At 70.2% G+C, this 111589-nt stretch carries 108 protein-coding genes (2 of these 108 cut by a window edge); 52 read left to right on the top strand and 56 right to left on the bottom strand.

All coding sequences use genetic code 11. The features are described 5' to 3' along the window. The 3 genes in view from ACZ6Z4_RS36380 to ACZ6Z4_RS36370 are tightly spaced (at most 16 nt apart) and all read left to right on the top strand, a layout consistent with a single transcriptional unit that may run on beyond the window. A protein-coding gene (locus ACZ6Z4_RS36380) for a carbohydrate-binding protein (RefSeq protein ID WP_465576000.1) crosses the window boundary here: on the top strand, positions 1-2099 show its 3' portion. 709 nt of this gene lie to the left of the window's left edge; only the last 2099 of its 2808 coding nucleotides appear in the window; its start codon lies beyond the left edge, outside the window; its stop codon occupies positions 2097-2099. A 9-nt stretch (positions 2100-2108) separates the two neighbouring features. Then, the gene (locus ACZ6Z4_RS36375) at positions 2109-3239 is read left to right on the top strand and encodes a ThuA domain-containing protein (RefSeq protein ID WP_465575998.1); all 1131 of its coding nucleotides are present in this window, start codon (positions 2109-2111) and stop codon (positions 3237-3239) included. A 16-nt stretch (positions 3240-3255) separates the two neighbouring features. Continuing rightward, positions 3256-4728, top strand: a complete 1473-nt coding sequence (locus ACZ6Z4_RS36370) for a S10 family peptidase (protein WP_465575995.1) — start codon at positions 3256-3258, stop codon at positions 4726-4728. On the opposite strand, the gene ACZ6Z4_RS36365 is transcribed toward ACZ6Z4_RS36370, so the two are convergent. Beyond that, complete coding sequence (locus ACZ6Z4_RS36365) at positions 4725-5153, bottom strand: GNAT family N-acetyltransferase (RefSeq protein ID WP_465575992.1); 429 nt, start codon at positions 5151-5153, stop codon at positions 4725-4727. The genes ACZ6Z4_RS36370 and ACZ6Z4_RS36365 overlap by 4 nt on opposite strands. Further along, on the bottom strand, positions 5150-5998 hold the full coding sequence (gene map / locus ACZ6Z4_RS36360; RefSeq protein ID WP_465575988.1) for a type I methionyl aminopeptidase: 849 nt from the start codon (positions 5996-5998) through the stop codon (positions 5150-5152). The genes ACZ6Z4_RS36365 and map overlap by 4 nt, the downstream gene beginning before the upstream one ends. A gap of 55 nt (positions 5999-6053) precedes the next feature. On the opposite strand from map, the gene ACZ6Z4_RS36355 reads away from it, so the two are divergent. Beyond that, a complete protein-coding gene (locus ACZ6Z4_RS36355) occupies positions 6054-6245 on the top strand; it encodes a hypothetical protein (protein ID WP_363671574.1) in 192 nt (63 codons plus the stop codon). A 63-nt stretch (positions 6246-6308) separates the two neighbouring features. Here ACZ6Z4_RS36355 and ACZ6Z4_RS36350 read toward each other — a convergent pair whose 3' ends face one another. Continuing rightward, on the bottom strand, positions 6309-6866 hold the full coding sequence (locus ACZ6Z4_RS36350; protein WP_465575978.1) for a histone H1-like repetitive region-containing protein: 558 nt from the start codon (positions 6864-6866) through the stop codon (positions 6309-6311). A 294-nt stretch (positions 6867-7160) separates the two neighbouring features. On the opposite strand from ACZ6Z4_RS36350, the gene ACZ6Z4_RS36345 reads away from it, so the two are divergent. Then, on the top strand, positions 7161-7907 hold the full coding sequence (locus ACZ6Z4_RS36345) for a helical backbone metal receptor (RefSeq protein ID WP_465575975.1): 747 nt from the start codon (positions 7161-7163) through the stop codon (positions 7905-7907). 63 nt (positions 7908-7970) lie between these two features. Then, complete coding sequence (locus ACZ6Z4_RS36340; RefSeq protein ID WP_344173722.1) at positions 7971-8147, top strand: hypothetical protein; 177 nt, start codon at positions 7971-7973, stop codon at positions 8145-8147. Between the two features lie 3 nt (positions 8148-8150). On the opposite strand, the gene ACZ6Z4_RS36335 is transcribed toward ACZ6Z4_RS36340, so the two are convergent. Next, positions 8151-8648, bottom strand: coding sequence for an NUDIX hydrolase (locus ACZ6Z4_RS36335; protein WP_363671567.1), 498 nt, complete (start codon positions 8646-8648; stop codon positions 8151-8153). Between the two features lie 142 nt (positions 8649-8790). On the opposite strand from ACZ6Z4_RS36335, the gene ACZ6Z4_RS36330 reads away from it, so the two are divergent. Beyond that, positions 8791-9699, top strand: a complete 909-nt coding sequence (locus tag ACZ6Z4_RS36330; protein WP_465575968.1) for an aldo/keto reductase — start codon at positions 8791-8793, stop codon at positions 9697-9699. 122 nt (positions 9700-9821) lie between these two features. Here ACZ6Z4_RS36330 and panB read toward each other — a convergent pair whose 3' ends face one another. Beyond that, the gene (gene panB / locus ACZ6Z4_RS36325; protein WP_465575965.1) at positions 9822-12035 is read right to left on the bottom strand and encodes a 3-methyl-2-oxobutanoate hydroxymethyltransferase; all 2214 of its coding nucleotides are present in this window, start codon (positions 12033-12035) and stop codon (positions 9822-9824) included. 155 nt (positions 12036-12190) lie between these two features. Then, complete coding sequence (locus ACZ6Z4_RS36320) at positions 12191-13963, bottom strand: NAD+ synthase (protein WP_465575962.1); 1773 nt, start codon at positions 13961-13963, stop codon at positions 12191-12193. A 128-nt stretch (positions 13964-14091) separates the two neighbouring features. Between ACZ6Z4_RS36320 and ACZ6Z4_RS36315 the strand changes: the two genes are divergently transcribed. Together ACZ6Z4_RS36315 and ACZ6Z4_RS36310 are read left to right on the top strand one after the other, a co-directional pair. Beyond that, positions 14092-15252: a DUF418 domain-containing protein gene (locus ACZ6Z4_RS36315; protein WP_465575959.1), complete on the top strand. Its 1161-nt coding sequence runs from the start codon at positions 14092-14094 to the stop codon at positions 15250-15252. A 45-nt stretch (positions 15253-15297) separates the two neighbouring features. Continuing rightward, complete coding sequence (locus ACZ6Z4_RS36310; RefSeq protein WP_465575956.1) at positions 15298-15675, top strand: hypothetical protein; 378 nt, start codon at positions 15298-15300, stop codon at positions 15673-15675. Here ACZ6Z4_RS36310 and ACZ6Z4_RS36305 read toward each other — a convergent pair whose 3' ends face one another. Next, the gene (locus ACZ6Z4_RS36305) at positions 15676-17490 is read right to left on the bottom strand and encodes a DUF2207 domain-containing protein (RefSeq protein ID WP_465575950.1); all 1815 of its coding nucleotides are present in this window, start codon (positions 17488-17490) and stop codon (positions 15676-15678) included. 40 nt (positions 17491-17530) lie between these two features. Continuing rightward, a complete protein-coding gene (locus ACZ6Z4_RS36300; protein WP_465575947.1) occupies positions 17531-17893 on the bottom strand; it encodes a nuclear transport factor 2 family protein in 363 nt (120 codons plus the stop codon). Between the two features lie 46 nt (positions 17894-17939). On the opposite strand from ACZ6Z4_RS36300, the gene ACZ6Z4_RS36295 reads away from it, so the two are divergent. Beyond that, positions 17940-18410 (top strand): hypothetical protein, encoded by a 471-nt coding sequence (locus tag ACZ6Z4_RS36295; protein ID WP_465575941.1) that lies wholly within the window; start codon positions 17940-17942, stop codon positions 18408-18410. After that, on the top strand, positions 18410-19327 hold the full coding sequence (locus ACZ6Z4_RS36290) for a hypothetical protein (protein ID WP_465575937.1): 918 nt from the start codon (positions 18410-18412) through the stop codon (positions 19325-19327). Before ACZ6Z4_RS36295 ends, ACZ6Z4_RS36290 begins: the two co-directional genes overlap by 1 nt. Here the strand turns inward: ACZ6Z4_RS36290 and ACZ6Z4_RS36285 are convergent. Further along, complete coding sequence (locus ACZ6Z4_RS36285; RefSeq protein WP_363671541.1) at positions 19253-19657, bottom strand: hypothetical protein; 405 nt, start codon at positions 19655-19657, stop codon at positions 19253-19255. The genes ACZ6Z4_RS36290 and ACZ6Z4_RS36285 overlap by 75 nt on opposite strands. Before the next feature lie 124 nt (positions 19658-19781). Between ACZ6Z4_RS36285 and glnA (ACZ6Z4_RS36280) the strand changes: the two genes are divergently transcribed. Beyond that, a complete protein-coding gene (gene glnA, locus ACZ6Z4_RS36280) occupies positions 19782-21122 on the top strand; it encodes a type I glutamate--ammonia ligase (protein ID WP_465575932.1) in 1341 nt (446 codons plus the stop codon). 31 nt (positions 21123-21153) lie between these two features. Here the strand turns inward: glnA (ACZ6Z4_RS36280) and ACZ6Z4_RS36275 are convergent, their stop codons facing one another. Beyond that, positions 21154-21765: a peptidylprolyl isomerase gene (locus ACZ6Z4_RS36275; protein WP_465575928.1), complete on the bottom strand. Its 612-nt coding sequence runs from the start codon at positions 21763-21765 to the stop codon at positions 21154-21156. 97 nt (positions 21766-21862) lie between these two features. Here ACZ6Z4_RS36275 and ACZ6Z4_RS36270 point away from each other — a divergent pair, with 97 nt between their 5' ends. Both ACZ6Z4_RS36270 and ACZ6Z4_RS36265 read left to right on the top strand, forming a co-directional pair. Continuing rightward, on the top strand, positions 21863-22942 hold the full coding sequence (locus ACZ6Z4_RS36270) for a HupE/UreJ family protein (protein ID WP_465575925.1): 1080 nt from the start codon (positions 21863-21865) through the stop codon (positions 22940-22942). Further along, entirely contained in the window at positions 22939-26562 is a 3624-nt protein-coding gene (locus tag ACZ6Z4_RS36265; protein WP_465575922.1) for an outer membrane protein assembly factor BamB family protein, read from the top strand. The genes ACZ6Z4_RS36270 and ACZ6Z4_RS36265 overlap by 4 nt, the downstream gene beginning before the upstream one ends. 47 nt (positions 26563-26609) lie before the next feature. Here the strand turns inward: ACZ6Z4_RS36265 and ACZ6Z4_RS36260 are convergent, their stop codons facing one another. Then, positions 26610-26963, bottom strand: a complete 354-nt coding sequence (locus tag ACZ6Z4_RS36260; protein WP_363671529.1) for a hypothetical protein — start codon at positions 26961-26963, stop codon at positions 26610-26612. A 67-nt stretch (positions 26964-27030) separates the two neighbouring features. After that, positions 27031-27495, bottom strand: coding sequence for a hypothetical protein (locus ACZ6Z4_RS36255; protein WP_465575918.1), 465 nt, complete (start codon positions 27493-27495; stop codon positions 27031-27033). 154 nt (positions 27496-27649) lie between these two features. Here ACZ6Z4_RS36255 and ACZ6Z4_RS36250 point away from each other — a divergent pair, with 154 nt between their 5' ends. The 3 genes from ACZ6Z4_RS36250 (at position 27650) to trmB (ending at position 31958) form a co-directional block, all read left to right on the top strand. Then, positions 27650-30634 (top strand): bifunctional [glutamine synthetase] adenylyltransferase/[glutamine synthetase]-adenylyl-L-tyrosine phosphorylase, encoded by a 2985-nt coding sequence (locus tag ACZ6Z4_RS36250; protein ID WP_465575914.1) that lies wholly within the window; start codon positions 27650-27652, stop codon positions 30632-30634. Positions 30635-30709: 75 nt separating this feature from the next. Beyond that, positions 30710-31228: a SigE family RNA polymerase sigma factor gene (locus ACZ6Z4_RS36245; protein ID WP_465575911.1), complete on the top strand. Its 519-nt coding sequence runs from the start codon at positions 30710-30712 to the stop codon at positions 31226-31228. Between the two features lie 19 nt (positions 31229-31247). Beyond that, positions 31248-31958, top strand: coding sequence for a tRNA (guanosine(46)-N7)-methyltransferase TrmB (trmB, locus tag ACZ6Z4_RS36240; protein WP_465575907.1), 711 nt, complete (start codon positions 31248-31250; stop codon positions 31956-31958). Here trmB and ACZ6Z4_RS36235 read toward each other — a convergent pair. The 5 genes from ACZ6Z4_RS36235 to ACZ6Z4_RS36215 form a co-directional block, all read right to left on the bottom strand. Next, on the bottom strand, positions 31939-34581 hold the full coding sequence (locus ACZ6Z4_RS36235) for a family 78 glycoside hydrolase catalytic domain (protein WP_465575901.1): 2643 nt from the start codon (positions 34579-34581) through the stop codon (positions 31939-31941). The genes trmB and ACZ6Z4_RS36235 overlap by 20 nt on opposite strands. Before the next feature lie 91 nt (positions 34582-34672). Beyond that, positions 34673-35401, bottom strand: a complete 729-nt coding sequence (locus ACZ6Z4_RS36230) for an SDR family NAD(P)-dependent oxidoreductase (protein WP_465575898.1) — start codon at positions 35399-35401, stop codon at positions 34673-34675. 1 nt (position 35402) lies between these two features. Further along, on the bottom strand, positions 35403-36596 hold the full coding sequence (locus ACZ6Z4_RS36225; RefSeq protein WP_465575895.1) for a class I SAM-dependent methyltransferase: 1194 nt from the start codon (positions 36594-36596) through the stop codon (positions 35403-35405). After that, entirely contained in the window at positions 36593-37258 is a 666-nt protein-coding gene (locus ACZ6Z4_RS36220) for a DUF1365 domain-containing protein (RefSeq protein WP_465575892.1), read from the bottom strand. The genes ACZ6Z4_RS36225 and ACZ6Z4_RS36220 overlap by 4 nt, the downstream gene beginning before the upstream one ends. A gap of 53 nt (positions 37259-37311) precedes the next feature. Beyond that, positions 37312-38574: an NAD(P)/FAD-dependent oxidoreductase gene (locus ACZ6Z4_RS36215; RefSeq protein WP_465575889.1), complete on the bottom strand. Its 1263-nt coding sequence runs from the start codon at positions 38572-38574 to the stop codon at positions 37312-37314. A 253-nt stretch (positions 38575-38827) separates the two neighbouring features. Between ACZ6Z4_RS36215 and ACZ6Z4_RS36210 the strand changes: the two genes are divergently transcribed. The 6 genes from ACZ6Z4_RS36210 (at position 38828) to ACZ6Z4_RS36185 (ending at position 43156) form a co-directional block, all read left to right on the top strand. Next, a complete protein-coding gene (locus ACZ6Z4_RS36210) occupies positions 38828-39892 on the top strand; it encodes an ABC transporter substrate-binding protein (protein ID WP_465575886.1) in 1065 nt (354 codons plus the stop codon). 23 nt (positions 39893-39915) lie between these two features. Further along, positions 39916-40701, top strand: a complete 786-nt coding sequence (locus ACZ6Z4_RS36205; protein ID WP_465575883.1) for an ABC transporter ATP-binding protein — start codon at positions 39916-39918, stop codon at positions 40699-40701. Next, complete coding sequence (locus ACZ6Z4_RS36200; protein ID WP_465575878.1) at positions 40691-41572, top strand: ABC transporter permease; 882 nt, start codon at positions 40691-40693, stop codon at positions 41570-41572. Before ACZ6Z4_RS36205 ends, ACZ6Z4_RS36200 begins: the two co-directional genes overlap by 11 nt. Positions 41573-41652: 80 nt before the next feature. After that, a complete protein-coding gene (locus ACZ6Z4_RS36195; protein ID WP_363671599.1) occupies positions 41653-41739 on the top strand; it encodes a putative leader peptide in 87 nt (28 codons plus the stop codon). Between the two features lie 55 nt (positions 41740-41794). Next, a complete protein-coding gene (locus ACZ6Z4_RS36190) occupies positions 41795-42685 on the top strand; it encodes a sulfite exporter TauE/SafE family protein (protein WP_465575875.1) in 891 nt (296 codons plus the stop codon). A gap of 48 nt (positions 42686-42733) precedes the next feature. Beyond that, positions 42734-43156, top strand: coding sequence for a PLD nuclease N-terminal domain-containing protein (locus ACZ6Z4_RS36185; RefSeq protein ID WP_465575871.1), 423 nt, complete (start codon positions 42734-42736; stop codon positions 43154-43156). 866 nt (positions 43157-44022) lie between these two features. Here ACZ6Z4_RS36185 and ACZ6Z4_RS36180 read toward each other — a convergent pair. Then, the gene (locus tag ACZ6Z4_RS36180) at positions 44023-44319 is read right to left on the bottom strand and encodes a WhiB family transcriptional regulator (protein WP_077017062.1); all 297 of its coding nucleotides are present in this window, start codon (positions 44317-44319) and stop codon (positions 44023-44025) included. Positions 44320-44481: 162 nt separating this feature from the next. Here ACZ6Z4_RS36180 and ACZ6Z4_RS36175 point away from each other — a divergent pair, with 162 nt between their 5' ends. Then, the gene (locus ACZ6Z4_RS36175; protein WP_465575866.1) at positions 44482-45441 is read left to right on the top strand and encodes a MerR family transcriptional regulator; all 960 of its coding nucleotides are present in this window, start codon (positions 44482-44484) and stop codon (positions 45439-45441) included. On the opposite strand, the gene crcB is transcribed toward ACZ6Z4_RS36175, so the two are convergent. The 5 genes from crcB to ACZ6Z4_RS36150 form a co-directional block, all read right to left on the bottom strand. Beyond that, the gene (gene crcB, locus ACZ6Z4_RS36170; protein ID WP_465575863.1) at positions 45438-45791 is read right to left on the bottom strand and encodes a fluoride efflux transporter CrcB; all 354 of its coding nucleotides are present in this window, start codon (positions 45789-45791) and stop codon (positions 45438-45440) included. The genes ACZ6Z4_RS36175 and crcB overlap by 4 nt on opposite strands. Beyond that, positions 45788-46165 carry a fluoride efflux transporter FluC gene (locus tag ACZ6Z4_RS36165; protein ID WP_465575860.1) on the bottom strand — a complete coding sequence of 126 codons (378 nt, stop codon included), beginning with the start codon at positions 46163-46165 and terminating at the stop codon, positions 45788-45790. The genes crcB and ACZ6Z4_RS36165 overlap by 4 nt, the downstream gene beginning before the upstream one ends. After that, positions 46162-46701 (bottom strand): histidine phosphatase family protein, encoded by a 540-nt coding sequence (locus tag ACZ6Z4_RS36160; protein WP_465575857.1) that lies wholly within the window; start codon positions 46699-46701, stop codon positions 46162-46164. Before ACZ6Z4_RS36160 ends, ACZ6Z4_RS36165 begins: the two co-directional genes overlap by 4 nt. A gap of 49 nt (positions 46702-46750) precedes the next feature. After that, on the bottom strand, positions 46751-47323 hold the full coding sequence (locus ACZ6Z4_RS36155; RefSeq protein WP_465575854.1) for a hypothetical protein: 573 nt from the start codon (positions 47321-47323) through the stop codon (positions 46751-46753). Positions 47324-47471: 148 nt separating this feature from the next. Continuing rightward, positions 47472-47993, bottom strand: coding sequence for a GNAT family N-acetyltransferase (locus tag ACZ6Z4_RS36150; protein WP_465575850.1), 522 nt, complete (start codon positions 47991-47993; stop codon positions 47472-47474). Positions 47994-48247: 254 nt separating this feature from the next. On the opposite strand from ACZ6Z4_RS36150, the gene ACZ6Z4_RS36145 reads away from it, so the two are divergent. Beyond that, a complete protein-coding gene (locus ACZ6Z4_RS36145; RefSeq protein ID WP_465575843.1) occupies positions 48248-49348 on the top strand; it encodes a 3-deoxy-7-phosphoheptulonate synthase in 1101 nt (366 codons plus the stop codon). Between the two features lie 121 nt (positions 49349-49469). After that, the gene (locus ACZ6Z4_RS36140; RefSeq protein ID WP_465575840.1) at positions 49470-50189 is read left to right on the top strand and encodes a hypothetical protein; all 720 of its coding nucleotides are present in this window, start codon (positions 49470-49472) and stop codon (positions 50187-50189) included. Here the strand turns inward: ACZ6Z4_RS36140 and ACZ6Z4_RS36135 are convergent, their stop codons facing one another. Further along, positions 50190-51140: a helix-turn-helix domain-containing protein gene (locus ACZ6Z4_RS36135; RefSeq protein ID WP_465575838.1), complete on the bottom strand. Its 951-nt coding sequence runs from the start codon at positions 51138-51140 to the stop codon at positions 50190-50192. A gap of 202 nt (positions 51141-51342) precedes the next feature. Here ACZ6Z4_RS36135 and ACZ6Z4_RS36130 point away from each other — a divergent pair, with 202 nt between their 5' ends. Together ACZ6Z4_RS36130 and ACZ6Z4_RS36125 are read left to right on the top strand one after the other, a co-directional pair. Then, on the top strand, positions 51343-51828 hold the full coding sequence (locus ACZ6Z4_RS36130) for a cupin domain-containing protein (RefSeq protein WP_465575835.1): 486 nt from the start codon (positions 51343-51345) through the stop codon (positions 51826-51828). Positions 51829-51902: 74 nt separating this feature from the next. Then, positions 51903-53978 (top strand): phosphocholine-specific phospholipase C, encoded by a 2076-nt coding sequence (locus ACZ6Z4_RS36125; protein WP_465575832.1) that lies wholly within the window; start codon positions 51903-51905, stop codon positions 53976-53978. Here the strand turns inward: ACZ6Z4_RS36125 and ACZ6Z4_RS36120 are convergent. Next, a complete protein-coding gene (locus tag ACZ6Z4_RS36120) occupies positions 53968-54975 on the bottom strand; it encodes a LacI family DNA-binding transcriptional regulator (RefSeq protein ID WP_465575829.1) in 1008 nt (335 codons plus the stop codon). The two genes, ACZ6Z4_RS36125 and ACZ6Z4_RS36120, sit on opposite strands and share 11 nt — an antisense overlap. Before the next feature lie 121 nt (positions 54976-55096). Here ACZ6Z4_RS36120 and ACZ6Z4_RS36115 point away from each other — a divergent pair, with 121 nt between their 5' ends. Genes ACZ6Z4_RS36115 through ACZ6Z4_RS36105 form a run of 3 tightly spaced genes read left to right on the top strand, consistent with a single transcriptional unit; the run spans position 55097 to position 57874 of the window. Continuing rightward, entirely contained in the window at positions 55097-56104 is a 1008-nt protein-coding gene (locus tag ACZ6Z4_RS36115) for a substrate-binding domain-containing protein (protein WP_465575826.1), read from the top strand. A gap of 1 nt (position 56105) precedes the next feature. Continuing rightward, positions 56106-57089 (top strand): ABC transporter permease, encoded by a 984-nt coding sequence (locus ACZ6Z4_RS36110; RefSeq protein ID WP_465575819.1) that lies wholly within the window; start codon positions 56106-56108, stop codon positions 57087-57089. Continuing rightward, a complete protein-coding gene (locus ACZ6Z4_RS36105) occupies positions 57086-57874 on the top strand; it encodes an ATP-binding cassette domain-containing protein (RefSeq protein ID WP_465575816.1) in 789 nt (262 codons plus the stop codon). Before ACZ6Z4_RS36110 ends, ACZ6Z4_RS36105 begins: the two co-directional genes overlap by 4 nt. On the opposite strand, the gene ACZ6Z4_RS36100 is transcribed toward ACZ6Z4_RS36105, so the two are convergent. The 3 genes from ACZ6Z4_RS36100 to ACZ6Z4_RS36090 are packed head-to-tail and all read right to left on the bottom strand — an operon-like array spanning position 57871 to position 59310. Further along, positions 57871-58122, bottom strand: a complete 252-nt coding sequence (locus tag ACZ6Z4_RS36100; RefSeq protein ID WP_363671473.1) for a hypothetical protein — start codon at positions 58120-58122, stop codon at positions 57871-57873. The two genes, ACZ6Z4_RS36105 and ACZ6Z4_RS36100, sit on opposite strands and share 4 nt — an antisense overlap. Positions 58123-58135: 13 nt before the next feature. After that, on the bottom strand, positions 58136-58624 hold the full coding sequence (gene ybaK, locus ACZ6Z4_RS36095; protein ID WP_465575811.1) for a Cys-tRNA(Pro) deacylase: 489 nt from the start codon (positions 58622-58624) through the stop codon (positions 58136-58138). Positions 58625-58659: 35 nt separating this feature from the next. After that, on the bottom strand, positions 58660-59310 hold the full coding sequence (locus ACZ6Z4_RS36090) for a helix-turn-helix transcriptional regulator (protein ID WP_465575806.1): 651 nt from the start codon (positions 59308-59310) through the stop codon (positions 58660-58662). 72 nt (positions 59311-59382) lie between these two features. Here ACZ6Z4_RS36090 and folE point away from each other — a divergent pair, with 72 nt between their 5' ends. Then, positions 59383-60015, top strand: coding sequence for a GTP cyclohydrolase I FolE (gene folE, locus ACZ6Z4_RS36085; RefSeq protein WP_465575803.1), 633 nt, complete (start codon positions 59383-59385; stop codon positions 60013-60015). A 91-nt stretch (positions 60016-60106) separates the two neighbouring features. Here folE and ACZ6Z4_RS36080 read toward each other — a convergent pair whose 3' ends face one another. Beyond that, a complete protein-coding gene (locus tag ACZ6Z4_RS36080; RefSeq protein WP_363671465.1) occupies positions 60107-60430 on the bottom strand; it encodes a hypothetical protein in 324 nt (107 codons plus the stop codon). Between the two features lie 275 nt (positions 60431-60705). Between ACZ6Z4_RS36080 and ACZ6Z4_RS36075 the strand changes: the two genes are divergently transcribed. After that, positions 60706-62121 carry a 3' terminal RNA ribose 2'-O-methyltransferase Hen1 gene (locus tag ACZ6Z4_RS36075; RefSeq protein WP_465575799.1) on the top strand — a complete coding sequence of 472 codons (1416 nt, stop codon included), beginning with the start codon at positions 60706-60708 and terminating at the stop codon, positions 62119-62121. Beyond that, positions 62121-64649, top strand: a complete 2529-nt coding sequence (locus ACZ6Z4_RS36070; RefSeq protein WP_465575796.1) for a polynucleotide kinase-phosphatase — start codon at positions 62121-62123, stop codon at positions 64647-64649. The genes ACZ6Z4_RS36075 and ACZ6Z4_RS36070 overlap by 1 nt, the downstream gene beginning before the upstream one ends. On the opposite strand, the gene ACZ6Z4_RS36065 is transcribed toward ACZ6Z4_RS36070, so the two are convergent. From ACZ6Z4_RS36065 to ACZ6Z4_RS36045, 5 genes are all read right to left on the bottom strand, one after another. After that, positions 64646-66859, bottom strand: coding sequence for an outer membrane protein assembly factor BamB family protein (locus ACZ6Z4_RS36065; RefSeq protein ID WP_465575793.1), 2214 nt, complete (start codon positions 66857-66859; stop codon positions 64646-64648). The two genes, ACZ6Z4_RS36070 and ACZ6Z4_RS36065, sit on opposite strands and share 4 nt — an antisense overlap. Positions 66860-66944: 85 nt before the next feature. After that, the gene (locus tag ACZ6Z4_RS36060; protein WP_465575789.1) at positions 66945-67520 is read right to left on the bottom strand and encodes a TetR/AcrR family transcriptional regulator; all 576 of its coding nucleotides are present in this window, start codon (positions 67518-67520) and stop codon (positions 66945-66947) included. Between the two features lie 30 nt (positions 67521-67550). Continuing rightward, positions 67551-68414 carry an aldo/keto reductase gene (locus tag ACZ6Z4_RS36055; RefSeq protein WP_465575782.1) on the bottom strand — a complete coding sequence of 288 codons (864 nt, stop codon included), beginning with the start codon at positions 68412-68414 and terminating at the stop codon, positions 67551-67553. Positions 68415-68475: 61 nt separating this feature from the next. Continuing rightward, positions 68476-69426 carry a DNA glycosylase AlkZ-like family protein gene (locus ACZ6Z4_RS36050; RefSeq protein ID WP_465575777.1) on the bottom strand — a complete coding sequence of 317 codons (951 nt, stop codon included), beginning with the start codon at positions 69424-69426 and terminating at the stop codon, positions 68476-68478. A 98-nt stretch (positions 69427-69524) separates the two neighbouring features. Further along, positions 69525-70505: a carbohydrate kinase family protein gene (locus tag ACZ6Z4_RS36045; protein ID WP_465575774.1), complete on the bottom strand. Its 981-nt coding sequence runs from the start codon at positions 70503-70505 to the stop codon at positions 69525-69527. Positions 70506-70599: 94 nt separating this feature from the next. Here ACZ6Z4_RS36045 and ACZ6Z4_RS36040 point away from each other — a divergent pair, with 94 nt between their 5' ends. The 4 genes from ACZ6Z4_RS36040 to ACZ6Z4_RS36025 are packed head-to-tail and all read left to right on the top strand — an operon-like array spanning position 70600 to position 73805. Then, the gene (locus ACZ6Z4_RS36040) at positions 70600-71241 is read left to right on the top strand and encodes an O-methyltransferase (protein ID WP_465575771.1); all 642 of its coding nucleotides are present in this window, start codon (positions 70600-70602) and stop codon (positions 71239-71241) included. Continuing rightward, a complete protein-coding gene (locus ACZ6Z4_RS36035; RefSeq protein WP_465575769.1) occupies positions 71238-71879 on the top strand; it encodes an ABC transporter ATP-binding protein in 642 nt (213 codons plus the stop codon). The genes ACZ6Z4_RS36040 and ACZ6Z4_RS36035 overlap by 4 nt, the downstream gene beginning before the upstream one ends. Then, complete coding sequence (locus tag ACZ6Z4_RS36030) at positions 71876-73396, top strand: DUF6297 family protein (protein WP_465575766.1); 1521 nt, start codon at positions 71876-71878, stop codon at positions 73394-73396. Before ACZ6Z4_RS36035 ends, ACZ6Z4_RS36030 begins: the two co-directional genes overlap by 4 nt. A gap of 49 nt (positions 73397-73445) precedes the next feature. Next, the gene (locus ACZ6Z4_RS36025; protein ID WP_465575764.1) at positions 73446-73805 is read left to right on the top strand and encodes a hypothetical protein; all 360 of its coding nucleotides are present in this window, start codon (positions 73446-73448) and stop codon (positions 73803-73805) included. Here the strand turns inward: ACZ6Z4_RS36025 and ACZ6Z4_RS36020 are convergent. The 7 genes from ACZ6Z4_RS36020 to ACZ6Z4_RS35990 all read right to left on the bottom strand — a co-directional run bounded on the left by ACZ6Z4_RS36020 (position 73762) and on the right by ACZ6Z4_RS35990 (position 82273). Then, positions 73762-74094 (bottom strand): pyrophosphatase, encoded by a 333-nt coding sequence (locus ACZ6Z4_RS36020; protein ID WP_465575761.1) that lies wholly within the window; start codon positions 74092-74094, stop codon positions 73762-73764. The genes ACZ6Z4_RS36025 and ACZ6Z4_RS36020 overlap by 44 nt on opposite strands. A gap of 33 nt (positions 74095-74127) precedes the next feature. Further along, positions 74128-75372, bottom strand: coding sequence for a hypothetical protein (locus ACZ6Z4_RS36015; RefSeq protein WP_465575758.1), 1245 nt, complete (start codon positions 75370-75372; stop codon positions 74128-74130). A gap of 12 nt (positions 75373-75384) precedes the next feature. After that, positions 75385-76923: an alkaline phosphatase D family protein gene (locus ACZ6Z4_RS36010; protein WP_465575754.1), complete on the bottom strand. Its 1539-nt coding sequence runs from the start codon at positions 76921-76923 to the stop codon at positions 75385-75387. A gap of 83 nt (positions 76924-77006) precedes the next feature. After that, positions 77007-79235 (bottom strand): RICIN domain-containing protein, encoded by a 2229-nt coding sequence (locus ACZ6Z4_RS36005; RefSeq protein WP_465575746.1) that lies wholly within the window; start codon positions 79233-79235, stop codon positions 77007-77009. A gap of 96 nt (positions 79236-79331) precedes the next feature. Next, on the bottom strand, positions 79332-80231 hold the full coding sequence (locus tag ACZ6Z4_RS36000; RefSeq protein ID WP_465575742.1) for a peptidoglycan recognition protein family protein: 900 nt from the start codon (positions 80229-80231) through the stop codon (positions 79332-79334). A gap of 115 nt (positions 80232-80346) precedes the next feature. Further along, positions 80347-81459, bottom strand: coding sequence for an LLM class flavin-dependent oxidoreductase (locus ACZ6Z4_RS35995; RefSeq protein WP_465575737.1), 1113 nt, complete (start codon positions 81457-81459; stop codon positions 80347-80349). A gap of 34 nt (positions 81460-81493) precedes the next feature. After that, positions 81494-82273 carry a phytanoyl-CoA dioxygenase family protein gene (locus ACZ6Z4_RS35990; RefSeq protein ID WP_465575732.1) on the bottom strand — a complete coding sequence of 260 codons (780 nt, stop codon included), beginning with the start codon at positions 82271-82273 and terminating at the stop codon, positions 81494-81496. A 176-nt stretch (positions 82274-82449) separates the two neighbouring features. On the opposite strand from ACZ6Z4_RS35990, the gene ACZ6Z4_RS35985 reads away from it, so the two are divergent. Then, positions 82450-84303 (top strand): glycoside hydrolase family 76 protein, encoded by a 1854-nt coding sequence (locus tag ACZ6Z4_RS35985; protein ID WP_465575729.1) that lies wholly within the window; start codon positions 82450-82452, stop codon positions 84301-84303. Positions 84304-84335: 32 nt separating this feature from the next. Here the strand turns inward: ACZ6Z4_RS35985 and ACZ6Z4_RS35980 are convergent, their stop codons facing one another. The 3 genes from ACZ6Z4_RS35980 to glnA (ACZ6Z4_RS35970) form a co-directional block, all read right to left on the bottom strand. Further along, on the bottom strand, positions 84336-85109 hold the full coding sequence (locus tag ACZ6Z4_RS35980) for an SDR family NAD(P)-dependent oxidoreductase (RefSeq protein ID WP_465575726.1): 774 nt from the start codon (positions 85107-85109) through the stop codon (positions 84336-84338). A 26-nt stretch (positions 85110-85135) separates the two neighbouring features. Next, complete coding sequence (locus ACZ6Z4_RS35975; RefSeq protein WP_363671419.1) at positions 85136-85750, bottom strand: TetR/AcrR family transcriptional regulator; 615 nt, start codon at positions 85748-85750, stop codon at positions 85136-85138. Positions 85751-85849: 99 nt separating this feature from the next. Continuing rightward, a complete protein-coding gene (gene glnA / locus ACZ6Z4_RS35970) occupies positions 85850-87274 on the bottom strand; it encodes a type I glutamate--ammonia ligase (protein WP_363671417.1) in 1425 nt (474 codons plus the stop codon). Positions 87275-87443: 169 nt separating this feature from the next. Here glnA (ACZ6Z4_RS35970) and ACZ6Z4_RS35965 point away from each other — a divergent pair, with 169 nt between their 5' ends. Next, positions 87444-87908, top strand: coding sequence for an RDD family protein (locus ACZ6Z4_RS35965; protein WP_465575722.1), 465 nt, complete (start codon positions 87444-87446; stop codon positions 87906-87908). A 52-nt stretch (positions 87909-87960) separates the two neighbouring features. Continuing rightward, a complete protein-coding gene (locus ACZ6Z4_RS35960; RefSeq protein ID WP_465575720.1) occupies positions 87961-88452 on the top strand; it encodes a hypothetical protein in 492 nt (163 codons plus the stop codon). Here ACZ6Z4_RS35960 and ACZ6Z4_RS35955 read toward each other — a convergent pair. From ACZ6Z4_RS35955 to lipA, 4 genes are all read right to left on the bottom strand, one after another. Further along, a complete protein-coding gene (locus ACZ6Z4_RS35955; protein WP_465575717.1) occupies positions 88449-89729 on the bottom strand; it encodes a class I SAM-dependent methyltransferase in 1281 nt (426 codons plus the stop codon). The two genes, ACZ6Z4_RS35960 and ACZ6Z4_RS35955, sit on opposite strands and share 4 nt — an antisense overlap. Before the next feature lie 118 nt (positions 89730-89847). After that, the gene (locus ACZ6Z4_RS35950) at positions 89848-90234 is read right to left on the bottom strand and encodes a VOC family protein (protein ID WP_465575713.1); all 387 of its coding nucleotides are present in this window, start codon (positions 90232-90234) and stop codon (positions 89848-89850) included. A gap of 139 nt (positions 90235-90373) precedes the next feature. Further along, the gene (locus ACZ6Z4_RS35945) at positions 90374-91069 is read right to left on the bottom strand and encodes a DUF4191 domain-containing protein (protein WP_465575710.1); all 696 of its coding nucleotides are present in this window, start codon (positions 91067-91069) and stop codon (positions 90374-90376) included. 16 nt (positions 91070-91085) lie between these two features. Beyond that, a complete protein-coding gene (gene lipA / locus ACZ6Z4_RS35940) occupies positions 91086-92024 on the bottom strand; it encodes a lipoyl synthase (RefSeq protein ID WP_465575705.1) in 939 nt (312 codons plus the stop codon). A 56-nt stretch (positions 92025-92080) separates the two neighbouring features. Here lipA and ACZ6Z4_RS35935 point away from each other — a divergent pair, with 56 nt between their 5' ends. Further along, positions 92081-93451 (top strand): sensor histidine kinase, encoded by a 1371-nt coding sequence (locus tag ACZ6Z4_RS35935; protein ID WP_465575702.1) that lies wholly within the window; start codon positions 92081-92083, stop codon positions 93449-93451. Between the two features lie 11 nt (positions 93452-93462). Beyond that, positions 93463-94122: a response regulator transcription factor gene (locus ACZ6Z4_RS35930; protein WP_363671596.1), complete on the top strand. Its 660-nt coding sequence runs from the start codon at positions 93463-93465 to the stop codon at positions 94120-94122. On the opposite strand, the gene ACZ6Z4_RS35925 is transcribed toward ACZ6Z4_RS35930, so the two are convergent. Beyond that, a complete protein-coding gene (locus ACZ6Z4_RS35925; protein ID WP_465575698.1) occupies positions 94077-95252 on the bottom strand; it encodes a low temperature requirement protein A in 1176 nt (391 codons plus the stop codon). The two genes, ACZ6Z4_RS35930 and ACZ6Z4_RS35925, sit on opposite strands and share 46 nt — an antisense overlap. 170 nt (positions 95253-95422) lie before the next feature. Between ACZ6Z4_RS35925 and ACZ6Z4_RS35920 the strand changes: the two genes are divergently transcribed. The 7 genes from ACZ6Z4_RS35920 to ACZ6Z4_RS35890 all read left to right on the top strand — a co-directional run bounded on the left by ACZ6Z4_RS35920 (position 95423) and on the right by ACZ6Z4_RS35890 (position 100922). Beyond that, the gene (locus tag ACZ6Z4_RS35920; protein WP_465575695.1) at positions 95423-96175 is read left to right on the top strand and encodes an SDR family oxidoreductase; all 753 of its coding nucleotides are present in this window, start codon (positions 95423-95425) and stop codon (positions 96173-96175) included. Beyond that, a complete protein-coding gene (locus ACZ6Z4_RS35915; RefSeq protein WP_465575693.1) occupies positions 96172-96417 on the top strand; it encodes a hypothetical protein in 246 nt (81 codons plus the stop codon). The genes ACZ6Z4_RS35920 and ACZ6Z4_RS35915 overlap by 4 nt, the downstream gene beginning before the upstream one ends. Before the next feature lie 10 nt (positions 96418-96427). Then, entirely contained in the window at positions 96428-97312 is an 885-nt protein-coding gene (locus ACZ6Z4_RS35910; protein WP_465575690.1) for an RNA polymerase sigma-70 factor, read from the top strand. Then, positions 97309-97653 (top strand): sigma-70 family RNA polymerase sigma factor family protein, encoded by a 345-nt coding sequence (locus ACZ6Z4_RS35905; RefSeq protein ID WP_465575687.1) that lies wholly within the window; start codon positions 97309-97311, stop codon positions 97651-97653. Before ACZ6Z4_RS35910 ends, ACZ6Z4_RS35905 begins: the two co-directional genes overlap by 4 nt. Positions 97654-97791: 138 nt before the next feature. Beyond that, positions 97792-98673 (top strand): ABC transporter ATP-binding protein, encoded by an 882-nt coding sequence (locus ACZ6Z4_RS35900; RefSeq protein ID WP_465575684.1) that lies wholly within the window; start codon positions 97792-97794, stop codon positions 98671-98673. After that, positions 98670-99848 carry an ABC transporter permease gene (locus ACZ6Z4_RS35895; RefSeq protein ID WP_465575679.1) on the top strand — a complete coding sequence of 393 codons (1179 nt, stop codon included), beginning with the start codon at positions 98670-98672 and terminating at the stop codon, positions 99846-99848. Before ACZ6Z4_RS35900 ends, ACZ6Z4_RS35895 begins: the two co-directional genes overlap by 4 nt. A 108-nt stretch (positions 99849-99956) precedes the next feature. Beyond that, on the top strand, positions 99957-100922 hold the full coding sequence (locus tag ACZ6Z4_RS35890; protein WP_465575674.1) for a LysR family transcriptional regulator: 966 nt from the start codon (positions 99957-99959) through the stop codon (positions 100920-100922). 6 nt (positions 100923-100928) lie between these two features. Here ACZ6Z4_RS35890 and ACZ6Z4_RS35885 read toward each other — a convergent pair whose 3' ends face one another. The 3 genes from ACZ6Z4_RS35885 to lipB form a co-directional block, all read right to left on the bottom strand. Then, complete coding sequence (locus ACZ6Z4_RS35885) at positions 100929-101288, bottom strand: VOC family protein (protein WP_465575668.1); 360 nt, start codon at positions 101286-101288, stop codon at positions 100929-100931. Positions 101289-101313: 25 nt separating this feature from the next. Continuing rightward, the gene (locus ACZ6Z4_RS35880; protein ID WP_465575665.1) at positions 101314-102453 is read right to left on the bottom strand and encodes a hypothetical protein; all 1140 of its coding nucleotides are present in this window, start codon (positions 102451-102453) and stop codon (positions 101314-101316) included. 101 nt (positions 102454-102554) lie between these two features. Continuing rightward, positions 102555-103277, bottom strand: a complete 723-nt coding sequence (lipB, locus tag ACZ6Z4_RS35875; protein WP_465575658.1) for a lipoyl(octanoyl) transferase LipB — start codon at positions 103275-103277, stop codon at positions 102555-102557. A 153-nt stretch (positions 103278-103430) separates the two neighbouring features. Between lipB and ACZ6Z4_RS35870 the strand changes: the two genes are divergently transcribed. Continuing rightward, complete coding sequence (locus ACZ6Z4_RS35870; protein WP_465575652.1) at positions 103431-104804, top strand: protein kinase domain-containing protein; 1374 nt, start codon at positions 103431-103433, stop codon at positions 104802-104804. A 1278-nt stretch (positions 104805-106082) separates the two neighbouring features. Here the strand turns inward: ACZ6Z4_RS35870 and ACZ6Z4_RS35865 are convergent. The 3 genes from ACZ6Z4_RS35865 to lpdA all read right to left on the bottom strand — a co-directional run bounded on the left by ACZ6Z4_RS35865 (position 106083) and on the right by lpdA (position 110688). Further along, positions 106083-106973: a TIGR01777 family oxidoreductase gene (locus tag ACZ6Z4_RS35865; protein WP_465575649.1), complete on the bottom strand. Its 891-nt coding sequence runs from the start codon at positions 106971-106973 to the stop codon at positions 106083-106085. A 211-nt stretch (positions 106974-107184) separates the two neighbouring features. Next, complete coding sequence (sucB, locus tag ACZ6Z4_RS35860) at positions 107185-109197, bottom strand: 2-oxoglutarate dehydrogenase, E2 component, dihydrolipoamide succinyltransferase (protein ID WP_465575644.1); 2013 nt, start codon at positions 109195-109197, stop codon at positions 107185-107187. 108 nt (positions 109198-109305) lie between these two features. Then, positions 109306-110688, bottom strand: a complete 1383-nt coding sequence (lpdA, locus tag ACZ6Z4_RS35855; RefSeq protein ID WP_465575637.1) for a dihydrolipoyl dehydrogenase — start codon at positions 110686-110688, stop codon at positions 109306-109308. Between the two features lie 365 nt (positions 110689-111053). Here lpdA and ACZ6Z4_RS35850 point away from each other — a divergent pair, with 365 nt between their 5' ends. Continuing rightward, on the top strand, positions 111054-111371 hold the full coding sequence (locus ACZ6Z4_RS35850; RefSeq protein ID WP_363671366.1) for a hypothetical protein: 318 nt from the start codon (positions 111054-111056) through the stop codon (positions 111369-111371). Here ACZ6Z4_RS35850 and ACZ6Z4_RS35845 read toward each other — a convergent pair whose 3' ends face one another. Further along, a protein-coding gene (locus ACZ6Z4_RS35845) for a carbon-nitrogen hydrolase family protein (RefSeq protein WP_465575632.1) crosses the window boundary here: on the bottom strand, positions 111372-111589 show its 3' portion. 589 nt of this gene lie beyond the right edge of the window; the window shows 218 of its 807 coding nt (coding positions 590-807); its start codon lies beyond the right edge, outside the window; its stop codon occupies positions 111372-111374.

The following is a 111589-nucleotide window of genomic DNA, read 5'->3' as shown; positions in this document are numbered from 1 at the left end:
AACCGCAGGCCGACGGCAGCTACACGATCCCGTCCGGCAACCTGTTCGCGCCGGGCACCGCGCAGACCAAGCCGGAGATCTACGCGATGGGCTTCCGGAACCCGTTCCGGATGAGTGTCGACAAACCGACCGGCATCGTCTACCTCGGCGACTACGGCCCGGACGCCGGTGTGACGAACCCGAACCGCGGCCCAAACGGCCAGGTCGAGTTCGACCGGATCACTGCCCCCGGCAACTACGGCTGGCCGTACTGCACCGGCACCAACACCAGCACCGAGACCTACAACGATTTCCAGTTCCCGAGCGGCCCGTCGGGTGCCAAGTTCGACTGCGCCGGCGGTGCCACCAACAACTCGTTCCGCAACACCGGCCAGACCAAGCTGCCGCCGGCCAAGCCGTCCTGGATCCGGTACGGCGGTGACGCCGGGACGCCGCCGGAGTTCGGCGGCGGTTCCGAGTCGCCGATGGGCGGTCCGGTCTACCGGTACGACGCCAACAACACCTCGCCGGTCAAGTTCCCCGCGTCCCTGAACGGCCGCTACTTCGCCGGCGAGCTAGGCCGCAAGTGGATCAAGGCGATCGAGGTCACCGGGACCGGCGGCGTCGGCGACATCGGCGCGTTCCCCTGGACCGGCACGCAGGTGATGGACATGGCGTTCGGCCCGGACGGCGCGCTCTACGTGCTCGACTACGGGACCGGCGCGAACAACCAGGCGCTCTGGCGGATCGAGTACAAGGGCAGCACCAACCGCAACCCGATCGCCAAGGCTGCGGCGACGCCGACATCCGGCGGCCGGCCGCTGACCGTGGCGTTCTCGTCGGCGGGCAGCTCCGACCCCGAGGGCGGCGCGCTGTCCTACCGCTGGACGTTCGGCGACGGCGGTAGCTCGACGCAGGCCAACCCGTCGTACACCTACAACACCGCGGGCACGTTCACGGCGACGTTGACCGTGACCGACCCGACCGGGCTGACCGGCTCGGCGAACGTGCAGATCAGCGTCGGCAACACCGCGCCGTCGGTGACGCTGCAGACGCCCGCTGACGGGCAGCCGTTCTCGTTCGGCGACACCGTGCCCTTCCAGGTCAACGTCAGCGACCCCGAGGACGGGACGATCGACTGCAGCCGAGTGAAGGTCACCTACCTGCTCGGGCACGACGACCACCAGCACCAGATCACCTCCAAGACCGGCTGCAGCGGCTCGATCGCGGTGCCGCCGGACGGTGAGCACGACCCGGCCGCGAACATCTTCGGGGTCTTCGACGCCGAGTACACCGACAACGGTGGCATCACCACGCACAGCACCCGTAAGCTCCAGCCGCGGCACCGCCAGGGCGAGCACTTCAGCGCGATGTCCGGGATCGAGTTCGCGACCCACGCCGCGGCCGAGGGCGGCCGGACGGTCGGGTACGTCGACAACAACGACTGGGTCTCGTTCACGCCGTACGCGCTGAGCACGGCGACGTCGTTCACCGCGCGCGTCTCGTCGGGCGGTCCCGGCGGCACGCTCGAGGTGCGGGCCGGGTCCGCGACCGGTCAGCTGATGGCGACGGTCCCGGTCGCCAACACCGGCAGCTGGGACACGTTCACCAACGTCTCGGCCAACCTGACCAACAAGCCGGCTGGTACGACGACGCTGTTCCTGGTCTTCAAGGGCGTCACCGGCAACGGGAACCTGTTCGACCTCGACGCGTTCACGCTCGCGACGTCGGGCTCGGTCGGTACGACGTCCGAGGGCGAGGCGTTCAGCTCGCAGTCCGGCGTCCAGGTCGCTGCTCATGCGGGTGCGAGCGGCGGGCAGACGCTTGGCTACATCGACAACGGCGACTGGGCCGGGTACTCGCAGGTGAGCACCAGCGGCATCAAGTCGTTCAGCGCCCGGATCTCGTCGGGCGGCCCGGGCGGCACCCTCCAGGTGCGGTCCGGGTCGGCGACGGGCACGCTGCTCGGCTCGGTCGCCGTCCCGAGTACCGGCGGCTGGGAGAACTTCCAGAACGTCTCCACCACGCTGACCGGTACCGCGAGCGGGCCGCTGTTCCTGAGCTTCACCGGCGGCGCGGGCGCGCTGTTCGACGTCGACACCTTCACCGTCTCTTCCTAGGGAGCTGGCATGACTACATTCACGCGACGTACGGCATTGCTGACCGGTGGAGCGCTCGTGGTCGGCGGGCTGCTGCCCTGGCAGACGGCGTCGGCCGCGCCGTACCAGGTGCTGGTGTTCAGCAAGACGGCCGGCTTCCGGCACGACTCGATTCCGACCGGGATCCAGGCGATCCGGGACCTCGGGGCGGCGAACGGGTTCACCGTGACGGCGACCGAGGACAGCAACGTGTTCACGGCGGCGCAGTTGGCGGCGTACAAGGCGGTGGTGTTCCTGAGCACGACCGGGGACATCCTGAACGCGGCGCAGCAGACGGCGTTCGAGGCGTACATCAACGGCGGCGGCGGGTACGTCGGGGTGCACGCGGCGGCCGACACCGAGTACGACTGGCCTTGGTACGGGCAGCTGGTCGGCGCGTGGTTCCACAGCCACCCGGCGATCCAGCAGGTCACCGCGCGGGTCGAGGACCGCACGCACCAGTCGACCGCGCACCTCGGGACGACGTGGGTGCGGACCGACGAGCTGTACAACTACCGCACCAACCCGCGGCCGAACGTGCGGGTGCTGATCAACCTCGACGAGTCGACCTACAGCGGCGGCAACATGGGCGACCACCCGATCGCCTGGTACCACCCGCAGGGCGCCGGGCGGTCGTTCTACACCGGGTTCGGGCACACCATCGAGTCGTACGCCGACCAGGCGTTCCGGCGGCACCTGCTCGGCGGCATCCAATACGCCGCCAACGCCTCCGCGACGCCGCCGGTGACGCAGATCGAGGGAGAGGCGTTCACGTCGCAGTCCGGCGTACAGGTGGCCGGGCACGGTGGCGCCAGTGGTGGGCAGACGCTCGGCTACATCGACAACGGGGACTGGGCGGGCTACTCGCAGGTCAGCACGGCCGGCAAGACCGGCTTCACCGCGCGGATCTCGTCGGGTGGTGCGGGCGGGACGATCCGGATCCGCTCGGGGTCGGCCGGTGGGCCGGTGCTCGGGCAGGTCGCCGTGCCGGTGACTGGTGGGTGGGACAACTTCCAGACCGTCTCGACGACGCTGAACGGCGCGGGGACGGGGGCGCTGTTCCTCACCTTCAGCGGCGGGTCGGGTGCCTTGTTCGACATCGACCACTTCGGTCTGACCTGACGCTAGTGTCGGGGGTATGACTGAGCAGGAAACGACGACGGCCGGCGCGACCGAGAAGGTCGCGCCGGCCGACGATCTCACCACGACGCAGCACGTGCTGACCGCCGGGCGGCGCAAGCTGAAGTACACCGCGACCACCGGGCGGATCGTGCTGCGCCGCGAGGTGCTGACCGACGGCAAGTTCGACGGGCACCGGCCGAAGGCCGAGGTGTTCCTGACGTCGTACACGCTGGACGGCGCGGAGCCCGGGACGCGGCCGGTGACGTTCGCGTTCAACGGCGGGCCGGGGTCGTCGAGCATCTGGCTGCACCTCGGGCTGCTCGGGCCGCGCCGCGTGGTGTCCGGTGACGTCGGCGAGCTGGCGCCACCGCCGTACGGGCTGGTGGACAACGCGGAGACGCTGCTGCAGGTCAGCGACCTGGTGTTCATCGACCCGGTCTCGACCGGGTACTCGCGGGCCGTCGAGGGCGAGAAGCCGGGGGAGTACCACGGGTTCACGCCCGACCTGGAGTCGGTCGGCGAGGTGATCCGGCTGTGGACGTCGCGCAACGGGCGCTGGATGTCGCCGAAGTTCCTCGCGGGAGAGTCGTACGGTACGACGCGGGCCGCCGGGCTGGTCGCGCACCTGCAGAACCGGCACGGGATGTACTTCAACGGCGTGATGCTGATCTCCGCGGTGCTCGAGTTCGCGACGCTCGACTTCACGCCGGGCAACGACCTGCCGTACGCGCTGTTCCTGCCGTCGTACGCCGCGGCCGCGCACTACCACGGGCTGATCCCGGACCGAGAGCTCGCCGACGTGCTCGCCGAGGCCGAGCGGTACGCCGCCGGCCGGTACCCGAATGCGCTTGCCCAGGGCAACCGGTTGCCGGCAGACTACCGCGGCGAGGTGATCGAGAAGCTGTCCGCGCTGACCGGCCTGTCGGCCGACTACCTGGACCGGGTCGACCTGCGGATCGAGCACACCCGTTTCTTCGCCGAGCTGCTTCGCGCCCAGCGCAAGGTGGTCGGCCGCCTGGACGCCCGCTTCACCGGCTGGGACGCCGACTCGGCCGGCGAGGTGTCGGTCGACGACCCGTCGATGCGCGCGATCATGGGCCCGTACACGGCCGCGCTGAACCACTACGTGCGCGCCGAGCTGGAGTACCTGAACGATCTTCCGTACGAGATCATCAGCGCCGACGCCGCCAAGGACTGGTCGTTCAAGGAGTTCGAGAACAACCACGTCACCGTCGCCGACCAGCTCGCCGAGGCGATGCGCGCCAACCCGCACCTGAAGGTGCACATCGCGTCGGGCCACTACGACTGCGCGACGCCGTACTTCGCCACCGAGCACACGGTCGCGCGCCTTCGGATCCCCGCCGAGCTCCGCGACAACATCGAGCTGCGCTACTACCCGGCCGGCCACATGATGTACGTCCACGAGCCTTCGCGAAAGCAGCAGTCGAAGGACCTGGCCGCCTTCGTCCGCGCCGCTTCCAACCGCTAGGGGTAGATGCGGAAACCGCGGTAGGGGTGGTGCTGGAAGGACTGGTAGAAGTCCTCGGCGGTGTCGGTGACGAGGTCGACGCGGAGGGCGCCGGTGAGCGGGCCGGCGTACTCCAGGAGGGCGCGGCCGATGCCCTGGCGGCGGTGGTCCGCGCGGACGGCCATCAGGGACAGGTGGGCCTGGATGTGGCCGTCGCTCTGCAGGTAGGCGAAGCCGACGACCTCGTCGCCGTCGACCGCGACGACGCTGGTGACGCCGGGGGCGGTGAGGACCGTGTGGGCGCGGTCGGGGTCGGCAGGGAAGCTCGGCCAGTCCTCGGCGGCGCAGATCGCCAGTACGCCGTCCAGGTGCGCGCGCTCGTACCGCATCACCTGCAGGCCGGACCCCGGCGAAGAGTGTGGGTCGCCGGGGCCGGTGACAGTCACGGCAGGGTGAGGATCTCGGCGCCGGTGTCGGTGACGACGAGCGTGTGCTCGAACTGGGCGGTGCGCGACTTGTCCTTGGTGGTCGCGGTCCAGCCGTCGTCCCACAGGTCGTAGTCGTAGCTGCCCAGCGTCAGCATCGGCTCGATGGTGAACGTCATCCCGGGCTCGATCACGTCGTCGAAACGCTCGTCGTCGTAGTGCGGGATGATCAGGCCGGAGTGGAACGAGGTGGCGATCCCGTGCCCGGTGAAGTCGCGGACGACGCCGTACCCGAAACGCTTGGCGTAGGACTCGATCACGCGGCCGATGATGCTCACCTGCCGACCCGGCTTCACGGCCTTGATGCCGCGCATCAGCGCCTCGTGCGTGCGCTCGACCAGCAACCGGCTCTCCTCGTCGACGTCGCCGACCAGGAAGGTCGCGTTGGTGTCGCCGTGCACGCCGTCCAGGAACGCGGTGATGTCGACGTTCAGGATGTCGCCGTCCTCGAGCGGACGGTCGTCGGGGATGCCGTGGCAGATCACCTCGTTCACCGAAGTGCACAGGGACTTCGGGTAGCCGCGGTAGCCGAGCGTCGACGGGTACGCGTTGCGCTCCACCAGGTACGCGTGGCCGACCGCGTCCAGCTCGTCGGTGGTCACCCCGGGCTTGGCCGCCTCGCCGACGGCCTGCAGGGCCTGGGCGGCGAGTCTGCTCGCGACGCGCATCTTCTCGACCAGTTCGGGGGACGTGACGTACGAGCCCTCGTACGGCGCCGGCGCGGGCTTGTCCACGTACTCCGGGCGCGGGATGGAGGCGGGAACCGGGCGGCGCGGCGAGATGATGCCGGGAGTGAGAATCGACATGGTGGAATCATTCTAGTTAGTTGCGACAACTTCACCGGGAAGGTGGTCCGCTGCGATGGCCGACGACGATCACAGCAACGAGTGGTACTACAACACGACGACCGGCGAGGTCGAGCCGTACCAGGGTGCGAAGTCCGCGGACCGGCTCGGTCCGTACAGCTCGCGCGAGGAAGCCGCGCGGGCGCTGGAGATCGCCAAGGAGAAGAGCGAGGCCTGGGACAACGACCCGAAGTGGAACGACGACTGACCTCGTGAACGGGCCGAGGGGCACCACCGGAAACTCCGGTGGTGCCCCTCGTTTTCGTACGGATTAACGCGACGTCGCCTTGCGGGCCGGCGCCTTGCGCGCGGTGGTCCGCTTGGCCGCGACCTTGCGGGCCGGGGCCTTCTTCGCGGCGACCTTCCGGGCCGGCGCCTTCTTGGCGGCGACCTTCTTGGCCGGTGCCTTCTTCGCGGTGACCTTCTTGGCGGGAGCCTTCTTCGCCACGGTCTTCTTCGCCGTCGTCTTCTTGGCCGGGGCCTTCTTGGCCGTCGTCACCTTTTTGGCGGCGACCTTCTTCGCCGGGGCCTTCTTGGCGACGGTCTTCTTCGCGACGACCTTCTTGGCGGGAGCCTTCTTCGCCGTGGTCTTCTTCGCGGCCGTCGTCTTCTTCACCGCCGTGGTCTTCTTCGCGGCGGTCTTCTTGGCGGGTGCCTTGGAGACCGCCTTCTTGGCCGCACTCACCTTCTTCGCCGTCGTCTTCTTCGCTGCCGTGACCTTGCGCGCGGTCGTCGTCCTCGCGGCTGGGGCCTTCTTCGCGACAGTCTTCTTGGCGGGAGAAGCCTTTTTGGCTGTCGCCTTCCCTGCGGCTGCCTTCTTGGCTGGCACTCTGCCTCCTTGGTGCGGCTGAGGAAAACCACGGTGGATTCCTCGTCGTCATGATGATGACAACACTTGGTGCCCACGTAAAGCACCTGAATCGCCCACAGGTCAAGGCGTCCGCGCCGGCAATTCGGGCGGTAATGCCGAAAATCCTTGTGCAGAAGGGTTTTCGATGACCCCCGACCATGCCCGAAGGTGCCGAAGAAATGTTGGCGACACGCGCGCGAACCAGCCACTTCGGAGTGTTTTCCGACAGTGTTGTCCTCGGCAACCTCTCTGCGAACGATCGGATCAGCCGCGGTGCGAACCCTCTACGACGACCTCGAAGACCCCGTCGAACTACCCGATGAAATCAGCGCCGTGGTCAGCATCGTGCCCTCGTTGACGGAGTCGATCGCACACACGCATCGTCGGTTGCTGATCGGCGCGACGGACTGGTGCAGCCATCCGCACGACCTCGACGTGACGCGCGTTCGCGGCACCAAGAATCCCGACGTCGAACGCATCGTGCAGCTGCGCCCCGACGTCGTCGTCGCGAACGCCGAAGAGAATCGCGCGGCCGATCTCGACGCGTTGCGCGCGCACGGCGTCGCGGTCTGGGTGACCACACCGACGACGGTCGGGGAGTCACTGGCTTCACTCGAACGAATGCTCTCGGCGATCACCGGAGACGTCCCGCCGTGGGTCGATGAAGCGCGCGAAGTGTGGAGTACGCCGTACGCCGGACCACGCCGGCGCGCGGTGATTCCGATCTGGCGAAAACCGTGGATGGCGCTCGGCCGGAACACCTTCGCCGGCGACCTGTTGGCGCGGCTCGGGATCGACAACGTGTTTGCGGAATCACCCGACCGTTATCCGCGGATCGACGTCGGCGCGTTACCGGCGTACGACGTGGTGGTGCTGCCGGACGAGCCCTACGCCTTTTCTCCCGGCGACGGCCCGGACGCATTCGCGCGGCCGGCGAAGTGCGTTTCCGGGCGGCACCTGACCTGGTACGGACCGTCACTCCTCGAGGCGCGCGCGGTGCTCAGCGGACAGCTCGCGTGACCTGCGACACGATCATTGCCGTCTCAGCTAGACGGTTAGGTCAGCCTCACCTATCCTCCAAACGTGCCCGAGATGACCGCGAAGAAGAAGTGCTGCAAGGACAAGCCGAGGTGCAAGAAGTGCCCGGTCGTCCTCAAGCGGCTGGCCGATGCCGGCTGCGCCGAGCGCCTCGACCTGCGGCACTACGTGGTCGACAAGAAGGTCAAGAAGAAGGTGCTGAAGAAGGCGCGCGAGCGCTGAGCCTCAGGACGCCTGCCGCAGCGTGATCGCCTCGACGGCGACCCGCAGCAGCCCCGGGATCGTCACGTGCGCGGCCTGACCGGTCGCCTCCAGCTCGTCGGGGTGCCACCAGCCGTGGTCGCTGATCGTCTCCAGCTCGAGCTGCTCCTGGTTGGCGAACGTCACCTCGACCGCGTCCACGCCGACCGCGAAGAAGGTCTGGTGCTGGATGATCGGGCAGCCGCCCCACTCGAACTCGATCGTGTTGGTCGCGACCGGTTCGCCGAGCGCGTCCGACGGCAACAAGATGCCGACCTCCTCGCGCAGCTCCCGCAGTCCGGCCTCGACCACCGTCTCGCCCGCCTCGACGCCGCCGCCGATCGTGAACCAGTACGGCGTACCGGGCTTCAGCGGGTCCCACCCGTGCAGCAGCAGCACCTTCCCGTCCGGGCGGACGGGCAGGACGCGGGCCGTCGTCCGCCGGACGACGGTGCCTGGTGGGGGCAACCGGTGTTCTGTCACATCTCAAAACGCTAGACGACCTGTTCCGTCCTGCGAGCGGTGAAACGGCGCGTCGCCGTCGGCAACAGTTCCGGCCTGGTCCGGCAACCACCGCCCGGCGCCGGGGCAACCAACGTTTGGCGACGGTGAGACGATCGGCGGTATGACGGCACGCATCGGGCTGGGGCTGGCGGCCCTGGGACGTCCTGGCTACATCAACCTCGGCCACGACGAGGACCTCCCGCCGGGCCGCGCGGTCGAGGACCTGCGGCGGCGTACGCACGAACTGCTCGACCAGGCCTGGCGGGCCGGCGTGCGGTACTTCGACGCCGCGCGCTCGTACGGGCTGGCGGAGGTGTTCCTCGGCGAGTGGCTGGCCGCGGACGCCGGTCGCCGGGCACAGGTGACGGTCGGGTCGAAGTGGGGCTACACGTACGTCGCCGACTGGCGGCCGGACGCGGAGCAGCACGAGATCAAGGAGCACTCGCTCGCGACGTTCGAGCGGCAGTGGCCGGAGACGCTGCAGGCGCTGGGTTCGGCGCCGGACTTCTACCTGGTGCACAGCCTGACGAAGGACAGCCCGGCGCTGGGGGACCGGAAGCTGCTCGATCGGCTGGGTGAGCTCGCGGCTGACGGCGTACGGGTGGGGTTGTCGACGAGTGGGCCGCATCAGGCGGAGACGCTGCGCGCGGCGTTGAAGCTGGGTGGGCCGTTCACGGCGGTGCAGTCGACGTGGAACGTGCTCGAGCGGTCTGTCGGGCCCGCGCTTGCGGAGGCGCAGGATGCTGGGTGGTTCGTGGTCGTGAAGGAGGCGGTGGCCAACGGGCGGCTGACGGCGAAGGCCGGGACGACTCCGTTCACTGCGTACGCCGCTCAGCATCACGTTGCGCCGGACTCGTTGGCTCTCGGTGCTGCGCTGGCCAACCCGTGGGTGGATGTCGTGCTGAGCGGCGCGACCACAGCCGAGCAGCTCACGAGCAACCTGGCCGCCGTCGATGTCGAGCCGCTCGACGAGTTCGTGCAGACGCCCGCGGAGTACTGGACCGAACGCTCAGCGCTGCCCTGGATCTAGGACCTCGGCCAGGGCGGCCCGGACGCCCTCCTCTACCGCGACCTCCCGACGACCCGGGTCGACCTGGTCAGCGCCACGCCGCTGACCACCGGCATCGTCGTGCTGGACTACCGGGTGCGCAGCTAGAAGGTGTGTTCGTCGGCGGGGAAGGAACCGTTGGCGACCTCGGCGGCGTACGTCGTCGCTGCTGAGGTGAGGATGCCGCGGAGATCGGCGTACTGCTTGACGAAGCGGGGCATCGGGCCCGAGCGAAGGCCGGCCATGTCCTGCCAGACCAGGACCTGCGCGTCGGTGTCGCGGCCGGCGCCGATGCCGATGGTCGGGATCGGGATGCGCTTGGTGACCTCGGCCGCGACGTCGCCGGGGACCATCTCGAGGACTACCGAGAAGGCGCCGGCTTCGGCGAGGGCGACGGCGTCGTCGATCAGGCCGGCGGCTTGTTCGCCGCGGCCCTGGACGCGGTAGCCGCCGATGGCGTGCTCGCTCTGCGGGGTGAAGCCGATGTGAGCCATCACCGGGATGCCCGACTGGGTGAGCTTCTCCACCGCCGGTACGACGGTGCGGCCGCCTTCGAGCTTGACCGCGGCGACGCCGGCTTCCTTCATGAAGCGGACGGCCGTGTGGAACGCCTGCTCGGGGGAGGCTTGGTAGGAGCCGAAGGGAAGGTCGGCGACGACGAGCGCGCGCTGGGTCGCCGTCGCCACCGCGCGGGCGAGCGGGATGAGCTCGTCGACGGTGACGCGGAGGGTGGACTCGTAGCCGTAGACGTTGTTCGCGGCCGAGTCGCCGACCAGCAGCACCGGGATGCCCGCGTCGTCGAAGATCTCGGCGGTGTACTGGTCGTACGCCGTGAGCATCGCCCACTTCTCGCCGCGGTTCTTCATGTCGCGCAGGTGGTGGATCCGGTACTTGCGCGGGCGCTTGCTGCCGTCCGCGGTGGTGCCGAGCACACCGGAGTTGCTGAGCGCGCCGGAGTTGGTGAGGACGCCGGAGCTGCCCAGGGAGCCGGAGCTCCCTGCGTCGTTCGGCGCGGCGTTGCCCTGAGGACGTGCTGCCGGAGTCTGAGCAGGTGCGGCATTCGGCTGCGCCCGACGTGCTCGGTGTGAGACGGCGGCTTCCGCTTTCACCTGACTCGGTGCGTCCTGCTGTACGTCGGCTCGACGGCGAGCACCAACCGGACGACCTTCGGTCCGCATCTCCGGACGCCCGTCAGGACGAGCTTCCGGGCGAGCCTCCGCGCGCGTCTCCGGGTGGTTGCTCTCGTACTCCGCGCTCGGGTCGCTCGGGTAGCCGTTCACCGCGGCGCTCTGCGGGTTGGCCGGAGGCTGCGGCGGCGCCGGTGGCCGGTTGGCCGGCGGGCGCTGCTGCTGCGGCGGGGGAGTGGACGCCTGTACGGCCGGCTGGATGCCGGTCGACTGCTGCGCCGGGTATCCGTTGCCGGTGTGGCCGTTGCTCAGTGTCACGCCGTTCGAGCCGTGCCCGTTGCTGCTGCCACCGGTACCGGAGCCGAGGCCGTTGCTCGTGCCCAGCGAGGTGCCGTTGCTGGAGCCGAGCGGCGGCGGTGCCTGGCCGTTGCCGTTCGCGGTGCCGTTGCTCGGCGCGGGCGGCGGCGTACTGGGCCTGTTGGCGAGCCCGTTCGACGGCGGCGGAGGCGGAGGCGTCGGAGCGCTGCCGCTCCAGCCGTTGCCGGTCGAGCCGTTGCTGTGCTGGGTCAAACCGTTCGAGCCGTTGCCCGGCGGCGGTCCAGCCGGACGCTGCTGCTGCTGCGGGGGAGTGGCCTGCTGCGGCGGCGGTCCCTGCCGGTTGGCGGGCGGACGCGGCGGCTCACCCTGCTGGGGAGCGAACGGGTTCTGCTGGCGTCCCGGCTGAGGCGCGGCCGGCGGCCGCTCCTGGTAAGCGCCAGGAGCGAACGGGGAGTCTTCGTAACGACCAGTGTCCGGTGGCGGGAAACCACCACGCCCGTTCTCGCGCGGTGCCTCCGGCGGGATGCCGCGGCCGTTCTCGTACTGCGCGGGCCGACGCTCGTCAGCCTGGCGCTGCTCGGGGTACTGCCCGTAGCCGCGCTCCTCGGCCGGCAGGAACGGCGGCTTCGGCACGTACGGCTGCTGGGGCACCGGCCCGCGCTCGTACGTCCGTGGCGCGTTCGGCAGCGACGGGGACGGGTCGAGACCCTCCAGGGTCGAGCGGTCGCGCCAGCTGTCGGCGTCGTCGGCGTAGCTGTAGTCCGAGCGGTGGTGCTCCTCGGTTGTCCGGTTCTTCGGTCCGGTCCCGTACGGCGCCGGCAGCTCGTCGTCGGCGTCGCCGTTGGTACCGGCCGACATGAAGTTGTCAACCATGCCCTCATCGTCCCACCGATGCGGAGGGTGAGCGCCACCGGCTGCCGGTGAGGGATCGCTCACAGCGTCCCCGGGCACGCCGGAGCGCCCGGGCAGCTCGTCGAACGGGCTGTCCCAGGGGGCGTCGGAGGAAGGGCGGTTCCGCCAGGATCCACTCAGTTGTCGGCAGCCTTTCGAGCGTCCTCACGCCACGCGTTCGTGATCGGGAGCCGCCGGTCGCGGCCGAACGCCTTGTGGGTGATCTTGGGACCCGGAGGATACTGCCTTCGCTTGTACTCCGCTCGGTCGACCAGCTGGACCACCTTGCTGACCAGCTCCGGGTCGAACCCGGCCCCGACCAGCTCGGCGCTCCCGCGGTCCTGCTCGACGTAGTCGTCGAGCATGTCGTCCAGCAGGTCGTACGGCGGCAGCGAGTCGGTGTCGACCTGCCCGGGCCGCAGCTCGGCCGACGGCGGCTTGGCGATCGCGTTCTCCGGGATCGGCGGCTGCTTGCCCCGCGCGACGGCGTCGGCGTTGCGCCACTTGGCCAGCCGCCAGACCACCGTCTTCGGCACGTCCTTGAGCGGCGCGAACCCGCCGACCGAGTCGCCGTAGATCGTCGAGTACCCGACCGACAGCTCGGATTTGTTGCCGCAGGCAAGCACCAGGTGGCCGTCGGCGTTCGACAGCCCCATCCAGATCACCGCGCGGACCCGGGCCTGCAGGTTCTCCTCGGCCAGTCCGGTCAGCCCGAGGGTCTCCAGGAACGGCTGCACCATCGGCTGGATTGGGATCACCCGGTAGTTGAGACCGGTCCGCGCGGCCAGCTCGGCGGCGTCGTCGCGGGAGTGGTCGCTGGAGTAGATGCTCGGGTTGGAGACGCCGAAGACGTGCTCGGCGCCGATCGCGTCGCAGGCGATCGCGGCCACCAGCGACGAGTCGATCCCGCCCGAGAGCCCGAGCAGCACCGACTTGAACCCGTTCTTGCGCACGTAGTCGCGCAGCCCGGTCACGATCGCGCCGTACATCTCGGCCTCGTCGGACAGCCGCGGCGCGATCGCCGCCGGCACCGCCTCGTACGCCGGCAGCGGCTCCTCGTGCAGCACGGTGTGCACGATCTCGATGCCCTCGTGCTCGGCGACCGGGATCGCCGACGCGGCCGGCAGGTCGAGGTCGACCATCATGCTGCCCTGCTCGAACTGCGGGGCCCGGGCGAACACGGTGCCCTCGGCGTCGGCGATCAGCGAGTCGCCGTCGAAGACCAGCTCGTCCTGGCCGCCGACCAGGTTCACGTAGGCCAGCGCGCAGCCGGCCTCGCGGGCCCGGCGGGTGACCAGCTCGCCGCGGACGTCGTCCTTGTTCGCCTCGTACGGCGAGGAGTTGACGACCAGCAGCAGCCCGGCGCCGGCGGCGCGGGTGACGGCGACCGGGCCGCCGTCCTGCCACAGGTCCTCGCAGATCACCAGCGCGACGTCGACGCCGTGGATCCGCACCACCTGCAACGTGTTGCCGGGAACGAAGTGCCGGAACTCGTCGAAGACGCCGTAGTTCGGCAGGTGGTGCTTGACCGCGCTGGTGACGACCTCGCCGCGGTGGATGACCGCGGCGGCGTTGGTCGGCGAGCCCTTCGGGCGGCCGAGCCGGTCCAGGCCCATCGCCGTACCGGCGGCGCGGTCGAGGTACCCGACGACGACCACAGCCTCGCCGAGACCTTCGTCGGCCAGCCGGGCCGCGAGCGTCTTCACCTTCGACTGCGACGCGTCGACGAACGAGCCACGCAGGGCCAGGTCTTCGACGGGGTAACCGGTCAGCGCGAGCTCGGGGAACGCGACGACGTGCGCACCGCGCTCGACGGCGCCGCGGGTCCAGGACACGATCTTGTCCGCGTTCGCGTCGAGGTCGCCGACCGTCACGTCGAGCTGGGCGAGAGCAAGCCGGAGCTGAGGCACCTGTGCACCCTACTGGTTTCGCGCGGTGCCCCGAAGCGACGCGACCAAGTCTTTACCGGCGACCAAGGTTGCGGCCCTGAATACTTTTCGCCGACGAACGGATCGAGCGCCGCGGATTCACTGAGAACATGACGATCCACCAGCAAGGACCGACCGCTGTCGCCGAGCGCGCGCTGGGCCCGGACCTGGCCCGCGGCTTCATGCTGCTGTTCATCGCGCTGGCCAACTCGCACTACTTCCTCCGCGGGCCCTCGGTGCTCGGCGGCTTCCCGCAGGACGGCTCCGCGGTCGACCGCGGCGTCACCTGGCTGATCGCGACTTTCGTCGACGGGCGGGCGTTCCCGATGTTCGGCCTGCTCTTCGGGTACGGCGTCGCGCAGATCGTTCGGCGCCGGACCGGGACGGCGTGGGCGACGCGCTTCCTGCTCTGGCGGCGCAGCGCGGTGCTGATCGTGCTGGGCTTCCTGCACGCGATGCTGCTGTACGTCGGCGACATCCTCGCGGCGTACGGCGTGCTGCTGTTCCTCGGCGTCTGGGCGATCCGCTGGAAGGACCGCTGGCTGTTCGCCGTCGCGGCGCTGGTGCTCGCACTCACCGCGCTGCCGGGCGACACCTCGCTGTCGATCAGCTCCGACGCACCGGACGCCGCGATGCTGCCGCCGGACCTCGGGTCGCAGTTCGCGCACCGGATCCTGGTGCACCCGGTGATCGCGCTGCTCGGGCCGATCGGCTTCCTGCCGCCGTTCCTGATCGGCCTGTGGGCCGGCCGCCGGCGGATCCTGGAGCGCCCGGCCGAGCACCTTCGGTTGCTCAGGGCCACCGCCGTCGCCGGCATCGCGATCGCCGTGCTCGGCGCGCAGCCGGTCGCGCTGACCCTGGCCCGCGTGATCGACAAGCCCAGCGGGGACGGCCTCACGCTGATCGGCCCGCTGCACGACGCCACCGGCACGATCGGCGGTCTCGGGTACGCCGCGCTGATCGTGCTGATCGCGCACCGGATCCGGCGCGGTCCGGTGATCGAAGCGATCGCCGCGACCGGGCAACGATCGCTGACCTGCTACCTGATGCAGTCGGTGGTCTGGACGATCGTCTTCACGCCGTACCTGCTGGACCTGTCGGACACGTTGACGGTGGCAACGGCAGCGCTGCTCGCGACGGCGACCTGGATGCTCTCGGTGCTGCTCGCCGACCGGATGCGCCGGGCCGGCCACCGCGGCCCGTTCGAGCTGCTGATTCGCAGGATCACCTACCGCACCGGCGTGTCGCGTCGCCCAGCGGTGCGGCGGTGACCGACGATCCGCAGACCAGCCGGAACCACCCGCACGGAGTACGACGTGAACCTCAGCCTTGCCGACCAGCCGACGCTGCCCGACCTGTCGGACGACGAACGCCACCTGCTCAACCTCGTCGCGACCCCCGCGGCGACGCTGCTCGGACTGGTCTCCGACGTCCTGCGCACCCGGCTGTTCGGCGCGGACGGCGCGACCTGGGTAGACCTGTGGCAGACCAACCCGTCCACGGCGCGCGTCGAGTGGCAGGACGGGCCGGAGGTCGCCGAGGTCCTCGAGCACCTGCTGCCGCGGTCCATCGAGGGCACCCTCGAAGGCGTTCCCGGGCTGCGATCGGTGACGAGCGCCGACACACACGCCCAGCTGGTGTGGATCGGCACGACCAGCCCGGTCGCACTACACCTCACCCGGCTCGACGGCTGATCACCAGGAGCCGCCGCCGCCGTCGCCGCCTCCACCACCGGCTCCGGCGCCACCGCTGAAGCCGGAGCCGCTGCTGCCGGCGTCGCCGCCGTACCGCCAGGTGTCGGCGTACGCCGTACCGGCGCCGCTGGCAACGGTTCCGGCCATGAACGCCGCGACCCCACGACGGAACCGGCCGACCCGGAACATCCCGACCGCGCTGAACACGTTGACCGGGTCGCCGCCGTCGATCAGCTCCTCCCAGCGGTCGCCGCGGTCCAGGACCATGGCCCAGGGCAACAACTCGGCGAGCTGCCGGTCGGTGAGGTCGTCGGCGCGGACCTTCGTCAGGTATCGCCGCAGCGAGCGGAGTTCCTGCACCAGCTCGCGCCCGGCCGGGGCGAGCCGGCCGCGCGACGCCGTCCGGCGTACGACGTACAGCGCGACGGCGGCGATCACGAGCACCGCGAACACCAGTAGCCCGTCGACCGGGCGCTCCGAGATCTCGAGGCTGATCCGGCTCGCGACGAACGCTCCGAGCGCGAGGCCGAGCACGCCGAGGAAGAGTGGGACGAAGCGCTGCTTCCGGCCGAGCACCGGCGGTTTGCGCGAGGCCGACGGGAGCTTCGCGAACCAGTCCTTGGTGGCGACCTCGGCGCGCAGCGCGCGGATCATCGCGGTCTGCGCGTCGAGCAGCCGGCGGTTCTCCCGCGCGCGGCGGTGCAGCCGGACGCTGGTTCCGGGGTTGAGCAGCGGGAAGAGCCCCTTGAGCAGCGCGAGGTGGTGGTCGCGGGTCGCGGCGGCCACATCGACCAGGACGACGGTGTTGTCGTCGGACTCGTCGTCGTTCTCGATCCGGATCGCGCCGAGCAGCGCCAGCTCCAGCAGCGTCGCCTGCGTGGCCTCGGCGTCGACGATCGAGCGGGTCAGCAACCGCGCCTCGGCGACGCTGATCGCGGGCGGCTCGCTCACCGGCGTACCGGCCCGGCGGCCGCTCCACCGGAAGAAGAGCAGCAGCCCGCCGGTCGCGAGCACGATCAGCCCGAGGATCCCGCCGAGCGTCTGCAGCAGCCCGGTCGTCGTCATCGACGCCCGGGGCTCGACGATCGGCGCGGCGTTGCTGACCTCGCCCGGGTTGATCGACGCGACGATCGTCAGTTGCTGCCCGAGGGTCAGCGTGCCCTGCGTGTACGTCGCCCGCCCGTCGGCGATCGTCGACCGCTCGCACGGGGTCTTGGCGCCGAGCCCACCGGCGTAGCAGGCCGCACGCTGCACGCCGCCGGGCACCTCGACGGTGACCTCGACCTTCTGCAGCGGCACCTGCCAGTGCCGGCCGGTCGCGTTCCAGTACAGCTCGTCGTGATCGCTGAACGACCGCAATGCGCCGCGCAGCCGGTAGTCGATCACGTACGTCGCGGTCTCGCCGGTGACCGTGTTGTCCGGCGACCCGATCCGGAGCCGCAAGGCCTTGGTCCGGTTGCTGCCGAGCAGCACGTGCTCCTGCTTCAAGGTCGTGTCGGCGCCGGTCGGGCTGCTCACCTTCACGTCGCTGACGTCGTACCGCCGGTTCTCGCGGTCGCCGGCCGGCTCGCGGACCATCAGGTCGCGGAAGATCCCGTGCCGGTCCGACCGCTCGCCGAAGCGGTAGACGATCGTCTCGGTGACCTGGACGGTCCCGTCGCGGTCCACGCGGTAGTTGATCGTGAACGCGTCGACCTGCTCGCTCGCGGTCGGCGACGACGCCGCGAAGACCTGCGGCGCGGGAGCCGCGACCAGCGCGGCACATGACGCGGCAACCACCACCAGGGCCCGGGCCCACCACCGTCGGCTGTTCATGCCTGTGTAGATGCCACCACCCTGAAGCGGGTTCCAGCTGTCAGGTGATTGTGTCGGGATCGATTTCTGCCGTGTACGACGTGATCGAGGTCAGATGACCCTGCATGAACTCGTACAGGTCGCACGACGACACGAACGACGACTGCCACTTGGTGTCGACGTACCGGGCCACCGCCTGGACCGCGACCGAGTCGGCGTTCGCGATCGTCTTGAAGCGCAGGAACTGCGTCGTCGTCCGCGCCAAGCCGGCCAGCGCCGTCTCGCACGCCTGCACGACCTGCTCGTGGCCCTCCAGCTTCGCCGCCCCGACCAGCGTCCAGGTCACCTCCGGGTGCAGGAACGGGTACACCTCCGAGAAGCGGTGCCGCGAGAACGCCTCCGCCACTTCCTGAATCGTCGCCATACCCGAGATCTTCTCAGTTCGATGGCCGAACCGGGCGTGGTGTGTAATGACCAGCGTGACAACGGGTGATGGAGGGCTGCGGCTCGGCCGGGTGGGGAAGACGGTGCGGGTCGTGGTCGCGGTGGTCGGCGTCGTGCTGCTGGTGAACGGGTCGGTGCGGATGTCGGACGACGCCTGGCCGTTCGGGCCGATGTCGCAGTACGCGATGACCGTGCCGGACGACGCCTCGATCACGTTCACCCGGATCCAGGCCCAGACCGACGCGGGGACGTCGGTCGACGTACCGCTGAACATCGAGGGCGCCGGCGTCGCGCGGGCCGAGATCGAGGCTCGGACCGGCGAGATCGTGAAGGACCCCTCGCTGCTGCAGCAGGTCGCTGACGGGTGGGCGCGCAAGCACCCGGACCAGCCGAAGTACGTGAAGCTGGAGCTGATCCGCGACACCACGCAGCTGGTCGAGGGCCGCGTCGACGGGCCGCCGAAGGCCGAGACGCTCGCGACCTGGCAGGTGCGCTGATGCTGACCAAGGCCGCGAACTGGTTCACCCCGACGATCGCCCTGGCGCGGATCGCCTGGCTGCGGACGATCCTCTACCTGTTCGTCATCCTCGACATGCATGCGTTCGTCCGCGACACCCGGCTCAAGGGCGAGCACCCCGGCCTCTACCAGCCGCTGTTCCTGGCCCGCCTGTTCGACCTCCCGAAGCCCTCGGTCGCCAACACGACCACCCTGTACGTCGTACTGATCGTGTTCTGCCTGCTCGGCGCCTCCAACCGGCTGCCGCGGCTGGCCGGCTGGGTGGTCGCTCCGGCGTTCACCTGGTGGGTGCTGATCGGGATGAGCGACGGGAAGGTCGACCACGACCACCTGGCGCTGGTGGTCGCGCTCTGGGTGCTCCCGACGGTCGCGCCGAACAAGAACCGGACCGGCTCGGTGTACGCCGACCAGACCACCTCCGAGGCGGCCGGCTGGGCGGTCCGGTGCGTGCAGATCAGCGTGATCGCGACGTACTTCCTGTCGGCGGTCGCGAAGCTGCGCAGCGCCGGCTGGGTGCTGACCTGGCCGGGCAGCGCGATCCTGACCTGGGCGATCGTGCGCCGGCCGCACCCGGTCGGGGAGTGGCTGCTGCACCACCCGTGGCTGCTGCACGTGATGCAGTGGGTCGGGATCATCGGCGAGTTCCTGTCGCCGCTGGTGCTGTGGCTGAAGGGGCGCTGGCAGCTGTTCGGCGCGCTGTTCTTCATCGGCTTCCACGTCGCGAACACGGCGATCCTGCTGATCCACTTCCTGCCGACCGTGGTCTGCTGGCTGGCCTTCGCGCCGATGGAGCGGATCGTGCCCTGGTTCCAGCGGCGCAGGTCAGGTGGCGACGCCGGAGAGCCCGAAGACGAGCCCGAAGAGAGCCGGCAGGCCCAGCAGCAGCCCGGCGCGTAGCCGGAAGCGGCGGCCGCCCGGGCCCGGCGTACGGACGACGCGGGAGAGCACGGCACCGGCGTACCCGAAGACCAGGGCGGCGAGCAGGATCTGCTTGGTCGGCAGGAAGTCGTCGTCGTGGGTCAGGCCGAGGGTGACCAGGCCCGGGCAGCAGAACGCGAACATGCCGTAGCCCAGCTCCGGGATCGGCAGCCAGCGGCGGCCCAGCACGTCGAGCTCGGCGGGCCGGCGGCGCTGCAGCGACCGGACGAAGCGCCCGGTGCTGAGCAGCAGGTCGCTGATGCAGAGCAGCGCGGCGACGGCCAGCGCGGTGTGGAAAATCGTCTGCACCGGCGCAACCTTAGGCCCAATGCCGCGCGATGTCGCGAGCGGCACGTAACGTCTGCTTAACAGAGCCGGGGCACACTGTGTGAGGCTCCGGAACAGACGCGCTCGAGGAGAGGTGGAACCGCCGATGGACAAGCAGCAGGAGTTCGTGCTGCGCGCGCTCGAGGAGCGCGACGTACGGTTCGTCCGGCTCTGGTTCACCGACGTGCTCGGCTTCCTGAAGTCGGTGGCGGTGGCCCCGGCCGAGCTGGAGGGCGCGTTCGCCGAGGGGATCGGGTTCGACGGGTCGGCGATCGAGGGGTTCGCCCGGGTCACCGAGGCCGACATGCTGGCCAAGCCGGACCCATCGACGTTCCAGATCCTGCCCTGGCGGGGCGAGACGATGGGCACCGCCCGGATGTTCTGCGACATCAACATGCCGGACGGCTCGGCCTCGTTCGCCGACCCGCGGCACGTGCTGAAGCGGACCCTGTCGAAGGCGGCCGACCTCGGCTTCACCTTCTACACCCACCCCGAGATCGAGTTCTACCTGTTCAAGTCGCTGACCGGCGCCCCGGGCACCTACCCCGAACCGGTCGACTCCTCCGGTTACTTCGACCACACCCCGCAGGGGATCGGCAACGACTTCCGCCGCGAGGCGATCACGATGCTGGAGTCGATGGGCATCTCGGTCGAGTTCAGCCACCACGAGGGCGGGCCGGGCCAGCAGGAGATCGACCTGCGGTACGCCGACGCGCTGTCCACCGCGGACAACATCATGACCTTCCGGGTCGTGGTCAAGGAGGTCGCGCTCAGCCAGGGCATCTACGCCTCGTTCATGCCCAAACCGCTCAGCGACCAGCCGGGCTCGGGCATGCACACCCACATGTCGCTGTTCGAGGGCGACCGGAACGCGTTCTTCGAGGGCGGTGCGCAGTACGGGCTGTCCAAGACCGGGCGGGCCTTCATCGCCGGGCTGCTGCAGCACGCGGCCGAGATCACCGCGGTCACCAACCAGTGGGTGAACTCGTACAAGCGGCTCGCGGTCGGTGACGAGGCGCCGTCGTTCATCTCCTGGGGGCACAACAACCGCAGCGCGCTGGTCCGGGTGCCGATGTACAAGCCGCAGAAGGGCCAGTCCAGCCGGGTCGAGTTCCGCTCGCTCGACTCCGCCGCGAACCCGTACCTGGCCTTCGCGCTGATGCTCGCGGCCGGGCTGAAGGGCATCGAGGAGGGCTACGAGCTGCCCCGCGAGGTCGAGGACGACATCTGGTCGCTGACCGACCGGGAGCGCCGCGCGCTCGGGATCAAGCCGCTGCCGAACAGCCTGGCCGAGGCGATCCACGCGATGGAGGACAGCGAACTGGTCGCCGAGACGCTCGGCGAGCACGTCTTCGACTTCTTCCTGCGCAACAAGCGGGTCGAGTGGCAGGACTACCGCAAGCAGGTCACGCCGTTCGAGCTGAACAAGCTGCTGCCCGTCTTGTGAAGTTCAGCCTGTGAAGCCCAGCTTCTGAGGCTCAGCCGATGGTGACCCCGGTGATCGACACCGGGGTCTTCGGCTCCTCGCCCGGCCCGCAGCCGGTCGCCGCGACGCGGTCGATCACGTCCATCCCGGCCACCACCCGGCCGACGACGGTGAAGACCGGCGGCAGCGGCGCGTCGTGGTGCACGAAGAAGAATCGCGGCCCGTTCTGCCCGGCGCCGTCCGGCACCATCGCGACCGTGCCGCGCGGGTACTTCTCCTTGCCGGTCAGCTCCGCCGGGTACCGGAAGCCGGCTTCGGCCGGTCCGCACTCCAGCAGCAGCGGCGTGAGCCGCCCGCAGGGAGCGCCGGTGTAGAAGCCGCCGAGCGCGAGGTGCCCGAAGCTGTGGACCGCGCAGGGCGCGTTGTCCCGGTCCAGCCGCAGCTCGACCGCGCCCGCGGTGGTGGTCACGGTCGCCTTCACCACGCCCATCGTCGGGGCCAGCGAGTACGGCGGCCGCACTGGCGCCGGGGCGCCGGTCCGGTCGTAGCTGCACTTGCCGAAGAACGGCGGTGCGGCCACCTGTGCACTGGCCAGCCAGCCTTCGAGCACGAAGACGAGCGTTGCGACGACGAGAATTGCGACAACCCGCTGCCATTGACGCATAGTGATCACGGTAACACTGAGTGTCGGTTTCGGATGATTTTGTTCTGTTGGTAAATAGTTTCCTGACCAGTCATCAAGGTCGCATGGGATTCGCTCCATGCGTCGTCTGCTGACCTTCCTCGCGCTGCTCGCCGGCCTGGCCGTGGCCGGCACCACGGCCGCGGCCGCGCACGTGATCGCCTCCACCGGCTACGCCACCGTCACCCAGGACGGCAGCCAGGTGACCTTCCAGCTCAGCCTCGAGTACGCCGTACTGGCCCGCGCCGTCGACCTCGGCGAGCCCGCCACCGACGACGGCCAGCGCGCGAAGGCGCTCGACAACGCCAAGCCGACGCTCCAGACCTACCTGCAGGACCGCGTGATCGTCTCCCTCGACGGCGCGGCCTGCGAACCCGAGTTGGCCACCACCTCGGTCGGCAACCGCGCCAGTACGCCGTACGCCGAACTCGGCCTGCGCTTCTCCTGCGCGGGCGACCAGGGCACCTGGCGCCTGCAGTACTCCGTCTTCAGCGACTCCGAGGCCGTCGCCGACGACCACACCAACCTGGTCGAGTACCACTTCGGCAACGACTCCGGCCGGACCGTCTTCGACCGCAGCCACCACGACTTCACCGTCGGGGACTCGACGATCGCGTCGTCCAGTCTGCAGTTCGGCAAGATGGGCGTCGAGCACATCCTGCTCGGCCTCGACCACGTCCTCTTCGTGGTGGCGCTGATCCTCGGCGCGACCAGCTTCAAGAGCCTGCTCCAGGTCACCTCGATGTTCACGATCGCGCACAGCGTCACGCTGGTCTCGACGCTGCTCGGCGGGATCACCGTCCCGGCGATCGTCGTCGAACCGCTGATCGCGCTGTCGATCGCGTTCGTCGCGGTCGAGAACCTGCTCGGCTCCACCCGCCACCGGCTGCCGGTGGTCTTCGGATTCGGTCTCCTGCACGGGCTCGGCTTCGCCGGCTCCTTGCGCATCACCGACCAGGTCAGCCCGGAACTGCTCGTCTCGCTGCTCAGCTTCAACGTCGGCATCGAGACCGGCCAGGCGTTGCTGCTGCTGGCCGTGTTCCCGCTGGTCCTCCTCGTTCGCCGGACTCGACTCTCGGTTCCGGTGGTCCGCTCGGCGACAGGGGTCGTCGCCGCCTTCGGCACCTTCTGGTTCGTAGAAAGGTTCTTCCTGGCATGACGAGCGATCGTCCACCCACCACCCGGTGGCACAGAGTCCTGTACGGCGTCACCGGCGGCCTGGCCGCGCTGGTGATCGGGGTCCCCCTCACCGGGGTGATCGCGGACGCGGTCGACGCGCCCAGCGCGACCATCTCCGGCACGGTCTTCGAGGACCGTGACAACGACAACCGGATCGACAACAACGAGACCCCGTTGGCCGGCGTGACCGTGTCCGACGGTCAGCAGCTGGTCGTCACGGACAAGCAGGGGCACTACAGCTTCAAGTCCGACGTCGAGCGCCGTGACGTCGACCTGGTCTTCGTCACCCAGCCGTCGGGCTACTCGGTGGGCACCGACGACAACATGACCCCGAAGTTCTTCCGCAACCTCGGCCAGCTGGCCGCCGGTGACACCCGGGAGGTGAACTTCGGTCTGCGCAAGGACAAGAAGTCCGCCGACGGCGGATTCACCTTCGGCAACGTCGCCGACCCGCACGTGAACGCGCAGCTGCCCGAGCAGATCACCGAGATCAACTCGACCAAGCAGGACCTGGCCTTCATCCAGGTCAGCGGCGACCTGACCAACTCCGCCACCGACGCGGAGTTCGAGTTCTACAAGTCGTCGACCGCGAACTCGAAGGTCCCGGTCTGGCCGGCCGTCGGCAACCACGAGTACGCCGCCGGGGCGACCTACGCGGCGCGGATCAACAACTACCGCAAGCACGTCGGCCCCGAGTGGTACTCCTTCGACTACAGCGACCGGCACTTCATCGTGCTGGAGAACAACGGCGCCGCGCCGTTCGCCGAGCAGCTGGAGTGGGTCAAGGCCGACCTCGCGCAGAACGTCAAGCGCGGCAAGCACCTGGTGGTGCTCACCCACCAGCCGATGAACGTGCCGTTCGGCTCGCCGTCGGTGTACGACGAGTTCGGCAAGGTGCTCGAGCAGTACAAGGCCGAGCTGATCCTGGTCGGCCACGAGCACTCCAACGACGTGGAGCCGAACAGCGCCTTCGCGAAGACCGCGAAGCACATCCAGACCGTCTCCTCGTCGTACACGATCGACAACTCGCCGCGCGGGTTCCGGTTCGTGAACATGGACAACAAGTCCTTCGACAACCCGTTCCGGATCTACGGCGCCGAGAAGGACCTGACAATCGTGTCGCCGGCGCCGGGCACCTCGGTCCCGCTGGACAAGTTCCCCGGCATCCAGGTGAACGCCTACGACACCACCGACGCGCCGGTGAAGGTCCGCTACCGGATCGACAACGGCGGCTGGAAGCAGCTCTCGCCGACCGGCGAGTTCACCTGGTACGCCGACCTGCCGGGCAACGTGAAGGCCGGTAAGCACACCGTCGAGGTGGAGGCGGCCGACAAGACCAAGGCGACCTGGACCGGGACGTCGAAGTTCACGCTGACCACCGAGAAGGCGATCAAGCCGGTCGCCGGCGCGAACTGGAACCAGCACCACGGCGACGCGTCGCACAGCGGTGTCGCCGCCGACGCGATCGCCGCCGGGCAGCGGCTGGCCTGGTCGTACCGGACCAAGGGCACCTTCCTGACCGGCTCGCCGGCCATCGTCGACGGCGTCGTGTATGCCGGCACCCGCGACGAGAACGGTGAGGGCAACAGCGAGGTGCACGCGGTGAACCTCGCCACCGGCAAGAAGATCTGGAGCTACGACGTCCCGTCGTCGGTGCACGGCAGCGTCGCGGTCTCCGACGGGCTCGTCTACGTCCCGACGCTGCGCGGCACGCTGTTCGCGCTGGACGCCAGGACCGGTAAGCTGAAGTGGCGCAACGACCCGGAGGCCGCGCCGGAGGGCAACAACCAGCGCACGTACGGGTACTACGGCGTGACGGTTGCCGACGGCAAGGTGCTGTTCCCGTTCCAGACCCGGTTCGGCGAGGCGGCCGCGGGCATCCTGCTCGCGCTCGACGCCAAGACCGGGCAGCGGATCTGGGGCTCGCCGATGGCCGGCAACACGATGAGCGACGGCACTCCCGCGGTCGCCGACGGTCGCGTGTACGTCGGCAACCAGGACGGCAGCATCGTGATCGCGTACGACCTGAAGACCGGCCAGAAGCTCTGGACCGGCACCGACACCCTCGGCGGCTGGCAGGACGGCATCCCGACCGCGGGCGGCGGCAAGGTGTTCATCGGGTCGAACAACGGCATCGTCGCGCGCGACGGCGCCACCGGTGGGGTGCTCTGGAGCTACACCAGCACGCACCCGTCGCTGGTCAGCAGCGGCGCGACGCCGTCGGCTGCGGCGCTCAGCGGCAACACCGTGTACATGTCCTTCCCGAGCGGCGCGGTGACGGCGCTGAACGCCACCACCGGCGCGGTGATCTGGGACCAACTGCTGCCGGGTTCGCAGTACCGGGGTGGTTCGTTCACCTCGCCGGCGCTGTCGGGCAACACCCTCTTCGTCGGGGCGAACAGCGGCGGGTTCTACGCCCTGGACGCGCGGACGGGGCAACCGCTGTGGTCGCAGAACATCGGCACCTGGGTGTCGGCGGGACCGGCGGTTTCGGGGAACACCGTCGTCGCGGGTGCGTTCGACGGCAACCTGTACGCCTTCACGCCGGGCGGTACGGCGGCGGCGCCGTGGCCGGTCGTGTCCGGCAAGGTGACGCTGAAGGCGGACGGCGCGCCGGCCGCCAGCACGACGGTCAGCGTGGTCAAGGACGGGACGGCGATCGGCCGCACCACGACCGATGCCGCAGGCAACTACCGGGTCGGGCTGCCGGCCGGCGCGGGCACGTACACCATCCAGGTGGCGCAGCTCGGGTACGCGACGGCGGCGCGCGAGCTCTCGGTCGGCGCCGGTGGCGCGACCGGGATCGACCTCGAGGTCAGCCCGGTGAACGTCGACGCGAGCATCGGCAAGCGGCTGCCGAGCGGCCTGGTCGAGGGGGGACCGGGGGACGTGGTGATCGAGAACAAGAAGCTCGCGATGGCGATCGCCAAGGTCTACAACGACCCGCAGCTCAGCCCGTCGACCACGGGCAAGGTCCTCGACCTCGCCCTGACCGGCCAGCCCGACCAGCTCGACTGGATCAATCTGCCCTACGTCTCGACCGCCGAGCCGGTCGGTGGGAACGCGTGGCAGCAGCTGCAGGTCCGCTCGACCGAGGTGAAGATCACCGAGAACTCCGGCGATCGAGCGGTCGTCCAGGTCACCGGTACGTCGGCCGAGCACCCCGAGCTCAAGGTGGTCACGACGTTCACCGCGACACCCGACGAGTCGTTCATCACCGCCGACACCACCTTCACCAACGGCACCGGCGCGGCCCTGTCGGTCTGGGCCGGCGACGCGATCGACCACGACGGCACCGGCTCCCGCTCGGCCGTCGCCGGTTTCCCGGTCGTCACCAGCGGCGGCCCGTTCAGCCAGATCCCGACCGCGAAGCGCTGGATCGGCCAGAGCGGCACCACCGCGGACAACGAGACCTACGGCCTGGTGTACGCCGCCACCAGCGGCGCCTTCACCGGCTACTCGCAGTCCAACTTCACCATGAGCAAGTTCAAGCTCGACCTGCCCGCGGGCGGCAGCCACACCATCAGCCGCCGCATCGTCGTCGCCTCCAACGGCGGCGCGGCCGACAAGTTCGGCGTACTGGACCAGTTCGCCTACTGAGTTGAGCGGCCGGCTCCCCGCTGCGGGGAGCCGGCCGTTTCAGCTGCTCAGAACGTCTTGTTGTACTTCGTGCCCTTGTAGTACATCTTCACGCCGTCCGGCTTCGACGCGTCGTGCCCGAACGACAGCTTCCCGGTGTAAGTGCTCCCACGCTTGCCGGCGGCAACATCCCGGTACCCGTAGTCCGACGACCCGTTCCGCACCACGTTGTAGCTGATCCCGCTGCTGCAGTTGTTGGTCACGTCGACCACCCACTTGTAGTCGGTCCAGCCGTCGTTGTTCAGCTTGGTACGGACCACCTTGACGCAGGACGGCCAGGTCGCCGCGACGGCCTCGGTGGCAGCGGTGAGCGGGGCGGCGACCAGAGTGGTGCCCAGGGCAAGGACAGCGAGAACGCGCATGGGGATCCTTTCGCAGAATGACGTGGGCCGTCATCCTGGCATCCGGGCGCGTCACCGGAGCTCGGTTCTACTGGGTTGTGGTGAGGGCCACTTCCGGTGGGTTGTCCTGCCAGCGGGCTGCTGCGGTGGAGTGGCGGTACGGCGTACTGAGGGCCGTGGGTGCGACCGGGGTGGTCTCCTCGACGGTGGTGCCGTCGGGGGCGAGGGCCGTGACCTCTTCGAGGGTGAAGAGGCCTACGGGGCGGACGCCTTCGGTGACGACGACGATGCAGCCGGGGACGACCTGTTGGGCTCGGTGGTGCTGGGCGGGGACGAGGATGCCCTCGGCCGCGGAGCGCCAGGCGCCGGGGGCGAAGCGGCGGAGGGCTATGCCCACCTGGCCGTCCTCCGCGGTGCGTGGTGGGAGGAAAGCGGTGGCTGTGTAGTCGTAGTCGTAGTCCGGCTCGGGGGGCCCGGACACTCGCCCGCCCTGCTGGGGCGTCAACCAGACCACCGTGCCCCGAACAGCGAGCGACCCCGTCATCATGACCATGGACCAGATCATGCCCGTCACAGACAGTTTTGGCCAGCCACTCCGTGTGTTGGCCGTGATCCCACCGCAATCCCACCGCGGACAGGCTGTGACCTGTGCCGGGCCCCCGGATGGTGTTCAAGGCGCCGAAGGAGTCGGCCGGTAGCCTGCGGGGGTGGCGGAGTCGCGGAAGGTGTCCAGTGAGGGCCAGCTCGTCCGTCGGGGGTTCACGGACCCCCAGCGCGCCTCGACGATGCTCCAGGAGCTTGATCGTCTGGACGAGCACACCCCGATGTCCACCGAGCAGCTGATCACCTCGCTGTCGGAGTCGGCCGATCCCGACCTCGCGCTGCTGCACCTGCTCGGTCTGGCCGAGGCGCTGCACCAGAACCAGTACGACGTCGCCGCCTTCGCCCGCACGCTCGACATGGACGACGACTTCCGTCGCCGCCTGTGCTGCGTGCTCGGCGCCAGCGAGGCGCTCGGCCGGCACCTCACCGTCCACCCACGGCACTGGTACGACCTCGCCGACCCCGCGCTCGCGGGCAGCAACCCGACCCCGGACGACGTCGCCGCCCGCCTCGCTCTCGCGGTCGACGACGACAACCCGGTCGATGCCCTGCGCATCGAGTACCGCCGCCTCCTGCTCCGCCTCGCGGCCCGCGACCTCGCCGAGGGGCTGGTCGTCGACGAGACCGCCGCGGTCCTCGCCGACCTGGCCGGCGGCGCCCTGGAGACAGCTCTCCGGATCGCGAGGAACGACTACTTCCGCCAGCACCCCGGCGCCGCCGACTGCCGGCTCGCGGTGATTGCCATGGGCAAGTGCGGCGGTCGCGAGCTGAACTACGTGAGCGACGTCGACGTCCTGTTCGTCGCCGAGCCGCTGGAGGGCGAGGACGAGGCCCCCGCGCTGAAGACCGCGACACACCTCGCGTCGGCCGCGATGCGGATCTGTTCCGCGCACACCGCCGAGGGCACGCTCTGGCCGGTCGACGCCGCGCTCCGCCCCGAGGGCAAGTCCGGCCCGCTGGTCCGCACTCTCGACAGCCACCTGGCCTACTACCAGCGCTGGGCGAAGACCTGGGAGTTCCAGGCGCTGCTCAAGGCCCGTCCGATCGCCGGCGACGCCGAGCTGGGTCAGGCGTACGCCGACCAGATGGCGGGCCTGGTCTGGTCCGCGGCCGACCGCGAGGGCTTCGTCGACGACGTCCAGGCGATGCGCCGTCGCGTCGTCGACCACATCCCCGCGGCCGATGTCGACCGCCAGCTGAAGCTCGGCCCGGGTGGCCTGCGCGACGTCGAGTTCGCCGTACAGCTGCTGCAGCTCGTGCACGGCCGCAGCGACGAGACGGTCCGCAGCGGTACGACGCTGATCGCGCTGGAGCAGCTGACCAGCTCCGGGTACGTCGGCCGCACCGACGGCGCCGTACTGGCCGACGCGTACCGGTTCCTGCGCTCGATGGAGCACCGGATCCAGCTGTACCGGCTGCGCCGCACGCACTCCGTGCCCGAGCACGACGACGACCTGCGGCGCCTCGGCCGCTCGCTCGGCTTCACGAAGAACCCGATCACCGACCTGACCAAGATCTGGAAGAAGCACGCGCTCGAGGTCCGGCGCCTGCACGAGAAGCTCTTCTACCGCCCGCTGCTCGCCGCCGTCGCGCGGATCCCCGGCGAGGAGGTCCGGCTCACCCCGGAGGCGGCCAAGCAGCGCCTGACCGCCCTCGGGTACGCCGACCCGGCGTCCGCGCTGCGGCACATCGAAGCACTGTCGGAGGGGGTGTCGCGGCGCAGCTCGATCCAGCGCGCGCTGCTCCCGGCGATGCTCGGCTGGTTCGCCGAGTCGCCGGACCCGGACGCCGGGCTGCTCGCGTTCCGGACGATCTCGGACACGCTCGGCTCCACCCCGTGGTACCTGCGGCAGCTCCGCGACGAGGGCGCTTCCGCCGAACGCCTGGCGCACCTGCTCGCCAGCGGCCGGTACGCCGTCGACCTGCTGCAGCGCGCCCCCGAGGCGACCGCGATGCTCGCCGACGAGCGTGAGCTGGTCCCGCGGGCGGCCGACGCGCTGCTGACCGAGATGTCGGCCGCCGCCCGAAGGCAGGACAAGCCGGAGGCCGCGGTCGCGGCGATCCGTGCGGTCCGGCGGCGCGAGCTGTTCCGGGTCGCGGCCGCCGACCTGTCGCATCTGCTGGAGGTCGAGCAGGTCGGCGAGGCGCTGACGACGATCACCGCGGCGACGCTGACCAGCGCGCTCGAGGTGGCCCGGCGGACGGTCGCGAAGGGCGGCGAGGAGCCGACCCGGATCGCGATCGTCGCGATGGGCCGGTTCGGCGGTCACGAGATCGGTTACGGCAGCGACGCCGACGTGATGTTCGTGCACGACCCGTTGCCGGGGGCATCGGAGAAGGCGGCGACCGACTTCGCCACCCAGGCCGCGACCGAGCTGCGCCGGCTGCTGTCGCTGCCGGGTGCGGACCCGGCTGTCGCGATCGACGCCGACTTGCGGCCGGAGGGCCGGCAGGGACCGCTGGTCCGCACGCTGGCGTCGTACGCGTCGTACTACGCGCGCTGGTCGGCGGTGTGGGAGGCGCAGGCGTTGCTGCGCGCCGACCCGCTGTGCGGTGACGCCGAGCTGTGCCAGGCGTTCCGGGACCTGATCGACCCGCTGCGTTACCCGGCGGACGGCGTACCGGAGCGGGACGTGATGGAGATCCGCCGGATCAAGGCGCGCGTCGACGCCGAGCGGCTGCCGCGGGGTGCCGATCCGGCGACCCACACCAAGCTCGGGCGCGGCGGCCTCGCCGACATCGAGTGGACCGTCCAGCTGCTGCAGTTGCGGGAGGCGCACCGGGTCGAAGGGCTGCGGACGACGCGGACGCTCGCGGCGTTGCGGGTGGCCGTCGAGGAAGGGCTGTTCGAGCGGCGGGACGCCGACGTACTGCGGGCGGCCTGGCAGCGGGCGTCGCGGATCCGGAACGCGATCATGCTGACCAGAGCCCGGCCGGGTGACTCGTTGCCGCGGGATCCGCGCGATCTCGCCGCCGTGGCGCAGATCTGTGGTTACCCGCCCGGACAGACCAGCAGGTTCTCCGACGACTACCTTCGGTTGACCCGGCGGGCACGGAACGTGGTGGATCACCTGTTCTGGGGTGAGTGACCGCTCCGTGAAAGAACGCTGTAAGCGCCCTCCGCCACGCTGATTCCTCGCAGAGGAACGCTGGGGGCGATCGAGATGAGGGATCTGCCGGGGGCCGGTGCCGCGAGCTTCACGGAGTTCGTGACACAGCGGTACGGCGCGCTGCTGGGTGCGGCGTACGCGTTGACGAGAGACCACGGGCTGGCCGAGGACCTGGTGCAGACCACGCTGGCCAAGTGCTGGCGGACCTGGGACACCATCTACGGCGATGACCCGTACGCCTACGTGCGGCAGGTGCTGGTGAACACCTGCCGGGCGCACTGGCGGGTGAAGAAGGGCAAGCTGGAGTTCCCGACCGACGAGCTGCCGGCCCGGCCGGTGCTGGTCGACCACTACGACCGGATCGAGCGCGACGAGGTGCTGGTTGCCGCGCTGGAACGGCTGCCGGGGCGGATGCGGATGGTCGTCGTGCTGCGGTACCTGGTCGATCTGAGCGAGGCGGAGACGGCGGCCGAAGTGGGGTGCGCGGTCGGGACGATCAAGAGTCAGACCAGCCGGGCGCTGGCGCGGCTGCGGGGTGACCCGGTGCTGCTCGACTACCAGCGGTCCGCGTAGCGCCCTGTACTTTGTACCGGTGGAGACGGTAGACCAGGTGAGGCAGCCGGGCGTGTTCAGTCACGTCCGGCGCAGCGTACGGATGACGGTCGGGCAGCAGCGGGTCTGGGAGACGCACTGGACCGAGTTCGGCCGCAAGCTGGAGGACCTGCCCACCGGGATCCTCGACCTGGACGCTTGGTTCGGCCGCTCCGCGCCCGTGGTGCTGGAGATCGGCTCGGGCATGGGCGAAGCGACCGCACAGCTCGCCGCCGCTGCTCCTGAGGTGAATCACCTGGCCGCCGAGGTCTACCCGGCCGGGCTCGGGCAGCTGATGCTCGCGGTCGAGAAGAACGAGCTGGACAACGTCCGGCTGCTGCACGGCGACGCGCTCGACTTCCTCCGCGACCACGTCGCGCCGGACACGCTGGACGGCGTTCGGATCTACTTCCCGGATCCGTGGCAGAAGAAGCGGCACAACAAGCGCCGGCTGGTGAAGGCGCCGTTCGTCCAGCTGGTCGCGTCCCGGCTGCGACCGGGCGGAACGTTGCACCTGGCCACGGACTGGGCCGACTACGCCGACGAGATGCTCGAGATCTGCGCGGCCGAGCCGCAGCTCGTCAACCAGTACGACGGGTGGGCGCCGAGGCCGTCGTGGCGCCCGCTGACCAAGTTCGAGTCCCGGGCGCACACCGAGGGCCGCGTGTGCCGCGATTTGCTCTACACCAAGGTCACGCCGTCCGGCTGGTGAACGACCAGTGCCCTGACGGGACCGTGTAGACCGCGTATCCGTCGGCCCAGACCGGCTCCCCGGCGTACGGGGCCGGTACGGCGGTGACGTCGGTGACCTGCTCCGCTGGCAGGTGCACCTCGGCAGTGCTGCCGACCGGGACCTGGATCTCGATGTGCAGCACTCGACCGACCTGCCGCCAGGCCGTGGAGACTCGGCCGCGAACGGTGTCGGTGCGCAGCGACGTCTGCGCCGAGCCGGCGCGGGCATCCGGGCGGACCAGGATCCGCTCCCAGGCGTTGCCGAGGTTGCGGGCGCCGGCGACGTTCTCCAGCAGCCATTGCACGACCGTGCCCTGGAAGTAGTGGTTGCGCGAGCGGCTGTCGGCCTCCCAGCGCTCCCACATCGTGTCGGCGCCCTCGTCGTACCAGTAGCCCCAGCTCGGGTACGTGCGCTGCTGCGCGACCTTCGCCGCGACCTCAGCGTGCCCGTACTTCGTCAGCACGGGCAGCAGGACGCCGACGCCGAGGCAGCCGGTGTTCAGGTGGTAGTCGCGGGCCTCGACGTCCTTGACCAGGTTGGTGGCGACCTGTTCGACCACCTCGTCGGGGACCAGGCCGAAGGCGAGCGGGATCGCGTTCGAGGTCTGCCGGTAGTCGGGGTCGGTGGCCGTCCGGTAGAGGCCGGCCGCGCGGTCGAGGAACTCCCGGTTCAGTCCGTCGGCCAGCTCAGTTGTTGCCTTGCGCAACCGATCGAGCTGGTCGTCGGCGCCGATCAGCTCGCCGATCTCGATCACTGCGGTGATCGCGCGATGCAGGTACGCCGTACCGGTGAGCCGCCGGTCCTCCGGGGCCGGGCCGTCCGGGTAGCCGGGCGGGAGCCAGTCGCCGAGAACGCTGACCGACAAGCCGTCCTCGACCCGGGCCAGCTCCCAGTCGACGTAGCGCAGGACGGCGTCCCAGTGCTCGCGGAGCAGCCGGGTGTCGCCGTACCAGCGGTGCATCTCGCGGAGCAGGAACGGGTAGACGGTCGGCCACTCGGTCGCCGGGGCCAGCTCGGTGTAGCCCCAGTCGCTGGTCGGCACGATCACCGGGAGCTGCCCGTCGGCGGTCTGGCTGTCGCGCAGGTCGCCGAGCCACTTGGTGAAGAAGCGGGACAGGTCCAGCTGCGCCATCATCGTCGGCGCGCCGACCTGGGCGTCACCGGTCCAGCCGTTCTTCTCGTACATCGGGGTGTCGGTCGGGATGCCGTGCAGGTTGTTCAGCACGGTCCGGCGCATCGCGCCCTCGGCCCAGGCGTACAGCTCGACGTCGGAGCTGAACCGCGCGGCCGGGCGGACGTCGGAGTGCACGACCTGGAGGGTCAGCTCGGCCGCGTCGGCGCCGGTGACCTGGACGTAGCGGAAGCCCTTGTACGAGAAGCGCGGCGCCCAGCTCTCCACACCGTTGCCGGAGGCAATGAACTCGTCGCGCTGGAAGCGGCCCTCGACGTGCTCGCTGACCGCGACCACCTGACCGTCGGGGGCGAGCGTCTCGCCGTACTGCATCGAGATCGTGCGGCCGGCCGGGGCCTCGGCGCGGAGGTGGACCCAGCCGGTGCTGGTGCGGCCGAAGTCGACCACCTGGGTGCCGGCGTGCGGGCTGGTGATCTCGGTCGGGCGGACCTGCTCGACGACACGGATCGGCTCGTGCTGCTGAGCGCGGAGCGTGCCCTTCGGGGCCGGCAGCTCCAGCGCGGGGGACCAGGTGGAGGCGTCGAAGGCCGCGGTGTCCCAGCCGGGCTGGGCGAGGCGGGCGTCGTACGTCTCACCGGCGTACAGGCTGTCGGAGACGGTCGGGCCGCTGGTGACCTGCCAACTGGTGTCCGAGTGGAGCTCGGTGGTGGTGCCGTCCTCGTGGTCGACGACGAGCCGGGCGAGCAGGCGCGGGTCGCCGGTCCAGGGGGCCTGGTGCCAGCGCCAGACGTTCGGGGTGGTGAGGCCGTAGAAGCCGCGGCCGAGCTCTGCGCCGAGGACGTTGTCGCCGGTGGTCAGGAGGTCGGTGACGTCGTGGGTGACGTAGAGGACCGTGCGGTCGTAGTTGGTGAAGCCCGGGTCGAGCACTGCGTCGGTGACGGGCTGGCCGTTGAGGCGCAGGTCGGCGTACGCGAGGCCGCTGATGTAGAGGCGGGCTCGGGCGACCGGGCTGGTCAGCGCGAACGCACGGCGGAGCAGGGGAGCGGCTTCGGTCGAGGCGCCGATCCAGCGGGCGTCCTGCCAGCCCTCGTCGAGCAGCGCGGTCTCGAACCAGCCCGGCCGGCTCCAGCGGCTCTCGCGGTCGAGGCCGTCCCAAAGGCGGACGGCCCAGTGGTAGCGGGTCCGCGGCTGGAGCTGCGGGCCGTCGTACTCGACCTGGATGGCGTCGCCGCTGCTTTTGCCGGTGTTCCAGACGTCGGCCTGGTCCTCGGTGAGCAGCTCCGGGCTGCTGGCGACAAGCACCTGGTACGCCGTCTGCGCGGCGCCGTGGCCGGGCGCGGTGGCGACCCAGGCGAGGCGCGGGTGCGGCTCGTCGAGGCCGAGCGGCTGCTCGGCGTACTCGACCGTGAGCTTCGCCACGTCGAGGGGTCCACCGGGCGCCCAGCCGTCCGGGAAAGCTGGTGTGGCCACGGGCGGGCTCCTCACGTCAGGCGGTAGATCCCGGAGGACCGTACGTACCTGCCCCCGATCGGGGCAACACCCGTGACCAAATTCGGACAGATCAGGATCGAGGCGTGAGAGCCAGCGCCCACAAGCGGTCCGGGACGAGCTTGGCGAACCGCATCAGGACGGCCATCGGCCACGGGAAGACGATCCGCGCCGACTGGCGCTCGATACCGTCGGCGATCGCCCGGGCGGCCTGGCCGGGCTTGATGATGAACGGCATCGGGAACGAGTTCGTCTCGGTCATCTCGGTCTCGACGAAACCCGGGCAGACGGTCAGGACGTCGATGCCGTCGGGGCGGAGCTTGGCGCGCAGGGCTTCGAGGAGGTTGATCTGGGCGGCCTTCGTCGCGCCGTACGCCTCGGCACCGGGCAGGCCGCGGTAGCCGGCGACCGACGCGATGCCGACGATCATGCCGCCGCCGCGCAGCCTCGGGATCACGGACTCCAGGGTGTTCGCGAGCCCGCGCAGGTTGACGTCGAGGTGCTTGCCGAAGCTGGTGGCGTCGAACTCGTCCATCTGCGCCCAGTAGCCGGCGCTGAAGATCACGATGTCGAGGCCGTCGAGCCGGCGGATCACCGTGTCGGTGGCGCGCAGAACGGAGTCGGTGTCCGTGACGTCGACCGGGCAGACGGTCAGGTCACGCCCGGCGACCTCCTTCAGCTTGTCCTCGCGGCGGGCCGAGATCGCGACCTGCGCGCCGCGCACGTTCAGCTCCTGGGCGAGGGCGGCGCCGATGCCGGACGAGGCACCGACGACCCAGATCTTGCGGCCGGTGAGCTCCATGTCAGGTCCTCCTGGTCAGGGCGAGCTGGACAACGTCGAGGTAACCGCTGCGGAAGCCGGCTTCGGAGTACGCGAGGTAGAACTCCCACATCCGGCGGAAGACGTGGTCGAAGCCGAGCGCCTCGACGGCCGGCGCCTGCGCGGTGAAGCGGTCCCGCCACAACCGCAACGTCCGCGCGTAGTCGGGCCCGAACGCGAGCCGGTCGACCACGGCGAGGTTGCCCGCCGAGCGGTCGATCGCCTGCTCGGACGGGATCAGGCCACCGGGGAAGATGTACTTGTGGATCCAGCCCTGGGCATGCCGGGTCGCCCGCAGCCGGTCGTCGGGCATCGTGATCGCCTGCAGCCCGAACCGCCCACCGGGAACGAGCAGGCGGTCGACGGTCGCGAAGTACTCCGGCCAGTACCGCTCGCCGACCGCCTCGATCATCTCGACGCTCACCACCGCGTCGTACCGGCCCTCGACGTCGCGGTAGTCGCACAGCTCGACCGTCGCCTCGACGCCCGCCTCGGCGATCCGCTTGCGGGCCAGGTCGCGCTGCTCGGTGGACAGCGTCACCGAGGTGACGGTCGCGCCGCGGCGCGCGGCCTGGATCGCGAGCTGTCCCCAGCCGGTACCGATCTCCAGCACGTGCGAACCGTGCTGGACGCCGGCCAGGTCGAGGACGTTGTCGATCTTGCGGACCTGGGCCTGCTCGAGGTCGTCGGTGCCTTCGAAGAGTGCCGACGAGTACGACATCGTCGGGTCGAGGAAGGTCGCGAAGAGGTCGTTCGAGAGGTCGTAGTGGCGGGCGATGTTCGAGCGGGCGCCCTGGCGGTCGTTCTGCTCGGCGCTGGGCATCCGCCGCTCGATCAGCTTGCGGAAGCGCTGCAGCGTGGGCGGGACGAGGGTGCTGAGCTTGCGGGCGAACACGGTGAGCAGCTCGGCGAGGTCGGTGCCGGGGGCGGCGCGCCAGTCGCCGGCCAGGTAGGACTCGCCGAAGCCGATCTTGAGGTCGGCGCCGATCCGGTGGAAGAACGCGTCGGAGACGATCTCCATCGCCGGGCCGCCGCGGCCGAGGCGACGGCCGTCGGGGAGGACGACCTCGACCTGGAGGTCCCGGACGGCGCCGCGCAGAATCTGTCGGGCAGCAGCCGCACGAACAGTACTTCTCGGACTTCTTGCAATGTCTGGCCAGCGCTCGGCGTCGATCATCGGGCCACTCCTTCCGGTGGGACGTGCGGGCGGCGGTGGACCACCGGTAACCGGCGCAGCCACAGCCACACTCCATGGACCCGGATCAGGGTTGCGATCTGGTGGGTGACGAAGGGGTGGCGCGCGACCGTCGCGAGAACAGCGCGCCGCCCGGCCGGCCGCGGCCGCCCCGTGAAGGCCGCGGAGAAGACCCGCCGGTCCTGCTGGTGCAGATCGATCGCGACCGCCACCTGATCGGGGGTGACGCGCAGCGTCACGTCGTACCGGCCGTCGACGGTGAAGAAGGGGGAGACGTAGAACTCCTTGTCCAGGCTGAACCGGTCGGCGGTGGCGAGCTGGGCGTGGCGTTCGCCGTACGTGTTGTGGATCTCGAGGACGACGCAGCGCACGTCACCGGCGGCGGTCAGGCACCAGAAGACCGTCAGCGGGTCGAAGACGTAGCCGAACGTGCGCGCGTTGGCCAGCATCACGACCCGGTCGTCGGCGGCGAGCTCGACGCCGTGCAGAGCGGTGAAGCGCGCAACGTTCTCGCGGATCGAGCGCTGCCCGTCGCCGAGGTGGTCGGACGCGCGGAACGACCCGAGCCAGCCGCGGCGCGGGAGATCGGTGACGTCGACGAGCCACTGGTACGTGCGGTAGCGGAACCGGTGCCGCTTCGGCACCCGGCGCGAGTGGCTGACGTGGCCCGGGACGATCGCGGGCAGGAGGGGGAGCGCTACCACTCGACCCCCAGCCGAGCGGCCGCCTCGACGCCGGAGCGGCAGCCGTCCTCGTGGAACCCCCAGCCCAGGTGAGCACCCGCGAAGGCGAGCCGCGGCCCGCCGGCGTCCTTGAGCGTCGCGGCCGCCGCCACGGACTCCGGGGTGAAGACCGGGTGCGCGTACGTCATCCGGCTGGTCACCTTGCCCGGGTCGACCCAGCCGTCGGGGTTGAGCGTGACCAGGTGCTCGTCGGCGGAGTCCAGGCCCTGCAGGCGGTTCATCCAGTAGCTGACGAGGACCTGCGGCTGGTCGGTGTGGCAGTCGCGCATCCGGTAGTTCCAGGACGATCGCGCCCGGCGTACGGCGGGGAGGACGGAGGTGTCGGTGTGCAGCCAGGTCGGGTTCACCGAGTAGCGGAACGCGGCGAGCAGCGCCTTCTCCTCCGGCGTCGCGTCGCCGAGCAGGTCGAGCGTCGTGTCGGCGTGGGTGGCCAGGACGACACGGTCGAACTCGTGCGTCGCGTCCTGGGTGATCACTTCGACGCCGTCGTCGTGGCGCAGGACCGAGCGGACGGGAGTGTTGGTGCGGACGTCGCCGATGCGGGCGACCACCTGGTCGACGTACGTGCCGGAACCACCCTCGACCGTGCGCCAGGTGGGGGAGCCGCCGACGGTGAGCATGCCGTGGTGGTCGAGGAAGCGGAACAGGTAGCGCGCGGGGTACAGGCCCGCGTCGGCGGTGCCGGAGGACCAGACGCAGGCGACCAGCGGGACGGCGAAGTGCCGGACGAAGTACGGCGAGAAGCGCTTCTGCTGCAGGAACCCGGCCCAGGTGAGGGTGTCGTCGCCGCTGTTCAGGACCGCGCGGGCCTCGCGGTGGAAGCGGGGGACCTCGGCGAGCATCCGGACGAACCGCGGGTCGGCGAGGCGGCGGGGCTGGCTGACGATCGACGCGGCGCCGCGGCCACCGGCGTACTCGAGACCACAGCCGTCGCAGTGCACGCTCATGCTCATCTCGGTCGGCCGGGTGCGGATGCCGAGCTCGGCGAAGAGCTTGAGCAGGTACGGGTAGGTGCGCTCGTTGTGCACGATGAAGCCGGTGTCGACCCGGTGCCGGGCGCCGGCCGAGTCGGTGACGTCGTGGGTGTGCGCGTGGCCGCCGGGCCGGACGTCCGCCTCGAAGAGGGTGACCCGACCCGTCCGGCCCAGCAGGTACGCCGCGGTCAGCCCGGCGACGCCGGATCCGACGACCGCCACTGTCTCGGGTTGACCGTTCATGGTTCGAGCCTTCCGGGTGCATAAGTTTTGAACAACTTCGATGCTGCTCGCGGAAGGTCTTCGGAACTACCTGGTGCCCAGATGGGTCTCGCCACATGGTGAGCGAGGTGTCTCACATACTGAAAGAATACCCAATTGATCGGTTTTCTTTGCTTTCATGGTCGGACCGCAGGCCTCCCGGTGCCCCCCGAGCTAGGTCCGAACGACAGATCGCGATTCCGCCCCGAGTCGCCCGCACCTGAAGGTCACCACTGTGAGGAACAACTTCCGCCGTACCCGCTTCACGGCTGCCGCCGTCGCTCTGCTGGCCGTCGTGGCCGGCTGCTCCCGCGCCGACGGGGGAGAGCAGCCGGTCGCCGCCACCGACAAGGGCCCGGCCGCCGAGCTGCGGCTCGGATACTTCCCGAACGTCACGCACGCCGCGGCGCTGGTCGGGCTCGACCAGAACCTGTTCGGCAAGGAGCTCGGCAGCACCAAGCTGGTGCCGACCAAGTTCAACGCCGGCCCGGAGGCCGTCGGCGCGCTGCTCGGCGGCTCGCTGGACGCCTCGTTCATCGGCTCCGGCCCGGCGATCAACGCCTACGCCAAGTCCAGCGGGTCCGCCGTACGGCTGATCGCCGGTGCGACCTCGGGCGGTGCCCAGCTGGTCGTCAAACCGGCCATCACCAAGCCCGAGGACCTGGCCGGCAAGACCGTCGTCACGCCGCAGCTGGGCAACACCCAGGACGTGTCGCTGAAGAAGTGGCTGGCCGAGAAGAACCTGACCGGCAAGGTCAAGGTCACCAACCTGGAGAACGCGCAGACGCTGGACGCGTTCAAGAAGGGCGACGTCGACGCGGCCTGGCTGCCCGAGCCCTGGTCGTCGCGGCTGGTGCTCGACGCCGGCGCGAAGGTGCTGCTCGACGAGGCCTCGCTGTGGCCGGACGGGAAGTTCCCGACCACGGTGCTGATCGTCCGGACCCAGTTCCTGCAGGAGCACCCGCAGACCGTGAAGGCGCTGCTGACCGGGCTGGTCGCGGCGATCGACTTCAGCACGAAGGACGAGGCGGCGGCGAAGAAGGTGGTCAACGACCAGCTGCTCGAGCTGACCGGCAAGGCACTGAAGCCGGCCGTGATCGACCGGGCGTTCGACAACATCAAGATCACTGCTGATCCGGTCGCGGCGCAGTTCCCGCAGCTCGCCAAGGACCAGGTCACGGCCGCGATCGCCAAGGAAGCGCCGAGCGTCGCGGGGTTCGCCGACCTCGGGCCGCTCAACGAGGTGCTGGAGAAGGCCGGGCAGCCGGCCGTCGACGCCGCCGGGCTCGACGCCAAGTAACCGTTTCCGAGGGGGGAAGCACGATGACTGCAACGATCGAGACCAGGCGGGTGGCGGTGGCTCCAGTGCAGTTCCACGGGGTCGGCAAGAGCTTCGGGTCCGGGAGCAAGGCTGTGGTCGCGCTCGACCAGGTCGATCTCTCGGTGGCGCCGGGGGAGTTCGTTTGCCTGTTGGGCGCGTCGGGGTGCGGGAAGACGACGCTGCTCAACCTGGTGGCGGGGCTGGACCAGCCGACCAGTGGGCGGATCGAGTTGAACTCTTCCCGGCCGGCGGTGGTCTTCCAGGAGGCTGCGTTGATGCCTTGGCTGACGGCCGCGGGAAATGTCGAGCTGCCGTTGCGGATGGCCGGTGTTGGTAAGGCGGCGCGGCGAGCCACTGCTGCTGAGTTGCTCGAGCTGGTTCGGCTGGGTGGGGTCGGGGACAAGCGGCCGCACGAGTTGTCGGGTGGGATGCGGCAGCGGGTCGCGCTGGCTCGGGCGTTGGCGTCCACGACTGATCACACCGGCGCCGGTGCCGGGAAGCCTTCGTTGTTGCTGATGGACGAGCCGTTCTCGGCGCTGGATGCGATCACGCGGGATGTGCTGCAGGGGGAGTTGCTGCGGATCTGGCGGGCGACCGGTACGGCGATCCTGTTCGTCACCCACGACGTACGGGAAGCCGTCCGGCTCGGTCAGCGTGTTGTGCTGCTGTCGTCGCGTCCCGGTCGCGTCGTCCAGGAGTGGGATGTGGACGGGATCGCTGACGAGGCGCGGGCCGTCGACGAGGTCAACACCGCGCTGCGGAAGGTGATCAGCAGCCATGCCGCCTGAGCTGACGCAGGTCCGGGCGGGCTCTGTCGAGGCTGGGCTGGACGCCCTCGACACCCCCGTCGACACCTCGCGGGAGACGATCGCGCGGCGGATCGTCGTCCGGGTGCTGCCGCCGATCGGCGCGATCGCCGTGTTCGTGCTGATCTGGCAGGTGCTCTGGGCCGCGGCGTTCTGGCCCGAGTTCAAGCTGCCCGCGCCGGCCGACGTCGGCGCGCAGATCTGGCAGTTGGTCACCTCCGGCGACATCCTCGAGCTGTTCTGGACGTCGGTGCACCGGGCGGTGATCGGGTTCGCGATCTCGCTGCTGATCGCCGTACCGCTCGGTCTGGCGATCGCCAACATCACCGTCGTACGGCGTGGTGTCGGGCCGCTGGTCTCCGGCCTGCAGAGCCTGCCGTCGGTGGCCTGGGTGCCGGCGGCGATCCTCTGGTTCGGGCTGAACGACCGGGCGATCTACTGGGTCGTCCTGCTCGGCGCCGTCCCGTCGATCGCGAACGGGCTCGTCTCCGGGCTCGACCAGGTGCCGCCGATCCTGCCGCGCGTCGGCAAGGCGCTCGGCGCCGGGCGCTGGGGTGGCATCCGCTACATCCTGCTGCCCGCCGCGCTGCCCGGATTCCTCGGCGGGCTCAAGCAGGGCTGGGCGTTCTCGTGGCGCTCGCTGATGGCCGCCGAGCTGATCGCGACCTCACCCGATCTCGGCGAAGGTCTCGGCCAGTACCTGCACAACGCGATGTCGCTGTCCGACATCTCGATGGTGTTCGCCGGGATCCTGCTGATCTTCGTGGTCGGCGTCGGGATCGAGCTCGCCGTCTTCCGCCCGCTGGAGAACTCGGTGCTGCGGGCCCGCGGCCTGACCCAGGGGAGGAGATGAACCGATTCAGCTGCTGAAACAGCTGTCCGGATGCTGAAATCCAGGCATCTTGGCTGACTTTGTCTGCTTTCCTGGATCGCATGCAGACGATCGCGAACGCGCCCGGAGACGCCCTCACGCGTCGCCGGCACGTCGACCTGCTCCGCGTGAACTCCGCTTGCTGTTGACCTTCGGCGCACTCTCCACCCCCTCGTCCTCTCCTCCGCCCGAAGGAGCAGTTCCGTGCGTCGTCTCATCCTCATCGCCCTGCTCGGATCCGTCGCCCAACTCGTCGACGGCACCCTGGGAATGGCCTACGGCGTCACCGCCACCACGGCCCTCCTGATCACCGGCATCACCCCCGCGGTCGCCTCGGCCGCCGTACACCTCAGCGAAGTCGGTACGACGCTGGCCTCCGGGCTCTCGCACTGGCGGTTCGGGAACGTCGACTGGCGCGTCGTCGCGCTGATCGGCGTGCCCGGTGGTGTCGGGGCGTTCGCCGGAGCGACGTTCCTGTCGAGCCTGTCGACCGAGTCGGCGTCGCTGTGGGTCGCGGCGCTGCTGATCCTGCTCGGCGTCTACATCCTGGCCCGGTTCGCGATGGGCAAGATCCGAGTCGTCATCGAAGGCCGCGTCGGCGGCAAGTTCCTCGGCCCGCTCGGCCTGATCGCCGGCTTCGTCGACGCGACCGGCGGTGGCGGCTGGGGCCCGGTCGCCACCTCGGCGCTGCTCGGCAGCGGGAAGCTGGCGCCGCGGAAAACGGTCGGGTCGGTCAACGCCGCGGAGTTCATCGTCTCGGTCGCGGCGAGCCTGGGCTTCCTGTTCGGGCTGGGCGGCGAGAACATCCCGTACGGCATCGTCGCGGCACTGCTCGTCGGCGGCGTGATCGCGGCGCCGTTCGCGGCGTGGCTCGTGTCGCGGCTGGCGACGCGGTGGCTGGGGGTTGGGGTTGGGCTGGTGCTCATCCTGACCAACGCGCGGACGCTGCTGAAGGGGCTGGAGGTCGGCACGGCGGGGCGGTTCACGGCGTACGGCGTACTGGTGGTGCTGTGGGCAGGCGTCGTCACCTACGGCATCCGGCGGGCGCGGGTTGCTGCTCCTGAGGAGAAGGAGCTGGAAACCGTAACCAGCTAGCCGCGCCGCCACTCTCGCTTGCTGGGAATCGCGCCGTACTGTGGAGACGTGCGATATCTGCCGTTCCTGATCAGCCTGGCCCTGACCGTCTACGCGCTGTTCTCCTGCATCCAGACGCGTACCGAGGACGTCCCCTACCTGCCCAAACTGGTATGGCTCGTCCTGATCGTCTTCGTCCCGTTCGCGGGCCCGATCGTCTGGCTACTCCTGTCCAGGAACGCCCGCCGCCCTGAGCCCCCTGCTCGGCGGGCGCCGTCCGCTTCCCGCCCGGTGGCCCCCGACGACGACCCAGACTTCCTGGCCACGCTCGAACGCTACCGAGACCCCCGCATGGGCGGCTCCGCGCCGCCACCTCCGGCGGATCCCGAGCCCGAGGACAAAACCCCCAAAGACCCGCCGAAGAAAAAGCCGTCCAAGGACAAAGACCCCGGCAAACAAGCGCCCACAGAATCCGACGACGGCAAGAACTAGCTGGCGTGCCCCTTGAGGCCGCCTCGGATTCGGCCGAGAAGGTCCGCTCGGGCTGAGGCCCCGCCGGCCGAAAGGCGGAACACGCAAAGCCGAGTTCCACCTCGGCGGGCGCAACCGCCGCCGCCGCACGCAGCCGCCGCCGCACGCAGGCGCAGCCGCCGCCGCACGCAGGCGCAGCCCGCAGCAGGGTTCGCAGGCGCGCCGCTCCGCAAGCCACAGGTAGCACGCACCCAGCACAACTTGTAGCTGCCCCCGGCCGCAGCGGCCTCAGCCCGCGCGGTCTGTCCGGCCGCATGGTCGCTGGGCTCAGCGGGGCACCCGTGGGTTGAGTGCGGAGCGGCCGCAGCCGGCAGGTGCAGCCTCGGCGCAGCCCAGAGCGGCAGGCGCAGCCAGCAGCAGCCGGCAAGCACAGCCCACCTCGGCCAATGCCCACGACTCCATCGCCTTTTGCCGGCCGCAGCGGCCTCAGCCTCAGGCGGTCTGTTCGGCCGCATGGTCGCCGGGCTCAGCGGGGCACCGGTGGGTTACCCGGGCCAGCCGAGCGACGTGGCGCCGAGGCTGGTTGGCGGCTGCTTGGGAGCGCACCGGTTGGGTGGGCTCGGGGGCAGAAGCCGAACGGGATCGGCGTGGGCAGCGAACCGGGTGGCTGGAGCGGGAGCGAACACACCAGAGTGGAGGGCTCGAAGCCCTTGGCAGGCTGGGGTTTCGCTTCCGCCGGCCGCTCCCTTGGGCGCACAACAGACAGAGCGCGCGCCCAAAGGAGGCCGGTGCTGGTTTGGAGGGGCAACCTCCGGTGACAACTACTACCGGGGTTGGGTCCGGGCGAAAGAGCCCGGAAGACTCGGGGTGGTGCTCACCCGGGGGCCTTAGGCGGACTTCCTGTGCTCGGCGAGGACGACGTTGTTGTCCCGCTCGGACTCCGTGGTGCCGCCCCACACGCCGTACGGTTCTCCGACGGACAGTGCGTGCTGGCGGCACTCGGGCTGGACCGGGCAGGTTCCGCAGAGTGACTTCGCCACCATCTCGCGCGCGCGTTTGCGGACGCCACGCTCCGATTCGGGGGAGAAGAACAGCTCCGGGTTGACGTCGCGGCAAGCGGCTTGCGACTGCCAGTCCCACAGATCCATGAGCGGGCGGGGTAGGCGAGGCATCCCTCTCGACATGGCAACCTCCTTGACTCACCGTGAGCGCGGACGGGCGCTCGGTGAAAACTATGCTCAACTCATGCGTAGTTCAACCCTTGTCGTCTCGAACTTCGGTCGATTCGTTATCGGCCCTTGGCGATTTCCCCCGGATCGCGACCTGAAACGGGCATGATGAACGCCGTGCGACCCGCCTCCGAGACCCTGACCGTCGGGGCCGCGGCGCGCCGTCTGGGGATCGCGGCGCCGACGCTGCGCAGCTGGGAACGGCGGTACGGGCTGAGCCCGAGCGCCCGCAGTACAGGCGGTCACCGCCGGTACGACGCGGAGGACCTGGCGCGCCTGCGCGCGATGCTCCGGCTGGTCGACCAGGGGGTGCCGACGGCCGAGGCGGCGGCCGAGGTCCGGGACCGGACCTACCCGGTCCCGTCACCCACTGTGACTTCCGCCACGTCCGTTGCCGCGGGCCCGGAGAAGGCTGCCACGGCAACATTCCAGCCGCCGCCGAGGGCCCGGCGCGAGCCGGCCAAACCCCCGGCGGACCTGTTCTCGCTGGCGAACGCGATGGACTCCGAGCGGCTCACCCACGAAGTTGCCCGCAGCCTCGACCGGTCGGGCGCGGTCGAGGCCTGGACGAGCCGGCTGATGCCGCTGCTGGTCGAGGTCGGCGACCAGTGGGAGCGAACCGGCGCCTGCGTCGAGGTCGAGCACCTGGCGTCGGACGCGGTCGCCGGCGGGCTCAGGTACCACACGCGGCGCGCGGTCGAGCGGAACCGGCCCGACGAGGAGGAGCGTCCCGTCGTACTGGCCTGCCTCGAGCGCGAGGACCACGCGCTGCCGCTGCTGGCCGTCGCGGCGGCGCTCGCCGAGCGGGGGGTCAAGGTCCGGACGCTCGGGGCGGCAACTCCGGTCGCGTCGCTCTCGGACGCCGTACGCCGGATCAGGCCGGCCGCGGTGTTCGTCTGGGCGAGCACGCCGGAGACGGCGGATCTCGCCGCGCTGCGGACGCTGGCGCGCACGCGGCCGTCGTACGCGCTGGTGGTGGGCGGACCGGGCTGGCAGGAGCTCGGGAAACCGACCGGCTGGGTGAACTCGCTCGCGGACGCGGTGAACGCGCTGGTGACGGCGGTCCGGCCCGGCTAGACGATCGTCGCGCCGAGGATCGCCGCGGCGAGGCCGAGACCGAGGTTGAGGGCGGCGTTGAGGGCCGCGGCCGTCCGCTGACCACCGCGGGCGAGTTGGAGCGTCTCGGCGGCGAACGTGCTGTACGTCGTGAACGCGCCGCAGAAGCCGACGCCGATCAGGAGCGTGGCGGTGTGGCCGGTGACGCCGGTCATCAGGCCGAGCACGAAGCTGCCGAGCACGTTGACGGTCAGCGTGCCCCAGGGGAACGGTTCGGCGCCGTGCAGGATGCGGGCGACGACGTGGCGGTCGACGAGGAAGCGCAGTGGTGCGCCGACGGCGGCGCCGAGGGCGACGAGCAGGAGGGTCATCGCGCCACCCGGTCGCCGGCCCAGACCGCCACGAGTGCGGCGGCGAGGGTGCCGAAGAAGTAGACCAGGGCAACGACCGCGTGGCCGGGGAGCAGGCGGTCGGTGTCGACGGCGAAGGTCGAGAAGGTGGTGAAGCCGCCGAGGACGCCGGTGCCGAGGAAGGGGCGCAGGAGTGGATGCGTTCGCGGGGTGATCCGGGCGAGCAGTACGCCGATCAGGAAGCAGCCGAGGACGTTCGTGACGAATGTTGCCCAGGGAAAGCCGCCTGGTTGGTGCGGCCAGGCCTCGGCGAGCCCGTAGCGGGTGAGCGACCCGACGACACCGCCCGCGGCGATGACCGCGAGTACTTGGACCAGCGGTAGATCTTTGGTCACTCGGCCTCGTACCGGTAGTACTCGTGGGCTCCGTGGGCGACGTCGGTGGTGCCGGTCAGCGCGCGGATCATCATGCTGTGGGTGATCGCGAGGACCGGCCCGTCGGTGCTCGCGGTGTGACGGGCGAACGCGGCCAGGGCTCGGGTGCGGAGCGCGGACAGCGGCTCCCACGGGCGCGGGATGCCGTCGGGCCACTCGCCGCCGTACTCGTCGAGCTCGGCCTGGGCAGCGCGGACGTCGGCGACGCCGCGCCAGGTGCCGGTGCTGTTCGGCAGCCAGTCACGCAGGTCGTAGTCGACCTTCACGCCGAGCGCGAGCCGGTGCCCGATGATCGCGGCGCTCTGCAGGGCCCGCGTGTACGGCGAACTGACCAGGTACGTCGCCCCGATCCCGCTGAGCAGGTCGGCGAGCGCCTCGGCCTGCTTGATGCCCTCGGCGCTGAGCGGCGCCGAGTCGGCCGCCGTACCGGGCCAGCCGTGGCCGTCCACCGGTGAGTAGTCCGGTGCCCCGTGTCGCACCAGGTAGATCTGGATCACGAGCCTGTTCTACCTGACTCGGCAGCTTCCCGTCGCGTACGGCGTGCCCTCACCGCAGATGCCGCGCGCCCGACCAGCCGCGCGCGTGCCCACCGGGCTCGGCGGGGGCGCTGGGCGGCCGTACGGCGTGCTGGACGCCGAACAGTTCGTCGAGCGCGGACCGCTCGTCCTCGTCCGCTGTCGGGTAGTCCAAGCCGGCGAGGCGGGGGAGCGAGGTGGTCTCGGGGCCGCGAAGGTCGTCGAGAGCCTCCGCGCCGAGCCGGGGGACCGGGTTGTGGAAGTCCTCGAGTGGCCGCGTCCCGCGCTCGCTGAGCCGCGGGGCCGGGGGGTGGTGTTCCTCTACCGGTCGCGCGCCACGTTCGCCGAGGGGCGGCCTGGTGTTGAGCTCCGGCGTGGCGGGCTCCGTCCAGCCCTCCAGCCAGTGCACCTCCGTCGCGCCGTGGTGGCCGTGGACCGCGAGCACCGAGTCGAGGTCCGGCCAGACCGCAGTCGCCGGGTTGTTGCCTCGCCACCGCAACGCCACCGAGCCGTCGGTGAAGACGCAGCCCTCGGCGACCACACCGGTCCCGCTGACGCCGCTGAGGTCGCGGTGCCGGACCAGCTCGAACGTCCGCGGCATCACCAGCCCGCTCCGCGCCCGGACCCACCCTGCCGAACCACATCACCGAGCGGACTCGCCACCGTACTTCGACCCCTTAGACGCCTCGACATGTTGTTGCGACCCTCAACGACTTACCTCCCGTCGTGGTTACTGCCGGGGAAGCCTGATCTCAGCTCGTGGCCGCTTCCGTCTCACGCCGCATGAACACGCGGTCGGCGGGTTTCAGGCCGAGCTCGCTCTCCTCGGCGCGGATCGCCAGCAGGCCTGGGGTGAGCTCGTCCTCGGTCAACTCACGGAAGCCCAGCCGTGCGTAGTACGGCGCGTTCCAGGCGACGTCGCGGAAGGTGCTCAGGGTGAGAGCCGGGAGCTGTTGATCGCGTGCGAACTGATCGACGGCGTCCATCAACGCGCGGCCGTGGCCCTGGCGCTGGTGCGTCGGATGCACGCTGATCTGCTCGACGTGCGCGGCGCCGTCGACGAGCTTCGCGAGGACGAAACCGACGGGGTCGCCGCCGGAATCGACGGCGGTCCAGGCCCGGCCGGCGCGCTGGTAGGCGCGGAGGATGTGGAGGGGCGGGGGCGCGTGGTCGGCGATGTCGGTCATGCCGATCTCGCGGAAGAGGACGCCCGCGGCGGTCTCGATCGACTGGAGAGTGGGGAGGTCGCCGGGTACGGCTGGTCTGACGGTCACCCGAGGAGAGAATCATGCTGAGTTCGCCCACGCCACGGGATTCCTTCGGGCGGGTGCTACCCTCTGTCACGTGAAGCGTTGCTATTGGCGGTTTTTTGAGTGGCCGGCCCTGGTGCCGGGTGACTCAGCCGATCGCTGACGCCCCGACGCAACACCCCAGAGCCGGCACGAGGCAAGGACATCCGTCCTTGCCTTTTCTCATGTCAGCCGGCACTGGCTTCGGGTTCGGTCGCCGGCGGAAAGGTCTCCCCGTGATGAACACCCTCCCTCCGCAGCAGGAGCAGCAGCAGGCAGGTCCGTCCCCGGTCGTCGATCGCCGGATCGAGAAGACGGTCCCGCTCGTCACGCCGCAGGCGCTGCACGCCGAGCTGCCGCTGACCGACGACCTCGCCAAGACCGTCGTCGCGGGCCGGGACGCCGTCGCCGACGTCCTGAACGGCACCGATGACCGCCTGCTGGTCGTCGTCGGTCCGTGCTCGGTGCACGACGCCGACGCCGCGCTCGAGTACGCCGAGCGCCTGCGCCCGGTCGCCGAGCGGCTCTCCGACGGGCTGCTGGTGGTGATGCGGGTGTACTTCGAGAAGCCGCGCTCCACGCTCGGCTGGAAGGGCCTGATCAACGACCCGGGCCTGGACGGGTCCGGCGACGTGAACTCCGGGCTCCGGATCGCCCGCAAGCTGCTGCTCGAGGTGCTCGCGCAGGGACTGCCGGTCGGTTGCGAGTTCCTTGACCCGATCACCCCGCAGTACATCGCCGACACCGTCGGCTGGGGCGCGATCGGCGCCCGCACGGTCGAGTCGCAGGTGCACCGACAGCTGTCGTCGGGGCTGTCGATGCCGATCGGGATGAAGAACCGCCCCGACGGCAGCATCGCAACCGCGGTCGACGCGATCAAGGCGGCCGCCGTACCGCACGTGTTCACCGGTATCGCGCACGACGGCACCCCCGCGATCCTGCACACCCGCGGCAACCCGGACTGCCACCTCGTGCTGCGCGGCTCCGACGCCGGCCCGAACTACGACGCCGAGTCGGTCGCCGGCGCCCAGGAGTTGCTCCGTACGGCGGGCCTGCCGGAGCGCGTCGTGATCGACGCCAGCCACGGGAACTCCCGCAAGGACCATCACCGCCAGCCGCAGGTCGCGGCCGAGATCGGCGCGCAGGTGGCCGCGGGCAACAAGGCGGTCGTCGGCGTGATGCTGGAGTCGTTCCTGGTCGAGGGCCGGCAGAACCTGGAGCCGGGGCACGAGCTGACCTACGGGCAGTCGATCACCGACGCCTGCCTGGGCTGGGACACCACCGAGCAGGTGCTCGAGGGGTTGCGGGACGCCGTACTGGCGAGGCGCCAGGCAGGCTGACGAGCCGGGGCCGCGGCGCGCCGCGGCACGCCGTTCAGGTGATCCGCGCAACTTCTCCGGGTTTCTCCGCATCGAGCGTGTGTCGGCAACGATGCCGGCAACCATTCGGAGGGGAAACATCGTGCGGATCACCAAGAAGGCAGTGGCGGGCATCGCGGCACTGGGGCTGGCTGGGGGAGGCGGCGTGCTGCTGATGTCGTCCGCGGACGCGGCGGAGCCGCAGCCGCCGGCGGCGGCGCGTGACGCCGGTGGAGCGATCCCGAACACCAAGGGTGCGGTGACCAACTGGCACCTCGGCAAGGGCAGCGTGTACGGCGACAACCTCGGGCCGGGCATGGTCGAGTGGTTCACGACGGTCTACAACGGGTCGGTGCACGAGATCGGGCTGGACGCGAACCTGAAGAACCAGCTGGCCAACGGCAAGGGCACCGCCGTGACGCTCGCGCCGAAGGCGATCGAGAAGATCGGCGGCTCGTTCGCGGCGAACAAGACCACCGTCGGCGAGTTGAAGCTCCCGGCCGCGGGCACCTACCTGGTCAACACGCAGGCCAAGTTCGACCGTAAGGACGCCGGGTCGGCCGGCTACGAGACGCCGACCACCGAGACCTACCCGAGCCTGGTCGTCCGGTACGGCGCCGACAAGGACGCCGGCACCATCATGGGCAGCCCGGTCTCCAAGGCCGGTTTCGTCGAGCTCACCGGATCGAGCACCGCCACGGTGACGGTCGACGGCCCGACGACGCTGAACGTGTACGGCTTCGGGTACAACGAGGACCGCAGCGCGTTCGGCGGCGGTCAGATCACCGTCGAGGGTCAGGTCACCGCGGTCAAGATCGGCTGATCACGGCAGGCGCCGCCGGAGGTACTCCGACGGCGCCACGCCGTACCGGGTCCTGAAGACCCGGGTGAAGTGGCTGCCGTCGGTGAAGTGCCAGCGGGCGGCCAGTTCCGAGACCGTGGTGGCGCCCGCGACCAGCTCGTCGTGGGCGTGCTCGAGGCGCCGGCGGCGGACGTAGCCCATCACGGACTCGTCGCCGTCGGCGAACGCCCGGTAGAGGGTGCGGACGGAGACGTTCAGCAGGCGGGCCAGGAAAGTGGACGACAGGTCGGGGTCGAGCAGGCGGGACTCGGCCAACTGTCGCGCGGCGTCGGCGAGCGCGGGGAGGAAGGCCGGCTCGCCCGCGACGATGTTGCGCTGGGCAAGGACTCCCTTCAGCAGCTCGGCCAGCGCGTGGCGGGCGTGCCGGAGTCCGGTCTCGCCGAACTCGTCGGCGCTCTCGGTCACCAGCGCCATGTACGACGTGAGCAGCCGCGCCTCGGGGGAGTTGCGGGTGCCGACGAAGGCGCGGTCGCCGAGTGACCGAAACTCGTCGGCGGGGAGCGTGAGTACGTCGGTCCTGGTGCCGGGGGCGATCCCGAAGCGCCAGGGGCGGTCGTTGGAGCGGACACACAGGTCGCCGGGTGCGACGCGGAAGGTGTTGCCGCGGCCGCCGAACGTCCAGCCGCCGGTCACCGGGAGGTGCACGACGACCAGTTCCTCGTGGTGCCGGAAGTGGCCGCCGGTGAAGCCGGTGATGGTCTCGCTGTAGAGGTCCTCGATCACCGCGTCCGCGACCTCGGTGTGCTTGATCCGGATCCGGTAGTCGGCGGCGGCTCGGGTCAGCTCGACCGGTGGGAGCGGGATGACGCCCGCGGACTGCGCGGCCCAGCCGCGTTCCAGGACGTCGACCGGGTCGCCCGATCGGAGCGAGACCGCCAGGTCCAGCTCGACCTGCCGCACAGAAACCCCCACCGGTCGAGTATCACCTGCAGCACCCCGGAGGCCCGTCACCACGGCGAAAACCTGTCAGGCCCGGCGGCCCGGGGAGCGCCGCGCGGCGGCGGCTTGTGGCACGCACGTACCGGCCGGGACGGCACTCAGGTCCAATCCCTGGCCGGCGTACCCGCTCTAGCGTCGGCGGCGAACCTTCCCTGCGTCGAGAAATGCGAGTCCGATGTCTCTTCCCTACACCGAAACCCCCTGCGCGCTGCACGTCCCGGCGGGCAGTGGCAAGAACCGGTGGTTCGCCGGTGACCTCTACCAGGTGCTGCTCAGCGCCGACCAGACCAAGGGCCTGATCGGCATGGTCGAGGCGTCCGTGCCTCCCGGCGCGGGGCCGATTCCGCACTACCACCCGACCGCCGACGAGTCGTTCTACGTGCTCGACGGCGAGCTGGAGTTCCTGAACGGCGACACGACGCTGACCGCGCGCCGCGGCGACGTCGTTCACATCCCTTCCGGGACGCTGCACCGGTTCCGCAACCTCAGCATGGACCATGCCAAGATGCTGTTCCTCTACACGCCGGGCGGCCCCGAGGGCCTGTGGACCGAGGCCGGCGACGAGCCGGTGCCCGGCGTACCGGTGCCGCCGTGGGGGCCGGAGCGGTGGACGCCCGAGGTGCTCGAGGCCGGCGCCCGCTACGGTCACCTGACCCCCTGAGCCGACGGGTGAACTTCACACTCCGGTGCTGAATCGTTCACACTCCGGGATGGCAGCGTCCCGACCATGCAGCCATGCCTGAGATCTCCCGCCGTTTCGTCCTGGGGTCCGCCGCTGGTGGAGCAGCCCTGTCGCTGCTGCCGCCGTCCCTGCACACCGCGATGGCGCAGCCGTTGCGCAAGGGCGGCCTGAACGCCGTCGAGCACGTGATCGTGCTGATGCAGGAGAACCGCTCCTTCGACCACTACTACGGCACGCTCCGCGGTGTTCGCGGGTACGGCGACCTCCGGCCGCTGCGGTTGCGCAACGGCAAGTCGGTCTTCCACCAGCCGGTCGCGGGCGGTGGCGAGGTGCTGCCGTTCTCGGTCCGGGAGGCGGCCGCCGCCGAGGGCCGTGCCGCGAGCGACATCCAGTACCTGGGGGCGCTCGCGCACGGCTTCGGCGACGCCACCCAGGCCTGGGGCAACGGCTGGAACGACGACTGGGTCGCGGCCAAGACGGCCGCGACGATGACGCACTACGAGCGCCGCGACATCCCGCTGCAGTACGAGCTCGCCGAGACCTTCACGATCTGCGACGCCTACCACTGCTCGGTCAACGGCTCCACCAACCCGAACCGCAACTACCTGTGGTCAGGCACCACCGGCTACGAGCCCGGTACGGCGAACCGCGCCGTCACCAACGCGGCGTACGACTACGCGCACCCGGGCTACGACTGGACGGCGTACCCGGAACGGCTGGAGAAGGCCGGCGTCTCCTGGCAGATCTACCAGGAGTGGGACAACTTCACCGACAACGCGGTCGAGTACTTCCAGACCTTCAAGGAGATCGGCCGCCGGATCCTGGCCTACGTACCGGGCGGCTGCCGGACGACCGAGGAGTTCTACGACAAGCTCTTCGCCAAGACTCCTGCCGAGCGGGCGACCGCGCTGCAGCAGCTCGACGCCGCGGTGAAGCTGCTGCCGAAGAAGGAGCAGAAGCTCTTCCGGCAGGCGATGTACCGCTCCGAGCCGGAGTCGCTGGTGCCGCGGCTGCGCGCCGACATCAAGGCCGGGACGCTGCCGAAGGTGAGCTGGCTGGTCCCGTCCGCGGTCGACTCCGAGCACCCGGGCTCGTCGACGCCGGTCGGCAGCGCGAACCTGGTCTACGACGTCCTCGACGCGATCGCGCAGGACCCGGAGGTCTGGTCGAGGACCGTGCTGCTGATCAACTTCGACGAGAACGACGGGTACTTCGACCACGTGCCGCCTCCGGTCGCCCCGCGCCCTGAGTCCGGGAACGACGACGACTGGTTCGGCGGGCGGCCGATCGGGCTCGGCCCGCGGGTGCCGATGACGGTGGTGTCGCCGTGGACGGTCGGCGGGCACGTGAACTCGCAGGTCTTCGACCACACCTCGGTGCTGCGCTTCCTGGAGACCTGGACCGGGGTCAGGGAGCCGAACATCAGCAGCTGGCGGCGGACGGCGTGCGGCGACCTGACCTCGGCGTTCGACTTCGATCGGGGCTACCGGCAACCATCGGTCGACAGGCCGGGCGCGGTGCCGGCGCCGATCGCGCGCTGGAAGCCGAAGCCGCCGAACGACCAGGCGCTGCCGCTGCAGGAGCCGGGCCAACGCCCGGCGCGGGCGCTGCCGTACCAGCCGTCGGTCTCCGGGATGGTTGCCGGCGGCGTCCTGAAGCTGCGGCTGAACAACGACGGGGACGCGCCGGTGCACTTCGCGGTGTACCCGTACGCCGGTGAGCTGGACGCGCCGCAGCACCTCGACGTCCGGACCACGAAGGCGCTCCCGATCGAGGTCGACGGCCCGTTCGAGATCGCCGTCCAGGGCCCGAACCGGTTCTGGGCCGAGCTGGCCGGCACCACCGACGGCCTCGCGGCCGGCCTCGACGTCCGCCTCACCGTTGCCAACGGCAACCTCCAGGTCGACCTGGAGAACCACGGCACCAAACCGCTGACGGTCAAGCTCAAGTCGCTCGGCTACGGCGGCCGCACGATCAGCCAGGACGTCCGCGGCAAGCAGACCCGCTCGCTCACCTGGCCCACCGACAAGGGCTGGTACGACGTGGAGCTCACCGCCGCCGAGGACACGACGTACCGCCGTCGCTTCACCGGGCACGTCGAGACCGGCAAGCCCAGCGTCACCGGCTAGGACAGCCGCACGACTCCCGGTGGATGATCTCCGCCGGGAGTCGCACGGTCTGCGGCGGTGCGTCGGGGTCGTGCATGCGCCGCAGCAGCAGCTGGACGGCGCGCGCGCCGATCGCGGTGGACGGCTGGGCGACGGTGGTCAGCCCCGGGCTGAACAGGTCGGCCCACGCGAAGTCGTCGAACGCCGCGACGGCGAGGTCGCGGGGAACCTTGATCCCGGCGGCCTTCAGCGCGGCCAGCGTGCCGATGGTCATGTTGTTGTTGGCGGCGAACACCGCCGTCGGGGGATCGGCCAGGTCGAGCAGCGCGAAGGTACCCTTGCGGCCGCCGTCACTGGTGGACGCGCCGTCGACGATCAGCGCCGGGTCGACGGTCAGGCCCGCGCGCTGGTGAGCGAGGTGGTAGCCGCGCAGGCGTTCGGCGCTGGTGGACAGGCCGGGGATGCCCGCGACGAGGCCGATCCGGCGGTGGCCGCGCGAGATCAGGTGGTCGACGATCGCGGCGGTGGACGCCTCGTTCTCGACGCCGACCTGGTCGACGCGCAGCTCGGGGTCGATCCGGTCGACCACGACGTACGGGACCGGGCGGTCGCGGAGCAGCGGCAGCGTCAGGTCGCGCCAGCCGTCGGCGGGGGCGATCACCAGGCCCTCGACGTGGTGGGCGAGCAGGTTCGCGATCGCGACCGACTCGTGCCGGGCGTCGTCGCGGGTGTCGACGATGATCAGGTTCAGCCCGGCCCGGGTGGCCTCGCCGTCGATGCCCTGGATCAGCTCCACCCAGTACGGGTTGGAGGCGGCGGTCAGCGCCAGACCGATGGTCCGGTTCGAGCCGGCGGCCAGCGAGCGGGCGATCGGGTGGTGCTCGTAGCCGAGCACGCGCATCGCGCGGACCACCCGCTCCCGGGTCTTCGGCGCGACCAGGCGGGTCCCGTTGACGACGTGCGAGACCGTGCTGACCGACACTCCGGCGGCCTGCGCGACCTCGGTCATCGTGACCATCGGTCGAATCGTCGTCGCTCAGCGTGCTTTGCGCAAGCCTTTGCGCAAAGCCTGCGACCAGTGCGCGGACAGGTCTAGCTTCGCGGTTCAAACCCGCCCGTTCCGATCCCCTGGAGGGCCGATGTCCCGCTCCAGCACCTCGTTGGCCGTGCTCGCCGCCACCGCCCTGCTCGCCACCACCGCCTGTACGGCGACCAAGTCCGGCAGCGACTCCGGAGCCGAGAGCTCCGGCCCGGTCAAGATCGGCCTGGTCACCAAGACCGACACCAACCCGTACTTCGTGAAGCTCCGCGAGTCGGCCAAGGCGCACGCCGCGACCAAGGACTCCGAGGTGATCGCGGTCGCCGGCAAGTTCGACGGCGACAACGAGGGCCAGGTCGCCGCGATCGAGAACCTGGTCCAGCAGGGCGTCAAGGGCATCCTGATCACACCCAGCAACTCGACCGGCATCCTCGGGGCGCTGAAACAGGCCAAGGACAACGGCGTCCTGGTGATCGCGCTCGACACCGAGACCGACCCGAAGGAAGCCGTCGACGCGACGTACGCGACGAACAACGTCACCGCCGGGGAGCTGCAGGGCAAGTACATCAAGGCGACGCTGGGCCGGACCGCGCCGAAGCTGCTGCTGATGGACGGTACGCCGGGCGGCACCGTCGACGAGCAGCGGCACCGCGGATTCCTGCAGGGGATGGGCCTGAAGGACGGCGCGCCGGAGATCCTCGGCGCGGCACCGACCAACGGCGACCAGAACAAGGCGCAGGCCGCGATGGAGAACCTGCTCCAGCGCGACGCGTCGGTGAACGCCGTCTACACGCTGAACGAGCCGGCCGCGCGCGGTGCGGTCGCGGCGCTGACCGCGAAAGGGCTGGCCGGGAAGGTCGCGGTCGGGTCGATCGACGGCGGTTGCCAGGGCGTCGCCGACGTGAAGGCCGGCAAGTACCTGGCGACGGTGATGCAGTTCCCGAAGAAGATGGCCGAGCAGGGCGTCGACGCGGTCGTTGCCTTCAGCAAGGACGGGACGAAACCGAGCGGGTTCCAGGACACCGGCGCGCAGCTGATCACCGACAAGCCGCTGCCGGGCCTGGACAGCAAGGACACCGCGTGGGGCGCCCAGAATTGCTGGGGATGAGATGAGTACGCCGGCAACCGTCAGCCGCAACCGGACGGCTGAAGCGTTCCTGCACAACCCCTCACTCGGGCCGCTCGGCGCGCTGGTCGTCGCGATCGTCGTGTTCTCGGTGACGACCAGCACGTTCCTGTCGGTCGACAACCTGTCGCTCGTCGTCCAGCAGTCGCTGGTCGTCGCGACGCTGGCGCTCGGGCAGACGCTGATCGTGCTGACCAGCGGGATCGACCTCGCCAACGCGGCGATCATGGTGCTCGGCACGATGCTGTTCGCCCGGCTGGTGACCGAGGGGAGCAACCCGGTGCTCGCGCTGGTCGTCGGGTTCGTCGTCTGCGCGGTGCTCGGTGGGGTGTCGGGTGGGTTGGTGACGTGGCTGAACCTGCCGCCGTTCATCGTGACGCTCGGCATGCTCACCGTCGTACTGGCGGTCGGGCGGTTGTACTCGCAGGGGAACTCCTGGCCGGTGACGGATCCGGTGCTCGGGGTGCTGGGGGACGGCGGGTACCTGTTCGGGCAGATTCGCGTGACGCACGGGATGACGTTGGCCGTGGTGATGTTCCTGGTCGTCTGGTACGCGTTGACCAAGACGGCGTGGGGGCAGCATGTGTATGCCCTGGGCAACGATCCTGAGGCGGCCCGGCTGACCGGGATCCATGTCGGGCGGACCCGGTTCAGCGTTTATCTGATCGCTGGGGTGATCTACGCGTTCGCTGCTTGGCAGGCGCTCGGGCGGATTCCGAACGCTGATCCGAACGCTTTTCAGACCGGGAACCTGGACAGCATCACGGCCGTGGTGATCGGTGGGACGAGTCTGTTCGGTGGGCGGGGGAGCGTGCTCGGGACGGTGGTCGGGGCGCTGATCGTGGCGGTGCTGCGGAGCGGGTTGACGCAGGCCGGGATCGACAGCCTGTACCAGGATGTTGCGACCGGCGTACTGGTGATTGCGGCTGTCGCCTTCGATCAGTTGGCTCGACGGAGGTCGCGATGAGCACGCCGGCGCTGCAGGCTCGTGGGCTGGTCAAGCGCTACGGGCGGGTGACGGCGCTCGACGGCGCCGACTTCGACCTGTACGCCGGGGAGGTGCTGGCGGTCGTCGGTGACAACGGCGCCGGCAAGTCGAGCCTGATCAAGGCGCTGTCCGGGGCGCTGGTGCCTGATGAGGGGACGATCCTGCTGGACGGGGAGGAGACGCGGTTCCACTCGCCGCTGGATGCCCGGCGGGCGGGGATCGAGACTGTCCACCAGACGCTGGCGCTGGCGCCGGCGATGGACATCGCTGCCAATCTGTTCCTGGGCCGCGAACTCCGTCGGGCTGGGCCTGTCGGCCGTTTGCTGAGGCTGCTCGACAAGCCCACGATGCGGCGGCAGGCCCAGGAGCAGCTCGATGCCCTCGGCATCGAGACGGTGCAGCACATCGGGCAGATCGTCGAGACGCTGTCGGGTGGTCAGCGGCAGGCCGTCGCGGTCGCTCGGGCGGCGATGTTCGGGAGCCGGATGGTGATCATGGACGAACCGACGGCCGCGCTCGGGGTGAAGGAGTCGGGTCTGGTCCTCGACCTCATTCGGCGGATCCGCGACCGGGGGCTGCCGGTGGTCCTGATCAGCCACGACATGCCCCAGGTCTTCGAGCTCGCCGATCGCATTCACATCCATCGGTTGGGCCGGCGGGCCGCGGTGGTCCGGCCGGATCAGGCGACGATGAGCCAGGTGGTGTCGCTGATGACCGGGGCCCTTCGTCCCGGGGATCCAGACGCACCACCTGATGTTTCCTAGGTTGCTGGGCCTTCCAGGCGGCGCTGGATTTCCTCGATGTCTTCCCGGGTGAGTTGGCCGAGGATGCGGGCGGCGGAGACGACCGCGAGGGTGTTGTCCTGGTCTGCTGGTTCGGGGTCGGTCTGTTCGTCGACGAAGGGCCAGGAGGCGACGGCGGACAGCATCTCCTCGCGGTCGACGAAGCCGGCGGCGTACAGCTCGAGGTAGCCGCGCAGGGACGGGGTGGTCTCGATGTTCGGTTCGTCCATACCAGGCTCCTGGTCAGCGGGCGATCGGCGCGGTCCGGGCGGCGGTGACGGTGATCAGGTCGGCCGGCGACAGGCCGATGTCGAGGCCGCGGCGGCCGCCGGAGACGTAGACGGTCGGGTGCGTGGTGGCGGAGGCGTCGACGACCGTCGGCAGCGCGCGCTTCTGGCCGACCGGGCTGATCCCGCCGACGACGTACCCGGTGGTGCGCTCGGCGGCGGCCGGGTCGGCCATCACCGCCTTCTTGCCGTCGAGGGCGGCGGCGACGGCCTTCAGGTCGAGCTGCTTGCCGACCGGTACGACGCCGACCGCGAGCTTGCCGTCGACCTCGACGAGCAGCGTCTTGAAGACCTGCTCGGGGTCGAGCCCGAGCGCCTCCGCGGCCTCCAGCCCGTACGACTTCGCGGCCGGGTCGTGCTCGTAGGCGTGCGTGGTGAACGGCAACCCGGCCTTGGTCAGCGCGACGGTCGCGGGGGTGCCTGCGGAGGGTTTCGTCTTCGCCACCCTCCGAGCCTAAGGGAAACAGCCGAGAACGAGCCTCAGGCTGACCGCGGGACCAGCCGGACGCAGCAGTGGTCGGGCGTCGGATGGAGCTCGGCCGACACCGCGGCCTCCGGGTGGGCCGTCGCGATGCCCTCGACCAGGTGCAGGGTCATCGTGCAGACCAGCGACCCGTGCTCTCGGGCCAGCGCGCGGAACGGGCAGTTGGACAGCGCGATCACCGGCCCGTCCTCGTGCGGTTCGAAGCCCTGCCCGGCGAGCGCGTCGGTGATCGTGTCGCCGGGCGCGGCCGAGCCGAAGGCCTGCGCGCGACGAGCGAGCGCCTCGCGCGGCGTACTCGCCGACTCCTCGGCGTCGGTGATCGCGCCGGCCAGCAGGTGCCCGGCGACGGCGTACTGGCGTTCGGGCAGTGAGATCTGGATCTCGTTCTCCGAGCGCTTGTAGAGCTTCGCCGGCCGCCCGGCGCCCGGTCCGGTGCGGCCGGTACGGCGCTCGTAGACGACCGTCAGCAGGCCCTCGGTGGCGAGCCGGTCCAGGTGGAAGGCAGCGGTGTTGCGCGGCAGCGCGAGGGCGCCGGCCGCGTCGTCGCGGCTGACCGGCGCGGCGGCCGCGGCGACGTACTCGTAGAGACGCCGCCGGGTCGGTTCGTCGAGGGCGGCGACCGCTTGCAGGTTGGCCTGTCGGTCCACGGGATGATTCTATCTCCAACTTCGGTTGACAAAACAGTAAACTGATCGCCTTCGATCCATCAGGAGGGGCGTATGACGACGATCCAGACCGAGCTCGCCGAGCCGGCCACGGTGGTGCCGACGAAGCTGCACGTCGTGGGCGGCCGCCCGGAGATCGACCTGCCGGCCGCCGAGCGCGCGGTCGCGGACCTGCTGAAGGCGCTCGGGCGGGACCCGCACGGTGCCCACCTGCAGGACACCCCGCGCCGGGTGGCGAGCGCGTACGCCGAGATGCTGACGCCGCGCGAGTTCGACCTGACGACGTTCCCCAACGACGAGGGGTACGACGAGCTGGTGCTGGCCCGGGACATCCCGGTGCAGTCGCTGTGCGAGCACCACATGCTGCCGTTCCAGGGCGTGGCGCACGTCGGCTACCTGCCGGGGGAGCGGATCCTCGGGCTGTCGAAGTTGGCCCGCGTGGTGGAGCTGTTCGCGCGCGACCTGCAGGTGCAGGAGCGGCTGACCAAGCAGGTCGCCGACTGGCTGCAGGGCCACCTGGCACCGAAGGGCGTGGGCGTGGTGATCGAGGCCGAGCACCAGTGCATGTCGCTGCGTGGGGTGCGCGCGACGGGGTCGAAGACGGTCACGTCGGCCGTGCACGGCACGCTGCGCGAGAACCCGGCGTCGCGGCAGGAGTTCTTCGCGCTGACGGGGATCGCCGGCTAGTCCGTCGGGGCAGGCCAGTGCCTCGGTGGCAACTACTTGAAGTAGTCGCCGGAGAGGCGCGCCCGTCGCCGCCGCTGGGATGGGTGCTGAGTCAAGCCGTTGCCACCGCTGGTGGCGGATGATGGGTGAGGCGGCCCGTGGCCAGGATGTGGGTGACCTCGCCGGGGAGCAGGTCGGTGCCGGGGACGGTCTCCATCTCGGAGACGTCGAGCCAGCGGACGACCGTGGCGCCGCAGTGGCCGTGCACGGCGAGGATCGAGTCGAGGTCCGGCCAGACGGCGGTGGACGGGTTCGCGCCGTGCCAGCGCAGGGCGACCGAGCCGTCGGTGAACACGCAGCCTTCGGCCACCACCCCGGTGCCGGAGACGCCGCTGACGTCGGTGAAACGGACGAGTTCGAAGGTCTGGGGCTTCACCGGCGGACCTCTGCGGTCGCGGTGGCCGGGCGGCGTACAGGTGCTGGTGCCATGGTCCTTTCCCCGGGTCGGCGTGGGTGGGTGCTCGCCACAAACCGGGGACCTGTACTGACAGTCAGCGGGGAAGGACGGTCCGTAGCGACTCATCTTCTTGCAACAAGCTAGGACCAAACCGGCCGGACGCGCCAGAGCCTGTCCGCGTGTCTCGCCGAGCGGTCGGTTATGGCGGACAAAAGGTCGCGCTCAGCGGACGCCTGCCGTGGTCGAATGTCGGAGTGTTCCTGACCATCGCCACCACGTCCAGCGGTCTCGGCGCCCCGGCGGCCGAGCTCGGCTTCCTGCTGCACAAGAACCCGGCGCGACCGCAGTCCGTCGAGGTCACCAGCGGGACGGCCCATGTGTTGTACCCGGAGGCCACCGACGAGGCCTGTACGGCGGCGGTGCTGCTCGAGATCGACCCGATCGCGCTGGTCCGCTCCGGCCGCGGCCGCGCCACCGAGGGCTTCACGCTCGGCCAGTACGTCAACGACCGCCCGTACGCCGCCTCCAGCCTGCTCGCCGTCGCGCTCGGCAAGCTGTTCCGGACCGCGATGAACGGCCGCTGCGACGCGCGGCCCGACCTCGCGGCGCGGCCGATCGAGCTCGCGCTGCACGTCCCGGCGCTGCCGTGCCGGGGTGGTGCGGCGCTGGCCGAGCGCCTGTTCGCGCCGCTGGGCTGGACGGTCGACGCGCGGCCGGTGCCGCTCGACCCGGAGATCCCCGAGTGGGGCGACTCGCGGTACGTCGACCTGCGGCTGACCGGCGTACTGCGGCTGGCGGACGCGCTGAACCACCTCTACGTGCTGCTGCCGGTGCTCGACGACGCCAAGCACTACTGGGTCGGCCCGGACGAGATCGACAAGCTGGTCAAGGCGGGTGACGGCTGGCTCGGCACGCACCCGGACAAGGAGCTGATCAGCCGACGCTACCTCGCGCACCGGCGGAAGCTGACCGACCTCGCGCTGGAACGCCTGACCGAGGCCGACGGGTTGTCGCTCGACGAGGACGTCGTGGAGCCCGAGGAGGAGAAGTCCGAGGTGCGCGTGTCGCTGGCGGTCCAGCGCCGGGAGGCGGTGGTCGGCGTACTGCAGGAGCTGGGTGCGCGGCGGGTGGCTGACCTGGGCTGCGGCGAAGGCCAGCTGGTCGGGCTGCTGCTCAAAGACGGCCGGTACGACGAGATCGTGGCGACCGACGTGTCGGCGCGCTCGCTGACGCTCGCCGAGCGGCGGCTGCACGTGGACGAGATGTCGGACCGGCAGCGCGAGCGGCTGCGGCTGTTCCAGTCCTCGGTGACGTACGCCGACGCCCGGCTGAGCGGGCTGGACGCGGCGGTGCTGATGGAGGTCGTCGAGCACGTCGACCCGCCGCGGCTGCCGGCGCTGGCGCAGGCTGTGTTCGGGGCGGCGCGGCCGGGCGCGGTGATCGTCACGACGCCGAACTCCGAGCACAACGTGCGCTACGAGACGCTCGCGGCCGGCAAGTTCCGGCACCCCGACCACCGGTTCGAGTGGACGCGGGACGAGTTCCACGCGTGGGCTGCCCAGGTCTGTGCGCAGTACGGGTACGGCGTGACGTTCCGGGCGGTCGGGCCGGACGACCCCGAGGTCGGGCCGCCGACCCAGCTCGCGCTGTTCCGGAAGGAGAACGTCTGATGGCGACGATCGGCGTACCGGCGCTCAGCCTGGTCGTGCTGGTGGGGGCGAGCGGGTCGGGCAAGTCGACCTTCGCGCGCAAGCACTTCCTCGGCACCGAGGTGATCTCCAGCGACTTCTGCCGCGGGCTGGTCTCCGACGACGAGAACGACCAGGCGGCGACCAAGGACGCGTTCGCGGTGCTGCACTTCATCGCGGGCAAGCGGCTCGCGGCCGGGCGGCTGACGGTGATCGACGCGACGAACGTGCAGCCGGAGGCGCGGCGCGAGCTGGTCGCGCTGGCGCGCGAGCACGACGTGCTGCCGGTGGCGATCGTGCTCGACCTGCCGGAGAAGGTGTGCCTGGAGCGGAACGCGCAGCGGCCGGACCGGGACTTCGGGGCGCGGGTCGTCGGTCGGCAGCGGTCGCAGCTGCGGCGCGGGCTGCGGAGCCTGCGGCGCGAGGGGTTCCGGACGGTGCACGTGCTGGAGACCGTTGAGGCGGTCGAGGAGGTGACGATCGAGCGGACCCGGCTGTTCAACGACCTGAGGGATCAGGAGGGGCCGTTCGATGTGATCGGGGACATCCACGGGTGCCGAGCCGAACTCGAAGAACTGCTTGGTGAGCTGAACTACACGATCATCAGAGATTCTGATGGTCGTGCGGTTGATGCAAGTTCTTCTGACGACAGAAGAGTTGTGTTCGTCGGGGACCTGGTCGACCGGGGGCCGGACACTCCTGGGGTGCTGCGGCTGGTGATGGGGATGGTTGCATCGGGCAACGCCTACTGCGTGGCCGGCAACCACGAGGACAAGCTGCTGAAGGCTCTCCGCGGGAAGAACGTGAAGACCTCGCACGGGCTGGCCGAGTCGCTGGAACAACTCGCGCACGAGAGCGACGAGTTCCGCGCGCAGGTCGAGCGCTTCATCGACGGCCTGGTGTCGCACTACGTGCTCGACCGCGGCAACCTCGTCGTCGCGCACGCCGGCCTGGTCGAGCGGATGCACGGTCGCGCCTCCGGCCGGGTCCGCGCGTTCTGCCTGTACGGCGAGACGACCGGCGAGACCGACGAGTTCGGGCTGCCGGTCCGCTACCCGTGGGCCCAGGACTACCGCGGCCGCGCGATGGTCGTCTACGGGCACACGCCGACCCCGGAGCCGGAGTGGATCAACAACACGATCTGCCTCGACACCGGAGTTGTGTTCGGCGGCGCGCTGACCGCGCTGCGGTATCCGGAGCGCGAGCTGGTCGCCGTACCGGCTGCGGAGCAGTACTACGCGCCGGCCAAGCCGCTGCACGTGCCGAGTGCGCCGACGCGCGAGCCCGACGTACTGGACATCACCGACGTCACCGGGCGCCGGGTGATCGAGACCGCGACGCACGGGCGGCTCAGTGTCCGCGCCGAGCAGGCGGGGGCGGCGCTGGAGGTGATGAGCCGGTTCGCGATCGATCCGCGGTTCCTGCTCTACCTGCCGCCGACGATGAGCCCGGTCGCGACCTCGCCGGAGCCCGGGCTGCTGGAGCACCCGCGGCAGGCGTTCGAGGCGTACCAGGGCCAGGGCGTCACCGAGCTCGTGTGCGAGGAGAAGCACATGGGGTCGCGCGCGGTCGTGCTGGTGACTCGCGACGACGATGTCGCCGAGAAGCGGTTCGGACTGGCCGGGCGCGGCGCGGTGCACACGCGGACGGGGCGGGCGTTCTTCAAGCCGGATCTGAGTGACGAGCTGCTGCTCGGGCTGCGTTCCGTGGTCGAGGAGGCGGGGCTGTTCGACGAGCTGGACACTTCGTGGCTGCTGCTCGACGCTGAGCTGCTGCCCTGGAGCGCGAAGGCCGGTGACCTGCTCCGCAACCAGTACGCCGCCGTCGGCGCGGCCGCGCGGTCGTCGTTGCCGGTGGCAACGGCTGCGCTGGAGACGGCCGCGGCGGCCGGGCTCGACGTGGGCGAGCTGCTGGAGCGGACCCGCGAGCGGTCGGCGAACGCGGAGCTGTTCAGTGCGGCGTACCGGCGGTACTGCTGGCCGACCGACGGCCTGGAGGGTGTCCGGGTGGCGCCGTTCCAGGTGCTGGCGTCGGAGGGGGCGACGTACCACGACCGGCCGCACGCCTGGCACCTCGGGATCGCGGACCGGATGGTTGCCGCGGGCCCGTCGTTGATCACGGCAACGCGGCGGCTGTTCGTCGACGAGGGCTCGTGGGCCGACGGGATCGCGTGGTGGGAGGAGCTGACCGGCGCGGGCGGCGAGGGCATGGTGGTCAAGCCGGCCGCGAACCTGGTCCGGACCGGCAAGGGCCTGGCGCAGCCGGGACTGAAGGTCCGCGGGCAGGAGTACCTGCGGATCATCTACGGCCCCGACTACACCGCACCGGCCAACTTCGAGCGGCTCCGGAACCGGAACCTCGGCCACAAGCGCTCGCTCGCGCTCCGCGAGTACGCGCTCGGCCTCGAGTCGCTCGAACGCGCTGCCCGCGGTGAACCGCTGTGGCGGGTCCACGAGTGCGTGTTCGCCGTACTGGCGCTCGAATCCGAGCCGGTTGACCCACGGCTCTAGAGGCCGGTCACAGCACGCAGTACGCCGTCCTGGAAGCCGATCACCAGCGTGTGGTCGGCGACCAGGATCGGCGTGGAGAACGTGTTCGCCTTGCTGACCTGGAGGACCGGCTCGGCCGTGCCGTTCGCGAGGTCGATCCGGGTGAGCAGGCCGGTGGTGCCGACCAGCCATGCGGTCCTGCCGTCGCGCGAGATCGCCGGACCGGACTCGAACGCGCGGAGCAGCGGCCGGATCGTCCACCGGGTGGCACCGGTCGCCGGGTCGGCCATCACGACGTTGCCCTGCTCGTCGACCAGCAACAACCCGTACGCCGTGAGGTGCGACGGCGTGTAGATGTAGCTGCCGTTGCGCGTCCACTTGGTGGCGCCGGTCGCCGGGTCGAGCGACATCGCGCTGGAGACCGTCGCGAGCAGCGGCGAGCCATCCGGCAGCAGCTCGACCTCGCCGCTCCAGGCGCCGTAGATCAGCTGCTGGTACGGCGTGGTCTTGTTGGTGATCGACACTGCCCAGAGTTCGGCACCGGTGCGGGCGTCGAAGGCGTGCGCCTTGCCGTCGCCGCCACCGGCGTACACGCGGGTGCCGTCGCAGGCGACCTGACCGGCGAACAGGCCGTTGAGGGCGGCGGACCAGAGCACGCGACCGCGGCCGTCGAGGCAGTGGAGGCGGCCGCCTGCGGTGACGAGGATGCGGTGCCGGCCGTCGACCTTCGTGACGAGCGGGCTGGAGAGGACGGGGGCGTGCAGGTTGGAGGACCAGACGGTCGAGCCCTTCGAGGCGTCGAAGGCGTAGAGGCGGTGGTCGGCGGAGGGGACGAGGACGGTGCGGTCCATCAGCGCGGGTGCGCGGTGGACGGCGCCGATCGTGTGCTTCCAGCGGCGGTTGCCCTTGGGGGAGAAGGCGTGGACCTCACCGGCGGCGGTCGCGGCGACGAAGCCGTCGGGGATGGGGAGGAGTGCGCCCTGGATCGCGCCGTTCAGTTCCTTTGTCCAGGCAACTGTCGGTGCCTTCTTGGCGGTGAGCTTCATCGTGAGCGTTCGGTCGTACGCGGCACCGTCGTTGCCGATGGCCCGGAGCTGCACCCGGTGCTCGCCGAGCGGCAGCGCGGCCGCGTTGAGCTCGCCCTGCCAGGTGTTGTTGCGGCCCTTCACGAGCGGCACCCAGGTCCCCGCGTTGCTCCCGCTGAACACGTTCTGCGGGTACACCTGCGCGATCACCTGCGCAGGCGTGGTCCTGTACGCCGCCGACACGGTGATCGCCTCGCGGGTCGCGTGCAGGTCAGCGTGGTGCGGTTCGAGCACCTCACCCGGGCCGGTGCGGCCGAGCGGAATCGTGGTGACCGCGGTCGACGTCGGCGTACCGGTGGCCGGGACGGCGACCTCGGTGACGTCGAGGCGGCTGCCGTCCGGCGAGCGCTCGACCCAGTAGAAGCTCGGGATCGCGAACGTGTTGCGCATCGCGACCTGGGTCAGGCCGTTGAACGCGGCGACCTGCTGGCGGTGGATGTGGCCGGCGAAGATCGCCCGGACCCGGTGCCCGGCGATCCGGTCCAGGAAGTCCTCGGTGTCGTTCACGTAGTAGTTGTCGGCGCCCAGCGGGTAGTGCAGGAACATCGCGGTCGGCAGCTCCCGGCCGCGCAGCGCGCGGGAGACATGGTCGAGCCCGTCCTCGCCGAACAGACCCGGCTCCTCGAACATCTGCATCGGCGCGAGCCCGACCACGCGCAGCCCGTGCAGCTCGAACGACGACCACTCGGGGCCGAAGTAGCGGCGGTAGGTCTCGAACGCGTCCGGGCTCCAGCGCGACTCGTGGTTGCCGGGCACGTGCTGGATCCGGTCCCACAGCCCGGCCGGGACCGACGCGCGGTACATCGCGAACTCGTCGTCGACGCCGTAGTCGGTGATGTCGCCGCAGTGCAGGACGAAGTCCGGGTGCAGGCCCTGGGCAACGGTCAGCATCCGGTTCAGGTCCTTGGACCGGTCCGGCAGCACGACGTCGGCGTGGGTGTCGGTGATCACCGCGAACTTGAGCGAGGTGGTGTGGTCGTCGCCGTACGACGGCCCGGTGGTGCTGTCGACGCCGTACGGCGAACCGGTGCTGAGCGGGGACGCGGCGGCGGTGGCGGCCGGGAGCAGGGCTCCACCGGCCAGGCCCAGACCGGCCAGACCGAGGAACCGGCGGCGGCTGGGATCAGGAGTCAGGTTTGTACGCACGAATCTCGACCCTGCGCCCGGGGGAAATCGATGTCAACGGGCTGGGCCGAGTGTTGGCCCAGCGGTCCCTGACGGTTCAGGGAAACTACCGCAGAAGTCCGCCCAGTGCCGCGGCGGAGAGCTGGTCGGCCTCCTCGGCGGTCAGCGGCGCGTGCCCGGTGAGCAGCCGGAAGATCAGCGGGCCGAACAGGACGTCGATCGCGGTCGCCGCGCTGATGCCCGGCTTCACCTCGCCCCGGTCGACCGCGCGCTGCCACAGCTCGGTGACCGCGGCGCGCCGCGCGTCCAGGAAGTACTCCCGGATGTACGGCGCCGCCTGCGGGTCGGTCACCGATGCCGCCAGCAACTGCGCGAACACGCGGCCGTGCGGTCCGGCGTAGAAACGACTCACTCGGCGGACCTGCTCGGCGAGGTCACCCCTCGCCGAACCTGTGTCCGGCAAGGGGATCGCGGCGGCCATCTCCCGGCCGAAGGCCTCGGCCGCGATCGCGGTCCGGGACGGCCAGTGCTTGTAGATGGTCGCCTTGCTCACCCCGGACCGCACCGAGATCGCGTCCACGGTCGCGGCCGCGGGCCCACCCTCGGCGAGCAACTCCTTGGTTGCGCAGAGCACCGAGTCCTGCGCCCTGAGGCTGCGCGGGTGCGTCGCCTTGTCAGGCATCGTGGTCCGTGCCGGTCGCGACCGTGCTCATCAGCCGGCGGCCTCGGTGAGGTGGTCGAACTCCGCGTCGGTCAGCTCGAGCCGGGCGGCCGCGATGTTGTCCTCGACGTGGGCGACCGAGGAGGTGCCGGGGATCGGGAGGATGTTGGGGGAGCGCTTGAGCAGCCAGGCCAGTGCGAGCTGGGACGGCGAGGCGTCGTGGTCCTTGGCGATCGCGTCGAGCGGGCCGCCCGGGCGGGCGAGGCCGCCGGTGGCGAGCGGGAACCACGGGATGAAGCCCAGACCGTTCTGCTCGGCGTACTCGAGGACGGGCTCGTCGTCACGCTGGGCGAGGTTGTAGAGGTTCTGCACCGAGACGATCCGGGCGGTCTTGCTCGCCTCCTCGATCTGCTCGACGCTGACCTGGGACAGGCCGATGTGCCGGATCTTGCCCTCCTGCTGGAGCGCGGCCAGCTCGCCGACCTGGTCGGCGACCGGGACCGTGGGGTCGATCCGGTGCAGCTGGAGCAGGTCGATCCGCTCCAGGCCGAGGTGCCGCAGGCTCAGCTCGACCTGCTGGCGCAGGAACGCCGGGAGGCCGATCGGCGTCCACTGCCCCGGCCCGGTCCGCGCGAAGCCGGCCTTGGTGGCGATCACCAGGTCATCGGCGTACGGGTGCAGGGCCTCCTTGAGCAGCAGGTCCGCGGTGAACGGGCCGTAGGCATCGGCCGTGTCGATGAAGTTCACGCCGAGCTCGACCGCGCGCTTGAGCACCCGGACGGCCTCGGCGGGGTCCTTCGAGTCGCCCCAGACGCCGGGACCCGGCAACTGCATCGTGCCGTATCCGAGCCGCCGTACCGTCAGATCGCCGCCGATGGTGAACTCACCCGACGCGGCCGCAACTGCTTCAGTCATCAAAACTCTCCCTGGAGTGAACTGAACGTACAGTTCAGTTACAACCGGGCGGGTGCCGCGTTCATTCCCCGATCTGCAGGGAGATCTTGCCGGCGCCGGGGATGGGGAAGCTCTCGGCCTCGGCGGCGAGGTCGTCGCACTGGGCTTTGGTGAGCCGTTCGGAGAGTTTCACGCTCACGCGGGCACCCTTGCGGCCCCAGGCGCCGACGATCCGGCCGTCGAGCAGGACGCCGTTGGGGTGGAAGGTGTCGGAGGCGGGGGTGAGCGGGCGTTTGCCGGGGCCGACGAAGAGGCCGGTCTTGTCCCGCCCGAGCAGCCGGAGGTCGGGCTCGACCAGCAGCCGTACGCCGCGGGGCTTCGGTACGCCGTCGCCGGGCCGGTCGGCCCCGTCGCGCCCGGAGAAGGCGGGCTCGTCCGCTTGATGGACCCATGCTCGGGTGCCTTCGAGGTCGACCTCGACCAGCTCGTCGGCCAGCAGCTTCCACGTCTCCCGAGCATCAGGCGCCGAAAGCCCGGCCCACCAAGCGAACGCCTGCGGAGTGGTCGGCGCGAAGTTGCGCAGATGCCGCCGCAGCAGCTCGCGCCGAGCCTCGACCGGATCGACCTGCGGCCGCGGAACCTCACGGACCCACAGCGCGCTGGTCGTCCACCGCAGCGCGATCCGCCCGGTCGCACACGCGGGCCGCAGATCCTCCAGCTCGCGACCAGGCCGCCGCGGCTGCTCCTGCGCCTCGCGCCAGTGGGCTCGACGAAGCTCGACCAGCTCCGGCGCCCGCACTTCACGCCCCGCGAGCAGCCGGCAGATCGCCTCTGCGGAGTCCTCCAGCTCCTCGGCGTCGTCCGGCAGGCGGCCGATGGTGAAGACCCCGAAGTCCTTCGCCGGCAGCACGTACACCGCACCCCGAGGGCTGTACGTCTGCATCAGCGCCGGGTCTTCCCACGCCGTCGGCTCACACTCGGCGACCCGAGCATGCAACCCCAGCAGCGCGTCACGCGGCGCCGTGTCCTGCAACCCGGCGTACGCCGCCTCCTCGTACGCCCCCGCAGGCAGCCGAGTGGTCAGGTTGTTGACGAGCAGGCGGTACGCGACCGCCTGCTCGCGGGTGATGCTCAGTTGAGGCCGAGCGCCTTGGCGGCGGCCTCGGCGGCCTCCTCGCCGTACGCCGACGCGAGACGCTTCAGGAACGCCGGGCGGTCGAGCGTGTACTCCTGCGTGCCGACCGTCTCCAGCACCGTGGTCGCCAGCGTGCAGCCGATCTGCGCCGCGAGCTCGTGGTCCAGGCCGGCCGCGCGGCCGGTCAGGTAGCCCGCGCGGAAGGCGTCGCCGCCGCCGGTCGGGTCGACCAGGCCGGGAGCCGGGACCGCGGGGATCTTCGCGAGCACGCCGTCGGCGTTCTCGATCACGACGCCGTCGCCGCCGTGGGTGGTGACCCGGACGCCGACCCGGCTGAGGATCTCGTCCTGGCTCCAGCCGGTCTTCTGCGCCATCAGGCCGGACTCGTACTCGTTGCTGAACAGGTACGTCGCGCCGTCGATCAGCTCGCGGATCTGCTCGCCGTCCATCCGGGCCAGCTGCTGCGACGGGTCGGCCGCGACGGCGATCCCGTTCTCGCGGGCCAGCCGGGTGTGCTTCAGCATGCCGTCCGGGTCGTCGGCGCCGACCAGGACCAGGTCGATGCCGCCGGTCCTGGCGTGGATCTCGGCCAGGTCGATCTCGCGGGCCTCGGCCATCGCGCCGGTGTAGAAGGAGGCGATCTGGTTCGCGTCCAGGTCCGTCGTACAGGTGAAGCGCGCGGTGTGCACGTTCTCGCAGATCCGGACGTGCGAGACGTCGACACCGGCCGCGGTCAGCGCCGCGCCGTACTCGGTGAAGTCGGCCCCGACCGAGCCGACCAGCAGCGACGGGCGGCCGAGCTGGGCCATCCCGTAGCAGATGTTGGCGCCGACACCGCCGCGGTGCACGACCAGCTCGTCGACCAGGAACGACAGCGACACCTTGTGCATCTGCTCACCGACGAACTGGTCCTTGAAGCGTCCGGGGAACGTCATCAGGATGTCGGTCGCGATCGATCCGGCGACGGCGATCTGCATGCTGGGGCACTCCTAGAAGGGGTCGGTGTCGAGCTGACGAACAACCCGTAGAGACTACAGGCGACCGAACACGACGACGAAACGGCGGAAACGGATGGGCAACCAGGTCCAGGTGACCGACCAGCTGCACGACTACATGGTGGCGCACGGGATGCCGCTTGACGAGATCGCCACCGAGCTGGTCGCGGAGACGCAGAAGCTCGGCTCGGCCGCGGTGATGCTGACGACGGCCGACCAGGCCGCCCTGCTGACCACCCTGACCCGGCTGATCTCGGCCAGGCGCGCGGTCGAGATCGGCACCTTCACCGGCTTCTCGGCGCTCGCGATCGCCCGCGGTCTGCCCGAGGACGGCAAGCTGATCTGCCTCGACGTCAGCGACGAGTGGACCTCGATCGGCCGCCCGTACTGGGAGCGGGCCGGCGTCGCGGACAAGATCGAGCTGCGGATCGGTGACGCGCACGAGTCCGCCGCCCAGCTCGAGGGCGAGTTCGACCTGGCCTTCGTCGACGCCGACAAGCCCGCCTACATCGAGTACTTCGAGCACCTGGTGCCGCGGGTGCGGACCAACGGGCTGCTGCTGTTCGACAACACGCTGGCCGGCGGCCGCGTGGTCGGGCTGCACGACGAGGACCCGGTCGACCGCAAGGAGTTCAACGCCCACGTGGCCAACGACGACCGCGTCGACGTGGTCATGCTCGGCATCGGCGACGGGCTGACGCTGGTCCGCAAGCGATGACGAAAGCGGCACCCCGGCTCGCCGTGACGGGCCTGCGGCACCTGTACGCCGACCGGCCGGTGATCGAGGACCTGACCTTCAGCCTCGCTCCCGGCCGCGCGGTCGCGCTGGTCGGCCCCAACGGCGCGGGCAAGACGACCGTGCTGCGCTGCATCGTCGGCGCGCACGAACCGGCGGCGGGCAAGATCCTGCTGGACGGCGTACCGATCGACGAGCGCGCCGAGGTCGTCCGACGCGACGTCGCCGCGCTGCTCGACGACCTCGACTTCTTCCCGGACCTGACCGCGGCCGAGCACCTCGACCTGCTCGCCCGCGCGCACGGCAACCCCGAACCCGAGGACCTGGTCGACACGCTGCTCGACGACGTCGGGCTGCTCGCGGCGGCCGACCAGCTGCCCGGCTCGCTGTCGTCGGGTCAGCGCCGCCGGCTCGCGCTGGCAACGACGCTGGTCCGGCCGCGGAAGCTGCTCGTGCTCGACGAGCCGGAGCAGCGGCTGGACACAGCCGGCGTGGCGTGGCTGGCGGAACGGCTGATCGAGGAGAAGAAGGCGGGAACGTCGGTGGTGTTCGCGAGTCACGACCCGGGCCTGGTGGAGGCCGTCGCCGACGACCGCGTCGAGCTCACCCCGCTGCCATGAGCGCCACCTCCGACGGCCCGGTGGTGTTCGACCCGGCAGACTTCGGCGCGATCCCGCGGTCGGCGGAGCTGCGCCGCTGGATGCGCAAGGTGCGGCGCGGCAAGGCGGACCGGACGATCTGGCAGCAGTTCGAGGACATCTATTTGGTGGTCTTCGCGCTGGCGATGCTGGGGGCGACCGGCGGGAACGTCGTACGGCACCTGAACAACAAGTCCGCGGCGTGCTCGTCGGCGTCGTGCGGCTGGTTGCTGGACACCGTGCCGTGGATCCTGGTGCCGCTGCTGGTCTCCTGGATGCTGCGGGTGCTGCTGAGCGTTGGGCCGGTATCGGCTTCGCGGGCGACCGGGTTCTGGTTGATGGCGACACCTGTTGATCGCGGCGCGTTGCTGCGGCCGGCGTACCGGCTGGTGATCGCGGTGGCCGTGGTGATGGGTGCGCTGGCTGCGGTGATCGGCTTCGCGCTGTTTGGTGCTGGTTGGTCGACTGTCGGAGAGGCGGCGCTGCTGACTGTGCTGCTGCTGGTCGGTACGGCGTGCGCGACGGTGTGGGCGCAGCAGGTGCCGGCGAGAGGGCGGTGGGCGCTGCGGGTGTCTGACGCGCTGCTGGTGGTTGCTGCTGTTCCTGCGCTGATCCTGGCGACGCAAGCTGGAAAGAGTACTGAGCCGAGGACCTTGGCTGTTGTCAGTAGCAGCATTTCTGTGCGGTGGCTGGGGTTGGCTGTAGTAGTTGCTGTTCTTGCTGGCCTGCTCGTTTTCTTCACCGCTCGTACCCTCGCTCGGCTCCCCAAGCAGAGCGTTGTCGCCGGCGGTGAGCTGCTCGCCGGGATGGCCGGCGCCGCGATCACCATGGACGTCAGCCTGCTCGCCGACGTCGTCGCCGGCCGCCACTGGCGGACCGTCGGGCGCCTGAAGTCCCGCCGCGGCCGCGGCGAGCGCGTCCAGGCGATCATCCACCGCGAGTTCCGCCGTGTGCTCCGCTGGCCGCGCCGCCTGATCGTCGGCGCGGGCCTGCTCGTCGTCCCGTACGCCGTCGCCGGCACCGGCTACGACGTGCTCGTCCCGATCGCCGCCGGCTTCGCGGGCTTCGTCGCGGTGCGCCCGCTGATGGACGGACTCCGCTCGGTCTGCCGATCGACGGGTCTGGTCCGAGCACTCGGGATGGATCTCCGCGAGCTGCGCGTCGCGATGTCCGTCGTACCAGGCGGTCTCGTGCTCCTCTGGGTCCTCGCAGCCGGCCCCGCCCTCGGCGACGCGGCCACCGGCTTCGCAGTCGCCGCCGGCATCCTCACCGGCGTCGTCCGCCAGGCCTCCGCCCGCCCCCCGTCGTACGCCGGCCCGCTCGTCGCCTCCCCGATGGGCGCGATCCCACCGGGCCTGTTCTCGCAGCCGATCCGCGGCTTCGACCTCCTCCTGCTCTGCCTGCTCCCGGTGCTGTTCGGCTGGCCACCACTCTGGTCGTTCGTGATCCCAGGCATCGTGCTCGCGATCATGTTCTCGGTCCCACCGAAGACGACCTGACACCCATCGTGACTACACTGCGCTGGACCACAGCTCACAGGGGGTCACGATGGCAGTGCAGGACGCGAGCGGGAACTTCGTCCCGCGCTACCGGAGCCGCGACGTCGCCACGCTGCTGCTCCTCCCCTTCGGCGGGTTCCTGCTGTTCGTGGGCTGGGTGATCGGCGTCGTTCTGCTCTGGAAGTCGGACCGCTGGACACGCAAGGAGAAGTGGCTCGGCACGCTGATCTGGCCGTTCGGCTACCTGTTCGTCACGTTCGCGGTGAACTACTACGCACCGAACGGCTGGACGATGCCGATCTGGCTCGGCATCCCGGTCGCCGTGCTGATCGCCGCGGCGCCGGTCCCGGTGCTGGTGATGCTGGTCAAGAACGCGAACCCGGGGCGTTCAGCTGCGCCTCGCGGATGAGCCATTTGCGTTCGACAGCCGCCGGTACGTCGACCTTGTGGTGGTGCGCGAGCAGCAGGAGCTGACACAGCACGTCGGCGAATTCGAGCTCGAAGGAGTCGCGGATCTCCTCGTCGGACAACCCCTTGGTGCGGGCTCGGCCGGTGACCTGGAGGTAGGACTGGGTGAGCTCGCCGACCTCCTCCTGCAGCTTGAGCAGGAACCAGTCGCTGTCGCGGTCGATGCCGAGGTACTCGCCGTACCGGGCCGAGATGCGCTCGGCCCGGGCGGTCAGGTCTGAGATGTCCACGGGACCTACCCAAGCAGGTCCCGTGGACAGGTTTCACCAGCCGTTGTTGGCGAAACTGTGGCCGAGGATGATCTGGTCGAAGGTGTTGCCGTCGTTGTCGTCGGTGTAGGCGACCGCGACCTCGGACCAGGGGGAGACCGCCACGGCGAGCTGCTCCTGGCGGCCGTCGGTGAGCTGGCTCAGGCGCTGGGCGTCGAGGCGCCCGGTGCTCGAGCCGTCGGGGCCGAAGCCGCGGACCCAGACGTCGAGGTCGGCGGCCTGGGTGGTCCAGCCGACGACGGTGTTCGCCTGGTCGTCGATGCCGATCGAGGGCAGTGTCGCGGCGGCCGCGACCTGGAGATCGGTGTGCCGGGCGGTGCCGGTCGGGGTGAAGGAGCGCGTCGCGGTCGTCGTACCGGACTGCCAGGCGACCGCGAAGTCGCCGTTGAAGTTCGCCGCGACCGACGCGCGGGTCTGCTCGCCGGTGAGCGTGGCGTTCGCCGTACGGCGGGACAGGTTGACCGCGCCGTTGGTGCGCGCGAGCCGGACCAGGCCGACGTCGTACGACGCGTTGGCGTCGGCGTCGTCGTCCCAGACCACGAGCGCGTCACCCGAGGCCGAGACCGCGACGTCGGGGTTGTGGTGCTGACCGGTCGTCGCCGACGCGGTCACCTCCCAGGCGCGGGTGGTCGGGCCGGTGAAGCCGGCGGCCTTGATCGTGGCCGGCGTACCGGTCTGGATGTCCTCCCAGGCGACGGTGAACGCGACCGCCGCGGTCGACGGCGCGCCGTCCGGGTCGACGGCGACGCGCGGCTTGATCTGCTGGCCGTCGGAGTTGCTGTTCGCGCTGCCCGACGCGGTGACCGTCCCGGCGGTGTTCACGACCCGGTACGGGATGTTGTAGTAGCCGTTGCCGTCCGGGTCGTCGGCCCAGACCACGACCGCGTTGCCCTTGTCGTCCAGCCCGACGTCCGGCGTCAGGTGCCGCCAGTTGGTGACGCCGCTGCCGCCCGCGGCTGACAGCTTCTTCTCGTACACGGCGGTGCCGTTGCGGAACAGGCGAAGGTAGATCTCGCTGTGCGCGTTGTCCTCGGGGGCGGTGGTGTCGCGGTCGTCCTCCCAGACCACGGCGACGTACCCGGTGCGGTTGGTCGCGATCGCGGCGACGTCCTGGTCGCCGGTGGAGTCGCTGTTCGCGGTCACCCAGGTCGGCGCGGCGACGGCGGCTTGAGCGGTCAGGACTCCCGTGGCGCTGAGCAGGACGGTGGCGACGGTGATCCCCAGAATCTTCTTCTTCATGGTCGCTTCCCCTCAGACCGTCTGCAGGCCGGGACGGCCCTCTTCGACGACGAACGACTTCACGGTGGTCGCGGCGGCGCCGTGCTCGGAGACCTTGGCCACCGCGCGGAAGTCGGCGCGCATCTGGGTCGGGCTGAACGTGGTCCGGACGTAACCGCGGCGGTTGTTGTAGAACTTCAGCCACGGGTTGGTGCCGACGTCCGGGATCGCGGTCGCGCCGTCACCGTCACCGCTGGAGGTGACCGAGCTGGTGACCAGCTCCTGGCCGATCACCGCCGACGCCGGGTTGTTGTAGTCGGCAACCAAGTTGCTGGCCCAGGCGCGGTGCACGTCACCGGTGAGTACGACGGGGTTGCGCACGCCGCGGTCGACCCAACCCTGCTGGATCCGCGCGCGGGAGGCGCGGTAGCCGTCCCACGCGTCCATGCTCGCGCCGGTGGAGTTGAAGCGGCGCGCGAAGAACACCTGCTGGCCGAGGATGTCCCAGGTGCTGGTGTGCTGGTTCAGGCTGTTCAGCAGCCAGGTCTCCTGCGCGTTGCCGGGCAGGCTGCGGCTGGCCAGGTCGGCGTCCGAGCAGACCTTCCAGCCGTCGCCACAGGCCTGGTCGTTGCGGTACTGCCGGGTGTCGAGCATGTGGAAGCTGGCCAGCTTGCCCCACGGCAGCTTGCGGTACAGCGGGATGCTCGCGCCGCTCGGCGCCTGCGCGGGCCGCAGCGGCATGTTCTCGTAGTACGCCTTGTACGCCGCGGTCTGCCGCGCGGTCCACTGCGCCGCGGTCAGCGACGGCGTGCTGTCGGCGCGGATGTTGCCGGCCCGGTTGTTCTCGATCTCGTGGTCGTCCGGCACGACGATCCACGGCGCGGCCGCGTGCGCGGCCTGCAGGTCCGGGTCGGACTTGTACTGCGCGTACCGGCGGCGGTAGTCCGCCAGCGAGACGATCTCGGAGGCGCCGGCGTGCAGCCGCGGGCGGCCGGCGGTCGCGCCGTACTCGTAGATGTAGTCGCCGAGGTGCAGGATGACGCCCGGGTTGTCCTCGGCCATCCGGCGGTAGACGGTGAAGTAGCCCTCCTCGTAGTGCGAGCAGGAGGTGAACGCCATGGTGAGGTCCCGCCCGTTTGTGCCGGGCGCCGGGGCGGTGCGGGTGCGGCCGACGGGGGAGAGGTGCCCCTGGGCGCGGAAGCGGTAGAAGTAGTCGGCGTCCGGGTTGAGCCCACCGGCGACGACGTGCACCGAGTGCGCGGCGGCGTACGTCGCGGTGACGGAGCCGGAAGCGACGAGGGTCGTGAAGCGGTCGTCGGTCGACACCTGCCAGTCGACGGCGACGTTGGCGTTGGCCATCCCGCCTTGACCGTCGGCGTTGAGCGGCGAGGGAGCGAGGCGCGTCCACAGCACGACGCTGCTGGCGTCGGGCTCGCCGGACGCGACACCGAGCTGGAACGGGTACGGGACGGCGGCGGTGGCGTTGACGACGCTGGAGTACGCGGGCACGGCGGCAGCACCTGCTGCCGCCAGCCCACCGAGCACAAAGGATCTACGACTGATCGGAGTCATGGTCTCACCTTCGGAACGGGGCGGAAAGTTCGCTCCTATGGTGAGACCATGTCCGTAACTTTTCTACAGCGCAGCGTGAACTCTTAGGGGTAATTGACCCACTGGGCGACGTTGGTGTTCGAGTTGGACGGACCGCCCGTGTTGTTGATGACGTGGGAGATCGTTCCGCGGCCGCCGAGCGAGACGGTGACCATGTTGTGGAACTTCACGCCGGCCTTGTTCGGGACCTCGAAGGCGCGGTCGGCGACGATGCTGGCGTCGCTGGTGAAGACGCAGTAGCTGCCGAGCCCCCAGGCCTCGTGCGTGGTGACCGAGTCGGCGACCTTGTAGGCGGCGTACCCGCGGGTGGAGCCGTTCGTCCAGGCGCCCTGGTTCGGCGGGTCGTACGGCATCTCGTTCTGGTAGAAGTACGTCCGGCCGCCGTTGCCGTTCCAGATCGTCTGGTACTTCTGGTAGTGCTCGACGAACAACCCGTACGCCGTGACGTTGTCGCCGTTGACGACCAGGCCGGTGTCGGCGGTGTTGGTGTTCCAGCCGACGCCGAACGAGTGGTCACCGCGCCACAGCCAGGCGTGGTCGAGGATCACGTTGTCGCTGTTGATCCGCAGCGTCTCGGTCGCCTTGCCGACCGCGGAACCGCCGATCCGGAAGTACACGTCGTGCAGCGACGTCGGGTTCGCGCTGTGGTTCGCCGAGGCGCCGGTCTGGCCGACCTCCATCAGCAGCGGCGAGTTCGTCGGCGCGGCGTCGATCAGCAGGCCGGCGATCTTGACGCCGTCGACGTCGGCGACGGTGATCGCCGAGTTGCCGTTGGTCGGCATCACGGTGGCCAGACCGAGGCCGAGAACGACCGTGTCCGGGCGGGTGATCCGCAGCGGCTCCGACAGCCGGAAGATGCCCGGGGTGAACAGGATGTCCTTGCCCGCGGCAAGTTCCGCGTTCAGGGTCGCGCCGGACACACCCGGCTTGGCGATGTAGAACTGGCTGATCGGCAGCGACTGCCCCGCGGGGTTGCCGTTGGTCCAGCCGGGGCCGGCCGAGTTCTGCTTCAGCGCCGGGACGAACACCTGGTAGGCGCCGGCGTTGTCGACGTACAGGTACGGCTTCTCGCGGATCACCGGAGTCTGCGCGACCTTGGTGTACGGCGGGTTCGGGAAGTTGCCGGCCGGTGCGTTCTGCGCGCCGACGAAGACCATGTTCCAGTTCTGGCCGGTCCAGCTGCCCCAGTTGGTGTTGCGCGACAGCCACTGCTGCTGGCTGCCCGATCGGACCTGGCCGTCGACGACCGTGTCGGCCATGAAACCGCCGCTCGACCAGCCGCCGTCGTCCAGCGCGAGGTTGCCCTTCAGGTGCATCCGCCGGTACGCCGACGCCTGGCTGACCGCCCAGCGGTCGAGGCCGCCCGGCGGGTTCACGGCCAGGCCCTCGGCGCCGCGCCAGAAGTTGTGGGTCGCGTTCTGCGGCGGGAACCAGTCCGCCTCGACGTGCACGGCGCCGTTGATGTTCACGCTGTCCGGCGTCAGGCCGAGACCGGCGACCTGGGTGAAGAAGCCGACGTTAGCGCTGACGTTGTAGGTGCCCGGCTTGAACAGGAGGGCGTAGCGCTGCTCGCCGTACTGGTTCTCCTCCTGCTGGTTGAAGACCTGGTCGAGCCGCGACTGGATCTGGCTCTGCGGCATCGACGGGTCGAAGACCGACACGTTCGGGCCGAGGTCCGGTGTACCGGGCGGGTTGGTCGGGGGCGTGCCGTCCACAGGGGTGATCCTGAACGATTGGGCGGCGCTGCCGTTGCAGGCGTACTGCTGCAGCTGGACGCTGTCGGCGTTGGAGGCCGATGGGACGTCGAGGCACTTGCCGCTGTTGCGGTTGACGAGGTGGTAGGCGCCGTCGGCCTCCTCGACCGGGCGGAACTGCTGGTTGGCACCGTTGCCGTAGGCCCACAAGTGGATCAGCGCGCCGTCGGCGGCCGAGACGTTGCTGACGTCAAGCACCTGGCCGGCGGCGTTGCGCGCGTTGATCCGCACGTAGCCGTCGGAGGTCGGCTGGAACTGCCACTGCTGGGCGGCGCTGCTGTTGCAGGTGTACTGCTGTACGGCGGTGCCGTTGGCGGTCTGCGCGCCACGGGCGTCGACACACTTGCCGCTGTTCTTCGCGGTCACGGTGTTCCAGCCGGTCGGCGAGATGGCGGCGGTCGCGGCCGGTGAGCTGACGACGGTCAGCCCGGTCGCTACGACAGCAGCGACCAGCGCCGCCGAGACGGCCGCGAACTTGCGGCCGCGCGGCGGCGGGCGGAGCGGGGCGACTCCAGGCATGGGGGATCTCCTCAAGGTCGGGGCGGGCCGTGCGCGGGTGCGGGAATGCGCATTCGGGCACGGGTGACCTAAGGAAAGCCAAGTTGCTTACTTAATTCAAGAGGTAGCCGAAGGGTTGTCGGATTCCGGAACCGGTTCCGGATCGGTCTGCTGGTTCGCGCCGTTCGGCAGCGCGGCGAGGATCGCGTTGAACCGGCGGACGTAGTCCTCGTAGCGGCCGGCCTCCTGGTTGACCAGGCCCTGGACGCGGCGCTGCAGGTCGGCGTACCGGCCCTCCTCCTGGTCGGTCAGGGCCTGCACGCGGTTGGCCAGGTCGGCGTACCGCTGGGCCTCCGCGGCCTGGAACTTGCGCAGCTCGGCGAGTACCTCGTCGGCGTTTGCCATGTCGTCTCCATCGGGTCCGGCCCGCAGTACGGCGGCCAGGTCGGTACGGAACTTGTTCATCGGGTTGCGGCCCGGGTCGGTCTTGCGCCGGGTGTGCTCACGGTGACCGATCACCGCGAGCGCGTTCCAGCCGTGGAAGTCACAGACCGCGGCGGCGTGCAGCAGCGCCGTCCGGTACGCCGCCGCGGTCATCGCGCGGGCGCCGTCGTACCGGACCTCGTTGCCGTAGTAGTGCGCGTTGCCGTCGACGTTGTCGGCGCCGGGCCGCAGCTCCGCGGTGTAGCCGGCGTAGTTCTGCGCGGTCACCCGGCTGAGCGTGGTCTGCGACCCGCGCCCCGCATGGTTGGCCCGCCCGACCGCCCCGACGTGCAGGTCCCCGTCCATGTCGGTCGACACGTTGCACAACGGCCCCGGAATCCCTTCCTCGGCCCGCCCCCGCACGAACAGGAAGTTCAGGTAGTCGTCACTCTGCGAGTTGCTGCCCGTGTGGTGCACCATCACCCCGCGCACGTCCCCGAACGCCCCCGGCCGCCCCCGCGTCCGCCACCCCGGGTACTCCCGGAACTTGACCCCCCACTTCCGCAACGCCGCCACGGTCTGGTCAGCCGTCATCGGTCGGGCCAAAACACACCTCATCGCCTCACGTCTTCACCGACAGTGGCGAAGCTCGTACCGGGAGTAGTCCCCGCCTGACTCCCAGGTAAACCTCACCGCCCGAGGAACCTACTCACTCCGCGGGTGCGGCGTCGAGGGGCTGGCCGGACAGGAGTGGGAGGAGCTGGTCGCCGACGCGGATGATCTCCTCGCGGTAGGGGGTGTCGGAGAGGATGAAGTGGGTGATGCCCAGGTCCTGGTACTTGCGGAGGGACTTGGCGACGTCGTCGGGGGAGCCGACGAGCCAGGTGGTGCCGGCGCCGCCTCCGCCGTACTTGCCGGGGGCTGTGTAGAGGTTGTCGTCGAGGACGTCGCCGCGGGCCGCGAGGTCGAGGAGGCGTTGCTGGCCCACGGCTTTGAAGCGTCTGGCGTTGGGGCCGTGGGTGTCGCGGAAGTTGGTGTCCCCTTCTAGTTGTCTGGACATCTGCTCGACCTTGGCCTCGGCGTCGGACCAGGCCTCTTCGGTGGTGTCGCGGATGAGCGTGGTGATGCGGAGGCCGTACTCAAGGGGTCTGTGCTCGCGGTCGAGGGTTTGTTGGAGCGCGTTGAGTCTGGTGATGCGTTCGGCGATGCCGTCGAGCGGTTCGCCCCAGAAGAGCTGGACGTCGGCGTCGGTCGCGGCGACGCGTTCGGCGGCGGGGGAGGCGCCGCCGAAGTAGAGGCGGGGGTGGGGGCGGCCTTCCCTGGCGATCGGCCGCGTCGCGACGGTCGAGTCGGTGACGTGGAAGTGGTCGCCGGTGAAGGTCACGTTCTCCTCGGTCCACAGGCGGCGTACGAGCTGGAGGAACTCCTTGGTGCGCGCATAGCGCTGGGCCTGGTCGCCCTCGCTGTCGCCGTACGCCGCGAGGTTGTCCTGGCCGGAGACGATGTTGATCAGCAGACGCCCGTCGCTGAGCTGGTCGAGCGTGCTCGCGGCGGAGGCGAAGTGCGCGGGCTGCCAGTAGCCGGGACGGATCGCAGCGAGCGGCTGGAAGGTCGTCGTACGGGCGGCCAGCGCTGTCGCGACCGTGAGAGTGTCCGGCCGGCCCCAGCCGGTGCCGAGCAGCGCGCCGCCCCAACCGTGCTGCTCGGTCAACCGCGCGAGGTCGGTCAACCGCTCCAGACTGTTGTGCCCGGTCGTCGTGTCGTCCCCGCGATGCCCGGGCTGGACCTGGTTCGGGATGTACCAGAGAAGTTCGAGGCTCATACCAAACAAGTTTATTCCAGCAAACTTACTGGACTTAGGTCGTCTCACGAACGGCGTCGAGGATCGCCGCCTCCACCGGGTACGCCGTACTGCGGTCCTCGAGCGCGAACGGCTCCAGCAGTGCGATCCCCGGCTGGGTGATCATCCGCGCCGTCGTACCGCGGTGCGGCCAGGACGCCGCGTGCACCAGGAACGGATGGCACAGGAACACGTCCCCCGCCGAGCCGGTCGCGTGAACGACCTCCCGATGCGCACTGGCCTCCCCGACCAGCGGCCCCGAAGCAGCCATGTCCATCCCGTCGTCCCCAGCCGGCGCCAGCACCCGCACCGCATCGACGTGCGACCCGACCCGGATCCGCGTCGGCGCATCATCCATCCCGACATCAGTCAGCAGGAACAACGCCAGCAACCCCCGCTCCCGGCTCCGGATGTTCGACCGCCACTCGCTGCCGGACCAGTAACTGGTCTCGATGTGCCACCCGGCGTCCCGCGGATCCTCGTCCGACGGAAACCGCGCCGGGATCGTCCCGCCCATCCCGTCGTGCTTCAACCACCGCCCGGGCCCGATCAACTGGTCGTACGCCGCCCAGAGCGCAGGCGCGGTCCCGGCCGCGGCGAACGGCCCGTCGTTCGGGCTGATGATCCGTATTACGGGCGCCGACCAGGTCGACCGGTCGTCACGCAGTACGCCTTGCTGCGCGAGCTCGGCCCAGACGGCGTCCACACACGCCTCCACGACCTCCCGCGGCACGGCACCCCGAACCGCCACGAACCCGTCGGCCTGAAACGCAGCGATCTCACCGGACGACAACATGCCGAGCACTCTCCGCCGCCGGCCTGGCACCGGCAACCGAATATCCCGCCGTGCCGCTCGGTCAGGCGTGCTGTCTCACCGTTCGGCATTGACATCGTTGTCCCGGGTGATCAGGATACTGAAACGTTTCCAACCTCGGTCGGCCGAGCCGCCCAGAGCCTCGAGGAGATTCGCTCATGATCCTGAGTCGTTTGCTGACTGCCGGTGCGGTGGTGCTGGCTGTCGGGGCAGCGTCGGTGCTGCCCGCTGGAGCTGATCCGGGTGGGGGCGCGTCGGCCACTGCTCGGTCTCGTGTTGCCGCCGACGTGCTGATGAGCTCGTACGAACCGGTGAAAGCCTGGTTCCCCTCCAGCTGGTGGAACTCGGCGGTTGCACTGCAGACCGTCGGTGACTACATGCAGCGCACCGGCGACCGTCGCTACGTCCCGCAGCTCGACAACACCTTCGAGAAGGACAAAGGCGTCTTCCCGGCCGGCTACCTCTCCGGTGACCCGCTGCTCGGGAACTTCACCAGTCGGGCGATCGACGACTCCGAGTGGTGGGCGCTGACCTGGATCCAGACCTACGACCTGACCAAGAATCGCAAGTACCTCGACATGGCCGTCACCATCGCGGAGTACGTCGAGGACTACTGGGACGGCACCTGCGGCGGCGGGGTCTGGTGGGACGCCGAGCGTACGTACAAGAACGCTGTCACCAACGGGCTCTGGATTCGGCTGACCGCCGAGCTGCACAACCGGATCCCGGGCGACCGGCACTGGCTCGGGCGTGCGCAGCAGGGGTGGAACTGGTTCACCGGCAGCGGGCTGATCAACGCTGATGGTCTGGTCAACGACGGGCTCAACACCGGCACCTGCAAGTCCAACGGCGACACGGTGTGGACCTACAACCAGGGTCTGGCGATCGGTGCCGGTCTCGAGCTGTGGCGGGCGACTCGCGACCCCCGGTTGCTCACGACCGTACGACGGCTCGCCGACTCGGCGATGGGCGGGCTGGCGCCGAACGGCGTACTGGCCGAGTCCTGCGAGGCGCCCGGCAAGAGCTGCGACGACAACCAGAAGCAGTTCAAGGGGATCTTCCTGCGCTACTGGATGGATCTGACCGACACCACGCACGACCGGCGCTACCTCGCCTTCCAGAGCCGGCAGGCCGCGACGGTCTGGGAGCATCGCGACGCCGCCGGCCGGCTCGGGCTGCGCTGGGCCGGTGGGGAGCCGAACGTCTTCGACTGGCGGACCCAGGCGAGCGCGCTCAGCGCGCTGATCGCCGACGTACCGGCGCGGCCGCAGGTGCGATCGCTGTCCGCGACGATGACTCCGGCGCAACCCGTGGTGATGGCCACGGGCGAGAGCGCGACCCGGGTCAAGCTGGCCGCCCGTGTCCAGGTGACGGCGCCGGCCGGACAGCGGCTCACCGCTGAGGTCCGGGCCTCCGCGCCCGCGGGGTGGACCGTGTCACCGCGGCGGGCGAGCGTGACCCTGAGGGCGAAGGGCAACGCCGTCCCGGTGCAGGCGGAGGTCCCGCTCGAGGTCGTCATCCCGGCCGGTACGACGGACGGCCACTACCCGGTGACCGTCACCGCATCCGCCGGTCCGCAGCTGACGTTCAGCACCCGAGCCGACATCCAGGTGGCGCGCAGCGTCGACTTCGACACCGGCACCGCGGCCGAACTGCCCTGGCTGTACGACGCGGGCGGCTCGCAGAGCAACGGCGTCCAGAACCGCTTCGCCGACGGCACCGCGTCCTTCACCTACCGCTTCCCGTTCCCCGCGAGCGCCACGGCGGCGTCCGCGACGCTGACGATCGACAACGAGTACGTCGTCGAGGTGAGCGGTGACGGCCGGCAGTGGACGGAGCTGGCCCGCGAGACCGAGCACGCCCACGACGGCCAGAACAAGGCGGTCCGGACGTTCGACCTCACCTCGCACCTCGGCGCGGACAAGACGGCGTACGTCCGGATCTCCGACGCGTTCCCCGACGAGGGCTGGGGCGGCCGGCTGTACCACCTGAGCGCGACGTACGCCGGGTAGCGCGAACGCCCAGGCCGAACCGGCCTGGGCGTTCAGTGCACCAGCGTGCTGATCCAGCCGCCGTCGACGCTGAGCACCTGGCCGGTGACGAACGAGCTCGCCGGGCTCGCGAAGAACAGCACCGCTTCGGCGATGTCTTGCTGTTCACCCATCCGGCCCAGCGCGTACTGCGCGGTGAGGACCTTCTCCAGCTCGGGGTTGTCGAAGATCGCGGCCGACATGTCGCTGCGGGTCACGGCGGGGCGGACCGAGTTGACGCGGACGCCGCGCGGTCCCCACTCGGCGGCCAGCGCGCGGGTGAGGCCGTCGATGCCGCCCTTGGTGACCGAGTAGAGCACCTGGTTGGCGATGCTGCGCTCGCTGCCGATCACCGAGCCGAGGTTCACGATGCTGCCGCCGCCGTTGGCCGCCATGTGCGCCGCGGCCAGCCCGGCCAGCAGCATCGGGGAGCGAGCGTTCAGCGCCCAGAGCTCGTCGGCCTCCTCGGTGGTGAGCTGGTCGGCGGCGGTGAAGTTCTCCGCCGCGGCGTTGTTGACCAGTACGTCGATCCGCCCGAGCTGCTCGACGGCGGCGCCGAAGACGGCCGCCGGTGCGGCGGGATCGGTGAGGTCGGCAACGATCACCTCGGTGCCTTCGGGGAGCTCGGAGGCGGTGGCGCGCAACGACTCCTCGCTCCGGCCGACCAGCGCGACGCGGGCGCCGGCGCGGGCCAGCAGCGCCGCGGTGGTCGCGCCGACGCCGCGGCCACCACCGGTGACGACGGCCGTCCGGCCGGCCAGGGGATGGGGCGAAAGTCCTTCGTTCACAGGGGTTTCCTATCGGTTGTGCTGAGTCAGGGACGGCGGTAGGCGCCGTACCACCAGATGCTGCCGAGCTCGCGCGCGAACACCTCGTCGCCGCTGCCGTCGTCGACCTCGATGTGGCGGGCGATCGCCGCTCCGCCACCCCAGACGATGACCCGGCTCGCGGCGGTCGCGTCGAGCGCGGCCGGCGTCGTACCGGCGGCTTGCTCGTCGAGCAGCGTCCGGCGTACGACGTCGTCGAAGCCTTCGAGGTCGGCGGTGTAGAAGTCGCGGACGGCCGGGTCGTACCCGGCGAGCTCGCGGACCGCGGACAGGACGGCGAAGTTGGCCCGGTGCAGCCGGATCACCTCGGCGAAGAACGCCGCGTACCGCGCCGCACCGTCCTCCCCGGCGCCCGGGTCCCACTCGCGCGCGAGCCGCAACGACGACTCCCGGACCGCGTCGGCCAGCTGGATGATCAGCTGCCCCTTGTCCTTGAAGTGCGCGTAGAACGTCGCGCGCGAGACGCCCGCCTCCTCGATGATCTGCCGCACGCTCAGCTCGGTGAAACTCTCACCGCGCCGCAGCAACCGCTCCAGCGCGGCCGGCAGCTCGACGACGGCCGGGGCGTTCCCGCCCCGGCGCTGACGCGTGACAGAAGGCATGTCCACAACCATACAAGGTGTCTGGTCAAGCTGTTCAGGAATGGCAAGAAGAAGCCCCGCCCGGGAGACCCGGGCGGGGCTGCAGCTCAGTACGCGAACTCAGACGTCGTAGTACAGCTCGAACTCGTGCGGGTGCGGGCGGAGCTGGATCGGGGCGATCTCGTTCTCGCGCTTGAAGTCGATCCAGGTCTCGATCAGGTCCGCGGTGAAGACGTCGCCCTCGAGCAGGAAGTCGTGGTCGGCCTCGAGGGCGTCGATCACGGCCGGCAGCGACGTGGGGACCTGGTTGACCGAGGCGTGCTCCTCCGGCGGGAGCTCGTAGAGGTCCTTGTCGATCGGGTCGGCCGGCTCGATCTTGTTGCGGATGCCGTCGATGCCGGCCAGCAGCTGGGCCGCGAAGGCCAGGTACGGGTTGGCCGACGGGTCGGGGCAGCGGAACTCGATCCGCTTGGCCTTCGGGTTCGAGCCTGTGATCGGGATCCGGATGCAGGCCGAGCGGTTGCGCTGGGAGTAGACCAGGTTGACCGGGGCCTCGAAGCCGGGGACCAGGCGGTGGTAGGAGTTCACCGTCGGGTTCGTGAAGGCCAGCAGCGACGGCGCGTGCTTGAGCAGGCCGCCGATGTACCAGCGCGCGGTGTCCGACAGGCCGCCGTACCCGGACTCGTCGTAGAACAGCGGGACGCCGTCGCTCCACAGCGACTGGTGGCAGTGCATGCCCGAACCATTGTCGCCGAAGATCGGCTTCGGCATGAAGGTCGCGGTCTTGCCGGCGTCCCAGGCGGTGTTCTTGACGATGTACTTGAACTTCATCACGTCGTCGGCCGCGGTCAGCAGCGTGTCGAAGCGGTAGTTGATCTCCGCCTGGCCGGCGGTGCCGACCTCGTGGTGGGCGCGCTCGACGAGCAGGCCGCTGTTCTCCAGGTGCTTGGTGATGTCGTTGCGCAGGTCGGCGAAGTGGTCGACCGGCGGGGCCGGGAAGTAGCCACCCTTGTAGCGGACCTTGTACCCGCGGTTACCGCCCTCCTCGACCCGGCCGGTGTTCCAGGCGCCGGCCACGGAGTCGATGTGGTAGTAGCCCTCGTTCGCCTTGGTCTCGAAGCGGACGTCGTCGAAGACGTAGAACTCCGCCTCCGGCGCGAAGAACGCGGTGTCCGCGATCCCGGTCGACTTCAGGTACTCCTGCGCCTTGCGGGCGATGTTGCGCGGGTCACGCGAGTACGCCTCGCCGGTCAGCGGGTCGTGGACGAAGAAGTTGATGACCAGCGTCTTGTCCGCGCGGAACGGGTCGATGAAGGCGGTCGTCGGGTCGGGCAGCAGCGACATGTCCGACTCGTGGATCTGCTGGAAGCCGCGGATCGACGAACCGTCGAACTGCAGGCCGTCCTCGAAGACCTCGGGACCGAACGACGACACCGGGACGGTGAAGTGCTGCATGATGCCCGGCAGGTCGCAGAACCGGACGTCGATGAATGCGACGCCCTCGTCCTTGACGTAGGCGAGCAGCTCCTCAGCGCTGGAAAACATACGTACTCCTCGGGGTGGCTCAGAGATTCACGTCGAACGTAGGGCCTGCCGATTACTCAGCCGTGACCCCAATGTTTCGCGGATGTTAAGCCCAGCGTGTCCGCGCTGACCCACTGGAGATTCGGGGGAGGGCGGTGAGAGCTGCCCAGCCCCTCGTAGGCTAGCCACTATGGCATCATCCGCACAGCCGGGGACAGGACCCGCCGAAGAGTTCCGTTATCCGGGCAACCGCCTCGGGCTGCCCGAGGACGGGCCGGGATCGGTCACCGGCTGGGGGCGCCGGCTGCTCGCGCTGCTGATCGACTGGCTGATCGCCGGGCTGATCGCGTCGGCGATCACCGGGAAGCCGATATGGGCCGGTGGCAACGATTACAACACCGCGCAGCTGGTGACGTTCTTCGCGATGTCGGCGGTGCTCTCCGGCCTTGCGGGGTTCACGTTGGGGCACCGGATCTGCGGTCTGCGGGTGATCCGCGTCGGGGCCGGCGGGCCCGGCTACACCGGTCAGCCGGGGCTGCTGGCGGGGGCGATCCGGTCGTTCCTGATCTGCCTGGTGCTGCCAGCGGTCGTGTACGACCGGGACCGCCGCGGGCTGCACGACCGCGCGGCGAGCACGATCGTCGTACGCCGCTGACCGCATGCTGCCAGCAGCGGGAGATCACGCTGGGTAGCGGCAGACTGGCCGCATGAAGGTGATCTATCTCGCGCTGGGCGCGGTGCTGCTGGTGGCCGGGTGTGGTTCGAACGACGACGCCGGTACGGCGCCCGCGACCACGCCGCCGCCGAGCGCGAGCCCCACGCCGACGCCGAGCCCCACGCCCACCCCGAAGCCGACGCCCAAGCCCAAGCCGATCCCCAAAGCCAAGGACGGCACCAACCTCGCCGCCTGCCGCGACGGGGACTGCAACGTCCAGGTCGGCAAGGGCCGCACGACCATCAAGTTCTCCGGCGGCAAGCTCGTCATCACCAAGGTCGACGCCAAGTTCCCGCACTTCGTGCTGACCGGCGACTACGGCGGCGGCAACGGCACGCTCGGCGCGTCACCGGCCACGTTCGGTGGCGGCGGGCTCAGCGTGATCACCGGGCCGGTCCCGCGCGAGCAGGACCCACCCGGGCTGACCCTGCGCGCGCCGTACGTCGGCAACGGCGGCGCCATCATCGACATCCACGTGGTCTAACGCCGCGTCAGCAGCAGCTGTACGTCATCCAGGTAGCCCGAGCGGAAGCCCGCCTCGGAGTACGCCAGGTAGAACTCCCACATCCGCCCGAAGGTGTCGTCGAAGCCGAGCGCCGAGATCTGCGGCCAGTGCTCGACGAAGCGGTTGCGCCAGATCCGGAGCGTGCGCGCGTAGTCGGGGCCGAGTGAGCGCAGGACCTGCGCGTGCAGGCCGGTGTGCTCGGCGGTGACGTCCTTGATCACCTTGACCGACGGGATCAGGCCGCCGGGGAAGATGTACTTCTGCACCCAGGTGAACGTGTTCCGGGTGGCGAGCATCCGCTCGTGCGGCATCACGATCGCCTGGACGACGGCGACGCCGTCGGGCGCGAGCCGGCGCTCGATGGCGTCGAAGTAGACCGGCCAGTACTTCTCGCCGACCGCCTCGATCATCTCCACGCTCAGTACGGCGTCGAACTCGCCGATCTGGTCGCGGTAGTCGCGCAGCGCGACCTGTACGCGGTCGCTCACCCCGGCGTCGGCGATCCGGCGCTGCGCGAGCAGCGCCTGCTGGGACGCGATGGTGATCGCCGTCACCCAGGCGCCGCGCTGCGCGGCCCGGATCGCCAGGCTCGCCCAGCCGCAGCCGATGTCGAGCACCCGCGACCCCGAGCGCACCCCGGCCGCGTCGAGGATCGCGTCGAGCTTGTGCAGCTGCGCCGGCGTCAGTTCGTCGTACGACGCACTGCCGAGGTCCGCGAGCGGGTCGGCGGTGCCGAAGTACGCCGCCGAGTAGGTCAGCGTCGGGTCCAGGAACTCCGAGAACATCGCGTTGCTCAGGTCGTAGTGCCGGCTGATGTTCTCCCGGGCGCCGGCCCGGTCGTTCTCCTGCTCGCCGGGCTGGGACTTGGTCACCAGCCAGCGCAGCGACTGCGCCCACTTGGGCAGCAGGTGCCGGTTCGCCTCGTTGTTGAACCGCTCGGCGAACGGGACCAGCAGGTCGGCCAGGTCGGTGCCCGGCTCGGGGTCCCAGTCGCCGGCCAGGTAGGCCTCGCCGAACCCGGACCCGGCGTCCTGCCCGAGCCGGTCCAGGAACGGGCCGCTGCGGTGCACCCGCATCGACGGCCCGCCGAGACCGTACCGGCGGTTGTCGATCGCGATCGAGGCCGGCAGGTCCTTGGCGATGATCCGGATCGCCGCCAGCGCGCCGGCCCGGCGGACCGGGTTCGAGCGCGGCGCCGCGAGCCCCGGCCAGGTCGTGGCCTCCGGCTCGTGCACCGCCGGCATCACATCGGTCATTTCCCCTCGCCCCTTGTTCCGTCCTGGCCGCACTCTAAGGCTTCGGGGTGGCTGCACGGTGCGACACGAGGCACAGGTATGACCTTCACGGTAGTCAAACGCCGTCAGCGCCCATCGGTTACCCCCGCGGTTCCGGACCGGACCGCTGTCCCAGGTAGAGGTGGTTGCCATCCGGGTCCTCGGCGCGGGCCTCGCGTTCGCCCCAGGGCTGGTCGGCCGGCTCCTGGGTGATCGTGCCGCCCGCGGTGCGGATCGCGGCGACGGTGGCGTCGAGGTCGTCGGTGTAGAGCCAGAGCGCGATCGGCGGGCGGCCCGGCGTACGGCCGAAGTCCGGGTCGTGCCCCAGCCCCAGCGACGCCTTGCCGAACTGCACGCTCACGTACGCCGGTGCGCCTTGCGGCGGGAACTGGTACACCAGTTCACCGCCGAGGACCTCGGTGTAGAACGGCAGCAGCCGCGGCAGGTCGTCGGTGGTGACGATCGGGAAGATGTCGTCGACAGTCATACAGGCCTCCTCGTTCGGTCAGGATGGACTACCGATCTGACGAACGAGAAGGCCCGAAATCAACAAGTACCGACCACCAATCAGGTGGTCGGTACTTGTGAGGTGTTGACGGGTGACCGGATCAGTCACCAGAGCCGGCTCAGCGGCCCTTCATCGCCTGGCGGGCGCCCTTGAGGCTGGTCGGGACCGGCCCCTTCGGCATCGGCACCTGCGGGCGGACCGCGTCCAGCGCCTTCAGCCGCTGCAGCAGGTCGGTGATCTCCGACGGCTGCAGCGCCTGCGGGAGCTTCATCACGTGCTTGGTGAGCTTGCGGATGTCGATCTCGCCCTCACCCTTGCCGGCCACGATCGTGATCACCGGCGCACCGCCGGCGACCCGGCTGTGCTTCTTCTGCTCGGCGGTCAGCAGGTTCTTCACCCGGCTGGCCTGGCCCTCGCCGACCAGGACGATGCCCGGCCGGCCGACCACGCGGTGCACGATGTCGGCGTTCTTGGTGACCGCGACGGCGGGCGTCACGTTCCAGCCGCGGCGCAGCGTCTGCAGCGCGGAGGCGGCCGCTCCGGCCTGGCCCTCGATCTGGCTGTACGCCGCCTTCTCGACCCGGCGCCCGAACACGATGGTCGCGGCCAGGAAGCCGAGCGCGACGCCGAGCGGGATCCAGATCAGCAGCGGGCCGACCAGGAAGCCGAGCGCTACGAACACGGCGACCACGCCGAGGAAGATCCCGGCGAGCAGCAGCCCGATCCAGGGGTCGGACTTCTTGGTCAGCTGGTACGCCGACCGGATCTGCTTGAGCCGGCTGGTCTTCTCGGCGGGCGCGTCGTTCTTGGCCATCTCTACCTTTGTCCTGTTATGCCTGCGGGGCGTTCATCCGGGATTCGACGGCCTGACGGTACAGCCGCCCGGCCCGGTAGGACGACCGTACCAGCGGACCGGACATCACTCCGGCGAAACCGATCTGCTCGGCCTCGGCCTGCAGCTCGACGAACTCCTCCGGGCGGACCCAGCGCTCGACCGGGTGGTGCCGCACCGACGGGCGCAGGTACTGGGTGATGGTGATGATCTCGCAGCCGGCGCCGTGCAGGTCGACCAGCGCCTGGCTGACCTCCTCGCGGGTCTCGCCCATGCCGAGGATCAGGTTCGACTTGGTGACCAGGCCGTAGTCACGGGCCTGGGTGATGACGTCCAGCGAGCGCTCGTAGCGGAAGCCGGGGCGGATCCGGCGGAAGATCCGCGGCACCGTCTCGACGTTGTGCGCGAACACCTCCGGGCGGGACGAGAACACCTCGGCCAGCTGCTCGGGGACCGCGTTGAAGTCGGGCGCGAGCATCTCGACGCCGGTGCCCGGGTTCAGCGCGTGGATCTGGCGGATCGTCTCGGCGTACAGCCAGGCTCCGCCGTCCTCGAGGTCGTCACGGGCGACACCGGTCACGGTCGCGTAGCGCAGACCCATCTTGGTCACCGACTCGGCGACCCGGCGCGGCTCGTCGCGGTCCAGGGCCTCGGGCTTGCCGGTGTCGATCTGGCAGAAGTCGCAGCGCCGGGTGCACTGGTCCCCACCGATCAGGAAGGTCGCTTCGCGGTCTTCCCAGCACTCGAAGATGTTCGGGCAGCCGGCTTCCTGGCAGACCGTGTGCAGCTCCTCGTCCTTCACGAGCTTCTGCAGCTTCTGGTACTCCGGGCCCATCTTGGCGCGCGTCTTGATCCACTCGGGTTTGCGCTCGATCGGGGTCTCCGCGTTGCGCACCTCGAGCCTGAGCAGTTTCCGTCCTTCTGGGGCGATCGTCACGCCGTCCAGAGTACGCCGGGCCGTTCGGGAGCCTTCCACCCGTAGGCTGGTGATCTATGTCAAGTCCTCAGGAGCCCGGTACGCCGCCGAAGACCGGCACGACGGTCCAGGGCTGGGTCCGCCCCGGACCGACCGCCAAGGAGCAGCGGTACGACGTCCTGCTGGGCCTCCTGCTGGCGCTCGCGGGCGTGATCGGCACCGAGCTGGCCCGCGGTTCGGTCCCGATCCACGTCGAGCTCGGCATCTGGGGCGTCGAGCCGTACGTGCTGAGCGCGGCCGGCGCGCTGGCGCTGTGCTTCCGGCGCCGCTGGCCGATCCCGGTCCTGGGCGTCGTCTCGGCGCTGTTCGTGGTCACCGGCGAGCGGGCGACGTTCGCGTTCACCAGCAACATCGTCACCCAGGCGACGGCGTTCATGGCGATCTACGCGGCGGTCGCGTGGGCCCGGGACCGGCGGCTGATGAAGGTGTCGGTCGCCGTGGTCTTCGTGGTGATGTTCGGCTGGCTGACGCTCGGGTTCGTCCGGGCGCTGCGCACCGACGAGTTCAAGGGCCCCAACGACACGCTGCTCGGGCCGTACGTGTCGTCGGTGCTGATCGCGCTCGGGATCAACGTCCTGTACTTCTTCGGCGCCTACTTCTGGGGCCGGACGTCGTGGGGCGTGGCCCGGCAGCGGCACGAGTTGGAGCAGCAGGCGGCCGAGCTGGCCGCGCAGCAGCAGGCCAACGCGCGGCGCGCGGTGATCGACGAGCGGCTGCGGATCTCCCGCGAGCTGCACGACGTGGTCGCGCACCACATCAGCAGCATCGGGATCCAGGCCGGGGGTGCGCGCCGGGTGATGGAGAAGGACCCGGAGGCGGCGAGGAACGCGCTGAGCGTGATCGAGAACTCCAGCCGGACCGCGGTGAACGAGATGCGCCAGTTGCTCGGGATGCTGCGCGCCGCCGACCCGGAGCTGGACGACGACGATCTCGGCGTACCGGTCGGGAAGGCGCCGCAGGCGGGCGCGGACCGGCTGCCGGCGCTGGTCGTCGAGGCGAGCGGGGAGGGGCTGGAGGTCGGCTTCCACCAGATCGGGCAGCCGGTGAAGGTGCCGGAGACGATCTCGGTGTCGGTCTACCGGATCGCCCAGGAGGCCCTGACCAACGTCCGGCGGCACTCGACCGCCCGGTCGGCGCACGTCACGCTGCGGTACCTCGACGACGCGATCGAGGTCGAGGTGATCGACGACGGGCGGCCCAAGCACGCGCCGGTCGGTTCGCGGCTCGGGCACGTCGGGATCCGGGAGCGGGTCGCGCTGCTGGGTGGCGAGTCCGAGATCGGGCCGCGTCCGGTGGGTGGCTTCCGGGTCCGGGCGCGGATCCCGGTGGCCCTGGGCACAGGAGAGACTGTGCGTCCGGCCGAGGATCGTGAGGGAGCAGCACAGTGAGTGAGTCGCCCATGCGGGTGCTGCTGGTCGACGACCAGGACCTGGTTCGCGCGGGGTTCCGGATGATCCTGTCCGTCGAGCCCGAGATCGAGGTGGTCGGCGAGGCCGCCGACGGCGAGAAGGCGGTCGAGCTCGCGCTCGAGCTGCGGCCGGACGTCGTCCTGATGGATGTCCAGATGCCCGGTCTGGACGGGATCGCCGCGACGCAGCGGATCGTCACGGCCGACGCGGGCAAGGTCGTCATCCTGACCACGTTCGACCGCGACGACTACCTCTTCGAGTCGCTCGGGGCCGGTGCCAGCGGGTTCCTGCTGAAGAACACCGCTCCCGAGGACCTGGTCGAGGCGATCCAGGTCGTCCACTCCGGCCACGCGCTGCTCGCCCCCGAGGTGACCCGGCGGGTGATCAAGCGGTTCTCCGGCGGCGGCGAGCGCGTCTACCGGCCGGACCTGGTGGCTGACCTGACCGACCGGGAGCGCGAGGTGCTCGGGCTGATCGCCCGCGGTCTGACCAACACCGAGATCGCCGGGCAGCTGTTCGTCGGCGAGGCCACAGTGAAGACCCACGTCTCCCGTGTCCTGCTCAAGCTCGGCCTGCGGGACCGGGTGCAGGCGGTGGTGTTCGCCTACGAGTGCGGGCTGGTAGTGCCGGGCGACGACGCCGCCTCCTGAACCTGCGTCACCGCCACCACCAGTACGACGACAGCCGCAACCAGTACGACGACGACCGGCACACCGCCGTACGGCGCGAGCAGTGGCGCCAGCCCGATCAGTACGACGCCCGCCACGCTGGTGCTCAGCCGCAGCGTCGGCCGGGCCAGGATCGTCCGGGTCACGCCCCAGAGCAGCGCGACGAACAGCGCAGCCGGTACGGCGACGGCGTACCCCACCGTCCGGTCGGAGATCGGCAGGTGGTGGCTGGTCTGCTCGACAGCCACCTCCAGCCCGGCGCCGAGTGCTGCGAGTGCTGCGAACAGGCCGAAGTGCCCGTAGCCCCACAGGTAGGACTGGCTCCGGTGGCGCTCCAGGCCGTGGCCGGCGGGGTGCAGGAAGTAGAGCCACCACAGCCCGAACAGCAGCACCAGCCCGCCTGCGGCAACGACTACCAGCGAGCCGCTGAGTTCGGTCGCCCGGACAGCGTTGCTGACGGCCAGCACGCTCTCGCCGAGCAGGATGATGGTGAACAGGCTGTACCGCTCGGCGATGTGGTGCGGGTGCCAACCGGTGTCCCGCCTGCGCTGGGCCCACCAGGGCACGGTGAGTTCCAGCACGGCCAAGCAGACGAAGGTGAGCGTGGTGGTCTCGCCGCTGGCCAGCCGGATCAGCCAGCCGACCTGCAGCACGCTGATCCCCACCGCGTTGCGGACCGCCGTACGACGTTCCGCCGGGTTCTCGACCGCAGCCCGGACCCACTGGACGATCTGGCCGCCGCGCATCATCAGGTACCCGAGCGTGACGAGCCGGAAGTCAGCGTCGGTCGCAGCCGCCGGTACGCCGGCCGCCAGCACCAGGACGCCACCCATCTGCAGCATGGTGAGCAGCCGGTACGGCACGTCGTCGGTGTCGTAGGCGGAGGCGAACCAGGTGAAGTTCATCCAGGCCCACCAGATGGTGAAGAACACCTGCAGGAAGCCGGCGATCTCGTGGTGACCGTCGGCCAGCCCGTGCGCGAGCTCGGCCGCGGCGGCCGCCACGGCGACCACGAAGGTCAGGTCGAACAGCAGCTCGAGCGGACTGGCGACGCGGTGCTGCTCGTCGGGGCGGCGCGGGCGCATCCGGCCCCGGATCACGGCTGCGGGCATGGTTCGGCTCCTGGACTGGTCGGGTCTCACTGCACAGACAGCGCAGCCGGACGGTCTGTGACCGGGGTCGCCCGAAAAAACTTTCCCGGACCGGTCACAGCCGGGCGACCTGCCCTGTCCTTGCTGGTGACCGGGCGGCGCCAGGCCCCCGCGACCGACAGGAGACGGACATGAAGATCGTCGTCATCGGCGGCACCGGGCTGATCGGGTCCAAGCTGATCCGCCGCTTCACCGCGCACGGGCACGACGCGGTGGCGGCCGCGCCGAACACCGGCGTGAACACGCTCACCGGCGAGGGCCTGGACGAGGTGCTGACCGGCGCGGACGTCGTCGTCGACGTGTCGAACTCGCCGTCGTTCGAGGCGGCCGCGGTGATGGAGTTCTTCACCACCTCGACCACGAACGTGCTCGCCGCGGAGAAGAAGGCGGGTGTCGGTCACCACGTCGCGCTGTCGATCGTCGGTACCGAGCGGCTGCCGGACAACGGGTACTTCGCGGCCAAGATCGCCCAGGAGGGCCTGATCGAGGCCTCCGGCGTCCCGTTCTCGCTGGTGCACGCGACCCAGTTCTTCGAGTTCACGCTCGGCATCGCCGACGCCGCGACCACCGGCAACGAGGTCCGGATCGCGCCGGTGAAGTACCAGCCGATGGCCGGCGACGACGTCGCCGACGCGGTCGCGAAGACCGCCGTGGGGGCGCCCTTGAACGGCCGGACCGACATCGCCGGGCCCGAGCGGACCCAGATGGACGACTTCGTCCGGGACGCGCTGGCGCTGGCCGGCGACCCGCGCGAGGTCGTCGCTGACGTGCACGCGACGTACTTCGGCTCCGAGCTGCTCGACGGCAGCCTGGTCCCCGAGGGCGACGCGCACCTGGGCCACATCCGCTACGTCGACTGGGTGAAGGGCCAGGCCGAGCGGTGAGTACGCCGGACGAGGGCGCGTTCCTGCACGACGCGGAGAGTATGTTCGGCGCGCTGCATCACGACGTCGAGGCCGACCTCGGGATGATGACCGCGAACGAACCCGACCCCGGCCTGCCGGTCAGCGAGTGGCTGGTCGACCCGACCGAGGTCGAGCGGGACGAGGTGGCGCTGCGCAGCCTGCTCGGCGCCGTGGAAGCGCTGGAGGGCGACGTACGCCGCCCGGAACCTGTCGAGGAGTGAAGATCAGCCTGTGGACGACACTGCGGTGAACGACGACCTGGACGAGGCGGCCCGCGTCTTCAACGAGCTGCGGCCGCGGCTGTTCGGCATCGCCTACCGGATGCTGTCCAGCGCGACCGAGGCCGAGGACCTGGTCCAGGACGTCTGGCTGCGCTGGCAGACCTGCGACCGCAGCGTCGTCGCCAACCCGGCGGCGTACCTGGCGACCGCGACGACTCGGCTGGCGATCAACGCCGCGACGTCGGCCCGCGTCCGTCGTGAGACGTACGTCGGGCCGTGGCTGCCCGAGCCGGTGGACACCAGCGCCGACCCGCTGCTCGGTGCTGAGCGCGGGGAGGCGCTGGAGTTCGCCGTACTGATCCTGCTGGAGCGGCTGTCGCCGAACGAGCGGGCGGCGTACGTGCTGCGGGAGGCGTTCGACTACCCGTACTCCCAGATCGCGGAGATCCTGCAGCTCAACGAGCCCGCTGTGCGGCAGCTGGTCAGCCGGGCGCGCAAGCGGGTCACCGGCGAGCGCCGTACGCCGGTGGACGGTGCGGAGCAGCGCAGGCTGCTCAGTGCGTTCGTCAACGCGGCCCGGTCGGGGGACCTGGTCGAGCTGGAGAGCCTGTTCGCGTCGGACGTCTCCACGTACTCCGACGGCGGTGGGATCGTCCGGGCGTCCAAGTTCCCGGTGCACGGCGTCGAACGCGTCGCCAAGTACTACCGCTCGTTCCACACCCGCTTCTGGGCCGGCGTCGACGTGGAGTACGCCACGGTCAACGGCCGGTCGTCGGCGCTGCTCAGCCTCGACGGCGCGGTCTTCGCCGCGGTCACCGTGGTCGCCTCCTCGGAGGGCATCGACGAGATCTACTGGCAGATGAACCCGGCCAAACTCGCGGGAGTCGGTGGATGATCGACCGCCTCGTCGCGGCGCTCAGGTCGGGACAGGTGGAGCACCTGATCGCGGCGGACGCCGTGCTGGTCTCCGACGGCGGCGGGCAGGTCGCCGTACCGCTGCAGCCGGTGCACGGTGTCCGGGAGATCGCCCGGGTGATCACCGTGCACTGCGCGCACCCTGCTGCCGACCTGTCCGTCGAGCGTGCCAACGGCCGCCCGGCGATCGTCGTACGGCGTGCTGGGCAGGCCTCCGCCGTGCTCTGCCTAAACGTCGCCGACGACGCCGTGACCAACCTGTGGCTGATCCTCAACCCCGCCAAGCTGACCGCCTGGCACCGGGATCCGTCGCGCGGATGACCCCGCCGGTCACACTGCGGGCCGACGTACGGACGCCTCCGGCTGACTAGCGTTGGAACCACTCCCGCGGTGGGAGTGGTCGGGCTGTTGTTTCGGGCCCGGTCCGGGGGCCGAAGCAGCAGAGGAACGGTGAACGGGATGCTGAGCGTTGCTGGGCTGACCCGGCGGTTCGGTGATCACCTCGCGCTGGACGACGTCACGTTCGACGTCGTCCCGGGGCGGATGACCGGTTTCGTCGGGGCCAACGGAGCCGGCAAGACCACGACGATGCGGATCATGCTCGGGGTGCTGGCACCCTCGGCGGGGCAGGCGCTGTGGGACGGCGCACCGCTGACCCACGCGATCCGCAGCGACTTCGGCTACATGCCGGAGGAGCGCGGGCTGTACCCGAAGATGAAGATCCGCGACCAGCTGGTCTTCTTCGGCCGGCTGCACGGCCTCGACCCGGTGCGGGCGGGGGAGCGGACCGACAAGATCCTCGACCGGCTCGGCCTCACCGAGCGGGCCGGCGACACGCTGGAGACGCTCTCGCTGGGCAACCAGCAGCGCGTCCAGATCGCCGCCGCGCTGGTCCACGAGCCGATCGCGCTGGTGCTCGACGAGCCGTTCAGCGGCCTCGACCCGCTGGCCGTCGACGCGATGGTCGACCTGCTCCGCGAGGAGGTCACGCCGGAGGTGCCGGTGCTGTTCTCCAGCCACCAGCTCGAACTGGTCGAGCGGCTGTGCGACGACCTGGTCGTGCTGTCCCGCGGCAAGGTCGTCGCGGCCGGCTCGGTGGCGTCGCTGGCCGCTGGCGCCAGTTCGACGTACCGGCTGGTGACCGACGTCGACGCGGGCTGGCTGCGTGACGTCCGGGGGATCAAGGTGCGCGACGTAGACGGCTCGTCGGCGCTGTTCGACGTGGTCGAGGACGGTCAGGAGCAAGTGGTGCTGCAGCAGGCGGTGAGTCGCGGGCAGGTGCTCGAGTTCGGGCCCGAGCGCGTGGCGCTGAGCGACGTCTTCCGGGAGGCGACCCGATGAACGCGGAGAAGAACACGTTGCGGCACCCGTGGCAGCTGGTGGCGCTCCGGGAGATCAGTACGAAGCTGCGCGACAAGACGTTCATCGGCTCGACCCTGTTCATGCTCGTCGTGGTGATGGCCGCGGTGATCATCCCGGCGCTGCTGGCCGGGAACGGGTCGCCGGACAAGATCGCCGTACTGGACGACGCCGGCGCGCGGGTCGTCCAGGCGGCCGACCAGTTCAACGGTGACGACGGCCTGGAGGTCACCAAGGTCGCCGACCGGGCCGCGGCCGAGCAGGCCGTCACCTCGGGCGACGCGGCGGCCGCGCTGATCCCCGCCGACAACGGGTACGTCGTACTCGGTGACGACGAGGTCGACTCCGGGATCGGGAACGCGCTGCGCGAGGCGGTGGTCAGCCTCGGGATGTTCGACAACGCGGCCAAGGCCGGGCTGACGCCCGAGCAGCTGCAGGCCGGGACCACGGTCCAGGAGCAGCTGCTGAACCCGGGACCGCTGCCCGAGATCGCGGCGCAGTTCGTGAACATCGGGCTGGCGCTGGCCTTCTACATGACCGCGCTCGGCTTCGGGATGATGATCGCGCAGAGCGTCGTGCAGGAGAAGGAGAGCCGGGTGGTCGAGATCCTGGCCGCCGCGATCCCGATCCGGGCGCTGCTGTGGGGCAAGGTGGTCGGCAACACGGTGATGGCGCTGACCCAGATCGTGGTGATCGCGGGCGCCTCGCTGATCGGGCTGCTGGTCACCGGGCAGGCCGACATCCTCGACGTGATCGCGCCGGTCGCGGGCTGGTTCGTGGTGTTCTTCGTGCTCGGGTTCCTGGCGCTGGCCGGGCTGTGGGCGGTCGCCGGCTCGCTGGCCACGCGGCAGGAGGACCTCGGGTCGACGACGCTGCCGGGGCAGATGATCCTGATGATCCCGTTCTTCTTCTCCGTCTTCGCCGGGGGGACGGCCAAGACCTGGGCGTCGTTCGTGCCGATCGCGTCGTCGATGGCGATGCCGGGGCGGATGCTGACCGAGGACGTGCCGCTGTGGCAGCCGCTGGTGGCGATCGCGCTGCTGCTGGTCGCGACCGTTTTGATCGTGCGCCTCGGGGCACGGCTGTACGAGCGGACGCTGCTGCAGACCGGGCGCAAACTCGGCTACCGAGAGGCACTGGCACTGAAGGCGTCCTGAGTTATCGTCACAGCCAGCCAAACGTTACAGATATTTGGCTGGCTGTGACGTAACCGCAACACGCGTCAACTGTGTACTGCGGCGTAACCTCGACTACGGTCCCAATGCATGAACGTCGAGCTGCGCCACCTGCGGGTGGTGGTCCTGGTCGCAGAAGCGGGGTCGGTCGGTCGGGCCGCCCGCTGGATGAAGGTGAGCCAGCCGAGCCTCACCGCGCAGCTCAAACGGATCGAGTCGGCCTTCGGCGGTGAGCTGTTCGAGCGCTCCCGGACAGGGGTCACGCCGACTCCGCTCGGCCGGTACGCCGTCGATCGGGCTCGCGCGATCCTCGTCGACGTCGACCACCTCTCAGCGACGGTGTCGGCGATGACGGCGGTGGAGACGAGCGCCGTACGGCTCGGTGGTTTCCCGACCGCGCCGATGTCCGGGATCGCGTCCCGGCTGCGCGACCACGGCGAGATCGAGCAGGTCAGCATCGAGGTCGAGTGGTCGACCAGCGTGCTGCTGCAGCAGCTGGAGAGCGGCCGGCTGGACTTCGCGCTGCTGCGCGAGTTCCCGGGGTTCGAGCTGCGGCTGCCGGCGGGTGTGGACGCGTGCACGATCGTCGAGTCCGAGTCGGCGTACGTCGTGATGGCGGCGGATCACCCGAAGGCTGTGGCGACCCGGCATCGTGGGGAGATCGACCTCGCGGATCTCGCGGGGGAGGAGTGGATCGGGGAGCCGCCGGACGACAGCGGATTCCACGTGCTGTTCCGCGCCTCGTGCGAGCAGGCGGGGTTCACGCCGCGGATCGAGCATCACTCGGTGGACACGTCGGTGCTGATGGGGTTCGTGACGAGTGGTCAGGGGGTCGCGCTGATCTCGCCCACGTCGTACCGGATGCTCTCGAGTGATGTCACGACGCGGCCGTTGGCCGGGGATCCGATCCATCGCCGGCTGATGCTGGCGTGGAGCACGGAGTCACCGCGGGCGCAGATGGCGCCGGATGTGTGTGAGATGGCGATTCACGCGTACGACGAGGCATTCGCCGAGCATGCTCGCTGGGGGCAGCATCAGCGGATGCATGTCGCTTAACTTCTTTTACTGAATGCTGTTCTGTCCGAGGATGCAGAACTCGTTCCCCTCGGGATCGGCGAGCACGACCCACGCGGTCTGCTCACCCTGCCCGATGTCCACCCGCTTCGCCCCGTGCGCCACCAACCGCGCGACCTCGGCGTCCTGATCGTCCGGCCGGAAGTCGAGATGCAGCCGGCTCTTCGACTGCTTCGCCTCCGCCAGCCTCACAAAATCCAACCCAGGCATCTGATCCGCTGTCGGCCGGATCTCGAACTCGTCGTCGCTGTCGAACACCACGACCCACCCGAGGGCCTCAGCCCACCACTGCCCGAGAGTCTTCGGGTCGGCCGAGTGAACGATCACCTGTTCCCACTGCAAACTCATCCCGCGACCCTATGTGTTCGCGGGATCAGGCACCCGCGGGCCGGAACTGCCCGACGAAGAACTCGCCGGTGTCCTCCGGGTCGTCCATGCGTTCGCGGTACTGCTGCCCGACCTCTTCCTTGGGCCGCACGAAGGACTGCTGGGTGGGAGCTTCGGGAGCCTTCGGGGTTTCGGCCTTGGGGGCCTCAACCTTGCGCTCTTCTACTTTCGGTTCTTCGTTGACTGGCGGCTCGTCATCGTCATCATTCTTCTCGTTCTTCTTCGGCACCTCGGCAACAGGCACCGGCTGCGTCGCCTCCGGATCCCCGGGCACGACCCGCGTCTGCTCCGAGTCAGCGGCCACAACCTGCGTCTCGTCAGACTCCGGCGCACTCGCCTCGGTCTGCTTGGGCTCCGCAGCAACGACCTGCGTCTCGTCGGCCTCCGCTTGGTGCTGCTCGGCCTGCTGAGGCTCGGGCTCCGCCTGCCCGGTCTCGTCCGACTGGTTGCTCACCGCACCGACAACCGCCGTGTTCTCCCGCTCGACCGGCCGGTCCGCCTCAGCGAACTGCATCGTGTGCTCATCCGCCTGATTCCGCGGCTGCACCGGCTCCGGCTCGTCGTCGAACAGGTCGTCGTAGCTCGTGTTCCCGAAGTTCTGGAACCGGTTCTCCGCCGGCGGATACTCAGCCGCCGCCACCGGCGCCGCGTAAACAGCAGCGACCTCAGCCTCCTGCTGCGCCTGCGCGGCTTCCTGCTCGCGCTGCCGCCGCTCGGCCTCGGCGCGCTCGCGCCGGCGCCGCCGTACCGCCTGGACCATCTGCTGTACGGCGTACACGAGCGAGATCACCGCGAGAACCGGTACCAGACCGTTCAGCGTGTACGCCTTGATCCCGTCGATCATCCCGGTCGTCACACCCGGGATGTCGTTGAGGAAGTTCGTCGTCCGGTTCGGGATCCAGTGCACCGTGTAGATCATCGCGCCGAACGTCAGCGCGGCTCCCAGCGCGGCGGCTCCCGAGAAGTACGAGACGACGGCCCAGAAGATCAGCGCTCCGATGCCGTAGGCAAGCGCCATCTCCTTCGCGTTCAGCTCGAGCCCGCCGTCAGCGGTCAGCACTCCGAACGCGGCCGGCCCCGCCAGCGCCGCAACGATCCCGAGCAGGAAACCAAGGAATTTGGACACGTCCCCACCGTAGCGACGTTTTCCCCACACACAGCGACGACACTTCGGCACCCCACCTACAGACCGTCACGGTGCCGGAAACCCACACCCCACAGGGAACTCTACGGAGTAACAGCCAACCCGTAAGTAATCCCCGAAGGCGCCGGATCCACGTGCTCCAGGTCAGGCGTCCGCTCGTACTCGTCCCAGGCCAGCATCCGATCCAGCTCCCGCCGTACCGACTCCAGCACCTCGGTCACCGGCACGTCCCGCCCGAGCTCCTTGGACAACGTCGTCACATCGGCGTCCGAGATCCCGCACGGAACGATCCGGTCGAACCAGGCCAGATCGTTGTCACAGTTCAACGCGAACCCGTGCATGGTGACGCCCTGCGAGACCCGGATCCCGATCGCCGCGATCTTCCGCTCGCGACCGCGCTCGTCGGCCGGAACCCACACCCCACTGCGCCCCTTGACCCGCCCGGTCCGCACACCCAGCTCGGCGCAGACCGCGATCAGCGCTTCCTCCAGCCGCCGCACGTAATCCACCACGTAAACGTGCGAAGCCAACTTCACGATCGGGTACCCCACCAACTGCCCCGGCCCGTGCCACGTGATCTTGCCCCCACGATCGACGTCCACCACCGGCGTGCCGTCGACGGGCCGCTCATGAGGCTCGGTCCGCTTGCCGGCCGTGTACACCGGCGGGTGCTCGAGCAGGATCACCGTGTCCTCACCGATGCCCTCAGCAACAGCAGCGTGCAACCGCCGCTGCTCCTCCCAAGCCCGCTCGTAGTCGACGGCGTCCCCGCCGAACCCGGCCTCCACGTACTTGATAGCCCTCACGCCATCGAGTGTATGCCTCGCCGTACGCCGCCCAGCACCCACCATCCACAGCCCCGCCCTCGAACCCACGTGCACACTCCCGCGAGCCCCAACCCCAGCCCTGCTTGTGGATAACTCTCCGGCCGCCGCACCCGATTCGTGCACCCTCTTGGCATGGCACTCGACGACATCGCCGGCTACAGCCTGCGCCGCAAACTCGGGTCCGGCCCCACCGGCACCGTCTGGCTGGTCCGAGACCTGGCCTCCGGCCGCCACGCCGTCCTGAAACGCATCCCGACCCCGACCATCACCAACCCAACCACCTTCGAACGAGACCTGACCACCCTCCTCACCATCGACCACCCCCACCTGGCCCGCCTCATCGAGGCCCGCAAGTCCGACCAGGACTGGCTCCTCTTCACCCAACACGTCCCAGCAGGAAACCTCGCCGCCCTCCTGTCCAGAAGAGGAGACCTCTCCAAAGGCGAGTTGGTCACCCTCATCAGCCCCCTCGCCGACGCGATATCAGTCCTCCACCAACACGCTCTCCACCACGGCCGCCTGACCCCCAACAACATCCTCTTCGACGCCGACGGCCGCCCAGTGATCACCGACACAGCCCTCCGCTCCCAAACCCCCACCACCCCAGCAGACGACGTACAAGCCCTCTCCACCCTCATTCAACTGGCAGCCGGCAGCACCGTCATCCCACCCACCCTCTTCACCCAACCAACCCCCCAATCCCTCTCCCGCAACATCCTCACCCTCGCCCCACCCGCGCCGCTCAACCTCGCCTTCCCAACCACAGACCCACCTTCACCCCGACCACCCACCCCAACCCCGGCCCTGCCCACCCAAACCCCACTCCGCCCACCCATCCCACCCACCCGCCGCAAACCCCGCCGAAACACCCCTCACCGAGCCCGCCGAGACAACACCACCCGCCTCAACAAAATCCTCACCACCCACCGAGCCCCCCGCTCCCGCCGAACCACCTACGGCATCCTCGCCGCCACAGCCTTGGCGGCTGTCATCGTCACCGCAGTAGCCATCACCACCCTCGGCCTCCTCAACACCCCCACCACCAACCCCGCCGCAGCCGCCCCCCAATCCCCAACCCCAAAACCCACCCCACCCCTCAAGCCAACCCCAAGCCCCTCTCCTCAAAACTCCTCAACCTCCTGGCACCAAACCCTCGAATCCCTCGACGCCCTCCGAGCCCACGCCTTCCTAACCCTCAACCCAGCCGAACTTGACGCCATCTACCAACCAGGCACCCACCCCTGGACCACCGACCGAGCAGCCATCGCCACCTACAAATCCCAAAACATCCGAATAGCCAACCTCCGCTTCCAAATCCAGCACCTGACCCAAGAACCCACCCCCGGTCCCACAGTCACCCTCCGAGTAACCGACCGCCTCATCTCCGCCACAGCCCTGACCCCCACCGGCCCAACCCACCTCCCACCCGGCCCACCCACCACCCGCCGAATAACCCTCACCCCCACAGGAAAAACCTGGCGCATCACCACCATCACCCCCGCGTGACAGGACACCCCATGCCCACCTGCCCCAACCAACACCCACCCACCGCCAAACCCCTGTCGCCCTTAACCACCCTCCACTTCCAAACCCCCACCTCCCAACTACTCACCGCCATCCCCACAACCACCCCCAGCAATATCCCCCCACGAACGGCCGGCACGACAACTAAGCTCCCTGGCCCTAGCCTCCGGAGGCATTACCTGGGTAGTCCTCTACTCAAAAGACGACGAGGAAATCCCCGGCCTACTCCTCTTCCTCCTCGCAGCAATAGTTGCCCTAAGCATCTGGCTGTCCGACCACCACCAAGCCAAAGAGAAAGCCCACCAACAAACCAAAGCCCCACCCGCCAACCAGCAACCACCCAACTGACCAAGCCCCTAGACACAGCCACCCGCGCCGCAAACCCCAGCCCGAGTCGCCATCCGCATCCAGTAGCTCGAGCCACACACCGCGGCCCTTCCCAACAGCACACCGCGGCCTCTGCCCAGCAACACACGGCGGCCGCCACACAGCGCCAGCACCCACGCCGTGCAGAGTGCCCGCAACACGCTGGGCTCGTCTGCTCCTGCCTCCGCCCCTGCGCCCTGCGCCGCGCCTCCGCCTCTGCGGGGCGCTCTGCCTCGGCGCGGGTGTCCCGCGTGCCATCCCCGCGCCGCTCTCGCAGCCGATGACCCGCTGTACGCCAGCCGACAGATCCGCACTGCGCGGGCATCGCCGCCACCGACGAGTACGTCGTACCGTCCGCTGCCGCTGCCGCTGCCGCTGCCGCTGCCATGCGTGGGCGACCGCAACTCCGGCCACAGCGACGACAGCGTGATGATGCGGCACTGTCGGATGTTGCCAGCGCCGTCCACCTACTCGCGCCGACGCGTCAGGTCGTCCACCGAGGTCGACTCCGAGTGCTGGCTGATGGCCGGCGTCCACGGTGCGTGCAGGCCACCGACCAAAGCCGTGCGATGTCGCGTTCAAGTCCTCGACAGCTGCTCGCTGCGCGCCGGCGTGTGCAGTCCAGCGATCGGAGCTGCTCAGATCTGCGACTGCCGTTGCCTCTGGGCGCTGCTCAGCTATTGCTTCGGGTGGGCCAGCCGAGTCTCGGCGTGATGGCTCGTTGGTGAGCTGTTGCCGGTCAGCTCACGATGCTTGGTGGGAGGGACTGGGGCGGTGCGGCGCTTGTTCAGGTGGACGCCGACGCCGAGCCGCCGGCGGCTCACCGCGAGCCTTCGCGCGCTGCTGTGTGGGGAGCGAATTGGTTCATCTTGCGGGGTTCGCGGGGCTTGTGGGTTAGCTGGTGAAGGCTGCGGCGATGGCTTGTTGCGGGGTGGGGTGGGCGAACGTGAAGCCGGTGGTTTGGAGGGTTGTGGGGAGGGCTCGTTTGCTGCCTAGGAGTTCCCAGGCGAACTCGCCTAGGAGGGTGGTCATCGCTGCCGCGGGGACGGGGAGGAGGGCGGGGCGGTGGAGGTGGGTGGCCAGGGCTTGGGTGAAGGTCTTGTTGGTGATGGGGGTGGGGAGGGTGATGTTGACCGGGCCTTCGACCTCGTCGTGTTCGGCGGTGTGGCGGACGGCGCGGAGCCAGTCTTGGAGGGAGACGACGGGGAAGTACTGGGTGCCGGGGCCTAGGCGGCCGCCGAGGCCTAGGCGGAAGGGGAGGGACAGGAGTTGGAAGGCGGGGGCCTGGCGGGCGAGGACTACGCCGGTTCGGAGGGTGGCTACTCGGCAGCCTGCCTCGCGGGCTGGGGTGGTGGCGCCTTCCCAGACTCGGACTACGTCGGCCAGGAAGCCTTCGCCCAGTGGGGTGGATTCGGTGAGGAGGTTGTCGCCGCAGTCTTTGCCGTAGCCGCCGATTCCTGACTGGGTTAGGAGGGTTGGGCGGGCGTCCAGTTGGGCGGCGGCTTGGGCGAGGGTGGCGGTGGTGCTGACTCGGCTTTCGCGGATGGTCGCGCGGTACGTCGGGGTCCAGGGGCGGCCGATGTTCGCGCCGGCGAGGTTGACGAGGACGTCGGCGTTGTCGAGGGGCTTGAGGTCCAGTTGGCCGGTGGCGGGGTTCCACTGGAGTTCGTCGGGGGAGGACGGCGTACGGCGGACCAGGCGGGTGACTTGGTGGCCGTCGGCAACGAGGTCGCGGGCGAGCGCCGTACCGAGGAAGCCGGATGCGCCGGCGAGGACGTACTTCAACGGGACCTCCGGGGGAGAGGGGGAGGGAAAGAGAGAAGAGAGAGGAGGAGAGGGGAGTACGGCGAGGGGGAGGGGGCGAGGGAGGGCGGAGAGGGGAGAGGCAGCGAGGGGAGGAGGGGGACTGGGGCCAGGGGGCTGGTAATCGGCGGAAAAGCAGCGACCCGCTGCGGGCTGGTGCCCGAGCGGGTCGGCTGGTGGTGCGGCGTACGGATCAGACGTCGAACTGGGCTTCTTCCAGGCGCGCCTTGACTGCCGTCAGGTAGCGGGCCGCGTCGGCGCCGTCGACCAGGCGGTGGTCGTAGGTGAGCGCGAGGTAGACCATCTGGCGGATCGCGATGGTTTCGCCGAGCTCGGGGTGGGTGATGACGACCGGGCGCTTGACGACCGCGCCGGTGCCGAGCATGCCGACCTGGGGCTGGTTCAGGATCGGGGTGTCGAACAGGGCGCCGCGGCTGCCGGTGTTCGTGATCGTGAACGTGCCGCCGGCCATCTCGTCGGGCAGCACCTTGTTGTTGCGGGTGCGGTCGGCGAGGTCGGCGATCTTCTTGGCCAGGCCCGCGATGTTCAGGTCGCCGGCGTTGTGCACGACCGGGACCATCAGGCCCTTCTCGGCGTCGACGGCGATCCCGAGGTGCTCGGCGGCGTGGTACGTGACCTCGCCGGCCTCCTCGTTGATCGAGGCGTTCAGCTTCGGGTACTGCTTCAGCGCGTCCACCGCGGCGAGCGCGAAGAACGGCAGGAAGGAGAGCTTGACGCCCTCGCGGGCGAAGAACTCGTCCTTCTTCGCGTTCCGCAGCTTGGCGATCTCGGTGACGTCGACCTCGACGACCGTGGTCAGCTGGGCGGAGACCTTCAGCGAGTTCACCATGTGGCTGGCGATCGCCTTGCGGATCCGGGACATCTTCTCGGTGGTACCGCGCAGCGGGCTGATCGCGGCCTTCGCGGCCGGGGCCGCTGCAGCCGGAGCGGCGGCGGGGGCCGGGGCGGCCTTGGCTGCCTCGGCGGCGGCGATGACGTCCTGCTTGCGGATCCGGCCGCCGACGCCGGTGCCCTGGACCGAGCCCAGGTCGACGTTGTTCTCGGCGGCGAGCTTGCGGACCAGCGGGGTGACGTAGTTCGGGCCCTCGGAGGAGGCGCCGTTCGAGCTGGCGGCCGGGGCGGCTGCCTGCTGCGGGGCCGGGGCCTGCGGAGCCGGAGCCGCCTGCGGGGCCGGAGCTGCTGCCGGGGCCTGCGCGGCAGGAGCCTGTACGGCGGGCGCCTGCGCGGCCGGGGCCTGGGCGGGCGGGGCCTGCTGCGGCGCGGGGGCTGCAGCAGGAGCCTGCGCGGCGGGGGCGGCGGCCTGCGGGGCGGGGGCGGCGGCCTGCGGGGCGGGCGCCGCGGCCGGAGCCTCGGCGGCCGGAGCCTCCTGCGCGGGGGCTTCCTGCTGGGCCTCGGCCGGGGGCTCCTGCTTCGGGGCCTCCTGGGCGGGGGCCGCGTCGCCGGAACCGACGACGGCGAGCTCGGCGCCGACCTCGACGGTCTCGTCCTCGGCGACCTTGATCTCCAGCAGCTTGCCGGCGACGGGCGACGGGATCTCGGTGTCGACCTTGTCGGTGGAGACCTCGAGCAGGGGCTCGTCGACGGCGACGTCGTCGCCGACCTGCTTGAGCCAGCGGGTGACGGTGCCTTCGGTCACGCTCTCACCGAGCGCGGGGAGGGTCACCGAGGTGCCACCGGAGGCCGGCGCGGATGCGGCCGGGGAGGCCGCGGGGGCTGAGGCCGCTTCGGCCGGAGAAGAGCTGGAGGAGTCGCCCGCCGGAGCGGCCTGCGCCTGCGGCTGGGCCTCGGCCGGGGCGGCCTGCGCCTGCGGCGCGGCCTGCTGCGGGGCAGCCTCGGCGGGAGCGGCCTGCGCCTGCGGCGCGGCCTCGGCGGCCGGAGCTTCCTCGGCCGGAGCCTCCTCCGCCGGCGCTTCGGCGGCCGGGGCGGCGTCGCCGCCGGTGGACTCGCCGGCGTCGCCGATGACGGCCAGCTCGGCGCCGACCTCCACGGTCTCGTCCTCGGCGGCCTTGATCTCCAGGAGGGTGCCGGCGACGGGCGACGGGATCTCGGTGTCGACCTTGTCGGTCGAGACCTCCAGCAGGGGTTCGTCGACGGCAACCGTGTCACCGACCTGCTTGAGCCAGCGGGTGACGGTTCCTTCGGTGACGCTCTCCCCGAGGGCCGGCAGGGATACAGAGGTCGGCATGACGGTCGTTGCTCCTTCGTCGATCGGTCTCGAAGTCAGCCTACGGTGCCGCCGGAACGGGGCGCCGCCGGGTCACGGCGGACACGCCCGTAGCGGCGCACCACCAACTTACTCGTGGAAGTGCAAAGGCTTTCCGGCCAGCGCCAGGTGCGCTTCGCCGAGGGCCTCGTTCTGGGTCGGGTGGGCGTGCACGAGCGGCGCGACGTCGGCCGGGTACGCCTCCCAGTTGTAGATCAGCTGGGCCTCGCCGATCAGTTCGCCGACCCGGGAGCCGACCATGTGCAGGCCGACCACCGCGCCGTCCTTGGCCCGGACCAGCTTCACGAACCCCTGGGTCTTCAGGATCTGGCTCTTGCCGTTCCCGCCCAGGTTGTAGTTCAGGATCTCCACCTCGCCGTACGCCGAACGCGCCTGCTCCTCGGTCAGGCCGACGGAGGCGACCTCCGGCTCGGAGTAGGTGACGCGCGGGATGCCGGCCTCGTCGATCGGGGCCGGGTTCAGCCCGGCCAGGTGCTCGGCGACGAAGATGCCCTGCTGGAAGCCGCGGTGCGCGAGCTGCAGCCCGGGCACGATGTCGCCGACGGCGTACACGCCCGGGACGCTGGTCTGCAGGTTCTGGTCGACGGTGACGAAGCCGCGGTCGAGCGCGACGCCGACCTCCTCGTAGCCGAGGCCGGTGGTGTTCGGGCCGCGGCCGACCGCGACCAGCAGCAGCTCGGCCTCGATCACCTCGCCACCGGCGACGGTGACCCGGACGCCGTCGTCGGTGACCTCGACGGACTCGAACGACGTGCCGGTCTTGAAGCCGATCTTGCGCTTGCGGAAGGCCCGCTCCAGGGTCTTGCTGCAGTCGGCGTCCTCGGCCGGGACGAGCCGCGGCAGCGCCTCGACGATCGTCACCTTGGTCCCGAACGACGTCCAGGCGCTGGCGAACTCGACACCGATCACGCCACCGCCGAGCACGACCGCCGACTCCGGCACCCGGTCCAGCGTCAGCGCGTGCTCGCTGGCGATCACCCGGCGGCCGTCGATCTCCAGGCCGGGCAGCGAGCGCGAGTACGAGCCGGAGGCGATGATCACGTTCTTGCCCGTGTACGTCGTACCGCCGACCTCGACCGTCGTCGGGGAGGTCAGCCGTCCCTCGCCCTCGATGACGGTGATGCCGCGGGACTTGATCTGTCCCTGCAGGCCCTTGAAGAGGCGGTCGACGACGCCGTCCTTGTACTTGTTGACGCCGCCCATGTCGACGCCCTCGAGCGTCGTCCGGACGCCGAACTGCTCACCCTCGCGGGCGGAGTCGGCGACCTCGGCGGCGTGCAGGAGGGCCTTGGTGGGGATGCAGCCACGGTGCAGACAGGTGCCGCCGAGCTTGTCCTTCTCGACGAGGGCGACGGACTTGCCGAGGACGGCGGCGCGCAGCGCGGCGGCGTAGCCACCGCTGCCTCCGCCGAGGATCAGCAGGTCGTACGTCGTGTCTGCCGTGGTCGTCACAGGTTCCTCCGTGGGTCAACTGGTCAGCGGGCGGTGGGTGCCCCCGGGTCGCGGGGGTGGCCCGGCGTCATCTTGTCATCGCGGGGCCGCTGGGTCGTCTTTGGGCTCGCCGCGGCGCAGCAGCGGTCGCGGAACGCGTCCGGTGAGGGCAGCCACCGCGGGGGTGGTGTCCGGAAACCCGGAGGCGGGCCGCGCAGCAGCGGCGCGGCGCCGGCGGCCGGGCCGAACTTTTCCCGCGAGGGCGGCGTCGTACCGACCGATGTGGGGGCCGCGTGCCGGCCCGGCCCTGGGCGGTGCGGAGGGGTGGCCGGGGCGGCACGTGCTGGATCCGCGACTTATTTGTGGTGATAGGGGACACTTTGTCCATGAAGTGGTTCGGTCGCCGGCAGAGGCCGGGCACGATGCGTAAGTCGGACAACCCCGACCAGGCGCACCTGCGGGAGTTCGTCCAGACCCGGCAAGGGGTCGAGGGCTTCGTCGAGCCGCGCACCGCGGTCACGGAGTACACGATGCTCCTGGTCGCCGTCGACGGTGAGTGGACGCGGCGGCGGGTTCCGTCGGTCGAGTGGGCGCACAACTTCGCGAACAAGCTGGGCATCCCGTCGTACGACGCCGCCGTGGTGGGGTACCCGCCGCGCATGCGCGAGTACAACGCCCGCCAGAAGAAGAACGGCCTCGCCTAGCTACAGGATCGGCACACGCCGCCGCACACCAGCGGTCAGCTCGGTGTCGACAGCGCCCAGCAGCAGCCCCGGCTCCGAGCCCAGCCGCGCGCTGACCCGCCCCAGCGGATCAGCGAGCACGCTCCGGCCGATCCCCAGCGGGTCAGACCCGGCCGGCGCGGTCCACGCCTGGTCACACGCCAGCAGCCAGGCCTGCGCGTCCGACGCACGAGCACGAG

Source organism: Kribbella sp. NPDC104740, from assembly GCF_055583505.1.
The sequence above is the reverse complement of the archived record's forward strand: the minus strand, read 5'-3'. Positions and strand labels throughout refer to the sequence as shown.

Coding starts and splice junctions, on each gene's coding strand:
- ACZ6Z4_RS36375 (WP_465575998.1), top strand. CDS start 2,109: ATGACTACATTCACGCGACGTACGGCATTGCTGACCGGTGGAGCGCTC.
- ACZ6Z4_RS36370 (WP_465575995.1), top strand. CDS start 3,256: ATGACTGAGCAGGAAACGACGACGGCCGGCGCGACCGAGAAGGTCGCG.
- map (WP_465575988.1), bottom strand. CDS start 5,998: ATGTCGATTCTCACTCCCGGCATCATCTCGCCGCGCCGCCCGGTTCCC.
- ACZ6Z4_RS36355 (WP_363671574.1), top strand. CDS start 6,054: ATGGCCGACGACGATCACAGCAACGAGTGGTACTACAACACGACGACC.
- ACZ6Z4_RS36330 (WP_465575968.1), top strand. CDS start 8,791: ATGACGGCACGCATCGGGCTGGGGCTGGCGGCCCTGGGACGTCCTGGC.
- panB (WP_465575965.1), bottom strand. CDS start 12,035: ATGGTTGACAACTTCATGTCGGCCGGTACCAACGGCGACGCCGACGAC.
- ACZ6Z4_RS36315 (WP_465575959.1), top strand. CDS start 14,092: ATGACGATCCACCAGCAAGGACCGACCGCTGTCGCCGAGCGCGCGCTG.
- ACZ6Z4_RS36305 (WP_465575950.1), bottom strand. CDS start 17,490: ATGAACAGCCGACGGTGGTGGGCCCGGGCCCTGGTGGTGGTTGCCGCG.
- ACZ6Z4_RS36300 (WP_465575947.1), bottom strand. CDS start 17,893: ATGGCGACGATTCAGGAAGTGGCGGAGGCGTTCTCGCGGCACCGCTTC.
- ACZ6Z4_RS36295 (WP_465575941.1), top strand. CDS start 17,940: ATGACCAGCGTGACAACGGGTGATGGAGGGCTGCGGCTCGGCCGGGTG.
- ACZ6Z4_RS36290 (WP_465575937.1), top strand. CDS start 18,410: ATGCTGACCAAGGCCGCGAACTGGTTCACCCCGACGATCGCCCTGGCG.
- glnA (WP_465575932.1), top strand. CDS start 19,782: ATGGACAAGCAGCAGGAGTTCGTGCTGCGCGCGCTCGAGGAGCGCGAC.
- ACZ6Z4_RS36275 (WP_465575928.1), bottom strand. CDS start 21,765: ATGCGTCAATGGCAGCGGGTTGTCGCAATTCTCGTCGTCGCAACGCTC.
- ACZ6Z4_RS36270 (WP_465575925.1), top strand. CDS start 21,863: ATGCGTCGTCTGCTGACCTTCCTCGCGCTGCTCGCCGGCCTGGCCGTG.
- ACZ6Z4_RS36265 (WP_465575922.1), top strand. CDS start 22,939: ATGACGAGCGATCGTCCACCCACCACCCGGTGGCACAGAGTCCTGTAC.
- ACZ6Z4_RS36260 (WP_363671529.1), bottom strand. CDS start 26,963: ATGCGCGTTCTCGCTGTCCTTGCCCTGGGCACCACTCTGGTCGCCGCC.
- ACZ6Z4_RS36255 (WP_465575918.1), bottom strand. CDS start 27,495: ATGGTCATGATGACGGGGTCGCTCGCTGTTCGGGGCACGGTGGTCTGG.
- ACZ6Z4_RS36245 (WP_465575911.1), top strand. CDS start 30,710: ATGAGGGATCTGCCGGGGGCCGGTGCCGCGAGCTTCACGGAGTTCGTG.
- ACZ6Z4_RS36230 (WP_465575898.1), bottom strand. CDS start 35,401: ATGGAGCTCACCGGCCGCAAGATCTGGGTCGTCGGTGCCTCGTCCGGC.
- ACZ6Z4_RS36225 (WP_465575895.1), bottom strand. CDS start 36,596: ATGATCGACGCCGAGCGCTGGCCAGACATTGCAAGAAGTCCGAGAAGT.
- ACZ6Z4_RS36215 (WP_465575889.1), bottom strand. CDS start 38,574: ATGAACGGTCAACCCGAGACAGTGGCGGTCGTCGGATCCGGCGTCGCC.
- ACZ6Z4_RS36205 (WP_465575883.1), top strand. CDS start 39,916: ATGACTGCAACGATCGAGACCAGGCGGGTGGCGGTGGCTCCAGTGCAG.
- ACZ6Z4_RS36200 (WP_465575878.1), top strand. CDS start 40,691: ATGCCGCCTGAGCTGACGCAGGTCCGGGCGGGCTCTGTCGAGGCTGGG.
- ACZ6Z4_RS36195 (WP_363671599.1), top strand. CDS start 41,653: ATGCAGACGATCGCGAACGCGCCCGGAGACGCCCTCACGCGTCGCCGG.
- ACZ6Z4_RS36180 (WP_077017062.1), bottom strand. CDS start 44,319: ATGTCGAGAGGGATGCCTCGCCTACCCCGCCCGCTCATGGATCTGTGG.
- crcB (WP_465575863.1), bottom strand. CDS start 45,791: ATGACCCTCCTGCTCGTCGCCCTCGGCGCCGCCGTCGGCGCACCACTG.
- ACZ6Z4_RS36145 (WP_465575843.1), top strand. CDS start 48,248: ATGAACACCCTCCCTCCGCAGCAGGAGCAGCAGCAGGCAGGTCCGTCC.
- ACZ6Z4_RS36130 (WP_465575835.1), top strand. CDS start 51,343: ATGTCTCTTCCCTACACCGAAACCCCCTGCGCGCTGCACGTCCCGGCG.
- ACZ6Z4_RS36125 (WP_465575832.1), top strand. CDS start 51,903: ATGCCTGAGATCTCCCGCCGTTTCGTCCTGGGGTCCGCCGCTGGTGGA.
- ACZ6Z4_RS36120 (WP_465575829.1), bottom strand. CDS start 54,975: ATGGTCACGATGACCGAGGTCGCGCAGGCCGCCGGAGTGTCGGTCAGC.
- ACZ6Z4_RS36115 (WP_465575826.1), top strand. CDS start 55,097: ATGTCCCGCTCCAGCACCTCGTTGGCCGTGCTCGCCGCCACCGCCCTG.
- ACZ6Z4_RS36110 (WP_465575819.1), top strand. CDS start 56,106: ATGAGTACGCCGGCAACCGTCAGCCGCAACCGGACGGCTGAAGCGTTC.
- ACZ6Z4_RS36105 (WP_465575816.1), top strand. CDS start 57,086: ATGAGCACGCCGGCGCTGCAGGCTCGTGGGCTGGTCAAGCGCTACGGG.
- ACZ6Z4_RS36100 (WP_363671473.1), bottom strand. CDS start 58,122: ATGGACGAACCGAACATCGAGACCACCCCGTCCCTGCGCGGCTACCTC.
- folE (WP_465575803.1), top strand. CDS start 59,383: ATGACGACGATCCAGACCGAGCTCGCCGAGCCGGCCACGGTGGTGCCG.
- ACZ6Z4_RS36070 (WP_465575796.1), top strand. CDS start 62,121: ATGGCGACGATCGGCGTACCGGCGCTCAGCCTGGTCGTGCTGGTGGGG.
- ACZ6Z4_RS36060 (WP_465575789.1), bottom strand. CDS start 67,520: ATGCCTGACAAGGCGACGCACCCGCGCAGCCTCAGGGCGCAGGACTCG.
- ACZ6Z4_RS36055 (WP_465575782.1), bottom strand. CDS start 68,414: ATGACTGAAGCAGTTGCGGCCGCGTCGGGTGAGTTCACCATCGGCGGC.
- ACZ6Z4_RS36045 (WP_465575774.1), bottom strand. CDS start 70,505: ATGCAGATCGCCGTCGCCGGATCGATCGCGACCGACATCCTGATGACG.
- ACZ6Z4_RS36040 (WP_465575771.1), top strand. CDS start 70,600: ATGGGCAACCAGGTCCAGGTGACCGACCAGCTGCACGACTACATGGTG.
- ACZ6Z4_RS36035 (WP_465575769.1), top strand. CDS start 71,238: ATGACGAAAGCGGCACCCCGGCTCGCCGTGACGGGCCTGCGGCACCTG.
- ACZ6Z4_RS36030 (WP_465575766.1), top strand. CDS start 71,876: ATGAGCGCCACCTCCGACGGCCCGGTGGTGTTCGACCCGGCAGACTTC.
- ACZ6Z4_RS36025 (WP_465575764.1), top strand. CDS start 73,446: ATGGCAGTGCAGGACGCGAGCGGGAACTTCGTCCCGCGCTACCGGAGC.
- ACZ6Z4_RS36015 (WP_465575758.1), bottom strand. CDS start 75,372: ATGAAGAAGAAGATTCTGGGGATCACCGTCGCCACCGTCCTGCTCAGC.
- ACZ6Z4_RS36010 (WP_465575754.1), bottom strand. CDS start 76,923: ATGACTCCGATCAGTCGTAGATCCTTTGTGCTCGGTGGGCTGGCGGCA.
- ACZ6Z4_RS36005 (WP_465575746.1), bottom strand. CDS start 79,235: ATGCCTGGAGTCGCCCCGCTCCGCCCGCCGCCGCGCGGCCGCAAGTTC.
- ACZ6Z4_RS36000 (WP_465575742.1), bottom strand. CDS start 80,231: ATGACGGCTGACCAGACCGTGGCGGCGTTGCGGAAGTGGGGGGTCAAG.
- ACZ6Z4_RS35995 (WP_465575737.1), bottom strand. CDS start 81,459: ATGAGCCTCGAACTTCTCTGGTACATCCCGAACCAGGTCCAGCCCGGG.
- ACZ6Z4_RS35990 (WP_465575732.1), bottom strand. CDS start 82,273: ATGTTGTCGTCCGGTGAGATCGCTGCGTTTCAGGCCGACGGGTTCGTG.
- ACZ6Z4_RS35985 (WP_465575729.1), top strand. CDS start 82,450: ATGATCCTGAGTCGTTTGCTGACTGCCGGTGCGGTGGTGCTGGCTGTC.
- ACZ6Z4_RS35975 (WP_363671419.1), bottom strand. CDS start 85,750: ATGCCTTCTGTCACGCGTCAGCGCCGGGGCGGGAACGCCCCGGCCGTC.
- glnA (WP_363671417.1), bottom strand. CDS start 87,274: ATGTTTTCCAGCGCTGAGGAGCTGCTCGCCTACGTCAAGGACGAGGGC.
- ACZ6Z4_RS35965 (WP_465575722.1), top strand. CDS start 87,444: ATGGCATCATCCGCACAGCCGGGGACAGGACCCGCCGAAGAGTTCCGT.
- ACZ6Z4_RS35960 (WP_465575720.1), top strand. CDS start 87,961: ATGAAGGTGATCTATCTCGCGCTGGGCGCGGTGCTGCTGGTGGCCGGG.
- ACZ6Z4_RS35955 (WP_465575717.1), bottom strand. CDS start 89,729: ATGACCGATGTGATGCCGGCGGTGCACGAGCCGGAGGCCACGACCTGG.
- ACZ6Z4_RS35950 (WP_465575713.1), bottom strand. CDS start 90,234: ATGACTGTCGACGACATCTTCCCGATCGTCACCACCGACGACCTGCCG.
- ACZ6Z4_RS35945 (WP_465575710.1), bottom strand. CDS start 91,069: ATGGCCAAGAACGACGCGCCCGCCGAGAAGACCAGCCGGCTCAAGCAG.
- ACZ6Z4_RS35935 (WP_465575702.1), top strand. CDS start 92,081: ATGTCAAGTCCTCAGGAGCCCGGTACGCCGCCGAAGACCGGCACGACG.
- ACZ6Z4_RS35930 (WP_363671596.1), top strand. CDS start 93,463: ATGCGGGTGCTGCTGGTCGACGACCAGGACCTGGTTCGCGCGGGGTTC.
- ACZ6Z4_RS35925 (WP_465575698.1), bottom strand. CDS start 95,252: ATGCCCGCAGCCGTGATCCGGGGCCGGATGCGCCCGCGCCGCCCCGAC.
- ACZ6Z4_RS35920 (WP_465575695.1), top strand. CDS start 95,423: ATGAAGATCGTCGTCATCGGCGGCACCGGGCTGATCGGGTCCAAGCTG.
- ACZ6Z4_RS35905 (WP_465575687.1), top strand. CDS start 97,309: ATGATCGACCGCCTCGTCGCGGCGCTCAGGTCGGGACAGGTGGAGCAC.
- ACZ6Z4_RS35900 (WP_465575684.1), top strand. CDS start 97,792: ATGCTGAGCGTTGCTGGGCTGACCCGGCGGTTCGGTGATCACCTCGCG.
- ACZ6Z4_RS35895 (WP_465575679.1), top strand. CDS start 98,670: ATGAACGCGGAGAAGAACACGTTGCGGCACCCGTGGCAGCTGGTGGCG.
- ACZ6Z4_RS35890 (WP_465575674.1), top strand. CDS start 99,957: ATGAACGTCGAGCTGCGCCACCTGCGGGTGGTGGTCCTGGTCGCAGAA.
- ACZ6Z4_RS35885 (WP_465575668.1), bottom strand. CDS start 101,288: ATGAGTTTGCAGTGGGAACAGGTGATCGTTCACTCGGCCGACCCGAAG.
- ACZ6Z4_RS35870 (WP_465575652.1), top strand. CDS start 103,431: ATGGCACTCGACGACATCGCCGGCTACAGCCTGCGCCGCAAACTCGGG.
- sucB (WP_465575644.1), bottom strand. CDS start 109,197: ATGCCGACCTCTGTATCCCTGCCGGCCCTCGGGGAGAGCGTCACCGAA.
- ACZ6Z4_RS35850 (WP_363671366.1), top strand. CDS start 111,054: ATGAAGTGGTTCGGTCGCCGGCAGAGGCCGGGCACGATGCGTAAGTCG.